Source organism: Streptomyces sp. NBC_01341, from assembly GCF_035946055.1.
GTDB lineage: Bacteria > Actinomycetota > Actinomycetes > Streptomycetales > Streptomycetaceae > Streptomyces.
The window spans coordinates 2,175,424-2,290,766 of record NZ_CP108364.1 but is presented as its reverse complement, the minus strand read 5'-3'; the positions used below and the strand labels follow the sequence as shown (position 1 = coordinate 2,290,766).

Genomic DNA, 115,343 nt, shown 5'->3' with positions numbered 1-115,343 from the left:
GGCTTGGACTCCTTGGCGAGGCGCTCGACCTCGGCCATGTCCACGACACCGGTGTCGTCGACGTGGTACGGGACCACGTTGTAGAGCTTGCCGGAGAAGTTGATCTTCATGCCGTGGGTCAGGTGACCGCCGTGGGCCAGGTTGAGACCCATGATCGTGTCGCCCGGCTTCAGCAGCGCGAACATCGCGGCGGCGTTGGCCTGCGCACCCGAGTGCGGCTGGACGTTCGCGGCCTCGGCGCCGAAGAGCGCCTTGATGCGGTCGATCGCGATCTGCTCGACCACGTCGACGTGCTCGCAGCCACCGTAGTAGCGGCGGCCCGGGTAGCCCTCGGCGTACTTGTTGGTGAGGACCGAGCCCTGCGCCTCCATGACGGCGGCCGGAGCGAAGTTCTCCGAGGCGATCATCTCGAGGGTGGACTGCTGGCGGTGGAGCTCGGCATCGACGGCGGCGGCGACGTCCGGGTCCAGCTCGTGGAGGGAGGAGTTGAGAAGCGACATGTGGGTCCCTTGGGGTCTCAGTTGCCGGAGAACGCGGTGTACTCGTCGGCGGAGAGAAGGTCGTTCGGCTCCTCCGCGACGCGCACCTTGAACAGCCAGCCGCCCTCGAAGGGGGCGGAGTTCACCAGCGACGGGTCGTCCACGACCTCCTGGTTGGCCGCGGTCACCTCGCCGGTCACCGGCGAGTACAGGTCGCTGACCGACTTGGTCGACTCCAGCTCACCGCAGGTCTCGCCCGCGGTCACCGTGTCACCGACCTCCGGGAGCTGGGCGAAGACGACGTCACCGAGCGCGTTGGCCGCGTGCTCGGTGATACCGACCGTGGCGACGCCGTCCTCGACGGCCGACAGCCACTCGTGCTCCTTGCTGTACCGCAGCTGCTGGGGGTTGCTCATGACCTGAATTCTCCTGTACGCGGGGGAGTGCTGATGAACGGTGGTCTTACGGTGTGAGACACGAATGCGTCACGCGGTGCGGCGAGGCCGTGTCACGCGCGGCGCTTGTAGAACGGCAGTGCCACGACCTCGTACGGCTCGTGCGTGCCCCGGATGTCGACGCCGACGCCCTCGGTGCCGGGCTCGGCGTACGCCGCGTCCACGTAGGCCATGGCGATCGGCTTGCCCAGGGTGGGCGAAGGCGCACCGGACGTGACCTCGCCGACGACCTCCCCGCCGGCCACGACGGAGAAGCCCGCGCGGGGCACCCGGCGGCCCTCGGCGATCAGGCCCACGAGCTTGCGGGGCGGGGCTGCCTCCGCGCGGGCGGCAGCGGCGGACAGCGCCTCACGGCCGACGAAGTCGCCCTCCTTCTCGAACTTCACCACACGACCGAGGCCCGCGTCGAAGGGGGTCAGTGCGGTGGTGAGCTCGTGCCCGTACAGCGGCATGCCCGCCTCCAGGCGGAGCGTGTCGCGGCAGGAGAGCCCGCAGGGAATCAGGCCGTACGGAGCGCCGGCCTCGGTGAGGGCCGTCCACAGCTGCTCGGCGTGCTCGGGGGCGACGAAGAGCTCGAAGCCGTCCTCGCCCGTGTAGCCGGTACGGGCGATGAGCGCCGGGACGCCCGCGACCGTGCCCGGCAGGCCCGCGTAGTACTTCAGTCCGTCCAGGTCGGCGTCCGTGACCGACTTCAGTACGGCGGGGGAGTCGGGTCCCTGTACGGCGAGCAGCGCGTACGCCTCGCGGTCGTCCCGCACCTCGGTCTCGAAGCCGGCCGCGCGCTCGGTGAGGGTGTCCAGGACCAGCTGGGCGTTGCCTGCGTTGGCGACGACCATGAACTCGGTGTCGGCCAGGCGGTAGACGATCAGGTCGTCCAGGATCCCGCCGTCCGCCGCGACGATCATGGTGTAGCGGGCCCGGCCCACGCCGACGGTGGCGATGTTGCCGACCAGCGCGTAGGCCAGGAAGGCCGAGGCCTGCGGGCCGGTGACGGTGATCTCGCCCATGTGCGACAGGTCGAACAGGCCCGCCCGGGTGCGCACGGCGTTGTGCTCGTCGCGCTCGCTGGCGTACCGCAGCGGCATGTCCCAGCCCGCGAAGTCGGTCATGGTGGCGCCCAGCGACCGGTGCAGGGCGTCGAGGGCGGTGAGACGGGGGGCGGCGCTCGGGGCAGTGCTCATGGACATGGCTCCAGGGCATGACGACAGAGGGTTGATCCCTCCCCATCTGTCATCGGAACCTGAGAGGTTCGCCGAGACCCCCCGAAGGGGTCCTGAAGGGTCGTCCCCTTCGGGTTCGGCTTGCACCTTGGGTGGGGCCGCGCAGCGGCCCGCTTTTCAGATCTGCCTCATCCACGCGGTACGGGGCCTGAGAGATTCAAGGGAGGAACTTGCTCCTTCGGCGCCCGGCGCACACGGTGACCGGGACTCTCCCGCGCGGATTCAAACGGCCGGTATGCAATTGGCGGGGTCATCATCGCACGCATTGGGAGAGAGTGGGGCGTCCAGGTCCGTGCGGGTGTCCGGAGCCGGACAGCCGCGACACGTACGGTCCGGACCGGTTGTGCCGCATTACCTTTTCTTTACACTTCTTGGGCAGGTCAGTGGGTGAATCGGCAGGGGGACGGCGATGAGGTTGCAGCGCTACGCGACGACCGCGGGGGTCACGCACGAGGTCATGCCCCAGCAGCCGGGCGCGCCGGCCAGGGAACTGACGGGCGGGCCCGCACCGGTGGTCCGGGATCTGCGGGACGGGAAGGGGCGGGGCCCGCGCGCCCTGGACTTCGCCGCGGGGGACGTGGTGGTGGTCTCGGGGCTGCCCGGCAGCGGTAAGTCGACGCTGATCCGGCGTGCGGTCGAGGAACACGCCATCGACTCCCAGGACACCAGGGACAGCTGGGCGGAGGCCCTGCCCGGATTACTCCCGTACGCGCTCTACCGCCCTCTGGTGCGCGCCGCGCACTACGCCGGCCTGTGGCGGACCCTGCGCTCGGGGGCGTCCGTGGTCGTGCACGACTGCGGCACGCAGGCCTGGGTACGCCGCTGGCTCGCGCGTGAGGCCCGGCGCCGGGGCCGCCACCTCCACCTCGTGCTGCTCGACGTCGCCCCCGGGGTGGCGCGGCAGGGGCAGCGGGAGCGCGGGCGCGGGGTCTCCGGATACGCCTTCGCCCGGCACCGGCGCGCCGTGGGACGGCTCCTGCGCGACACCGAGAGCGGTCTGCTGCCGCCCGGGTGCGCCTCGGCGGTGCTGCTCGACCGGGAGTCCGCGGGGGCCGTCGGCCGGATCTCCTTCCCGGAGGCCCGGCCTCCGCAGCAGTAGCCGCCGCGCGGGGACGCCCGGCCGGGGTGTCACCGTTCGCATACGCACAGTCCGCGGCGGACCGGCTGGTCGTCCGGAATGCGGACGACGTGCCGGGTCCGGCCGCCCCTCCCGTCTGCGGCCCTGTATCCGGGGCCCGACCCGGTCTAAGGTTTCTGCCGCACAGCATGGCGAGAAAAGGACACAGACACCGTGGACATTCCGGCCCAGGCCGCGCCCCTTCAGACGAACGGATGGCCGGCCAACGAGCTCGAAGAAGTGCTCGGCGCCTCCATCGGCATACCCGGAGCCGGCGGCCGGCTGGTCGAGGTGCTCGGCCGCAGTCACATCTGGGTGCCCCTGCCGAACGGCGGCGGGCCCGGCAGCGCCGATCTCGACCTGCCGACCGTCGACATCGACGGCGCCGCGTACGTCCCCGTGTTCAGTTCCGAGGCGCAGTTCCTCCAGTGCGTCGGATCGCACCTCTCCTTCACGGTCGCGCCCGCACGCGACTTCGCCCGCGGACTGCCCCCGCAGGTCGGTATCGCGGTGAACCCCGGGGGAGTGGTCGGCATGCCGCTGCCGCCACCCGCCGTCGCGGAGCTCTGCCGGGCCGGCCGCACCCCGCTGGACGGCTCCGCGAGCGGAGGCCGGGTGCGGCTGTACGAGCCGGACTGGAAGGAGGACCCGGTCGACTTCCTGGCCGCGGTGTCCGAGGAGTTCCGGGCGACGGGTGTGGTGAGCACCGCCCGCCGCGCGCTGGCCAGCATCGAGGGCGACAGCCCCGTCCTGTTCGTCGGCGTCGAGGCCGCCGTCCTCGACGACGCGGGGCAGAGCGCCCCGATGGACGCGCTCGGCCGGGCCCTCGGCCGCGTCCAGGTGCCCTGGCCGGTCAGTCTCGTCCTGCTCGACGTGGCGCGGGACCCGGTGGGCGACTGGATGCTGGACAAGGTGCGCCCGTTCTATGTGCGCGAGGCGTACTGAGAGCGAAGTGACGCTCCGCCATGTGGCATCGAGGCGGTGTCGGGGGCGGCGCATAAGCTGGTTTGATGGCGGGGCCGGTGCGCCCGGGAGCGGCGGCACGGCCCCGCGGAGCACACGGGCGGCGGAACAGCGGATCGAAGAGGGGCGGGACCCAGGGTGAGTGCGTCGGGCATGGGGGCGGCCGATGGGGTATCCCCTGCTCAAGCGAAGCCGAGAGTGGGGGAGGAGTCGAGAGCTCGGGGAGAGGTCGAGCACATGCTGCGCCAAGTGACCCCCGGGCGCCTCGACACGTACGAGGAGCTCTTGAGGTCCCTGACCGGCGGGCAGGTCTGGATGCTGCTCTGGCACGGCACCGCGGGCTCCCCCGACGCGCAGTACGGCAACATGGAGGTCGACGGCCTCGGTTACGCCCCCTGCGTGACCTCCGCCCAGGAACTCTCCGCCAGCGGCTGGAGCAGGGCCCACGAGGTCACGACCGGCCGCGACATCGCCCGCTCCCTCTTCCCGGACCGCTGGGGCATCTGGCTCAACCCGCACGCCCCCGGCGGCGGCGTCGGCATCCCCTGGCTCGACCTGCGCCGCATCGCGACCGGACTCGACCGCATGCCGGCGGGCCCGCTGCGGCTCTCCGAACCGGCCATCGAGATCCCGCAGTTCTACGCCCTGCTGTCGCAGAACGCCCACCGCACCCCCGCCGTCCGCGCACTGCGGCGGGCCTGGGTGCAGCCGGCGCTGGGTGTCCCGTACCTGGCGATCGGGCTCGACCTCTACGACACCGGCCGTCCGTCCGTGGACGCCGTGCGCGCGATGATGCAGCAGTCGATCGGCGTGGTCCCCGACGGCCTGCCCGTCTCCACGGTCTCGATGTCCGACGAGTACGACCCGGTCGCGATGTGGCTCCGCGCCAACTCCCGGCCCTTCTACGACCGCGAGGCGCACGCGCCGGCGCCCGGCACGGGTTACGGCTACCCACCCGCCCCCGGCCCGGCCCCGCAGGCGTACTGACGGGGCGTCGGCCCGGCGCGGCCGACGGTCAATTGGTGAGCACATCAACGTGCTTGGGGTGGCATGTCCGCTATAGCGGATTAGTGGCCGAGAGGTCCGCTCACGCAGCACAGCTGTCCGGATAACGGAAGCCTCTGGACAGCATCACGTTTGAGCAAACATTCCCCGTCAGGTCTGGCGGGTGATCGCGAAGGCACCTCAGACTCCACACAGCAGGTGTTCCCTGCCCCGCGCATCCCTCTTTCAAACAGGGTCAGTTCGGGGGTGTGCGATCACGTGTGTCACGTTTTGTACGAGCCGCTACAGCGGCGGTCATGGGCCGGCCACCGTCGGCCGAGAGGGGTCTCCACCGCAATGACGGCACCTATCGAGACCACCAGGGCGGATGTGCAGCCCGAAGCGGTGCTGGAAGGCGCCCCGCGCAAGCAGATCGAGGGCCGTTCGCTCGGCCGGATCGCCTGGACCCGCTTCAAGCGGGACAAGGCCGCTATGGCCGGTGGCATCGTTGTCGTGCTGCTGATCCTCACCGCCCTGCTGTCCAAGCCGCTCCAGGCGCTCCTCGGGCTCGATCCCGACGCCTTCAACCAGAGCCTGGTCGACCCCGTACTGCTGGCGCCCAAGGGGGACTTCGGCGGTATCAGCTGGGACCACCCGTTCGGGGTCGAGCCGCAGACGGGCCGCGACATCCTGGCGCGCATCCTCGAGGGCTCCTGGGTCTCGCTGGTGGTCGCCGTCGGTTCCACGCTGCTCTCGGTCGTGATCGGTGTCGTCATGGGCGTCGTCGCGGGCTTCTACGGCGGCTGGGTGGACAGCTTCATCAGCCGGCTGATGGACACCTTCCTGGCGTTCCCGCTGCTGCTCTTCGCGATCTCCATCTCGGCCTCCCTGCAGGGAGAGGCGTTCGGGCTGCAGGGGCTCACGCTGCGGATCGCGGTTCTGATCTTCGTCATCGGCTTCTTCAGCTGGCCCTACATCGGCCGCATCGTCCGCGCCCAGACCCTGTCGCTCCGCGAGCGGGAGTTCGTCGAGGCCGCGAAGTCGCTCGGCGCCCGCGGTCCCTTCATCCTCTTCCGCGAACTGCTGCCGAACCTGATCGCGCCGATCCTGGTCTACGCGACACTCCTGATCCCCACGAACATCCTCTTCGAGGCATCCCTCAGCTTCCTCGGCGTCGGTATCGCGCCGCCGCAGGCTTCCTGGGGCGGAATGCTGACCCAGGCGGTCGATCTCTACGAGGTCGACCCGATGTTCATGGTCATCCCCGGCATGGCGATCTTCATCACCGTGCTGGCCTTCAATCTGCTGGGGGACGGGCTGCGTGACGCACTCGACCCTCGTGGCAAGTAATCGCGGCCATGCCGCACCGTTCGATCGAGGGGGCTTTCCTCAGCATGAGAAACAGAAAGACAGCTTCGGCCATCGCCGTTGCCGTGGCGGTCGCGCTCGGCGCGTCTGCCTGCAGCGGCAGTGACACGGACACAGACGGAGCGGGGGGCAGCGGCGGGGGCAAGGCCGATGCCGCCCTGACGTCGATCGTCAACAAGACCGACAAGAAGGGGGGGACGGTCACCTTCGAGCACTCGAGCGGTCCCGACTCCCTGGACCCGGGCAACACGTACTACGGCTGGGTGCAGAACTTCTCCCGCCTGTACGGCCGTTCCCTGGTCACCTTCAAGCCGGCCGCCGGCAAGGAGAGCCTGGAGATCGTCCCGGACCTCGCCACCGGTCTCGGCAAGGCCAGCGCGGACGCCAAGTCCTGGACCTACACGATCCGCAAGGGCGTGAAGTTCGAGGACGGCACGGAGATCACCTCGAAGGACGTCAAGTACGCCGTCGAGCGCTCGAACTTCGCGCCGGAGGCCCTGTCCAACGGTCCGACCTACTTCAAGGCGTACCTCGACGGCGGCGACAAGTACAAGGGTCCGTACAAGGACAAGTCGCCCGAGGGCCTCAAGTCCATCGAGACCCCGGACGACTACACGATCGTCTTCAAGCTGAACAAGCCGTTCGCGGACATGGACTACCTCGCCGCCTTCTCGCAGACCGCCCCGGTCCCGCAGAAGGCCGACAAGGGCGCCAGCTACGTCCAGAAGATCGTCTCCTCGGGTCCGTACAAGTTCTCGGCGTACGACGAGAGCAAGGGCGCGACGCTCGTCCGCAACCCGGAGTGGGACCCGAAGACGGACCCGATCCGCAAGGCCCTGCCGGACAAGATCGAGCTCAAGCTCAACGTCAACCCCACCACGGTCGACGACCACCTGCTCAACGACGTCACCACCGCTGACATCGCGGGCACCGGTCTGCAGTCCAAGACGCAGCCCAAGGTCCTCGTGAAGGCCGCCGAGAAGGCGAAGACGGACAACCCGTACGCCGGCGTGCTGCAGTACATGGCGCTGAACGTCAACGTGAAGCCGTTCGACAACGTCGAGTGCCGCAAGGCCGTCCAGTACGCGGTCGACAAGCAGAGCCTGATCGACTCGATCGGCGGCTCGGTCAAGGGCGACCCGGCCACCACGGTCATCCCCCCGACCGTCGCCGGCTACAAGAAGTTCGACCTGTACCCGACCGAGGGCCACAAGGGCGACGCGGCCAAGGCCAAGGAAGCGCTGACCAAGTGCGGTCAGCCCAAGGGCTTCAAGACCACGCTCACGGCGCGCTCCGACCGTCCTGACGAGATCACCGCGGCCACCCAGCTCCAGGGCAGCCTGAAGGCGATCGGCATCACCGCCGAGATCAAGCAGTTCCCCTCGGACAAGTACTTCACCGACTTCGCGGGTGTCCCGGCCTGGGTGCACAAGAACAACGCGGGCATGATGATGATGCAGTGGGGCGCCGACTGGCCGACCGGCTTCGGCTTCCTCGACCAGATCGTGAACGGTACGGCCATCAAGCCGTCCGGTGGCACGAACCTGATGGAGCTCAACGACAAGGCCGTCAACGAGGCCCTCGTCAAGGGCATCGGCACCGTCGACACCACGGCGCGCAACGCCGCCTGGGGCGAGGTCGACCAGAAGGTCATGGAGAACGCCTCGGTCGTTCCGCTCGTCTACCGCAAGAACCTGCTGTACCGCCCGGACTCCGCGGCGAACGTCACGGTCACGGACGCGTACCTCGGCATGTACGACTACGTGCTGATGACCTCGACCAAGAAGTAACACCTGTTCATCGACAGCATCATTTGAAAGGCAGGTGAAGGCGCCGGGCCGGCGGGTGTCAACCCGCTCGCCCGCCCGGCGCCGCACGGCTGTGGCTGCGTACATCATCCGACGCGTATTCGCCGCGGTGTTGCTGCTGCTGGTGGTCAGCGCAGTCACGTTCGCGATCTTCTTCCTGGTCCCCCGCCTCGGTGGGCAGACCCTCGACTCGATGGCCGCCCAGTACGTCGGGAAGAGCCCTGACCCCGACGTCATCGCCGCGGTCAAGAAGAACCTGGGGCTCGACCAGCCCCTGTACCTGCAGTACTGGCACTTCATCAAGGGCATCGTCGTCGGCGCCGAATACCAGTTCGGTCCCGACCCGGTCACCTGCCATGCCCCGTGCTTCGGCTACTCCTTCAAGACCCACACCGAGATCTGGCCTCAGCTCATCGACCGCATCCCGGTCACGCTGTCCATGGCCGTCGGTGCGGCCGTCATCTGGGTCGTCTCCGGTGTCGCCGCCGGTGTGGTCTCCGCCCTGAAGCGGGGATCGTTCTTCGACCGCCTCTCCATGGGCGTCGCACTCGCCGGTGTCTCCCTGCCCATGTTCTTCACCGGCCTCGTGGTCCTGGCGGTGTTCGGCAACGGCGAGTACGTCCCGTTCACCCAGAACCCCGTCGAGTGGGCGGGCGCCCTGGTCCTTCCCTGGTGCACGCTCGCCCTGCTGTACTCCGCGCTGTACGCCCGGCTCACGCGGGCCGGGATGCTGGAGACGATGGGCGAGGACTACATCCGCACCGCGCGGGCCAAGGGTCTCCAGGAGCGCAAGGTGGTCGTCAAGCACGGCCTGCGGGCGGCACTGACCCCGCTCGTCACGATCTTCGGCATGGACTTCGCGCTGCTGCTCGGTGGCGCGGTCATCACCGAGAGAGTCTTCTCATTCCAGGGCCTCGGCGCGTTCGCCATCCAAGGCGTGACCACCGCCGACCTGCCCAAGGTGATGGGCGTGACCCTGGTCGCCGCCTTCTTCATCGTCATCTGCAACCTGCTGGTGGACCTCGTGTACGCCGCGATCGACCCCCGGGTGAGGCTCTCATGAGCGACGTAAGCAAGAAGGAAACCCCCGCGCCCGGGACGGCGCCGGCGACGGTCCCCGCTCCCCGGGACGCTTCGGCGGACGCGAAGGAGTTCCTCTCCGTACGCAACCTCAGCATCCACTTCGACACCGACGACGGCCTGGTCAAGTCCGTCGACGGCGTGAGCTTCGACCTGAAGGCCGGTCAGACCCTCGGCATCGTCGGCGAATCCGGGTCCGGCAAGTCCGTGACCTCGCTGGGGATCATGGGACTGCACACCTCGGAGCGCGCCCGGATCGGCGGTGAGATCTGGCTCGACGGCGAGGAGCTGATCGGTGCCGGTCCCGAGCGGGTACGCGAGCTGCGCGGCCAGAAGATGGCGATGATCTTCCAGGATCCGCTGTCGGCGCTGCACCCGTACTACAGCATCGGCGCGCAGATCGTGGAGGCCCACCGCGTCCACAACAAGGTCGACAAGAAGACGGCCAAGAAGCGCGCGGTGGAGATGCTGGACCGGGTCGGGATCCCCGAGCCGCACCGCCGTTACGAGGACTACCCGCACCAGTTCTCCGGCGGTATGCGCCAGCGCGCCATGATCGCGATGGCCCTGGTCAACAACCCGCAGCTGCTGATCGCCGACGAGCCGACGACGGCCCTGGACGTCACCGTCCAGGCGCAGATCCTCGACCTGATCCGCGACCTGCAGAAGGAGTTCGGCTCCGCGGTCGTCATGATCACCCACGACCTCGGCGTCGTCGCCGAGATCGCGGACAACCTCCTGGTCATGTACGCGGGCCGCTGCATCGAGCGCGGAAGCGCCGAGAACGTCTTCTACGGGCCCCAGCACCCCTACACCTGGGGGCTGCTGGGCTCCATGCCGCGCATCGACCGCGAGCAGACCGAACGGCTCATCCCGGTCAAGGGGTCGCCGCCCAGCCTCATCAACGTCCCGTCCGGCTGTGCCTTCCACCCGCGCTGCCCGTACGCCGACGTTCCGAAGGACAACATCACCCGCACCGAGCGTCCCGAGCTGACGCCGGCCGGCGACGGGCACTACTCCGCGTGCCACATGTCGCGTGAGCAGCGGGAACAGATCTGGACCGAAGAGATTGCGCCGAAGCTGTGACTGATCTGAAGAAGGAGGCCCCCGCGTCCGCCGCGGCAGGGCCGGAAGGAGCCGGGTCGGAGCCGCTCCTCAGGGTCGAGGGTCTGGCCAAGCACTTCCCGATCACCAAGGGTGTGCTGAAGCGCAAGGTCGGCGCGGTCAAGGCCGTCGACGGGCTGACCTTCGACGTCCGCCCCGGGGAGACCCTCGGCGTGGTCGGCGAGTCGGGCTGTGGCAAGTCGACCATGGGCCGCCTGGTGACCCGACTGCTCGAACCGACCGATGGCAAGGTCGAGTTCCAGGGCCGCGACATCACCCACATGTCGGCGGGGCGGCTGCGGCCGATGCGTCGCGACATCCAGATGATCTTCCAGGACCCCTATGGGTCGCTGAACCCGCGCCACACGGTCGGCGGAATCGTCGGCACCCCCTTCAGGCTCCAGGGCGTCAAGCCCGAGGGTGGCGTGAAGAGGGAGGTCCAGCGGCTGCTGGAGCTGGTCGGGCTCAACCCCGAGCACTACAACCGCTATCCGCACGAGTTCTCCGGCGGTCAGCGCCAGCGCATCGGCATCGCCCGCGCGCTCGCGCTCAACCCGAAGCTCGTCGTCGCGGACGAGCCCGTCTCCGCGCTGGACGTGTCGATCCAGGCGCAGGTCGTGAACCTGCTGGACGACCTCCAGGACGAGCTCGGGCTCACCTACATGATCATCGCGCACGACCTCTCGGTCATCCGTCACGTGTCGGACCGGATCGCGGTCATGTACCTCGGCAAGATCGTCGAGCTCGCGGACCGCGATTCGCTGTACGGGGCGCCGATGCACCCGTACACCAAGGCTCTGATGTCCGCGGTGCCGGTGCCCGACCCCCGGCGGCGCGGCGAGAAGAGCGACCGCATCCTGCTCAAGGGCGATGTGCCGTCGCCGATCTCGCCGCCGACCGGCTGCCGCTTCCACACCCGGTGCTGGAAGGCGACGCTGGCCTGCAAGACCACGGAGCCGCCGCTGCTGCAGCTCAAGACCGGGCACCAGGTGGCCTGCCACCACCCGGAGAACGGCGAGGACCAGATCCCCGGGGACGCGCCGCTCGTCGCGGACGTCATCACGGTGAAGCCGGCGAAGGCGGCCGAGCCGGTTGCCGCGGAGAAGGCCGAGCCCGTTGCCGCGAAGGCGGCCGAGCCGGTTGCCGCGGAGAAGGCCGAGCCCGTCACCGCGAAGGCGGCCGAGCCCGTCACAGAGGACAAGCCCGCCGTTGGCGGGAAGCCTGCTGCTGCGGCGGAGAAGGCGGAGAAGGCGGCGGTGACGGCTGAGCCGGTCGCGCCGGCAGAGACCGCTGAGGCCGTCGAGGTCGTCGCAGCGCCGGAGTCGACCGGGACGACCGGGACGACCGAGACGACCGAGTCGGAAGGGACTGCTGAGGCCGCCTCCGAGGACGCCGGAAAGGGCTCCGCCGCACCGACCACGGGTACGGGGGAAAAGCCGAAGGAGTAGGACCGGCACAATTGCCCGGTGCTCAACGAACTCTTCACCCCCTCCGTCCAGCACGCGCTCGACATCGTCGGAATCTTCGTCTTCGCGATCTCGGGTGCTCTGCTCGCCGTCCGCAAGAACTTCGATGTCTTCGGCATCGCGGTGCTCGCCGAGGTGACAGCGCTGGGCGGGGGGATTTTCCGTGACGTGATGATCGGCGCGCTGCCCCCGGCGGCCTTCACGGATCTGGGGTACTTCCTCACGCCGCTGCTTGCCGCCGGTCTCGTGTTCTTCCTGCACCCGCACGTGGAACGCATCCAGGTGGGTGTCAACGTGTTCGACGCGGCAGGGCTGGGTCTGTTCTGCGTGTCCGGCACGATCAAGGCGTACGACTACGGCCTGGGCCTCACCTCGTCGGCCGCTCTCGGACTGGCCACCGCGGTCGGCGGCGGCGTACTGCGGGACGTCCTGGCCAACGAGGTCCCCTCGCTGTTGCGCTGGGACCGCGACCTGTATGCCGTGCCCGCCATCGTCGGGGCCGTGACCGTGGTGCTCTGCATCCGCTTCGACACGCTCAACGCCTTCACCAGCGGGACCGCGGTGATCACGGCCTTCGTGCTGCGGCTGCTGGCCATGCGCTTCCACTGGAGGGCCCCGCGCGCCTGGAACAGGCGCTCGGCCTCGGCGGAGGACAACTCGGCCGTCATCTGACCGCAACAAAAAGCTACCGCTCAGTAATGCGATCGGTGTACGGTGCATGCCATGGCACAGGCAGCAGCGCAGGAGTCGCGCGCGGTACACGCGGTACGGGCGACCATCGGAGACAGCGAGTTCGACCGCGACACCGCGGTCACCTTCCGGGAGGACGGTGTCTTCGACGCGGAACTCTCCGCGGGCTGGACGATCATCCGCGCGGTCAACGGCGGCTATCTGCTCGCGCTGCTCGGCCGCGCACTCGGCGAGGCGCTCCCGCACTCCGACCCCTTCTCGGTCTCCGCGCACTACCTGACCGCTTCCGTCCCCGGTCCGGCCGTGATCCGCACCCAGGTCGTCCGCACCGGGCGCACCCTCTCCACCGGCGGGGCGTCGCTCTTCCAGTTCGCGGAGGACGGCAGCGAGGTCGAGCGCATCCGGGTGCTGGCCACCTATGGCGACCTGGGCGGCCTGACCGACGAGGTCCGTACGTCGGCGGAGCCGCCGGTGATCCCGCCCATGGAGCACTGCCTCGGCCCGGGAGACGGTCCCGCGCCCATTCCCGGGAGCTCGGCCATCACCGAACGGCTCGACATCAAACTCGATCCCGCGACGACCGGCTGGGCCGTCGGAGCCCCCTCGGGCAAGGGGGAGATGCGGGGCTGGTTCGGTCTCGCGGACGGCCGCGACGCCGACCCGCTCTCGCTGCTGCTGACAGTCGACGCACTGCCGCCGACCTCGTTCGAGCTGGGCCTGAAGGGCTGGACGCCCACCATCGAACTCACCACACACATCCGCTGCCGCCCGGCCCCCGGTCCGCTGCGCGTCTCCATCACCACCCGCAACCTCGCCGGCGGCTTCCTGGAGGAGGACGCGGACGTCTGGGACAGCGCCGGCCGCCTCGTGGCCCAGTCCCGCCAGCTCGCCCGCGCGCCGCGCGCCTGACAGCCGTGCCGTGCCGTAAGGCCCGGTTACCGGCGCCGCCCCTGTGGTCGCGCCCGGCCCGGCCGGGATGCGCCGCCTCTGGGGCAGTCCTCAGCGGGGGTCGAGCCAGTGGGCCCTGCCGAGCGTGACCAGGCGCAGCCGGCGACGCGCCACCCGGACGACCTCCTGCCGGCCGTCGGGGCCCGCGTCCAGCAGCGCCGAGGCCGTGAGCACCATGTGGTCGACGTACAGACCACCCAGCATGAGCAGGTCGTCCCGTTCCCACCCGGCGGACTCCGGCTCCTCGGCCAGGACGCCGGCCACCTCTTCCGCGAACAGCCGCAGTTGGGTGGCGATGGCCTCCCGGACCTGGCCCACTCCGCCGTGCTGTTCCCGCGCGATGAACCTGAAGTGAGCGGGCTGATCCGTCACATGGCGCGCTATCAGTTCGACGCTCCGGTCGAGGCGTTCGTCGGTGTCGCCCGTCTCCGCCAGGATCGCGCCGATCATTCCGTGCAGGCTGTCCAGGGTCTCCTCGACCAGTGCGACGCCGAGGGCCGCCGTGCCGTCGAAGTGCCGGTAGAAGGCGGTCGGGGCCACGCCCACGGCGCGTGTCACCTCGCGCAGTCCCAGGCTGCTCAGGCTCTGGTGCTCCAGCAGTTCGAGCGCCGCGTCGAGGAGGGCCTGACGTGTCCTCAGCTTCTGGGCCTGACGGATGCCGACGGTGTGACTCATGCCATTCAGTAAACAACCGTTCTCCGAGACAGGGAAGGGGGCGAAGGGTCTAGACTCAAGAGTCAGTGAACAGTCGTACTCTCAAAGCTCGCAGAAAGGCACCGGCATGTTCGTCCTCGTCGCAGCCCTGCTCCTGCTGGGGGTCGTCCTCGGAGCGGTCGCCCATCTTCCGCTTCCGCTGACCCTGGCCGCCGCGGCCGTGATCGGTCTCTGGCTGGCGGCCTTCGGTGTCCGTGAACGCCTCGCCCGCCGCACCCGCTGACGAAGGAGCTCGGACCATGACGCTCACGACCTCGCACACCGGCCGTTCCACCGGTACCCGGCTCCACGGGAACCGGCCCGACGAAGAGGCCACGTCGCCCGGAACCGCTCACAGCGAGACCTCCTCCGGCGAGGCGGCCTCCGACGGAACCGGCGCAGGCCCCGCCGGCCGTACCCGCAAGCCGTCCCGGGAGGCCGACGGGCTGGCCGTCGCGTCGTTCGTGCTCGGGCTGCTCGGCCTGCTCGTGATGAACATCCTGCTCGGGCCCGTCGCCATCGCCATGGCGCTCATCGCCCTCGCCCGCTCCACCACCCGGCGTGGGCGCGCCCTGCTGGGGCTGGGCCTGGGCGTCGCGGATCTGATCGTCCTCGCGGTGCTCGTGACCGCCAACGGCACCGTCTCCTGGAGCCTGGCGGGCTGATCCGTCGACCCGGACGGGGCGCCCGGTGCTGCTTCGGCTCATCGAGTGGCCGTCCCGGTGGTTCGCGGGGCGTGGCTCTTCCGCGGTGACGCCGGAGTGGCTTGCCGGGCCGGGCCCGGAGCCGGTGGGGACGGCGTCCGGGGTGCCCGCGCCCGCCGGTACGCGATGCGCCCGGCACGCGCCCCAGCACGGGCTCGTAGAATCAGTTCCACCATGGCTTACCTCGACCACGCCGCGACCACACCGATGCTTCCTGAGGCGATCGCGGCGATGACCGCGCAGCTCGCCGTCACCGGCAACGCGTCCTCACTGCACGCCGCCGGGCGCCGGGCCCGCCGTACCGTCGAGGAGTCCAGAGAGACCCTTGCCGATGCCCTCGGCGCCCGCCCGAGCGAGGTGGTCCTCACCTCGGGGGGCACCGAGGCCGACAACCTCGCCGTGAAGGGTCTCTACTGGGCCCGCCGCGACGCCGATCCCCGGCGCACCCGGATCCTCGCCAGCCCCGTGGAGCACCACGCCGTCCTCGACGCCGTGGACTGGCTGGCCGAGCACGAAGGCGCCCTTGTCGACTACCTGCCGGTCGACGCCTACGGCCGGGTGCACCCCGACGTGCTGCGCGAGGCCCTCGCCCGCAATCCGGACGACGTGGCCATGATCACGGTGATGTGGGCGAACAACGAGATCGGCACCGTCATGCCGATACATGAACTCACCGAAGTGGCACAGGAGTTCGGTGTCCCGATGCATGCCGACGCGGTGCAGGCGTTCGGGCAGCTGGAGGTCGACTTCGCCCGATCCGGGCTGGCCGCGATGACCGTCAGCGCGCACAAGATCGGCGGTCCGGTCGGCACAGGCGCGCTGCTGCTGGGCCGCGACCAGACACCGGTGCCGGTACTGCACGGGGGCGGGCAGGAGCGCCATGTGCGTTCCGGAACGCTCGACGTGGCCGCCGTGGCGGCGTTCGCCGTCGCCGGACGGCATGCCGTCGACGGGCGCGACGCGTTCGTCCGTGAGGTCGGGGGGCTCCGTGACGAACTGGTCGCGGCGGTACTGAAGGCCGTGCCCGACGCCCTCCTCGGAGGCGACCCGGCCCCGGGCGGGCGGCTGCCCGCCAACGCCCACTTCACCTTTCCCGGCTGCGAGGGCGATTCGCTGCTGCTGCTGCTCGACGCCCAGGGGATCGAGTGCTCCACCGGTTCCGCGTGCACGGCGGGTATCGCCCAGCCCAGCCATGTGCTGCTGGCCACCGGAACCGACCCCGGCCTGGCGCGCGGCACCCTGCGCTTCTCGCTGGGACACACCTCCACCGCCCGGGACGTCGAGGAACTCGCACGGGCGATCGGCCCCGCGGTCGACCGGGCCAGGACGGCGGGGCTCAGCTAGGAAAACCGGGGCGACGGGGGCAGGGGTGACGCGAGCCGGCCGGGGAGCCGGGGTTCGGCCGGACGCCGGGCCGGTGGTTTCAGCCCGCCGCCGTCGAGGGCCCCGCCGTCGACGGCCCCGCTGTCGACGCGGCACGCACCAGCTTCATGTAGCGGTTCCAGTCCCAGTGCGGGCCGGGGTCGGTGTGGTCCGTACCCGGCACCTCCACGTGGCCGATGATGTGCTCGCGGTCGACGGGGATGTCGTACCGCCTGCATATCGCGGCCGTCAGACGCGCCGACGACTTGTACATCGCCGTCGTGAAGTCCTGCGGCCGGTCCACGAACCCCTCGTGCTCGATGCCGACGCTGCGCTCGTTGAAGGAGCGGTTACCCGCGTGGAACGCCACGTCCAGCTCGCGGATCATCTGCGTGACCCGGCCGTCCTGCCCGACGATGTAGTGCGTCGCCGCCCGGTGGGCCGGGTCCTGGAATACCTTGACCGCACTGGCGAAGCTGCCCTGGGTGACATGGATGATCACCCGGTCCACGCTGTAGTCGTCCGGCCGGTCGGCCCGTCGCCAGTTCGCCTCGGACGCGGCGATCCACTGCGCCGGGGCGTAGTCCAGCTCGCCCGCCTCGCGCGGCTTCGCCACGCCCGGCACCCGCCACCAGACGCGTCTGATCTCGTCCACGGCCAGAGCGGCCGTGCCCGCTGCCGCGACCCCGCCGCCGATGAGCAGCGTCCGCCGACTGATGCCGTGACCAGGGCCTTTCCCTGATGATCCGGCACTCCCGTTGTTCTCCATGTGCTCCTCAACGCATATCCGCGAGCATTCGGTTCCCGGGGCCCCGTACTCTGGACGTGCTATGACTCAGACCTCCCAGCGCCCCCTCCGCGTGCTCGCCGCCATGTCCGGCGGAGTCGACTCCGCCGTCGCCGCAGCCCGTGCCGCCGAGGCGGGCCACGACGTGACCGGGGTGCATCTCGCCCTCTCCGCGAACCCGCAGTCCTTCCGCACGGGCGCGCGAGGCTGTTGCACCATCGAGGACTCCCGTGACGCACGCCGCGCCGCGGACGTCATCGGGATCCCGTTCTACATCTGGGACCTGGCGGAACGCTTCCGCGAGGACGTCGTCGACGACTTCGTGGCCGAGTACGAGGCGGGGCGCACACCCAACCCCTGTCTGCGCTGCAACGAGAAGATCAAGTTCGCCGCACTGCTCGACAAGGCCCTGGCGCTCGGCTTCGACGCCGTGTGCACCGGCCACTACGCCACGGTCGTCCTGAAGGACGACGGCACCCGGGAGATGCACCGGGCCTCCGACATGGCCAAGGACCAGAGTTACGTCCTCGGTGTCCTGGACGAGAAGCAGCTCGCCCACGCGATGTTCCCGCTGGGCGACACTCTCACCACCAAGGACGAGATCCGGGCCGAGGCCGAACGCCGGGGCCTGGCGGTCGCCAAGAAGCCCGACAGCCACGACATCTGCTTCATCGCCGACGGCGACACCCAGGGCTTCCTGGCGAGCCGCCTCGGCGGCCCCGCGGAGGGCGCCATCCTCGACGAGTCGGGCACGAAGGTCGGCACCCACGAAGGTGCGTTCGGATTCACCATCGGCCAGCGCAAGGGCCTGCGCATCGGCCACCCCGCCCCGGACGGCAAGCCCCGCTACGTCCTGGACATCTCCCCGGTGAACAACACGGTGACGGTGGGCCCGGCGGAGGCCCTGGACGTCACGGCCCTCACCGCCATCAAGCCCCGCTGGTGCGGCACGGCCCCGTCAGGGCCGGGCACGTACACGGCTCAGCTCCGCGCCCACGGCGGCGAGACCGAGGTGACGGCCGAGCTGACCGACGGCACGCTGCACGTCACCTTCACCGAGCCGGTGCGGGGCGTGGCACCCGGCCAGGCGGTCGTGCTGTACGACGGGACGCGGGTCGTCGGCTCGGCCACGATCGCCACGACCGTCAGGCGCGAGAAGGCGACCGCCGCCGGCTGACGACGTCCGGGCCGGCCGGGTCGCTCCCCTGCGACGACCCGGCCGTGCCGGAGGCCCCGCGCGGGGATCCCCGCGCGGAAGTGCCGCCCCCCTGTGCCGCCGCGTGTCCTCGCGGGAGGGCCCTGCCCGGGCGCGCGGACGCCTGCTCCCGGTGGCCACGGGCGCCGCACCCGCGTCTCCGCTAGGAGGCCGTGCGCAGGAACGAGTCCCGGGTGAAGAAGTCAGCCAGGACCGGAGCGATCACGTGCGGTGCCAGTTCACGGGTCTGACCCGTCAGGGTGCGATGCCTGGCGCGAGGGACTGCGGCCGCCAGGGCGAGCGTCGTCTCGTGCGTCTGCGGCGGGCTGAAACCGCCCGTCACGACGAGGGTGCGCGCAGTGAGGGAGGCGAACCTCCCGGTGGGCACCGTCCCGTCGCCCAGCAACGCGTCGTCGTAGGCGAGAGTGTGGGCCACCGCTTCGAGGCCGTGCCACAGGGGCGACCGGCGTATCCGCGCGATCGTCGCCTCCGGGACACCCGCGCGCGACAGGTGGAGTGCCACGGCTCCCGCCCGGTCGCCCGCCGCGAGCAGGCGGTGCATCGGCGCCGTGCAGCGGGACGTGTGCGCCGGGCCGGCGGGGCCGGGCGTGTACGGCGGCTCGTAGACCGCGAGCAGGTCCACGGGCAGCCCGGCGGCGTGTGCCTCCAGGGCGAGCGCTCCGCCGGACAGCATGCCGAACAGCGAGACGCGCCCGCCCACCCGTGACGCCACCGCCGCCAGGTCTTCGATCTCACGGCGGACCGAGTACGGCCCGCCGTCGCCACTGGCCCCGCGTCCCCGGCGGTCGTACGTGACGACCGTGAAGCGCGGGGCCAGCAGAGCGGCCAGCGGCGCCTCGTCGGCCGCGGTGCTCAGAGCCCCGCCGACCAGGATCACCGGCGGCCCGTCGCCGCGGCGGCGATACGCGATCGACGTGCCGTCGCGGGAGAGAGTCTTGTCCATGTGAGGGTGGACTCCCGGGCCCGGCGGAACTCATCGCCGCCGCGGGGAAATGTTTCTGACGGTCAGCCGGTCACGATCTCGGTGGCGTAGAAGCAGAAGTGGTCCCTGATCGCGGCGACTTGGTCGTTGGGGTCCGGGTAGGCCCACACGAGGTCCACCGCACCGGGCAGTGACCAGTAGGACGCGTCCCCCTTGAAGGGGCAGTGCGTGCTGGTCGCGGACGGCGTCAGGAGCTCGGTACGGACGTCCTCGGGCGGCAGGTAGTAGCGGACCGGACAGCCCGTCTCGCGCAGCACCAGCGGCCGACGGCTCTCGGCGAGCACCTGGCCGTCGTGCACCGCGCGCACATGCACGTCTGCGGGTTCCACGGTGATGGTGTGTCCTGTGAGGGAAGTCATACGTCCTTCAGCCATCCCGGACGCCGGTTTCTTCCCGCGTCCGGGACCGGCCGTACGGTGGCCCCATGAACATCTGTGTCTTCCTCTCCGCCGCCGACCTCGACGACCGCTACACGGGGCCCGCCCGTGAGTTCGCCGAGTTGCTGGGCCGGGGCGGGCACACCCTGGTCTGGGGCGGGTCGGAGAGCGGGCTGATGAAGGTCGTGGCCGACGGGGTGCAGGAGGCGGGCGGCCGGCTCGTCGGGGTGTCGGTGGACTTCCTCGCGGCGAAGGCACGGACGAACGCCGACGAGATGGTGATCGCCAAGGACCTGGCCGAGCGCAAGGCGCTGCTCCTGGAGAAGGCGGACGCCGTCGTGATCATGGTCGGGGGGACCGGCACGCTCGACGAGGCGACGGAGATCCTCGAGCTGAAGAAGCACGGCAAGCACGCCAAGCCCGTCGTCCTGCTGAACACCGCAGGGTTCTACGACGGTCTGCGCCAGCAGTTCCAGCGCATGGACGACGAGGGCTTCCTGCCGCTTCCCCTCACCGACCTGGTGTTCTTCGCGAAGGACGCCGTCGGCGCCCTCGCCTACCTGGAGGAGTCGGGCGGCCTGCGGTGAGGTCCGGGACACCGTGAACAGGGCGCCCGGCGTGATGCGAGCATGAGGGCATGCCTACTCATCTCATCACCGGCGCCGGCTCCGGTATCGGCGAGGCCGTCGCCCGCCGTCTCCGGGAACGCGGCGACGACCTCGTGCTGCTCGCCCGGAACGCCGGCCGCGCCAAGGAACTGGCGGCGCTCCATCCCGGCGCCCGCACGCTCGTCGGCGACCTCGACAACCCCGACCGGCTCTCCTGGGCGTTCGGCCAGCAGACGATGCCCGACCGCCTCGACTCGCTGCTCCACGTCGCGGGTGTCGTCGAGCTCGGGCGGATCGGCGAACTCACCCCCAAGGCCTGGCACTTCCAGCTCAACGCCAATCTGATCGCCCCCGCCGAACTGACCCGCCTCCTGCTGCCGCAGGTGCGGGTCGCCCAGGGCCACGTCGTCTTCGTGAACTCCGGCGCCGGGCTCGCCGCGCACGCCGAGTGGGCCGCGTACGCGGCCAGCAAGCACGGCCTCAAGGCGCTCGCCGACTCGCTGCGCCACGAGGAGCACGGCTCCGGGGTCCGCGTCACCACCGTCTACCCGGGCCGCACGGCGAGCCCCATGCAGGTCAAGGTCCACCAGCAGGAGGGCAAGGAGTACGACGCCTCGCGCTGGATCGACCCCGAGTCGGTGGCCACCACGATCGTGATGGCACTCGACCTGCCCAGGGACGCCGAGGTCAACGACCTGACGGTCCGCCCCGGCCGCTGAGGGCGGGTCCCCCGGGCCCGTAGGCTCTCCGTGTGAGCGAGAAGAGCGGGTTCAGCGCGAGTGCAGCCACCGGGATCGGGTCCATGCCGGGGGGAGACGCCCGGGAGACGGCCAGGACCGTCACCGGGTCCTTCGCCGACGGCCGGGGCATGCCCCACCTCGCGGAGCTGCCCGCAAGGGGCCCCGGGGCCGACATGACCGGCCGGACCATCGGCATGCTCGTCGAGATGTACGGCCACGTCGAGCCGAGCGGCTGGCGCGTCAGCGACCGGCCCGGCCGCGACACCCGGCGCGCCCGGTCCTGGCTGGGGGAGGACCTCGACGCCCTGGAGGAGTTCACCCAGGGGTACGAAGGGCTGCTCAAGGTCCAGGCCGTGGGCCCCTGGACCCTGGCGGCGGGGCTCGAACTGCGGGGCGGAGAGGCCATGCTCGGCGACCCTGGGGCCTGCCGTGACCTGGCCGGCTCCCTCGCCGAGGGACTGCGCTCCCACCTTGCCGAGGTGCGGCGCAGGATTCCCGGCGCCGAGGTCGTGCTCCAGCTCGACGAGCCCTCCCTGACCGCCGTACTGCAGGGGCGGGTGAGGTCCGCGAGTGGCTACCGCACCTACCGTGCGGTGGACCGGCAGGTCGTCGAGGGAGCGCTGCGTGACCTGCTCGCCGTCAACGGCGCGTCGCCCACAGTGGTGCACTCGTGCGCCCCCGAGGTGCCGTTCGCGCTGCTGCGCAGGGCCGGAGCGGGGGCTGTCTCCTTCGACTTCGCGCTGCTCACCGAGCGTGAGGAGGAAGTGATCGGGGAAGCCGTCGAGGGCGGTACCCAGCTCTTCCTCGGCGTGGTTCCCGGTCTCGACGGCGCCTCGACCGCATTGTCGGACCCTGGCGGTAGCGTCAAGGAGGTCAGGACGTTGTGGAGCAGGCTGGGGCTGAATCCGGGGACTCTCAGCGAGTCCGTCGTGATCACTCCGTCCTGCGGGCTCGCGGGGGCGTCGCCCGCGTACGCGCGCGCCGCGCTCGCCCACTGCGCCCGGGCCGCGAAGTCGCTCGCAGACAACCCTGAGTAACGGGGCAACGGGTCAACGGGAGGAACGGACGATGGCCGGCGAAGAGCAGGCACAGCAGCTGACCGGTGTGCCGGCGGGGGTGCGGGAGCAGCACGCACTCCTCGCCGAGCAGATCGATGACCACCGCTTCCGGTATTACGTGAAGGACCAGCCGGTCGTCAGCGACGCCGAGTTCGACCGGCTGATGCGCTCGCTGGAGGCCATCGAGGGCGAGCACCCGGAGCTGCGCACCCCGGACTCGCCGACCCAGAAGGTCGCGGGCCCCTACACCACGGAATTCACCTCCGTCGAGCACCGGGAGCGCCTGCTCTCCCTGGACAACGCCTTCGACGACGCGGAGCTCGCGGCCTGGGCCGAGCGCGTGGCCAAGGACGTCGGCAGGGGCGGCTACCACTTCCTGTGCGAGCTCAAGGTGGACGGCCTCGCCGTCAACCTCACCTACGAGCACGGCAGGCTGACCCGCGCGGCGACCCGCGGCGACGGCCGCACCGGCGAGGACATCACCCCCAACGTCCGTACGATCGCCGAGATCCCGCACCGCCTCGAAGGCGACCGGATCCCCGCACTCGTCGAGATCCGCGGCGAGGTCTTCTTCCCCATGGAGGCCTTCGAAGGGCTCAACGCCCGGCTCGTCGAGGCCGGCGACAAGCCCTTCGCCAACCCGCGGAACGCGGCGGCCGGCTCGCTCAGGCAGAAGGACCCCAAGGTCACCGCCACCCGCCCGCTGCACATGGTGGTGCACGGCATCGGCGCCCGTGAGGGCTTCGACATCGACCGGCTCTCCCAGGCGTACGACCTGCTGAGGGAGTGGGGCCTGCCCACCGCCCGGCACAACAAGGTCGTCGAAACCCTGGACGAGGCGAGGGAGTTCATCACCTACTTCGGGGAGAACCGCCAGTCCGTCGAGCACGAGATCGACGGCGTCGTCATCAAGCTCGACGAGATCCCGCTCCAGGGCAGGCTCGGCTCCACCTCCCGCGCGCCGCGCTGGGCCATCGCCTGGAAGTACGCCCCGCAGGAGGTCAACACCAAGCTGGTCAACATCCGCGTCGGCGTGGGGCGCACCGGCAGGGTCACGCCCTACGCCCAGGTGGAGCCCGTTGAGGTGGCGGGGTCCGAGGTGGAGTTCGCCACCCTCCACAACCAGAACGTCGTGAAGGCCAAGGGCGTCCTCATCGGAGACACGGTGGTGCTCCGCAAGGCAGGCGACGTCATCCCCGAGATCCTGGGCCCGGTCGTCGACCTCCGTGACGGCAGCGAGCGGGAGTTCGTCATGCCGTCCGAGTGCCCCGAGTGCGGCACGGCACTGCGCCCGATGAAGGAGGGCGACATCGACCTCCGCTGCCCCAACGCCCGCTCATGTCCCGCTCAGTTGAGGGAGCGGCTGGCCTATCTGGCGGGCCGCAAGTGCCTGGACATCGACCACTTCGGTTACGTCGCCGCGGCGGCCCTGACCAGGCCGCTCGAGCCCGCCGATCCGCCGCTGCTGGACGAGGGCGACCTCTTCGGCCTGACGGTGGAACAGCTGCTGCCGATCCGGGCCTACGTCCTGGACGCGGACAGCGGCCTGCCCAAGCGCGACCCGAAGACGGGCGAGGAGAAGATCGCCACCGTCTTCGCCAACCAGCAGGGCGAGCCGAAGAAGAACGCCCTCGGCATGCTGGAGGGCATCGCCGCCGCCAAGGAGGCACCGCTCGCGCGGATCCTGACCGGGCTCTCGATCCGCCACGTGGGCCCGGTGGCCGCCGTGGAACTGGCCCGCCAGTTCCGCTCCGTCGACCGGATCGACGAGGCGTCCGAGGAGGAGCTGGCCGCGGCCGACGGGGTCGGGCCCATCATCGCCGCATCGGTCAAGCAGTGGTTCGCCGAGGACTGGCACCGCGAGATCCTGCGCAAGTGGCGTGAGGCCGGGGTCCGGATGGAGGACGAGGGAGCGGGCGCCGACGAGGGCCCCCGGCCCCTGGAGGGTCTCACCGTCGTCGTCACCGGCACGCTCGCGACGCACACCCGGGACGGGGCGAAGGACGCGCTCCAGAGCCTGGGCGCCAAGGTCACCGGCTCCGTGTCGAAGAAGACCTCCTTCGTCGTGGTGGGCGACAACCCCGGGTCGAAGTACGACAGGGCGATGCAGCTCAAGGTGCCCGTCCTCGACGAGGACGGCTTCGCCGTGCTCCTCGGCCAGGGGCCGGATGCGGCCAGGGAGGCCGCTGTTCCGGCCGAAGCGTGATCGAGGCGCGATCGATACACGTGTGAGGCGTGGCCCGTGCCGGGCGGGGAATCAAGGGAACGGGCCGGAAGGACCGGCCCGTCCGCCCGACCGGTTCGGGGACCGGCCCGTCCGATCCACCCGTTCGGCGGACAGCGGGCGGTGCGGGCTCCCCGGTCCGCATTCGGGCCAGAGCTGCAGAGCGCTGCCCGCGCGGGCCTCCGGCGGCCTACTGTTGAACGAGCACCTGCTGTGCCCGGCCGCGTGGCGGGAATCGGGTCGTGTGGCATGGGAGCGGGGGCCACCGTGGGACATCGGCACCGCCGGCTGTGAGAGGGACGGAATGGAACGGACCGAGAGCGCCGCAGCGGTGTCGCGGCTGCAAGGTTTCGTGGGCCTCACGTCACGAGCGGGCACGGTGGTCGTCGCGGTCGCGGCGCTCCAGCTCGCCACCGGGTTCTACCGGACGGTCCAGGACGGGCGCGCCCTGTTTCCCGACGGCACGGCGGGCTGGTCGCTCGCCCTGCTCACCGGGATCATCGTGGGACATCTGGTCGCCCTCGGGCGCGACCGGTGGTGGGGCGGTACCGGTTCCGGTGCCGCCCTCACGCTTGCGGTCCTCCTGCTCTACGGATGGGTGCCCGCCGGGCTGGTCAGCCTTGTCGTCGTGGTCCTCGTCGGCACGGCCAGGCGCCATCGCTGGTGGCAGGGGCTGCTGCACGGCGCGGTGGACATACTCGGTGTCGGGGCCGCGGCGCTCGTCCTGTCGGCGTTCGGCGAGGCCCCCACGGTGGAGACGCCCTGGCGGCCACTCGACTGGGGCATCGCCGCCTTACCGGAGGTGCTGCTCGCCGCGGGCACGTACCTGCTCGTCACCCGCGCCCTCCTGTGGTACGCCCGGGCCTCCCGCACCGGCGGGCTGCCGACGGTCGCCCGCACCGCACTGCTGCGCCAGGGGCTCGTCGCGGTGGCCCTGATCGGCATCGCCCCCCTGATCTGCGTGGTGGCCTCGGCCACGCCGGTGCTGCTCCCGCTCTTCGCCGTACCGCTGATCGCCCTGGACTCCACGCTGTGGATCGCCCGGGCGCGGGCGGAGGAGCAGCTCCGTGACCCGCTGACGGGTCTGCCCAACCGGCAGTGGCTGCTGGAGCGGACGTGGACGGCGCTGGAGGAGGCCCGGAGCACCTGCACCAGGTCCGCGCTCGTCCTGATCGACCTCGACCGCTTCCGGGCGGTCAACGACACCCTCGGGCACCTCGCGGGGGACCGGCTCCTGCTCCAGATCGCGGAGCGGCTGCGGCTCGCCCTGCCGCGGGGTGCGGAAGCCGCGCGGCTCGGCGGCGACGAGTTCGCCGTACTGCTGCCGACGGCGGACTCGACCACCAGCGCCCAGCGCATCGCACGCCACCTCGTGGCCGCGCTCTCCTCGCCGCTGGACCTCGACGGACTGACCCTGGTGCTCGAGGCGAGCGCCGGGGTCGCCGTCCACCCCGACCACGCACTCGACGCCGAGGGCCTGCTGAGACGGGCGGACGTCGCCATGTACCAGGCCAAGCGGGACCGTACGGGCGTCGAGGTCTACGAGTCGAAGCGGGACAGCAACACCCCGGACCGGCTGGGCCTGCTGGGCGACCTGCGCCGCGCCCTGGACGCCCGGGAGGTGGAACTCCACTACCAGCCGAAGGTCCGCTTCGACGGCCAGGTGGCCGGCCTCGAGGCGCTCGTACGCTGGGTGCACCCGGAGCGCGGCCGGGTTCCCCCGGACGAGTTCATCGCGATCGCGGAGTCCTCCGGGCTCATGCCGCACCTCACGGAATACGTCCTGGAGACGGCGCTGGCCCAGGTGGCCCGGTGGCGCGCTCAGGGCCTCTTCGTGCCCGTGGCGGTCAACGTCTCGCCCCGTGACGTCCACACCCCCGGCTTCGCTGGCAGCGTGGCCGCCCGGCTCGCCCGGCACGGCGTGCCGGCGGGGTCCCTGCAGCTGGAGATCACGGAACACGTCCTGCTGGAGGACCCGCAGCGGGCCGCCGACACCCTGGCCGCACTGACCGGGCACGGAGTGAAGATGTCGCTGGACGACTTCGGCACCGGCTACTCGTCCCTCGTCCACCTGCGGAAGCTGCCGGTCAGCGAGCTCAAGATCGACCGGTCGTTCGTGGCGCGGCTGGCCGTGGACCACGAGGACGCCGAGATCGTCCGCTGCACCATCGACCTCGCCCATTCGCTCGGGCTGATCGTCGTCGCCGAGGGCGTGGAGGACGACGAGACCTGGGAGCGGCTGAGGGACCTGCACTGCGACGCCGTGCAGGGGTGGCTCGTCGCTGCGGCGATGCCGCCGCAGGAGACGACGGCCTGGCTGAGGGCGCGGGGCGAGCACGGATGGCGGCGGCCGTCGGAGCTGGAGGCCGCGGCGACGGTGGTGCCCGAGCTGGAACCCAGGTCCGCGGGGCGCGCGCTCAACCCCGGCCCGGCGACCGCCTGAGGAGAGGGCTCGCCGCAGGGTGGCCGTTTTGTCCTCAATCGGCGCCCGGGCTCGATCGGCTCGGCCACGGGCGTGCCCGGCGACCCCATAGGATTGGGCCAAAACCACACACCAAACCCTGAGGATCGCTGCATGCCTGGCATCACGCGCGAGGAGGTCGCCCACCTCGCCCGGCTGGCGCGTCTGGAGCTGAAGGGCGAAGAGCTCGAGCACTTCGCCGGTCAGCTCGACGACATCATCGGCGCGGTCGCCCGCGTCTCCGAGGTCGCCGACCAAGACGTACCGCCGACCTCCCACCCGCTGCCGCTGACCAACGTCATGCGCGCGGACGAGGTCCGTCCCTCGCTCACCCCCGAGCAGGCGCTCTCCGGCGCCCCGGCCCAGGAGCAGCAGCGTTTCAAGGTGCCGCAGATCCTGGGGGAGGACTAACAGCCATGACGGACATCAGCACCATCATCAAGCTCACCGCGGCCGAGATCGCCGCGAGGATCGCCTCCGGCGAGCTGACGGCCGTCGAGGTCACCGAGGCCCACCTGGCCCGGATCGACGCCATCGACGAGAAGGTCCACGCCTTCCTGCACGTCGACCGTGAGGGCGCGCTCGCGCAGGCCCGCGCCGTCGACGCCAAGCGTGAGGCGGGCGAGAAGCTCGGCCCGCTGGCCGGCGTCCCGCTCGCGCTCAAGGACATCTTCACCACGAAGGACATGCCGACCACCGTCGGTTCGAAGATCCTCGAGGGCTGGGTCCCGCCGTACGACGCGACCCTCACCAGGAAGCTGAAGGCGGCCGACGTCGTCATCCTCGGCAAGACCAACATGGACGAGTTCGCCATGGGGTCCTCCACCGAGAACAGCGCCTACGGCCCGACCGGGAACCCGTGGGACCTCACCCGCATCCCGGGCGGTTCCGGCGGCGGTTCCTCCGCCGCGCTGGCCTCCTTCGAGGCGCCGCTCGCCATCGGCACGGACACCGGCGGTTCCATCCGCCAGCCCGCCGCAGTCACCGGCACCGTCGGCGTCAAGCCCACCTACGGGGGCGTCTCCCGCTACGGCATGGTCGCCTTCTCGTCCTCCCTCGACCAGGGCGGGCCCTGCGCCCGTACGGTCCTGGACGCGGCGCTCCTGCACGAGGTCATCGGCGGACACGACCCGCTCGACTCGACCTCCATCGACGCGCCGGTCCCGCCGGTCGTCGAGGCCGCGCGCAACGGCTCCGTACAGGGCATGCGCGTCGGCGTCGTCAAGCAGTTCTCGGGCGAGGGCTACCAGGCCGGTGTCGTCCAGCGGTTCAACGAGTCGGTCGAGCTGCTGAAGTCCCTCGGTGCCACGGTCGTCGAGCTCGACTGCCCGTCGTTCGACCTGGCGCTCTCGGCGTACTACCTGATCGCGCCGTCCGAGTGCTCCTCGAACCTCGCCCGCTTCGACGCCATGCGCTACGGCCTGCGGGTCGGCGACGACGGCACGCGCTCCGCCGAGGAGGTCACCGCGCTCACCCGCGAGGCCGGCTTCGGCGACGAGGTCAAGCGCCGCATCATCCTCGGTACGTACGCGCTCAGCTCCGGCTACTACGACGCGTACTACGGCTCGGCCCAGAAGGTCCGCACCCTCATCACCCAGGACTTCGAGAAGGCGTTCGAGCAGGTCGACGTCATCGTCTCCCCGACGACGCCCACCACCGCCTTCCCGATCGGCGAGCGCGCCGACGACCCGATGGCGATGTACCTCGCGGACCTGTGCACCATTCCGACCAACCTCGCCGGCAATTCCGCCATGTCGCTTCCCTGCGGCCTGGCCCCGGAGGACGGGCTGCCGGTCGGGCTGCAGATCATCGCCCCCGCCATGAAGGACGACCGGCTGTACAAGGTCGGAGCCGCCGTCGAGGCCGCCTTCGTGGAAAAGTGGGGTCACCCGCTGCTTGAGGAGGCTCCGTCACTGTGAGTGCAATGACCAAGAAGGCCAAGAACTTCAAGAAGTCCAAGTCCGGCGTGTACCTGTCGCTCGGCACCACCGCCTTCGGCGCGCTGAGCGTCGCGAAGCAGGCCAAGCTCGCCCGACAGGAGAGCGACACCCTCCGGCTGATCGACGCCGCCGTCTCGGCCGCCGCGATCGTCACCGGCCTGGCGATCCTCTACCGCGAACTCAAGCGTCTCGGCGACGACGACGTCCTGCTGGGCTGAGAGGGAAAGTTTCACCGTGACTGTCATTGACCTGGAGTCGTACGAGGACGCCCTCGCGACGTACGACCCCGTCATGGGCCTCGAGGTCCATGTCGAGCTGGGCACCAAGACCAAGATGTTCTGCGGCTGCTCCACCGAGCTCAAGCAGGACGCCAACTCGCAGACCTGCCCCGTCTGCCTCGGGCTGCCGGGCGCGCTCCCGGTCGTCAACGAGATCGGCGTCGAGTCCGCCATCAAGATCGGGCTCGCGCTGAACTGCGAGATCGCCGAGTGGTGCCGCTTCGCCCGGAAGAACTACTTCTATCCGGACATGCCGAAGAACTTCCAGACCTCCCAGTACGACGAGCCGATCGCCTTCAACGGCTATCTGGACGTCCAGCTGGAGGACGGCGAGATCTTCCGCGTGCAGATCGAGCGCGCCCACATGGAGGAGGACACCGGCAAGTCGACGCACGTCGGCGGTGCCACCGGCCGCATCCACGGCGCCTCCCACTCGCTGCTCGACTACAACCGTGCGGGCATCCCCCTCATCGAGATCGTCACCAAGCCGATCGAGGGAGCGGGCGCACGCGCCCCCGAGGTCGCCAAGGCGTACGTCGCCGAGCTCCGCGAGCTCATCAAGGCGCTCGGCGTCTCGGAGGCCCGGATGGAGATGGGCCAGATGCGCTGCGACGTCAACCTGTCGCTGCGCCCGCACGGCCGAGAGGCGTTCGGTACCCGCTCCGAGACGAAGAACGTCAACTCGCTGCGTTCCGTCGAGCGCGCCGCCCGCTTCGAGATCCAGCGCCACGCCGCGGTGCTGAACTCCGGCGGGACGATCGTGCAGGAGACCCGGCACTTCCACGAGGAGGACGGCTCCACCACGGCCGGCCGCATCAAGGACAACGCCGAGGACTACCGCTACTTCCCCGAGCCGGACCTGGTGCCGGTCGCCCCGTCCCGTGACTGGGTCGAGGAGCTCCGCAAGGGGCTCCCCGAGCTGCCGCGGCTCCGCCGCAAGCGGCTGAAGGACGAGTGGGGCGTCAACGAGCACGACATGCAGTCCATCCTCAACGCGGGCGCGGTCGATCTGATCGTCGCCACGACCGAGGCGGGCGCACCGTCCGACCAGGCCCGCAAGTGGTGGATGGGCGAGCTCGCCCGTAACGCCAACGAGACCGGCCGCAGCCTGGACGAGCTGCCGGTCACCCCGGCGCAGGTCGCCCGGGTGGCCGAGCTCGTCGCATCCGGTGACCTCAACGACAAGCTGGCGCGCCAGGTCCTCGAGGGTGTCCTCGCGGGCGAGGGCGACCCGGACACCGTCGTCGAGAAGCGCGGCCTGAAGGTCGTCTCGGACGAGGGGGCGCTGGGCACGGCGGTCGACGAGGCCATCGCGGGCAACGCGGCGATCGCCGACAAGATCCGCGGCGGCAAGGTCGCCGCCGCCGGCGCCCTGGTCGGCGCGGTCATGAAGGCCACCCGTGGCCAGGCCGACGCCGCGCGTGTGCGTGAGCTGATCCTGGAGAAGCTCGGCGTCGAGGGCTGACCCGGGCACACGGACGCAGGGGCGGAGCATCCACCGGATGCTCCGCCCCTGCGGCGTGTCCGGCCGTTCCGGCGCGACTCCGGCACGGGGATCCGACCGCCGGGACGGAAACTCCGGCACGGGGACCCGGCGGCCGGGACCGAGCGCGGGCCGCCCGCGCGCACGGATCGCCCGAAGGGTGGCGGGACGGCGCAGCGAGGCGCCTGCCGGACATTCACCACCGGGCCGTACGCACGCCTTCCGGCCGCCACCTCGCTTGTCTACCTTCCTGGCGTACCACTGGTTCTCGGGAGGCTCACATGGCTACGGACTTTTCACGGCGACGGCTCTTCACACTGGGCGGCGGCGCTCTCGGGGCCGCGGCCGCCGGCTCGCTGCTGCCTCCGTCGCTCCAGGCCGCCATGGCCGCGCAGCCGCAGCAGGCATCGGGATCCGGTGGGCTCGGGGACATCAGGCACGTGGTGATCCTGATGCAGGAGAACCGTTCGTTCGACCACTACTTCGGCATGCTCCGCGGGGTGCGCGGTTTCGGCGACCGCAACACGATCGAGCTTCCCTCGGGCAGGCCCGTCTTCGAACAGCCGGGACCGGCCGGGACCGCGGTGCTGCCCTTCCCGGTGCGCGAGGCGGCTGCCGCGCAGAAGCAGGACCTCCAGTACATCGGTGCCCTCGACCATTCCTGGAGCGGTGGCGGCAAGGCATGGGCCGACGGGTGGATGAACGGCTGGGTGACCGCGAAGACCGCCGCGACCATGGCGTACTACGACCGCCGGGACATCCCGCTGCACTACGAACTGGCCGACACCTTCACGGTCTGCGACGCCTACCACTCCTCCGTCCACACCTCGACGAGCCCCAACCGCAACCACCTCTGGAGCGGGAAGACGGGCTTCGAGGCGGACGGCGCCCGGGCGGTCGGCAACGACGCGTACGACGAGGGCACGCACCCCGGCTACGGCTGGGGCACGTACGCGGAGCGGCTGGAGAAGGCCGGGCGCAGCTGGCGTACGTACACCGAGTGGGAGAACTTCACCGACAACCAGATCGAGTTCTTCAGCACCTTCAAGGCGCTGGCCCGCAAGGCCCTGGTCCGGACCGGCGGGCACACCTACATGGAGTCCTTCTACGCGGCGGTCCGGGATGCCGGAGCGGGGCCGGAGCGGGACCGGCTGCTCGGACTGCTGGAGGACGGCGTCGCCATGCTGACCCGCCCGGAGCGCAGCCTCTTCGAACGCGGTCTGCGCCGGGTGGAGACGGGGACGCTGGCCGACGCCTTCGCCGCCGACGTCGCCGCCGGCACACTGCCCGCGGTGTCCTACCTCGTGCCGTCCGCGGTGGACTCCGAGCATCCGAGCGTGTCGTCCCCGGTCCACAGCGCGACGATCGTCTACAAGATCCTCGACGCGCTCGGCAGGCATCCGGACGTGTGGCGGCACACCGCCGTCATCATCAACTACGACGAGAACGACGGCTTCTTCGACCACGTGCCGCCGCCGGTCCCTCCCGTGGAGGTCTCCGAGGAACACTGGGAGGGCAAGCCCACCGGGCTCGGTGTGCGGGTCCCACTCCTGGTGGTCTCGCCGTGGACGGTCGGCGGTTACGTCTGCTCCGAGGTCTTCGACCACACGTCGGTGGTCCGCCTCCTGGAGCGCTGGACGGGCGTGGAGGAGCCGAACATCGGCGACTGGCGCCGTTCGGTCACCGGCGACCTCACCTCGGTCTTCGACTTCCGCCGGACGCAGCGCCGGCCGGAGATCGCACACCCGGGCGCGGTCCCGCCCTTCGGCGGGCGGTGGCAGCCGAGGCCTCCCGCCGACCAGCGCATGCCCGTCCAGGAGCCCGGTGTCCGCCCCGCCAGGCCGCTGCCCTACCAGCCCGACGCGCAGGCGGTGCTGATGGACGGCCACCGGCTGCGGCTGTCCCTGAGCAACACCGGAAGGTCGTCCGCGCACTTCGCGCTGTACCCGTACGCGGGGGAGTTCCCCGTCCCGCAACACCGCGACGTCAGGAGGAGGGCGGAACTGACCGTGCCCCTCGACGGCGAGCGGTACCGGTTCACGGTCACCGGACCGAACGGCTTCCGGCGGGAGTTCGAGGGCGCCGCGGACAGCCCCGCCGAACTCGCCACGCGGATCGACGCCGAGGAGCGTGACCTGCACCTCACCCTGCGCAACACCGGCCGCCGGACACTGACCTTCATCGTCAGGCCGCTGGCGTACGTCGAGGAGGACGACCTGCTGGACTGGACCCGGAGGGTCGAGGTCAAGCCGGGCCGTAGCCGCACGGTCGTGCACTCGGCGGCCGATTCCCACGGCTGGTACGACCTCGATGTGACGGCCGACGCGGAGGGGGCCTTCCGGCGGCGCCTGATGGGCCACATCGAGAACGGCCGGCCGAGCGTGTCCGGCTGAGGACTCAGGACTCAGGACTGAGGGCTGAGGGCTGAGGGCTGAGGGCTGACGGCCGCGTTAAGGAGGCTCTCAGACGGGACCCCTAGCGTGCGGCGCATGAACACCACCCCCTCCACCACGACCACCGACGACACCGAGAAGAAGGCGGCGGGCGACACCGCCGCCGCACCGGACCTGGCGAAGAAGGCCGGTCCCGCGGAGGACGCCGTGCCGGAGGGCGTCGCGCCCGGCGTGACCGCGTCGGACGTGACCGCGATGGACGTGGCCGCCACGGACGCCGCGGCGGAGGACGGCCTGGAGAACGAGCTGGAGCCCGACCCGTACGCCGAGGCGGAGGCCACCGCGTCCGCCGGGACGGGTTCCGGCGCCGCCGCCGTCGTGGCCGCCGGGCTGGGAATCGTCTCCCTCTCCGGAGCGTGGACCGGCCGGGTCGCCGCCGAGCGCGAGACCCTGATCGGTCAGATCAAGACCACCGGCGGTGGCAGCGCCGCACAGCAGATCAACGAGATCTACGGCGATGCCTGGCACAGCACGGCACTCGTCAACGGCGTGTTCGCGATCCTCGCCCTGCTCGTCGGCGTGTTCGTCCTGGTCCGCCCCGCCTTCGGGGCACCGTCTCTCCTTCCCCGGCCGGGCTGGATCCGTTCCGTGGCGTGGGCGGGCGTGGCACTCGGCGTACTGGGCGTGCTGATCTCCGTGGGCATGTACGTCGACCTCTTCGTGGCCCTGCCGTCCGCGGCCGGCGGCTGAGCCCTCGGAACCAGTGGCCCGTCCGGCGGGTCCCGGAGTCCAGGGACCAGCCCCGCAGCCAACGGCCTTATCGGCAAGAACAGTTGACGGAGAAGGTGTGCGGGACCGCGCTTCCTCCTCAGGACGACTCAGACTTGGCTCAACCGGCGGTCCCGCAGTCAGGACGTCCGACAGGACACCTAAGGCCCCCCGCCCGCAGAGATACGGAACTCGCCCGATGTGGTGAGGCCCCCTGCAGGACGAGGGTGGTGCCACGGCAAAAGGCCGTGGCACCACCCTCGTTCCGCGTCAGGGAGACGACCATGTACCACTACGAACTTCACCAGCTCGCCGTCGGTGAACTGCTCCACCGGGCCGAGGAGCAGCGCACCGTCCGCCAGGCCGTCCTCGCCCGCCGCGCAGCCCGACGCTCGGCCCGCCGTGCCGGACGGGACGAAGCCGAAGGGCGGGTGGGAGGCGAGCGGGGCCGGTTCGGCCGCGCTGCGTAGCGGTGGAGGCCCGGCCGAAAACCCCTCTCGCGAAGTCGCACGCGTATGCGATGCTCGGCGACGTGGAGACCAACACCGTCAGCCCCGTCTTCGTCGGCCGAACCGGTGAACTCGCCGCGCTCACCGACGCGCTGACCCGAGCCGGTGCCGGCGAGCCGCAGGCGCTCCTCGTCGGCGGCGAGGCCGGGGTGGGCAAGACACGGCTGGTCGAGGAGTTCCTCGCGGCGGCCCGCCGCCGCCAGTCCGTCGTGGCAGTCGGCGGATGTGTGGAGATCGGGGCCGACGGTCTGCCGTACGCACCGGTCTCCACAGCCCTCCGCGCCCTGCGCCGAGCGCTGCCCGACGAGCTGACCGCGGCCCTGGCGGGACAGGAGGGCGAACTCGCCCGGCTGCTGCCCGAACTGGGCGAGGCCGACCGGGCGCCGGACGACGAGCACGGCACCGCGCGGCTCTTCGAGCTCGCGGCCCGGCTGCTGGAGCGCCTCTCCGCAGCGTGCACGGTCGTGCTCGTCCTGGAGGACCTGCACTGGGCCGACGCCTCCACCCGCCATCTCCTCGCCTACCTCTTCCGCACCCTGCGCAGCGGCAGGCTGGTCGTGATCGGGACCTACCGCGCCGACGACGTCCACCGGCGCCATCCCCTGCGGCCGCTGCTCGCCGAACTCGACAGGCTCCGCACGGTCCGGCGCATCGAACTCGACCGGTTCAGCCGTGCCGAGGTGGGACGGCAGCTCACCGGGATCCTCGCGACCGTCCCGGACGCCGAACTCGTCGACGACATCTTCGAGCGCTCCGACGGCAACGCCTTCTTCGTCGAGGAGCTCGCCCGCAGCATCGAATGCTGCGGAGACAGTTCCGGGCTCTCCGACTCGCTCCGGGACCTCCTTCTCGTACGCGTGGAGGCACTGCCCGAGAACGCCCAGCGGATCGCCCGGATCGTCGCCGAAGGCGGCTCCACGGTGGAACACCCCCTCCTCGCCGCCGTCGCGCAGCTCACCGAGGACGACCTCGACGCGGCCCTGCGGTCCGCCGTCGGCGCCAATCTCCTGCTGCCCGCGCCCGACAGCGACGGCTACCGCTTCCGGCACTCCCTGGTCCGCGAGGCCGTCAGCGACGACCTGCTGCCCGGCGAACGCACCCGCCTCAACCGCCGCTACGCCGAAGCGCTGGAGGCCGACCCGTCGCTCGTGCGCGCCGACGAGCGCGCCGCCCGCCTCGCGAGCTACTGGTACGCCGCACACGACGCGGTGAAGGCCCTGCCCGCCGTGCTGCAGGCGGCCGTCGCCGCCAGACGGCGCTTCGCCTACTCCGGACAACTGCGCCTGCTGGAACGGGCCATGGAACTGTGGGACGACGTCCCGGAGTCGGTGCGCGCGACCCTGCGGCCCCTGGACTACGCCGAGGTCTACCCCGGCTGCGGCTGCGAACCGGGCACGAACCCGCTGCGCTACCTCGACCTGATGGCGGAGGCCACCGTCGCCGCCCGCATCGGCGGCGACCGCGAGCGCTCCCTGGCCATCGCGAAGAAGGCGCTGCGCATCCTGGACGGCGACACCGACCCCCTGCGGGCCGCGTGGTTCTGGGTGCAGCGCTCCCTGCTGATGCAGACGCTCTCCAGGGGCGACGGATGGCAGGAACTCGCCACGGCCCAGGACCTGGTGCGAGGACTGCAGCCGTCCGCCGTGCACGCGGACGTCCTGGCCGCCGTCGCCAGCTGGGGCGCCCTGCACCGGCCCGGAGCCGAGACGCTGGTGGCCGCGGACCGGGCCGTGGAGTACGCCCGGCTGGTGGGCGAGGAGTACATCGAACTCCACGCCCGGCTCACCCGCGGCTGGCTCACCATCGACGCGGGCGCCGTCGAGGAGGGCATCGCCGAGATGTACGCCGTCCGGCAACGGGCCGAGGAACTGCGCCTGGTGGGCGTGATGAGCCGCACCAGCATCAACCTGCCCTCCTCGCTGGAGTCCACCGGCCGTTCCCTCGAATCGGTGGAGGCGGCGGACCACGGCATAGACATCTGTCACCGGCACGGGCTCCCCGAGTCCGAGGCCTGGGTGAGGGCGAACCAGGCACAGTCGTACTTCTCGCTGGGACGCTGGGAGGAGTGCCGCAGGGCCCTCGACGCGGCGGCCCCGCTGGCCCGGTCCCGCAAGTCCAACGGTCTCGTCGCCTCGCACCGGACCGATCTGGCCCTGGCCCGCGGTGACTTCGAGGAGGCCGCTGAGCACCTGGCGGCCAACCGGCGGCACATCGGGCTGCACGACCCCCAGCCGCAGCACCTGATCAGCCCGGTCCGGCAGGCCATGATCCTCGCGGCACAGCAGGGCCGGCTTCCCGACGCGCGCGCCGCCTTCGAGGCGCAGTCCGAGGCCGGTCTCCCGCCCGGCACCCAGCGGTACTCCCTCCCGCTGCTGTACGCCGCCGCCACCGTGGAGGCGGACGCACGGGGGTTGCCGGCCACCGACGCGGGACGGCCGGGCGTCCTGGAGCGGATCCGCGGCCACCTGAAGCGGCTCCCCATGCTCGTCCCCGTGTGGGCGGGCTACGGCGTGCTGATCGAAGCGGAACTGGCCAGGGCTGAAGGGGCGGACGCCCCGGACCACTGGTGCCGGGCCGCTACGGCCTTCGCGCCGCTCCAGCGCCCTTACGAGTCCGCCCAGATCCGTCACCGCTGGGCGGAGGCGATACTCACCGCCTCCGGCGACAGGGCACGTGCGGCCCTCCTCCTGCGCGAGGCCCACGCGGTGGCCGTGGCCCTCGACGCGCGCCCCCTCGTGGAGAACATCGAGCTGCTGGCCGGCCGGGCCCGGATCGCGCTCGCCGCGGCGCCCGGGGCCGACGAAGCCCGGGCGGAGAACGTACGCGTGGAGGAAGCGGCTCCGGTGGTCGACGCGATCGAGTCGTTCGGGCTCACCTCGCGGGAACAGGAGGTGCACCGGCTGGTCGCCGCCGGGTACACCAACCGCAGGATCGCGGAGGAGCTGTACATCTCGCCGAAGACGGCGAGCGTGCACGTCTCCAACATCCTGGCCAAGCTCAGCGTCTCCAGCCGTGGGGAAGCGGCCGCGCTGGCCCACCGCTTCCGGCTGTACACGGTCGGCTGACCACCGGCAGCCTCCCTCCCGCGCCGCCAGGCCCGGCGGCTACCGGACCTTGAGGAGCAGGATCCGGTCGTCACCCGGCTTCGGGGTCCCGCGGCCGTCCGTGTTGCTCGTGACCAGCCACAGGGTGTCGCCGCCCGCGGCGAGGACCGTGCGCAGCCGGCCGTACCTCCCGTCGAGAAGCGCCTGGGGTGCCGCCAGCGGCTCCTCGTCGGGCTTGCCGGACAGGGGGATCCGCCAGAGCCGCTCGCCGCGCAGCCCCGCCATCCAGATCGACCCCTCGGCATAGGCGATGCCGCTCGGGGAAGCCTCGGACGTCTTCCACTGGGCCACCGGGTCCACGAACCCCGCCTCTCCCTTCCTGCCCTCCACCTCCGGCCAGCCGTAGTTCCTGCCCGGCTCGATCCGATTCAGCTCGTCCCAGGTGTTCTGGCCGAATTCCGCAGCCCAGAGCTGCTTCCTGCTGTCCCAGGCGAGCCCCTGCACATTGCGGTGGCCGTACGAATACACCACCGAATCGCCCTCGGGGTTGCCGTGCACCGGCTCGCCGTCCGGGGTCATCCGCAGGATCTTCCCGGCGAGCGAGGCCTTGTCCTGGGCGAGACCCGTGTCGCCCGTCTCGCCCGTGCCCGCGTACAGCATGCGGTCCGGGCCGAACGCGATCCGTCCGCCGTTGTGGATGGAGCCCTTCGGGATGCCCCGCAGGATGGTGTCCGGCGCTCCCAGCTGCCGGCCCGGAGGTTTCCTCTCGTCGTACTGCATGCGGGCGATGCGGTTGTCCGACTCGGTGGTGAAGTAGGCGTAGATCAGGTGGTCCGCGCCGAAGGTGGGGGCGACGGCGAGGCCGAGGAGTCCTCCCTCACCCGACGGGGCGACCCCCGGCACCGAACCCAGCAGGGTCTTTCTGCCGCTGTCCCCGTCGATCCGCGTGATCGTGGCGTCGTCGCGCGAAGCCACCAGAAGGTCTCCGCCCGGCAGCGTGGCCAGGCCCCAGGGGGACGCGAGGCCGGTGGTGAACGTCTTCACCACCTCGACCGAGCCCTTGGCGGGCGGCAGGGCGGGTGAGGGGCTCTTCGTGGCCGGGGGAGCGGTCGCGGTGCCCGTCGCGGACGAGGAGGGGGCGCCCGCACCGGCCGCCGGGCCGTCGGCGGACGAGCAGGCGGACAGCAGGATGGACGCCGGGGCGAGCACGGCCACCACCCCCTTGCGCAGCACGGGACTCAGCACAGCACCGATCCTTTCGACGGTCGCACGACCACTGTTCTTACACCGCTCCGCACGGGGAGGTTCCCGGTCTCCGCCGATTGTCCCGCCCCGGACCGGTCCCACGACTCAGTCCCACGACCCGCGTGCCCGCGGCAGCCCGGCGATCTCCTGGAGGTCCCCGTCCGTGAGCGTCAGTTCGGCCGCCGCCGCGTTCTCCACCACCCACTCCTCACGCTTCGCTCCCGGCACGGGCACCACGTGGCGACCCTGCCGCAGGACCCAGGCCAGCGCCACCTGCGCGGGGGTGGCGCCGTGCCTTTCCGCGATCCGGCGCAGCCCCACCACGACGGGCTGGTTTGCCGCCATCATCTCCGAGGTGAACCGGGGGTGCCTGGCTCGCGGGTCGTCCGGCTCGAAGCCGTGGCCCGGCTTGAGCGTTCCCGTCAGATAACCGCTGCCCAGCGGCATCGCGGCCAGCACGCCCACGCCCCGCGCCGCACACCACGGCAGCAGGTCGTCCAGCGCCTGCGGCGACCAGACCGAGACCTCGGCCTGGACGGCGCTGACGGGAAAGACCTGCTGTACGCGCTCCAGCTGCCGGATCGTTCCGTCGTGCATCCGCGCACCGGGCCTCCGGCCGGCCCTGGCCCCCACGGCGCACAGTCCGAGCGACCGCACCTTGCCCGCGGTGACCAGATCCGCCATCGCACCCCAGGTCTCCTCCACCGGCACCTCGGGATCCGCCCTGTGCAGCTGGTAGAGATCGATCACGTCGGTCTGCAGCCGCCGGAGCGAGGCGTCGCAGGCCCGGCGCACGTACCCCGGACGGCCGTTGGCCACGACGTGCTGGTCCCCCACGAGCAGCCCGCACTTGGTGGAGAGGAACGCCTCGGACCTGCGGCCCTTGAGCGCCCTCCCGAGCAGCAGTTCGTTGGTGAAGGGGCCGTACATGTCGGCGGTGTCGAACAGTTGGACGCCCGCGTCCAGTGCCGCGAGCACCGTCCGCACCGAACGGTCACCACGCTGCTGCGACGTGCTGTAGGCCCAGCTCATCGGCATACAGCCCAGCCCGACCGCGCCCACGGACAAGGCTGCCGCACCGATAGTCCTGCGCTCCAACTCCCCGAACCCTCCCTAGGGCTTCTCGTTCGGATCATGCTGGGCTCGCGTGCCCCGGCTCCTGATCCAGCCTGATCCAATCGAAAGGCCCCGGGCTGCGCGATCATGGAACCACCAGCACCCCAAAGTAACCTCTGCCGTGACGACGCCTTCGCATAGCCTCCTGATCATGACTTCCGCAACCGCCAACGACGTATGGCTGCCCTTCGCCGCCCCTGAGATCGACGGACTCCCCGAGGGCCTCGACTACCGCTTCTGGGACGGCGGTCCGGACTATCCGGCGGACCCCTCCGACTGCGCCTTCTACGTCGTCCCCTACATGAAGGGCCCGGAGGTCGCGGTCCGCCCGCTCGGGTCGATGGGCCGGGTCAGGGTCGTCCAGACCCTCTCGGCGGGCATCGACCACGTCGAGCCCGGGCTCGGGCTGCTGCCCTCCGGGGTGCGGCTGTGCAACGCCAAGGGCGTGCACGAGGCGTCGACCGCCGAGCTGGCCCTTGCCCTGGTCCTCGCCTCGCTCCGCGGACTCCCCGGCTTCGTGCGCGGCCAGGACGGGGAGGAGTGGAGGTCGGGCTTCTACCCGGCGCTCGCCGACAAGTCCGTACTCGTGGTGGGTTACGGATCGATCGGCGCGGCCATCGAGGACCGGCTCGAACCCTTCGAGTGTGCGCGGGTGGTGCGCGTCGCACGCTCCGCACGGACCACCGGGCGCGGCCCCGTACACGCGATCGAGGACCTTCCCGCGCTGCTGCCCGAGGCCGATGTCGTGATTCTGTCCACCCCGCTGAACCCTTCCACACAAGGGCTGGTGGGACGCGAGTTCCTCGCCTCGATGCGTGACGGCGCGCTGCTCGTGAACGTCGCCAGGGGCGGAGTCGTCGACACCGCCGCCCTGCTGTCCGAACTCGAGTCCGGGCGCCTGCGTGCCGCACTCGACGTCACCGACCCCGAACCCCTGCCCGCCGGCCACCCCCTCTGGCATGCTCCCCACACGTTGCTCACTCCTCATGTGGGCGGCAGCACCTCCGCGTTCCTGCCCCGCGCGAAGCGACTGCTGGCCGGACAGCTCACCCGGTACGCGGCCGGGGAGCCGGTCGCCAACGTCGTGCGAACGACCGGCTGACCGGGCGACGGACGGGGCCCGACCGCACCGGGTTCCCACAACACCCCAGGTGGTCACGGAGAGTAGAGAAGCTATGTCCCTGAGTGACGACTCTGGTGTATCGTCCACAACAGGGCTGCGCCGTGGAAGGGACGGCGCCGGGGGTGAGCCGAACGCGAGGGGGCGACGGGCGATGTGCGGCCAGTGGAGAGACGATCCGACGCTGCGGGGCCGACGAGAACGGCCGGCACCGAGGGTGCCCGGGCCCGCGCGCGGAGTTCCCCGGTGAGCGCCCTCGGTGCCCTGCTCTCCCGGCAGCCCGCCGCCGACCGCACCACAGGGCTGCGCGCCCAGCTCGCCCTCGCCGCCCTCTGCGCCGGGTACGGAGTGGGAGCCGCCGTAGGCTGGGGATCGCCCCGACTCGCCCTCGTCATGGGCGACTTCGGGCTCAGTGTCGCGGCGCTTGTCGCAGCCGTCTCGTGTTTCCTCTACGCCCGCGCCGGTGACATCCGATTCCGGCCGGCCTGGCTCCTCTTCTCCCTCTCCTCCGCGATGGCCGCCGGCGGGAACGCGGTCTGGGGGTGGTACGAGGTGGTGCTGGGGCGCCCGGTGCCGTCCCCCTCGCTCGCCGATCTCTTCTTCCTCTGCTTCGCGCCGCCCGCCATCGTCGGCCTTCTCGTCCTCGCCAAGCGGCCGGTCACCAGGGCGGGCTGGGTCTGTCTGGTGCTGGACGCCTGGCTGATCGGGGGGTCCCTCCTGACGCTCTCCTGGAGCCTCGCGCTCGCCCACACCGCCCACGCCGTCAACGCGGCGGGTGAGAGCGTCGCGAGGGCGGCACTCTCGCTCGCCTATCCCCTGCTCGACATCGTGCTGGTGTCCATGGTCCTCGCGCTGCACTTCCGGCGGGTCAACGTGAACCGCTCCGCGGTGAACACGGCCATCGCGGGCCTCGCACTGACCGTGGTGTGCGACGCACTGTTCACGGCCCCGCTGCTGCGCTCGGCGTACCACTCCGGACAGCTCCTGGACGCCGGGTGGTTCGCCGGATCCCTGCTCCTCGCCTACGCGCCCTGGGGGGCCCGTCGCCACGACGAGGACAACGCTGTCGACCCCGTCCCGGAGCCGCGGGCCGTGAGCCGTCCCATCGCCGGTTCGCTGGCCGCGCTCACGCCGTACCTCGCCGCGGCGGTGTGCACCCTCGGCATCCTGTACAACGTGGTCGAGGGGCGCCGGGTCGACCGTGTCGTGGTCCTCACCGGCTGCACCGTGGTGCTCGCCCTGGTGCTGCGACAGGCCATCATGCTCCTCGACAACATCGCCCTCACCCATGAACTGGCCCAGAAGGAGAACTACTTCCGTTCCCTGGTGCAGGGCTCCAGCGACGTCATCATGATCGCCGAGCCGAGCGGTGTGCTGCGCTACGTCAGCCCCGCCGCGGCCGGGGTGTACCGGCGCGACGCCGAGGACCTCGTCGGCGCGGAACTGGCGTCGATCATCCACCCCGACGACCTCGGGGGAGTGGTCCACGAGCTGCGGCGCTTCCTCGCCGCCCCGTCGCGCGACGCGCGCACCACCCGTATCGAGTGCCGCTTCCGGTCGGGCACGGGGGACTGGCTGCACGTCGAGTCGACCGTCAACCGGCATGAGGGCGGCCTGCTGCTCAACAGCCGGGACGTCACCGAGCGGGTCAGGCTGCAGGCGCAGTTGCAGCACAACGCCGAGCACGACCCTCTCACCGATCTGCCCAACCGGTCCCTCTTCACCGCCCGGGTCGGCCGGGCGCTCGGGGGCCGGAGAGCCGGCGATCCCGGCACGGCGGTGCTCTTCATCGACCTCGACGGCTTCAAGGCCGTCAACGACTCCATCGGCCACCAGGCGGGCGACGAACTGCTGGTCCAGGCGGCCCGCCGGCTCCAGGAGTCCGTACGCACCTCCGACACGGCGGCGCGTCTGGGCGGCGACGAGTTCGCCGCCCTCATCGTCGGTGACGGCACCCGCGACCAGGCCGCCAGGGAGTGCCAGGTCCACGAGATCGCCGAGCGTCTGCGCCTGCGGCTCTCCCAGCCGTACCGGATCGGTACCGGGGACGTCAGGGTCGCCGCCTCCATCGGAGTCGCCTTCGCCGAGCCCTCCATCACGCCCAAGGACCTCATGCGCAACGCCGACCTCGCCATGTACCGGGCGAAGGCGGGCGGCAAGGACCGGGTCGAGCTGTACGCCCCGCAGATGCAGGCCGACGTCGTGCGCCGGTCGGAGCTGGCCGCGCGCACGCGCACCGCCCTGCGCGACGGCGAGTTCGCCCTGCTGCACCAGCCGGTCGTCCACCTGGCCACGGGGACGGTCGCGGCGGTCGCCGCCCAGGCGCGGTGGCGGTCCTCCCAGGGCATCCTCTTCACCCCCGCGGAGTTCCTCAGGGTGCCCGAGGACGGCGAGCGCGCCGCCGAGCTCAGCACCTGGCTCCTGGAGGAGGCCGTCGAGCAGGCCGCCGACCGGGCCGGTGCCGGGCACGCCGTCTCCGTCTGCGTGCGGGTCCCGGCCGCCAGGCTGCTGGACCGGACCTTGCCTCCGGGGTCGGTCGAGGCGCTCCTGACACGGCACGGGCTCCCCTCCGGCGCCCTGATGATCGAGGTGGCCGACAGCGACCCCCGGATCTCCTTCGACGAGCTGGAGCAGCGACTGGTGTCCCTGCGCCGCCTCGGCGTACGGATCGCGCTCGACGGCTTCGGCAGCGGGTACGCCGCCGTCAACGCCCTGCGGCGCCTTCCGGTCGACGTACTGAAGCTGGACCGCTGCCTGGTGGAGGGGGTGGCCGAGTCGGCGAGGCTCCACAAGATCACCAGTGGGCTCCTGCGCATCGCCTGCGACCTCGGCATGCAGTCCGTGGCCGACGGGGTGGACGTGCCCGAGCAGGTGCGGGCGCTGCGCGCCATGGGGTGCACGCACGGCCAGGGCATGGCCTTCGCCGGACCACTGGACGAATACCGCCTGCGGCGGACGCTGATCCGCGGGAAGTACCCCGTCCCCGGCCCCGGGCCGGCCGCTCGGCCGGTGCTCGCGGGCGGCTCGATTCCGCTCCAGACCCGCTCACATAATGAGACGCCCGTCCCACCCACTTGACACCGAATGCGTGCCGGAGAGAGGGTCAATGCCATGCGCACCCGAATTCTCGTACTTGGAAAGCGCGTCGGCTGAAGCCGGGTCACTCATGGAAACCCTGCGGACCGCACCGGCGCGCTCCCCTCGCTTGCCTCACGGCACGGGGGGTTTTTTGTTGCACCGGGACCTCTCAAAACCCCACAAAAACACCGCATAAACCCTCAGCTTCGAGAAGAGATGCCGATGACCGAGCAGGCCACCGGGGCCCAGCACCCGCAGCCGCGGGCCCGTAACGGCGGACCGTCCTCCGCCTCCGTTGAGCACCTCACGGGCGCGCAGTCCCTCATCCGTTCTCTCGAGGAGGTCGGGGCCGACACCGTGTTCGGGCTCCCCGGCGGCTGCATCCTCCCGGCGTACGACCCGCTGATGGACTCCACCCGCGTCCGGCACATCCTGGTCCGCCACGAGCAGGGCGCGGGCCACGCGGCCACCGGATACGCGCAGGCCACCGGCAAGGTCGGGGTCTGCATGGTCACCTCGGGCCCCGGCGCCACGAACCTGGTCACCCCGATCGCCGACGCCGCGATGGACTCCGTGCCGATGGTCGCGATCACCGGCCAGGTGGCCTCCGCCGCCATCGGCACGGACGCGTTCCAGGAAGCCGACATCTGCGGCATCACCATGCCGATCACGAAGCACAACTTCCTGGTCACCCGCGCCGAGGACATCGCGCACACCATCGCCGAGGCCTTCCACATCGCGTCGACCGGCCGCCCGGGCCCGGTCCTCGTCGACATCGCGAAGGACGCCCTCCAGGCGAAGACGACCTTCAGCTGGCCGCCGACGATGGACCTGCCCGGCTACCGCCCGGTCACCAAGCCGCACGCCAAGCAGATCCGCGAGGCCGCCAGGCTGATCACGCAGGCCCAGCGCCCGGTGCTGTACGTCGGCGGCGGCGTCATGAAGGCCGGCGCCACCGCGGAGCTGAAGGTTCTGGCGGAGCTCACCGGAGCGCCCGTCACCACCACTCTGATGGCGCTCGGCTCCTTCCCCGACAGCCACCCGCTGCACGTGGGAATGCCCGGCATGCACGGTTCGGTCACCGCCGTCACCGCGCTGCAGAAGGCCGACCTGATCGTCGCGCTCGGGGCCAGGTTCGACGACCGCGTCACCGGCAAGCTGGACAGCTTCGCCCCCTACGCCAAGATCGTCCACGCGGACATCGACCCGGCCGAGATCGGCAAGAACCGCGCCGCCGACGTCCCGATCGTCGGCGACGCCCGGGAGGTCATCGCCGACCTCGTCCAGGCGGTCCAGGCGGAGCACACCACCGGTACGCCAGGCGTCTCCGCCCAGGAGCGGTACGCGGCGTGGTGGAAGGACCTCAACCGCTGGCGCGACACCTATCCCGTCGGTTACGACCTGCCCGACGACGGCAGCCTCTCGCCGCAGCAGGTCATCCAGCGCATCGGCGAACTCGCCCCCGACGGGACGATCTTCGCCGCGGGCGTCGGCCAGCACCAGATGTGGGCCTCGCACTTCATCCAGTACGAGCAGCCCGCCACCTGGCTCAACTCGGGCGGCGCCGGGACCATGGGCTACGCCGTCCCGGCGGCGATGGGCGCCAAGGCCGGCATGCCGGAGCGCGCCGTCTGGGCGATCGACGGCGACGGCTGCTTCCAGATGACCAACCAGGAACTCACCACCTGCGCGCTCAACAACATCCCGATCAAGGTCGCCATCATCAACAACGGCGCGCTCGGGATGGTCCGCCAGTGGCAGACCCTGTTCTACAACCAGCGCTACTCCAACACCGTGCTGCACACCGGCGCGGACACGGACGGCGTCCCCGCCAAGGGCACCCGAGTGCCGGACTTCGTCAAGCTGTCCGAGGCCATGGGCTGCTACGCGATCCGCTGCGAGGACCCGGCAGACCTGGACAAGGTCATCGCCGAGGCCAACGCGGTCAACGACCGCCCGGTCGTCATCGACTTCATCGTCCACGAGGACGCGATGGTGTGGCCGATGGTCGCCGCCGGAACCTCCAACGACGAGGTCATGGCGGCGCGTGGTGTCCGTCCCGACTTCGGCGACAACGAAGACGACTGAGAGACAGAGAGGGACCGACTCCATGTCCACCAAGCACACGCTCTCCGTCCTGGTCGAGAACAAGCCCGGTGTCCTCGCCCGGATCACGGCCCTGTTCTCCCGGCGCGGCTTCAACATCGACTCGCTCGCGGTCGGTACCACCGAACACCCCGACATCTCACGCATCACCATCGTCGTGAACGTCGAGGGCCTGCCCCTGGAACAGGTGACCAAGCAGCTCAACAAGCTGGTCAACGTGCTGAAGATCGTCGAACTCGAGCCCGCCGCGGCGATCCAGCGCGAGCTCGTCCTGGTGAAGGTCCGCGCCGACAACGAGACCCGCTCCCAGATCGTCGAGATCGTCCAGCTGTTCCGAGCCAAGACCGTCGACGTCTCGCCCGAGGCCGTCACGATCGAGGCGACAGGGGGCTCCGACAAGCTGGAGGCCATGCTCAAGATGCTGGAGCAGTTCGGCATCAAGGAGCTCGTCCAGTCCGGCACCATCGCCATAGGGCGCGGCGCGCGCTCGATCACCGACCGTTCTCTGCGCGCACTCGACCGCACGGCGTAACCCTTCACGGGTCACCTCGCCGCTCGCATGGCGAGACCCGGCAACGTATCCCACGCACCCGCCGTACGGTGGGACGCAACACCTGCACACCAAGGAGAAGACCCAGTGGCCGAGCTGTTCTACGACGACGATGCCGACCTGTCCATCATCCAGGGCCGCAAGGTCGCGGTCCTCGGATACGGCAGCCAGGGCCACGCCCACGCGCTGTCGCTGCGTGACTCGGGTGTCGACGTCCGAGTCGGTCTGCACGAGGGTTCGAAGTCCAAGGCCAAGGCCGAGGAGCAGGGCCTGCGCGTGGTCACGCCGGCCGAGGCCGCGGCCGAGGCCGACGTCATCATGATCCTCGTCCCGGACCCGATCCAGGCCCAGGTCTACGAGGAGTCCGTCAAGGACAACCTCAACGACGGCGACGCACTGTTCTTCGGCCACGGCCTGAACATCCGCTTCGACTTCATCAAGCCGCCGGCCAACGTCGACGTCTGCATGGTCGCCCCGAAGGGCCCCGGCCACCTGGTCCGCCGTCAGTACGAGGAAGGCCGCGGCGTCCCGTGCATCGTGGCCGTCGAGCAGGACGCCTCGGGCAAGGGCCTGGAGCTCGCCCTCAGCTACGCGAAGGGGATCGGCGGCACCCGCGCCGGCGTCATCAAGACGACCTTCACCGAGGAGACCGAGACCGACCTGTTCGGTGAGCAGGCCGTCCTCTGCGGTGGCACCGCCGCTCTGGTCAAGGCCGGTTTCGAGACCCTGACCGAGGCCGGCTACCAGCCGGAGATCGCGTACTTCGAGTGCCTCCACGAGCTGAAGCTCATCGTGGACCTCATGTACGAGGGCGGCCTGGAGAAGATGCGCTGGTCCATCTCGGAGACCGCCGAGTGGGGCGACTACATCACCGGCCCGCGCATCATCACGGACGCCACCAAGGCCGAGATGAAGAAGGTCCTCGGCGAGATCCAGGACGGCACCTTCGCCAAGAACTGGATGGCCGAATACCACAACGGCCTGCCCAAGTACAACGAGTACAAGAAGGCCGACAGCGACCACCTGCTGGAGACCACCGGCAAGGAGCTGCGCAAGCTCATGAGCTGGGTCGACAACGAGGAAGCCTGAGTTCCCGGCCGGGGGCGGGCCCGCGAGGGTCCGCCCCCGGCCGCGCACGGCCCACCTCACCCCGTGTCACTGCGGGGAGGGGCGGTTGGCCGGAACGGCACCGCACGTCTGTACAGACCGTCCAACCCCGTGCGGGTGATCCTTCCATCAGGGCGCTGCCGACGCCCGGTCGCATGACTACACTTCCCCTCAACCCATACACGCGTCAGGGCCCACAGTGTCGTGCGTCTTCCACGCGGCTAGCCCCTCCACCGCCTGCGGCCGTCGGGACGGCCGTCCGCACTGGACTTGTGAGGACACACGTGAGCTCGAAACCTGTCGTACTCATCGCCGAAGAGCTGTCGCCCGCCACGGTCGACGCACTGGGTCCGGATTTCGAGATCCGGCACTGCAACGGTGCGGACCGCGCCGAACTCCTCCCCGCTATCGCCGACGTCGACGCGATCCTGGTGCGCTCCGCCACCAAGGTCGACGCCGAGGCCATCGCCGCCGCGAAGCAGCTCAGGGTCGTCGCCCGCGCGGGTGTGGGTCTGGACAACGTCGACGTCTCCTCGGCCACCAAGGCCGGAGTGATGGTCGTCAACGCCCCGACCTCCAACATCGTCACCGCCGCCGAGCTGGCCTGCGGCCTGCTCGTCGCGACCGCGCGCAACATCCCGCAGGCCAACACCGCGCTGAAGAACGGCGAGTGGAAGCGCTCCAAGTACACGGGTGTGGAACTCAGCGAGAAGACGCTCGGTGTCGTCGGCCTCGGCCGCATCGGCGTGCTCGTCGCGCAGCGCATGTCCGCCTTCGGCATGAAGATCGTCGCCTACGACCCCTACGTGCAGCCCGCGCGCGCCGCGCAGATGGGCGTCAAGCTCCTCACGCTGGACGAGCTGCTCGAGGTCTCCGACTTCATCACGGTGCACCTGCCCAAGACCCCCGAGACGCTCGGCCTCATCGGCGACGAGGCGCTGCACAAGGTGAAGCCCTCGGTGCGCATCGTCAACGCCGCCCGCGGCGGCATCGTCGACGAGGAGGCGCTCGCCTCCGCCCTCAAGGAGGGCCGCGTCGCCGGCGCCGGTCTGGACGTGTACACCAAGGAGCCCTGCACGGACTCCCCGCTGTTCCAGTTCGACCAGGTCGTCTGCACGCCGCACCTCGGTGCCTCCACCGACGAGGCGCAGGAGAAGGCAGGCATCGCCGTCGCGAAGTCCGTCCGTCTGGCGCTCGCCGGTGAACTCGTCCCCGACGCGGTCAACGTCCAGGGCGGCGTCATCGCCGAGGACGTGCGTCCCGGACTGCCGCTCGCCGAGAAGCTCGGCCGGATCTTCACCGCCCTCGCGGGTGAGGTCGCCGCCCGTCTCGACGTCGAGGTCTACGGCGAGATCACCCAGCACGACGTGAAGGTGCTCGAACTCTCCGCGCTCAAGGGCGTCTTCGAGGACGTCGTCGACGAGACCGTCAGCTACGTCAACGCCCCGCTGTTCGCGCAGGAGCGCGGTGTCGAGGTCCGCCTCACCACCAGCTCCGAGTCGCCCGACCACCGCAACGTGGTCACGGTCCGCGGCACGCTGTCGAGCGGCGAGGAGGTCGCGGTCTCCGGCACGCTGGCCGGCCCCAAGCACCTCCAGAAGATCGTCGCGATCGGCGAGCACGACGTCGACCTGGCGCTCGCCGACCACATGGTCGTCCTGCGCTACGAGGACCGTCCCGGCGTCGTCGGCGCGGTCGGCAAGATCCTCGGTGAGGCCGGGCTCAACATCGCCGGCATGCAGGTCTCGCGCCAGGACGCGGGCGGCGAGGCGCTGGTCGTCCTCACCGTCGACGACACCATCCCGCAGGGGGTCCTGACCGAGATCGCCGAGGAGATCGGCGCGACCTCGGCCCGCTCGGTGAACCTCACCGACTGACCGGACACCGCACGACGACCGCGCCCGGTGGACAGAGCGAGATCTGTCCACCGGGCGCGGTCGTACCGTGGCTCAGCCGTCCACGCGCCCGGCGAAGAGCGCGATCAGGTACTCGGAGGACTGCGCCCGCGTGCTCACAGCCGGGCCTGTTTCAGCGCCATGTGCAGCAGCAGCCGGTCCTCGCCGTCGTTGAGGTCCAGGCCGGTGAGCTGCTGGACCCGGGCGAGGCGGTAGTAGAGCGTCTGGCGGTGGATGCCCAGTGCGGTGGCGGTCCGGCTCGCCTGGCCCGCGAGGTCGAGGAACACCTCGGCGGTGCGGGCCAGTTCGGCGTGGGGTGGGGTCAGCAGGGTGCGGACGGTGTGGTCCGCCCCGGTGTCCTCGGTGCGGGGGAGAGAGGCCAGGAGGCGGTACGGGCCGATGGCGGACCAGTCGGCGACCGGACCGTAGCGGGACTCGGCCGCTGCCGCCCGGGCCGCGGAGAGTGCCTCGCGCCAGGAGTCGGCCAGCTCCGCAAGACCACGGCGCGCGGCCGCCAGGCCGCCGGTCGCAGTCGGCCCCGCGGCGGCGCGCAGCCGGTCCGCGGCCTTCGCCGCCGGGTCGAGTGCGTCGGCGGAACGCAGCCGCACCAGCGCCGCGAGTGCCTGGGCGCCGGCTCCGGGCACCGTGGCGAGGGCCGCGGCCGACGGCACCGTACGGACGGAGGGCGTGTCGCCGGGCCACGGTGTCACGCACACGACCGTGTGCAGACCGGCCGCGTCGGTCCCCAGCGCGTCGCGCAGCGCCGCCACCGCCATGTCGCGCTGCCAGCCGTGCCCGGCGACGAGCACCGCGCCGAACTCCCGTGACAGGTCCGAGCCCGCCCGCTCCTCGTCGGCGAGCAGGGCGCCGATCCGGGCCGCGACGTCCATCGCCGCCGCGAGCTGCCCGTCGGCCGGCCCCGGATCGGCGTCGAGCAGCCAGACATAGCCCAGGACGACACCCCGATGGCGTACCGGCAGGCAGATCCGGTCCCGGAAGACCCCGGCCTCGGGGGCGGCCGGAATGCGGACCGGGCCCGTCGCCCGGGTGATGCCGAAGCCCTCGAACCAGGCGCGGACCGCGGGGGTGGACCGACGCGTCAGGATCGAGCGCGTCCGGACGGGGTCCATCGCCGTGTCGTCGTCGCTGTCGTGGGCGCCGAAGGCGACCAGGCCGAAGTCACGGTTCTCCAGGGTCGCCGGTGCGCCGAGCAGCGCGGAGATCTCGTCGACCAGCTCCTGGTAATCGCCCTTCACCCGGCCATTCTCGCACCTCTTCAGACATATGTCTGAGATCCAGTACACGGATGCGTGACAGGTGTCGATGGCAGGGGCCCGCGGCGGTCCCTAGATTTCACCTTGGTTCTCCGTGCCGTCCCGGTCCGTACACATCGTCGCCGGTTCGGCCTCTTTCGTACTCCGTGGAGGTGCCCCGTGCTGGGTCCCGTGATTCTCGCCGCGTCCCGCAGCGACGCCATGCGCCGTTTCATCTCGGCCGCGCCCGGCACCAAGCAGGTCGTCGACCGGTTCATCGCGGGCGAGACCGTCGACCAGGTCGTCACGGTCGTCCAGGACGCCGCGGGCAAGGGCCTCGAGGTCACCCTCGACGTCGTGGGTGAGGACATCACCACCCCGGAGCAGGCCGCAGCGGCGCGTGACGCCTACCTGGAGCTGATCGGCCGCCTGGAGACGCTCGGGCTCGGCGTCCGGGCCGAGATGTCCGTCAAGCTGTCGATGTTCGGCCAGTCGCTGGACGGCGGCCACGAGCTGGCCCTCGCCAACGTCCGCCCCGTCGTCGAGGCCGCCGCGGCGATCGGCACCACGGTCACGCTGGACGCCGAGGACCACACCACTCTCGACTCGATGTTCGCCATCCACACGGAGCTGCGGAAGGACTTCCCGCAGACCGGCTGTGTGATCCAGTCGTACCTGTTCCGCACGGAGGCCGACGCGCGCCGCCTGGCGGCCGAGGGCAGCCGGGTCCGCCTGGTGAAGGGCGCCTACAAGGAGCCCGGCTCCGTCGCCTACCAGAACAAGCCTGAGATCGACAAGGCGTACGTCCGCATCCTGAAGACACTGATGCTGGGCGAGGGCTACCCGATGATCGGCTCGCACGATCCCCGTCTCATCGCCATCGGCCAGGAGCTCGCACGCCAGGCCGGGCGCAAACTGGACGAGTACGAGTTCCAGATGCTGTACGGCATCCGCAGCGACGAGCATGTCCGGCTCGCGGCCGAGGGCCACCGGATGCGCGTCTACACGGCGTACGGCACCGACTGGTACGGATACTTCATGCGCCGCCTCGCGGAGAAGCCGGCCAACCTGCTCTTCTTCGGCCGCTCCGTCCTCACCAAGGGCTGAGCCGGCGACCGGAGCCAGAGGGCCGGACCAACCGAACCAGGGCTGACCGCCCGGCCGACCACCCACCTCAACCAAGGAGACAAGGCACTCATGGACGCTGTCACCCAGGTCCCCGCGCCGGTCAACGAGCCGGTCCACTCCTACGCCCCCGGCACCGCGGAGCGCGCCCGTCTGGAGGCGAAGCTCAAGGAGCTCAGCGAGAACCCCATCGACCTGCCGATGACCATCGGCGGTGAGAAGCGCATGGGCGGCGGCGAGCGCGTCGACGTCGTGCAGCCGCACAATCACAAGGCCGTCATCGGCACCTTCGCCGGTGCCACAGAGCAGGACGCCCAGGACGCCGTCGACGCGGCCCTCGCCGCCGCTCCGGCCTGGCGCGCCATGTCCTTCGACGACCGCGCGGCGATCATCCTGCGCGCCGCCGAGCTGCTCTCCGGCCCCTGGCGCGAGACGCTGGCCGCCTCCACGATGCTCGGCCAGGGCAAGACCGCCCAGCAGGCCGAGATCGACTGCCCCTGCGAGCTCGTCGACTTCTGGCGCTTCAACGTGCACTACGCGCGCCAGATCCTCGCCGAGCAGCCCCCGGCGAACTCCCCCGGCGTGTGGAACCGCATGGACCACCGCCCGCTGGAGGGCTTCGTCTACGCGATCACGCCGTTCAACTTCTCGGCCATCGCCGGCAACCTGCCCACCGCCCCCGCCCTCATGGGCAACGTGGTGGTCTGGAAGCCGTCCCCGACGCAGACCCACGCCGCCGTGCTGCTGATGCAGCTCCTGGAGGAGGCCGGCCTGCCCAAGGGCGTCATCAACCTCGTCACCGGTGACGGCCTCGCCGTCTCCGAGGTCGCGCTGAACCACCGTGACCTGGCGGGTGTCCACTTCACCGGCTCGACCCCCACCTTCCAGCACCTGTGGAAGACGGTCGGCAACAACATCGCCAACTACCGCACCTACCCGCGACTGGTCGGCGAGACCGGCGGCAAGGACTTCGTCGTCGCGCACCCGAGCGCCGACCGCGCCGTCCTGAAGACCGCGCTGACCCGCGGCTCGTTCGAGTACCAGGGCCAGAAGTGCTCCGCCTCGTCCCGTGCGTACGTCCCGGCCTCCATCTGGAACTCCGGTTTCAAGGAGGAGTTCGCGGCCGAGGTCGACGGCATCACCATGGGTGACGTCACCGACCTGTCGAACTTCATGGGCGCCGTCATCGACGCGCGTTCCTTCGCGAAGAACAAGGCCGCGATCGACCGCGCGGCCGCCGACCCGACCTGCACGATCGTCGCGGGTGGCACCTACGACGACAGCGTCGGCTACTTCGTGCGCCCGACCGTCATCGTGTGCGACGACCCGGCCAACGAGGTCTTCACCACGGAGTACTTCGGCCCGATCCTCGCCGTCCACGTGTACGAGGACGAGAAGTACGACGCCATGCTGGAGCAGATGGAGTCGGTCTCCGACTACGCGCTGACCGGCGCGGTCATCTCCAACGACCGCGCGGCGGCCGCGTACACGATGGACAAGCTCCGCTACGCGGCGGGCAACTTCTACATCAACGACAAGTCGACGGGCGCGGTCGTCGGCCAGCAGCCCTTCGGCGGCGGCCGCGGTTCGGGCACCAACGACAAGGCGGGCGCACCGCAGAACCTGCAGCGCTGGACGCTGACCCGCGCCATCAAGGAGACGCTGGTCCCGCCGACCGACTACACCTACCCCCACCAGGGCTGACGGTCCGGGGCGCCCGCGCGGGCGCCCCGCACAGAACTCCGCCCCCCGACCGGTTCCCCCGCCGGCCGGGGGGCGGTTTCCATGTCAGGCCCGCCCCCGACAGGCTTTCAGCCCTTGACGGTGAAGCCCGCCCGCAGGAGGGCGTCGTCGCGGGAGGACGGGCCGACCAGCAGCTCGAAGGCGCCCGGTTCGACGACGCGCCGGCCGGCGGCGTCCACGAGGGTGCACTCGGCGACCGGCAGCTCCACCTGCACCTCGCGCGCCTCGCCGGGGGCGAGCGTCACCTGCCGGTAGGTCTTGAGCTCCTTCTCGGCCCAGGTCACCGAGGTCACGGTGTCGCTGATGTAGACCTGCACGGTCTCCAGGGCGGGCCGCGCGCCCGTGTTGTGGACGGTGACACGCGCCCGCAGGGTGTCGCTCTCGCCCACGCTCGCCGTCAGCACCTCCAGAGCGGAGTACTCGACGTCCGTGTAGCTCAGGCCCTCGCCGAACACGAAGGCCGGTCGCTGGGTGAGGTCGGCGTAGCGGCTGCCGTGCTGGCCGCGGATCTGGTTGTAGTACGTCGGCTGCTGGCCGGCGTGCCGGGCGAAGGAGACCGGGAGCCGTCCGGAGGGCTCGACGAGCCCCAGCAGGACCTCCGCCACCGCACGGCCGCCCTGCATGCCCGGGTTGAAGGCGTGCACGATCGCGGCGGCACCGAGCGCGGACGGCGGCAGCACCAGCGGCTTCGAGCTGATGACCACCACGACCAGAGGCTTCCCGGTGGCGGCCAGCGCGTCGAGCAACGCGACCTGGTCGCCGATGAGTTCGAGTGTCGCGGTCGAACGCCCCTCGCCGATCAGCTCGATGCGGTCGCCCACCACGGCGACGACGTAGTCGGCGGCCTCTGCCGCCGCGACGGCCTCACCGATCAGAGCCTCGGAGGGCTGCGCGGGGATCACCACGTCCGGGCGGGGCTGCCCGTCGGGGAAGAACTGCCCCTCCGGGTCCGCACCCACTTCGAGGATCCTGGCGCCCCGCGCGTACGAGACCGTCCAGTCGGCGGGAGCGTGCTCGCGGAAACCGTCGAGAACGGTACGGATCATGGCGCGCGGCTGGCCGTCCGGGAGCCAGTCCACCTGGCCCGACGAGCCCGCCCAGTCGCCCAGTTGGGTCTGGGCGTCGTCCGCGTTCGGCCCGACGACCGCGACCGTACGGGGGCCGGGGGCCCCGGAGGCCCGCCCGTCGTCGCCCGCCGTCGAACCGCCGGCCAGCGGCAGCGTGCCGTCGTTCGTCAGCAGCACCAGCGAGCGCCGGGCCGCTTCCAGGTTCAGTGCGGCGTGCCCGGTGCTGCCGATGATCTCCTGCTGGCGGGCGGTGTCGGGGCGGCGCGGGTTCTCGAACAGGCCGAGCTCGAACTTGAGCGTCAGGACGCGACGCACGGCTGCGTCGATGTCGGCCTCGCTCAGCGTGCCGTTCCCGACCGCTTCCAGGGCGCCCTCGAAGAACCCCTCGGTCGCCATCACCATGTCGTTGCCCGCGCGGACCGCCGCCGCGGCGGCCTGCGCGTAGTCGGCGTACACCTTCTGCTCCCACACCATGCGGCCGACGTTGTCCCAGTCGGTCACGAGCGTCCCGGTGTAGCCCCACTCCTCGCGCAGCACGTCGTTGAGCAGCCAGTCGTTCACCGTGATCGGCACACCGTCCATGGACTGATAGCCGAGCATGAACGTCCGGCAGCCCTCCTTGGCGACCCGCTCGAACGGCGGGAGGAACCAGGACCGCAGCTTGCGCCGCGAGATGTCCGCCTCGCTGGCGTCCCGGCCGCCCTGGGTCTCGGAATACCCCGCGAAGTGCTTGGCCGAGGCCAGGATCGCGGTCGGGTCGGCCAGGCCGTCACCCTGGTACCCGCGCACCATCGCCGACGCCAGCTCCCCGATCAGGTGGGGGTCCTCGCCGAACGTCTCGCTGACCCTGCCCCAGCGCAGATCCCGGGTGATGCAGAGGACCGGTGAGAACGTCCAGTGCACGCCGGTCGCCGCGACCTCCACCGCCGTGGCCCGCGCGATCCGCTCCACCAGATCGGCGTCCCAGGTGGCGGCCATGCCGAGCTGGGTGGGATAGATCGTGGCGCCCTCCCAGAAGGAGTGTCCGTGGATGCAGTCCTCCGCGACCAGCAGGGGGATGCGCAGCCGGGACCGGTCGGTCAGCTCCGCGGCCTCCAGGACCCGCTCGGGCGAGGTGTGCAGGATCGACCCCACATGCAGGTCCTCGACGAAGTGCCGCACCCCTTCCTTGGCGTTCAGCTGGAGCATCTGGCCGACCTTCTCGGGCAGCGTCATGCGCCCCAGGAGATCGGCGACCCGCTCCGCCACGGGGAGCGCGGGGTCGAGATAGGGCAGGGAGGGGGACACGGGGGGTCCTTTCGCGACACGGTTCGTGTTCACCATAGAGTCAATCCCGACCACCTGGTAAGTATCTCAGGGGGCCGGACGGAAATCCGATGCAACGCAGTGCCGGCCCGAACCGACGCCGGCGGACCGGGAGAGTGGCAAGTGACCGCCGAGGCGCCGCGGGGCTACGCGAAGGGCCGCGCGAAGCGGCGGGAGATCCTCGACCAGGCCATGTCCCTGTTCGGTGAGGCCGGCTACCGGGGTGCCTCGCTGCGGGTGATCGCCACGCGGTGCGGCATCTCGCACACCGGACTGCTGCACCACTTCCCGACCAAGGAGGCGCTGCTGCTCGCGGTGCTCGAACGCCGGGACGACGTGGACGACGAGTGGCTCTCGGTCGGCGGCACCACGGGAGTGGACCGGCTGCGCCGGTTCGCCGAGCTGGCCGCGCTGAACGCCGAGCGGCGCGGGATCGTCGAGCTGTTCACGGTGGTCTCGGCCGAGGCGACGGCCGCCGACCACCCCGCGCACACCTACTTCGTGCGCCGCTACGAGAACTCCGTCGCCGGTGCCCGGCTCGCCTACGAACAAGTGGGCCGGGACGGGGCGCTGCGAGAGGGGATCGTCCCCGCCGACGCGGGCCGGCAGCTGATCGCGCTGATGGACGGCCTCCAGGTCCAGTGGCTGCTCAGCGACGTGGGCACGGACATGGCCGGTGTCCTGCGCGCACACATCCAGGCTCAGCTCACCGTGGATCTCTGAGGGTCGGGGGCGGCTCGCGTAGCACGCCCGGCTCGTGTCGCCGTCTCAGATAGTAGGAAGTCCGAGTATCTGTAGAGACAGACGGCCCGGGGTGTCCTAGCGTTGTAGGAGCCGAACGAATCGCTGATCCAGCGAGGGCGGTCGTGAGCGTGCCCCGAAGCAGGCAATCCCTGCGGCATCCGCTCCCCGCCCCTTCCGGCGCCTCGAAATCCCGATCTCGATATCCGTCGTGAAGTCCTGATCTCGAAATCCACGCGATCTCAAGGAGTCGATCCCCCATGGCCGAGACCACTGTCCGCCGCGTCCGTCACACCTCCCGTCCCGCCGACTCGGACCGCAAGAACGCCGCCGCGGCCCTGCAGCGGGCCCTCGACCGCCGTGACAACGGCGGGTCGACCGGTCACTGAGCACGACGCGCTCCCGCCCCCGTGATGTCCGCCGCGAGCGACGCTCGCCGTCCGTATCGTGGACAACAGATGTCATGGGGTGGGACGGACCGCTAAGGTGCCTCCATGTCACGCAGCATCGATCTCGCAGTGATCCCCGGCGACGGTATCGGCCAGGAGGTCGTCACCCAGGGCCTCAAGGTCCTCAACGCTGTTCTCCCGCAGGACGTGAAGCTGGAGACCAAGGAGTACGACCTCGGCGCCCAGCGCTGGCACCGCACCGGTGAGACCCTCCCGGACGCGGAGCTGGAGTCCCTCAAGGGCCACGACGCCATCCTGCTCGGCGCCATCGGGGACCCGTCCGTACCCTCGGGCGTGCTGGAGCGCGGGCTGCTGCTGAAGCTGCGCTTCGCCTTCGACCACTTCATCAACCTGAGGCCGTCGAAGCTCTTCCCGAACACCGCCACGCCGCTGGCCGGCCGGCCGGAGATCGACTTCGTCGTCGTCCGCGAGGGCACCGAGGGCCCGTACACGGGCAACGGCGGCTCGCTGCGTACCGGCACGGAGCACGAGATCGCCACCGAGGTCAGCGTCAACACGGCCCACGGCGTCGAGCGTGTCGTGCGCGACGCCTTCGCCCGCGCCGCCGGCCGCCCGCGCAAGAAGCTGACGCTGGTTCACAAGAACAACGTCCTCGTGTACGCCGGCCACCTGTGGAAGAACACCTTCGACAAGGTCGCGGCCGAGTACCCCGAGGTCACCACCGACTACCTGCACGTCGACGCCGCGACGATCTTCTTCGTCACCCAGCCGGAGCGCTTCGACGTCATCGTCACCGACAACCTCTTCGGTGACATCCTCACCGACCTGGCCGCGGCCGTGACCGGCGGCATCGGCCTGGCCGCCTCCGGCAACATCAACCCGACGGGTGCCTTCCCGTCCATGTTCGAGCCGGTCCACGGCACCGCGCCCGACATCGCGGGCCAGGGCAAGGCCGACCCGACCGCCACGGTCCTCTCCGTCGCCCTCCTGCTGCGCCACCTCGGTTACGAGGCAGAGGCCGTGCGCATCGAGGAGGCCGTCTCCGCCGACCTCGCGGAGCGTGACGGACAGAACGCCCGCACCACCGACGAGATCGGCGACGCGCTCGCGGTACGAGTAGCGAGCTGACCCGACGACTCCACTTCGAAGCCGCCGGGTCGCAAGCGCACCCGGCGGCTTCACCTCGCGGTCTCCGGGTGCCACCATCGACCCCTGGACCGCGTTTCTCGCGTCGCCGCACACGTCGTACCGAGCCTGTACCGAACGCGTCATTTCGTGCAGAGCCGCCCCCGGGAGATAATCGAACGCGGGACCGCGGCTCGCGGTGGAGCTCGGACGTCCTACGAACCGCCCGGCAGTGGCCGGGAGGGCGGGCGTGGGCGCGGTCCATCACACACAAGACCGGTGAAGGACACGCACTCATGACGACGCCCACGATCGAGCTCAAGCCCTCCTCGAACCCGCTGTCCGACGCGGAGCGCGAGGCGATCCTGGTCAGCCCCGGATTCGGCCGCTACTTCACCGATCACATGGTGACGATCAGCTGGACCGAGGGCCGCGGCTGGCACGACGCCCAGCTCGTGCCGTACGGCCCGCTCTCGATGGACCCGGCCAACATGACCCTGCACTACGCGCAGGAGATCTTCGAGGGACTCAAGGCCTACCGGCAGCCCGACGGCTCGGTCGCCACCTTCCGTCCGGAGTCCAACGCCGCGCGTTTCCAGCGCTCCGCCGCCCGGCTCGCCATGCCCGAGCTGCCGGTCGAGACGTTCATCGAGGCCTGTGACGCCCTGGTCAAGCAGGACCAGGCGTGGGTGCCCGGGCACGGCGGCGAGGAATCCCTCTACCTGCGCCCGTTCATGATCGCTTCCGAGGTCGGCCTGGGCGTGCGGCCCGCCAACGAGTACCTCTTCCTCGTCATCGCCTCTCCCGCCGGCGCCTACTTCCCCGGCGGGGTGAAGCCGGTCTCCATCTGGCTCTCCCAGGACCGGGTGCGCGCCGTCCCCGGCGGCATGGGCGACGCCAAGACCGGCGGCAACTACGCCGCGTCACTCCTCGCGCAGGCCGAGGCCGCGGCGAAGGGCTGCGACCAGGTCGCCTACCTCGACGCCGTCGAGCACAAGTGGGTGGAGGAGCTGGGCGGCATGAACCTCTACTTCGTCTACGAGCAGGCGGACGGCGGCAAGCGGATCGTCACCCCCTCCCTGACCGGCTCGCTGCTCGCGGGCGTCACCCGTGACTCCCTCCTCACCGTCGCCGAGGACCTCGGCTACACCTCCGAGGAGGGGCGCGTCTCCATCGACCAGTGGCGCGACGACACCGCGAACGGCACCCTCACCGAGGTCTTCGCCTGCGGCACCGCCGCCGTCATCACCCCCGTCGGGACCGTGAAGTCCGCCGACGGCGAGTGGACGCAGGGTGACGGTACGCCCGGCGAGGTCACGGTGAAGCTGCGTGAGCGCCTGCTGGACATCCAGCGCGGCATCGCCGAGGACACCCACGGCTGGATGCACCGCCTCGGCTGATCCCCGAGTCCCGCCGTACGAAGGCCGCGCCCCGACGGGGGCGCGGCCTTCGGCGTATCCGGACCGGTTCGGGTTCCGGCCTTCCTCGTATCCGGACCGGCGCGAGTTTTGAGTGCTGCTCAAAACCTGGTTAGAGTGACGCTCCAACCAGGAGGTGCGGTGACGTGCGACTGACCCCGACCGAACGCGACCGGCTGCTGCTCTTCGGTGCCGCCGAGCTGGCCAGGGCCCGGCGAGCCCGTGGCCTCAGGCTCAACGTCCCCGAGGCGACCGCCCTGATCGCCGACACCGTCTGCGAGGCGGCCCGGGACGGGCGCAGGCTGGCCGAGGCCGTGGAGGCGGGCCGGACCGTGCTGGAGCCCGGCGATGTGCTGCCCGGCGTGGCCGAGATCGTCACCGAGGTCCAGGTGGAGGCCGTATTCGACGACGGTTCCCGGCTCGCCGTCGTCACCCGGCCCCTCGGCGACGGCACGCTCGGCGACGCAGCCCCCGGAGCGCTCGTCCCCGGCCCCGCGGCCCCCGGTCCCGAGCCCGTCGTGCGGCTGGCCGTCCGCAACACAGCGACCGTGCCGGTCAGCGTGACGTCGCACTTCCACTTCTTCGAGGCCAACCCCCGGCTCCGCTTCGACCGGGCTACGGCGTACGGGATGCGGCTGGGCGTGCCGGCGGGTTCCTCCGTCCGGTTCGGTCCGGGGGAGTCCGTGCGCGTGGGCCTCGTGCCCATCGGCGGGGACCGGGTCGCCGTCGGGTTCGCCGGCCTCGTGGACGGACCGCTGGACGCGCCCGGCGCGAAGGAGGAGGCGCTGCGCAGGGCGGCGGCCTGCGGGTACCTCGGAGCGGAGGGGGAGAAGTGATGGATCCGCACGAGTACGCCTCCGTGCACGGACCGCGCGCCGGGGACAGGGTCGCGCTCGGCGACTCGGGGCTGACCGTGCGCGTCGCGTCGGACTCCCAGAAGCCGGGGGACGAGTTCCTCGCCGGGTTCGGGAAGACCGCCCGTGACGGCCTGCACCTCAAGGCCGCGGCCGTACGGGAGACCTGTGACGTCGTCATCAGCAACGTCCTCGTCATCGACGCGGTCCTGGGCGTCAGGAAGGTGTCCGTCGGCATCCGGGAAGGCCGCATCTCCGCGGTCGGACGGGCCGGCAACCCGGACACCCTCGACGGTGTCGACGTGGTCGTCGGCACGGGGACCACCATCGTCTCCGGCGAGGGCCTCATCGCGACGGCGGGCGCCGTGGACCCGCACGTCCACCTGCTCTCCCCGCGCATCATGGAGGCCTCGCTCGCCTCCGGGGTCACCACGATCATCGGCCAGGAGTTCGGCCCGGTCTGGGGCGTCGGCGTCAACTCCCCCTGGGCGCTGCGCCACGCCTTCAACGCGTTCGACGCCTGGCCGGTCAACATAGGCTTCCTCGGCCGCGGTTCCTCGTCCCACGAGGCGCCGCTGGTCGAGGCGCTGGCCGAGGGCGGTGCCTGCGGGTTCAAGGTCCACGAGGACATGGGCGCCCACACCCGCGCCCTGGACACCGCGCTGCGGGTCGCCGAGGAACACGACGTACAGGTCGCGCTGCACAGCGACGGGCTGAACGAATGCCTGTCCGTGGAGGACACCCTCGCCGTCCTGGAGGGCCGCACGATCCACGCCTTCCACATCGAGGGCTGCGGCGGCGGCCACGTGCCCAACGTCCTGAAGATGGCGGGCGTCCCCCACGTCATCGGATCGTCGACCAACCCGACGCTCCCCTTCGGCCGCGACGCGGTCGCCGAGCACTACGGGATGATCGTCTCCGTCCACGACCTCAAGACCGACCTCCCCGGCGACGCGGCGATGGCCCGCGACCGCATCAGGGCCGGGACGATGGGTGCCGAGGACGTGCTGCACGACCTGGGGGCCATCGGGATCACCTCCTCCGACGCGCAGGGCATGGGACGGGCCGGAGAGACGGTGCGCCGCACCTTCGCCATGGCCGCGAAGATGAAGGCCGAGTTCGGCCCGATGGAGGGCGACGGGCCCGGCGACGACAACGCGCGGGTGCTGCGCTACATCGCCAAGCTCACGGTCAACCCGGCCATCGCCCACGGCATCGCGCACGAGGTCGGCTCCATCGAGCCGGGCAAGCTCGCCGACATCGTCCTGTGGCGCCCCGAGTTCTTCGGCGCGAAGCCCCAGCTGGTCCTGAAGTCCGGCTTCCCCGCGTACGGGGTCACGGGCGACCCCAACGCGGCCACCGACACCTGCGAACCCCTGATCCTGGGACCGCAGTTCGGGGCATACGGGGCGACGGCAGCCGATCTCTCCGTCGCCTTCGTCGCCCAGGCCGCCGCCCAGCTCGGCGCCGACCTGATGCCCACCCGGCGCCGCAGGGTCGGTGTCCGAGGCACCCGCGGCATCGGGCCCGCGGACCTGCTCCTCAACTCCCGTACCGGCAAGGTCGACGTGGACGGTGACAGCGGACTCGTCACCCTCGACGGGGACCCGCTGCGCTCGCCCGCCGCCGAGTCGGTCTCCCTCAACCGCCTCTACTTCCTCTGAGGACCCGCCATGACCTACCGCATGCCGCCCGAGTGGGCGCCGCACGAGCGCACCTGGATGGCCTGGCCCGGCCCCAACCCGACCTTCGCCACCGGTGCCGGGCTCGACGGGGCGCGCGCCGCCTGGGCCGCAGTCGCCCGTGCCGTACGCCGCTTCGAGCCCGTCACCGTCGTCGTCGGACCCGGGCAGGAGGAGGGTGCGCGCGAGCTCCTGGGCCCGGACATCGAGACCACCGTCCGTCCCCTCGACGACGCCTGGATGCGGGACATCGGGCCGACCTTCGTCACCGACGGCAGCCGGCTGGCGGCGGTGGACTGGACGTTCAACGGCTGGGGCGCCCAGGGCTGGGCCAGGTGGGAGCACGACCGGCACATCGCGCGCGGCGTCGCGGAACTGGCCGGCGTGCCCGTGCACGGTTCGCCGCTCGTCAACGAGGGCGGCGCGATCCACGTCGACGGCGAGGGCACGGTGCTGCTCACCGAGACCGTCCAGCTGGGGAAGGAGCGCAACCCCGGCTGGTCCCGGCAGGCGGTCGAGGACGAGATCCACGCGCGGCTGGGCACCGAGAAGGCGATCTGGCTGCCGCGCGGCCTGACCGGCGACTACGGCACCTACGGCACGCTCGGCCACGTCGACATCGTCGCCGCCTTCGCCCGCCCCGGGGTCGTCGTCGCCCACGTCCAGCCCGATCCCTCCCACCCGGACCACGAGATCACCCGCGAGACGACCGCGATCCTGCGCGCCGCCACCGACGCGCGCGGCCGGGCCCTCGACGTGGTCGAGATAGCCGCGCCCACGGCGTTGCGCGACGAGGACGGCGCCTGGGCCGACTACTCCTACATCAACCACTACCTCTGCAACGGAGCGGTGATCCTCTGCTCCTTCGACGACCCGAGGGACGAGGAGGCCGCCGCAGCGTTCCGCGACCTGTTCCCGGAACGTGAGGTGACCCCCGTCGACGCCCGTACGATCTTCGCGAGCGGTGGGGGCATCCACTGCGTCACCCAGCAACAGCCCAGGATCTGAACCGTGACCCCTGCTTCCCGCCGTCGCAACATCGCCCCGCCCAGGGAGGACGTGCTCGCCGCCGTCATGGCCACCGTCGCCGAGCGGGGACTCGACGGGCTCACGATGGCCGGGCTCGGCCGCGAGGTCGGGATGAGCAGCGGCCACCTCCTCTACTACTTCCGCACCAAGGACGAGCTGCTGCTCCGGACCCTGGAGTGGAGCGAGGCCCGGCTCGGCGCCGAGCGCCGGGCCCTGCTCACCGGCCCGGGCACCGCCCGCGCGCGGCTCGACGCCTACATCGCGCTGTACGTCCCCGAGGGACACCGCGACCCGCACTGGGCGCTCTGGCTGGAGGTCTGGAACCGCTCGCAGGACGCCGACGACGACGCCCGCGCCCGGCAGGCGGCCATCGAGGACGCCTGGCACGGCGACCTGGTGGAGCTGCTGTCCGAGGGCATCGCACGAGGCGAGTTCCGGGCCGTGGACCCCGGCAGTGCCGCGACGCGCCTGCGCGCGCTGATGGACGGATTCAGCGTGCACGTCACGGTCGGCATCCCCGGCACCGGGCGGGAGCAGGTCCTGCACCAGATGCGCGGCTACGTGGACGGGACTCTTGCGCCTCCCGACGGTGCCCCGCCCGCGGCGGACGTCACGCCCGCATCCTGAGACGGGCCGGGACGGCAGGGCTCCGCTGTGCCAGACTGCGTGCGTGTCCTCGTTCGCCATGATTATCGGCAGCAGGCGCGCCGGTCCGCAGTGACCGTCCCGTACCACCACGTACGGAACGGACATCGTGCCCCAGACCCGCGCGCAGACCTCTCGCACCCGCGAGGGGTTTTTTCGTTTTCCGGCCCACACCACGGCCGGGGCGAGGCACGCGAGATGATGGGGGCAAGTGGAGCCGATTCGTCCGGATCCGCCCACCCGACAGGAGTCAGATCAGCATGACCACCAAGGCAACGGCCCCCGATGACACGTTCCACGTCTTCGACACCACGCTGCGCGACGGTGCGCAGCGTGAAGGCATCAACCTGACGGTCGCCGACAAGCTGACCATCGCACGACACCTGGACGACTTCGGTGTGGGCTTCATCGAGGGCGGCTGGCCCGGCGCCAACCCGCGGGACACGGAGTTCTTCGCCCGCGCCCAGCAGGAGATCGACTTCCGGCACGCCCGGCTCGTCGCGTTCGGGGCCACCCGCAGGGCGGGCGGCAGGGCGGCCGAGGACCCACAGGTCCGGGCCCTCCTGGACTCGGGCGCCCCGGTCATCACGCTCGTGGCGAAGTCGCACGACCGGCATGTGGAACTGGCCCTGCGCACCACACTCGACGAGAACCTGGAGATGGTCCGCGACACCGTCGCCCACCTCCGCGAGCAGGGCCGCCGCGTCTTCGTCGACTGCGAGCACTTCTTCGACGGCTACCGCGCGAACCCCGAGTACGCCAAGGCGGTCGTGCGCACCGCCTCGGAGGCGGGCGCCGACGTGGTCATCCTCTGCGACACCAACGGCGGCATGCTCCCCGCCCAGGTCCAGGCCGTCGTCTCCACCGTCCTCGCCGACACCGGCGCCCGGATCGGCATCCACGCCCAGGACGACACCGGCTGCGCCGTCGCCAACACCCTGGCGGCCGTGGACGCGGGCGCCACCCACGTGCAGTGCACCGCGAACGGATACGGCGAACGGGTCGGCAACGCGAACCTCTTCCCCGTCGTCGCCGCGCTGGAGCTCAAGTACGGCAAGACCGTCCTGCCCGAGGGTGCGCTCGCCGACATGACCCGCGTCTCCCACGCCATCGCCGAGGTCGTGAACCTGACGCCCTCCACCCACCAGCCGTACGTAGGAGTGTCCGCCTTCGCCCACAAGGCCGGGCTCCACGCCTCCGCGATCAAGGTCGACCCGGACCTCTACCAGCACATCGACCCCGAGCGGGTCGGCAACACCATGCGCATGCTGGTGTCCGACATGGCGGGCCGCGCCTCCATCGAGCTGAAGGGCAAGGAGCTCGGCATCGACCTGGGGGACGACCGCGAGCTCGTCGGCCGCGTCGTCGCGCGGGTCAAGGAACGTGAACTCAGGGGCTACACCTACGAGGCGGCCGACGCCTCCTTCGAACTCCTGCTGCGTGCCGAGGTGGACGGCAGGTCCCGCCGCTACTTCCGCACCGAGTCCTGGCGGGCGATCGTCGAGGACCGCCCCGACGGCACCCACGCCAACGAGGCCACCGTGAAGATCTGGGCCAAGGGCGAGCGCATCGTCGCCACGGCCGAGGGCAACGGCCCGGTCAACGCCCTGGACCGGGCGCTGCGCGTCGGCCTGGAGCGGATCTACCCGCAGCTGGCCAAGCTGGAGCTCATCGACTACAAGGTCCGCATCCTGGAGGGCCGCACAGGCACCGAGTCCACCACCCGGGTGCTGATCACCACGGGTGACGGAACCGGTGACTGGGCGACGGTCGGCGTGGCCGAGAACGTCATCGCCGCTTCGTGGCAGGCCCTGGAGGACGCGTACACCTACGGCCTGCTGCGTGCCGGCGTCGAGCCCACCGACTGACGGGCCCTCCTACTGGAGCCGCCACTTCTGGTTGGCGGCTCCGGTGCACGTCCAGATCTGGACGCGCGCGCCGTTCGCCGACGACCGGTCCACCACGTCCAGGCACTTGCCCGAGGCCGTGTTGACCACGTCCCCGGTCGAGGCGTCGTACGTCCAGCGCTGGGCGCCCGAGCCGTTGCACGTGTACAGCTGGACCCTCGTTCCGTCGGCCGTCGCGCCCGAGGTGACGTCCAGGCAGGCGCCCAGCACCTTCACGGAGCCGTCGCCGGAGACCGTCCACCGCTGGTTGGCCGCGCCGGTGCAGTCCCAGATCTGGACCGGGGTGCCGTCCGCACCGGTGTTGCCCGTGGCGTCGAGGCACTTGCCGCCGAGGCCCGTGAGCGAACCCCCGCTGCCCGGCGAGCCCGACTGGGTGCCCGACCAGGTGAAGGTCGCCGACGTGCGGCCGGGCAGTGAGTAGGTGAACTTCTGCCCGCCCCAGTTGACGGTGACCTGCTGCGCGGACGCCGAACCGTTGTACGCGATCAGGGCCTTGGAGCCGTCCGGGTTGCGCCACGCCACGTTGGGCACCACCGAACTGCCCGTCGACGCTATCCGGGCGGCGCCCGGCCGGACGTACTTCGTCAGGTGGCCCATCGTGTAGTACTCGATCGTGTAGTCCACCTGGCCGTGCCTGCCGTCCCCGTTGTGCACGGTGACCAGCCCGTCGCAGGTGCCGCAGCCGCCGTTGTGCGGGCCGCGGTTCTGGTCGACGGCCAGCGACCACTTGGTGACCGACTTCGCCCAGTTGCGGGTGTAGTCGATGATGTTGAGCATGTCCTCGCGCTGCTGGTCGGCGATCCACGTGCCGCCCGAGTGCTCGGTCTGGAAGGCGTCCAGCTGTGGGTACTGGTTGTGGACGGCCGTCTGCTTCGCGATGTCGCCGCCGTAGCCGTGCCAGGCGACCCCGCCGAAGTTCGGGTGGTTGCGCACGGCCGCGTCGTCGACGGTGGGGGCGGCGTACGCGTCGTAGCTGTCCCAGTTCCAGTCGTGCGCCAGCACCTTGGTGGCCAGGCCCGCCGACTGGAGCTTCGGGAGCAGTTCGTTCTTGGTGAAGTAGGCGAGGCCCGAGCCGTTCCAGCTCATCGACGGGTAGCCGGAGCAGCAGGTCGGCTCGTTCTGCGCGGTGACGTAGTCGACCGGGACGCCCTGGTCCTTCCACGCCTGGAGGTACTTCACGAAGTAGTCCGCGTAGGCACCGTAGTTCTCGGCCTTCAGCCAGCCGCCGTTGAGCTGCCCGTTGTCCTTCATCCAGGCGGGTGCGGTCCAGGGTGAGGCGACCGTCGTCAGAGCCGGGTTGAGCTGCTCGGCCTGCTTGGTGAGCGGCAGGACGTCCTGCAGATCGTGTGCGATCGAGAAGTTGGCGAGATTCGGATCCGTCTGCCCGGCCGGCATGTCGTCGTAGGTGTATCCGAAACGCGCGAGGTCCGATCCGCCCATCGGGTTGCGTACGAAGGACAGCCCGATGCCCTCGGTCGGCGAGAAGAGTTTCTTCATCGTCGCGTCGCGGGTCGCCTGGCTCAGCGCTCCGCTGCCCTTCATCAGCCAGGCCGCGGTGTCCGTGAACGAGGCGCCGCCGCCGGTGAATGTCTGATAGCGGGTGTTCTCGTCGACGGTGATGTTGGTGCCCTGGCCGCCGTTGCCGGCGCCGAACGTCACCGGGGTCTGGGTCTGGAGGCCGCGGGTGACATGACGGCCGCCGGAGTCGTCGGTCGTGGTCAGCACGATGTTCACGGTCTCACCGGCGGCCTGGGCGGTACCGGAGGAGAGTCCGGCGAGGCCCGCGGTCGCGAGCGTCGTCGCGACGAGGACTCTCGCCGCTCTGCTTGTCCGAATCATGGCTGCTGCCTTTCTCGGCAGGGGCGTGGGGGAAGTGCCGTCGAACGAGCCGTGAGTGAACTGCTCTTACGTGTCCGCGTCAAGAGGCTCGTCCGTTCAACAAGTGAACAAGTGCTCTGGCGGACCTGCTTCGACCAGCGGTACGGACCAATCTCGGCGTGACGTATTGACGCCCCTGTTCCGGCGGGGTTAACTCCAGCCGCAACGCCGGTACCGGTTCCGGTACCGGTTGCGGAACCGGTACCGAACCCCGCCCGCCCCCTGTCCTGCCTTGTCCCTGGAGGCTCCGTTGCGCGTCACCATCGCCGATGTCGCCCGCGAGGCCGGTGTCAGCAAGACGACCGTGTCGCGTGTCATCAACCTCAAGGGCGAAGTGGACGGTTCGACGGCCGCCCGCGTTCGTGAAGTGATCGCGCACCTCGGTTACGTGCCCAGCTCCGGTGCCGTGGGGCTGGCCCGCGGGAGCAGCCGTACGGTCGGCATGCTCGTGCCGTCGCTCACCTGGCCGTGGATGGGCGAAGTGCTCCAGGGAGTCGTCGACACCGTCGAGGCGGCCGACTACGGGCTGCTCCTCTTCACCTGCAACCGGGGTGCCGAGTCCGTCGAGCGCTTCACCACCCAGGTGTCGGCGCGGGCCTTCGACGGACTCGTAGTCGTCGAGCCGGAGAACACCCTCGGCCGGCTCACCGTCCTGCACCGCTCCGGCCTGCCGATCGTGCTGATCGACGACCGGGGCCACCACCCGGAATTCCCCTCCGTCGTGACCACCAATCACGAGGGGGGCGCGTCCGCCGCCCGCCATCTGCGGGCCGCCGGCCGCACCAGACCCCTGGTGGTCACAGGCCCCAGGCACTTCGGCTGCGTGAACGACCGGCTCGCCGGCTTCCGTTCGGTCCTGCCCACCGAACTGGTCGTCGACGGCGACTTCACCGAGCGGCGCGGCCGTCTCGCCGTGGAGGAACTCCTCGCGGACGGTGTGGACTTCGACTCCGTCTTCGCCCTGAACGACATCAGCGCGGTGGGTGTCCTGCGGGCTCTGCGTGCCGCCGGCCGCCGCGTGCCCGAGGACATCGCGGTGGTCGGCTTCGACGACATCCCGATGGCCGAACACACCGAACCGCCGCTGACCACCGTGCATCAGCCCACGCGGCAGATGGGCGAGGCGGCGGCCCGCCTGCTGCTCTCCCGCCTCGGCGGCACCGGCGTACCGGACGGACCGGTCGTGCTGCCCACCGAACTGGTCGTGCGCCACTCGGCGCCGTAGAGGTCCCCGGCCCCGCCGGTCACCTGCCCGCATCCCCGACCCCGCCGGCCCCCGCCCGGCACCCGCACCACCCGCATCCGGCGCGTCGCGCGCTGACCACCCCGCAGGGCCCCGGTCCCGCAGTCCCTCTGGAGTCGCCATGTCCGTACGCCGTCGTCACACTCTGAGAGCGCTCTCAGTCGCCACCGCCGTGGTCGCGCTCGCCGCGGGCTGCTCGTCCGCCAACTCGGGCGCCGACAAGGGGGGCGGTGCGGGTGCCTCCGGAGTGCTGACCCTGGGCAAGCCGGACGGACCGCAGACCAACAACAGCAACCCGTTCCTGGCCACCTCGGCGAGCGCCACCCTCGGCTACCGCTACATGATCTACGAGCCGCTGGCGATGACGAACCAGATCCGCCCCACCGACAAGGCCGACCCGTGGCTGGCGACCGCCTGGGACTGGGAGTCGAACTTCACCAAGCTCACCTTCACGCTCGACGGACGGGCCACGTGGGCCGACGGCAAGCCGCTGACCGCCGCCGACGTCGCGTTCACCTTCGACCTGCTGAAGAAGCACCCGGCGCTCAACGGCAACGGCATCCCGTACGACGGCATCGCGGTCGAGGGGGAGAAGGTCGTCCTGACCTTCAAGGAATCGCAGTTCGTCAACCAGAACAAGATCATCACCACCTACGTCGTGCCCAAGCACATCTGGGAGAAGGTCGAGAACCCGGAGACCTGGCCCAACCGCACCCCGGTCGGCTCCGGCCCGTACAAGCTGAAGACGTTCACCCCGCAGACCACCACCCTGACCGCGACGCCCGCCTACTGGAAGGGCAAGACCAAGGTCAAGGAGCTGCGCTACACCGCGTACAACGACAACAGCGCGGCCACCACGGCACTGGCCAACGGCAAGGTCGAGTGGTCGTTCGTCTTCATGCCGAACTACAAGCAGCTGTACGTCGCCAAGGACCCCGCGAACCACAAGCTCTGGTTCCCGTCCGGGCTCGGCATCCACGGCCTCTGGTTCAACACCGCCCGCAAGCCGTTCGACAACCCCGCGCTGCGCAGGGCGATGGCCATGGTCGTGGACCGCAAGGCGATCCACATCCAGGCCCAGGCGACCCTCTACCCCGAGATCAGCAACCCGACGGGCATCCCGCTGCCCGCCGGTGAGCCCTTCCTCGCGCCCGAGTACAAGAGCGCCACCACGGCGCCCGACGTCGCCGGGGCCAAGAAGGTCCTCGACGAGGCCGGCTTCGAGCTGAGCGGCGGCGTACTGAAGGACCCGAGCGGCAAGCCGGTGAAGCTGACCTTCACCGACCCCGCCGGATGGAACGACTACATCACCGGGCTCTCCATCATCAAGGACAACATCAAGCAGCTGGGCATCGAGGCCAAGGTCAAGACGCAGACCGCCGAGGCCTGGGGTACCGACGTCGCCACCGGCAACTTCGACGCCACCCTGCACTGGACCAACAGCGGCGCCACGCCGTACGACATGTACCAGAACATCATGGACGGGGCGATCCTCCAGCCCGTCGGCAAGACCTCGCAGCTCGGCAACTTCGGCCGCTTCAAGAGCCCCGAGGCCACCGCCGCGCTCAAGGAGTACGCCAACGCCACCGACGACGCCGCCCGCACCACGTCCATGAACACCCTCCAGAAGATCATGGTCGAGCAGGCGCCCGTCATCCCGACGGCCGCGGCCCCCATCGGCGCCGAGTACTCGACCAGGAACTGGACCGGCTGGCCGACCGAGCAGGACCCCTACGCCGCCCCGCAGCACACCCAGCCCGACGCGCTGGAAGTCGTGCTGAACCTGAAGCCCGCCAAGTAAGCACGGGGAAGAACCGACCATGACCACCGAACAGTCCGCAGACGTGCGCAAGGCGACCGACGTGGTGCTCGAAGCACGCGGAGTCACCAAGCACTTCCCCGTACGCCGCACGGCGGGCGACCTGCTCGCCCGCAGACGCCGCACCGTCCACGCCGTCGACGACGTCTCGCTGAAGCTCCGGCGCGGCTCCGTCACGGCCCTGGTGGGGGAGTCGGGCTCCGGGAAGTCCACCGTCGCACGGCTGCTCGCCCAGCTGTACCCGCTCACCGCGGGCGAGATACACCTGGGCGGCACGGCGGTGAAGGCCGGACGTGGCCGGTCCTTCGTCCGTTACGTGAAACAGGTCCAGCTGATCTTCCAGGACCCGTTCGCCTCGCTCAACCCGGTGCACACCGTGCGCTACCACCTCACCCGGGCGCTGAGGATCCACGGCCGGGCGGGGAACGGGGACGCGGACCTGGAGAAGAACCTGACGGCCCTGCTCGAACGCGTCCAGCTGACTCCTCCTCATCGGTTCCTGGACACGTTCCCGCACGAGCTGTCGGGAGGGCAGCGCCAGCGCGTCGCGATCGCGCGCGCGCTCGGCGCCGACCCGAAGGTCCTCCTGGCGGACGAGCCGGTGTCGATGCTCGACGTGTCGATCCGGCTCGGCGTCCTCAACCTGCTGCGCGACCTCAAGGAACGCCTGCACCTGGCGATCCTCTACATCACCCACGACATCGCCTCCGCCCGCTACTTCGCGGACACCACCCTGGTGATGTACGCCGGCCGGATCGTCGAGGGCGGCGACAGCGAGACCGTCACCCAGCACCCCGCGCACCCCTACACCCAGCTCCTGATCGCCTCCGCGCCCGACCCGGACCGGACCGCCGACGCCGAGGACCAGGAGGAGGCCGGAAGCGGCGAGCCGCCCTCACTGATCGCCCCGCCGGACGGCTGCCGCTTCCACCCCCGCTGCCCGAAGGCCATGGAGCGCTGCCGCACCGAGCTGCCGCCGCGCTTCGACCTGGCGGACGGACAGTGGGCCGCCTGCTGGCTGTACGACGGCACCACCGCCCAGGAGGCGGCGAAGTGAAGTACATACTCCAGCGCCTCGCCTTCTACGCCGTCACCGCGTGGGCCGCCATCACCATCAACTTCCTGATCCCGCGCCTCATGCCCGGCGACCCGGTCGAGGCGCTGATGAGCCGCTACCAGGGCCAGCTCGACACCTCGGCGATCGCCTCGCTGAAGGCCCTGTTCGGGCTCGACGAGAACCAGTCGCTGTGGTCGCAGTACACCGACTACTGGTCGAGCCTGCTGGACGGCGACCTCGGCCTGTCCTTCACCTACTTCCCGACCCCGGTCGGCGAGGTGCTCTCCGACGCGCTGCCCTGGACCCTCGCCCTCGTCGGCATCACGACGCTGATCAGCTTCCTGCTCGGCACGGGCATCGGCGTCTACAGCGGCTGGCGGCGGGGCTCCTGGCTGGACGGGCTGCTCCCCGTCACCACCTTCATCTCGTCCGTGCCCTATTTCTGGCTGGGGCTCATCGCCATCTCGCTGTTCGCGGTGAAGTGGCCGCTGTTCCCCTTCGAGGGCGGCTACGACAACTCCCTGGTCCCGGCCTTCGACTGGCCGTTCGTCTCCAGCGCCCTGTACCACGGTGTGCTGCCCGGGATCACGATCGTGCTCAGCGCCGTCGCCGGCTGGATCCTCGGCATGCGCAACATGATGGTGACCGTCTCCTCCGAGGACTACGTCATGGTGGCGCAGGCCAAGGGACTCTCCGAGCGGCGGGTGATGTTCTCCTACGCCGCCCGCAACGCGGTCCTGCCCAACATCTCGGGCTTCGCCCTCTCGCTGGGCTTCATCGTCAGCGGCACGCTGCTGGTCGAAATGGTCTTCAACTACCCGGGCATCGGGTTCCGGCTGCTCCAGGCCGTCGGAGCGAAGGACTACCCCCTGATGCAAGGCGTCTTCCTGGTCATCACGCTCTCGGTGCTCGCCGCGAACCTGCTGGCCGACATGGCCTACGCCCTCCTCGACCCCCGCACCCGCAAGGAGGCCTGACGCCGATGTCCGTCGCAGCCACCGACGTCGCCGTACTCGACGACCCGCCCGCGCCCGCCGCCGGCCGGGCGAGATTGCGCTTCCTGCGCGGCGGGAAGGCCCGCACCGGGCTGCTGATCCTCGTGTTCTTCCTGGTCCTCGCGGTCATCGGCCCCTGGATCGCCCCGTACGACCCGGACGCCATGAGCGACCAGCTGCTGCGGCCGCCGTCCGGCGCGCACTGGTTCGGCACCACCCACACCGGGCAGGACGTCCTCTCCCAGATCCTCGTCGGCACCCGCGGGGTGCTGCTCGTCGGATTCCTCGCCGGATTCCTCGCCACCGTGCTCTCGGTGCTGATCGGCGTCAGCGCCGGCTTCCTCGGGGGCGCCGCCGACGAGCTCCTCTCGATGCTCTCCAACGTCTTCCTGGTCATTCCCGGGCTGCCGCTGATCATCATCATCGCGAGCTTCGTCGAGGACACCGGCGACCTGCTGATCGCCGCCGTCATCGCCCTGACCTCGTGGGCCTGGGGCGCACGCGTCCTGCGCGCCCAGACGCTGTCGCTCAGGCGCCGCGACTACGTCGAGGCGTCCCGCGCCACCGGCGAGTCGACCTGGCGGATCATCCTCTTCGAGGTCCTGCCGAACCTCACCGCGGTGATCGCGTCCGGCTTCGTCGGCACCGTCATCTTCGCGATCCTCTCGGAGATCACCCTCGCCTTCATCGGGGTCGCCGACATCTCCCACTGGAACTGGGGCACCGTGCTGTTCTGGGCCCAGTCCAACCAGGCCCTGGCCCAGGGCGCGTGGTGGTGGTTCGTCCCCGCCGGCCTCTGCATCGCCCTGCTGGGCACCGCGCTCGCACTGATCAACTTCGGCATCGACGAGTTCGTCAACCCGCGCCTGCGCACGGCGACGGGTGCCTCCCGCACGGTGCGGATGCGGGTCGGCTTCACCCCCGTGGCCCGTACCACCGCGCCCACGCAGGCCGGTACGGCCGGCGTACCCGGCCCGCCCAGCAAGGAGCAGTCCGAATGAGCGCCGAGCCGATCCTCACCGTCAGCGGCCTGAACGTCGACTACGGCACGGGCGCCGGCAGCGTCCACGCGCTGCGGGACATCGACCTCACCCTGCACCGCGGTGAAGTCCTGGGCCTGGCCGGCGAGTCGGGATCAGGCAAGTCCACACTGGCCTACGCCGTCACCCGGCTGCTCTCCCCGCCCGGGGTCATCACCGGCGGCGACGTCCGCTACCACCGCCCGGGTGCCGATCCCGTCGACATCCTCGGCCTCTCACCGGACGCGCTGCGCGCGTTCCGCTGGCAGGAGCTGTCCGTCGTGTTCCAGGGCGCGATGAACTCGCTCAACCCGGTGCACACCGTCCACAGCCAGCTCACCGACGTGCTCAAGGCTCATCGCCCCGGCATGCGCCGCGCCGCACGGACCACACGGGCCGAGGAACTGCTGAGGCTCGTCGGGATCTCGGCCGACCGGCTCGCCGCCTACCCGCACCAGCTCTCGGGCGGCATGCGTCAGCGCGTGATGATCGCGATGGCGCTCGCCCTCGAACCCGAGATCGTCATCATGGACGAACCGACCACCGCGCTGGATGTGGTGATGCAGCGTCAGATTCTGCGCCGGCTCGTGCGGCTGAGAGAGGAACTCTCCTTCTCCGTCGTGTTCATCACCCACGACATCTCGCTGCTGATCGAATTCTCCGACCGCATCGCGATCATGTACGGCGGCCGGATCGTGGAGCAGGCGGACGCGGCCGATATCTACCGAGACCCCCGCCACCCCTACAGCGACGGCCTGCTGCACTCCTTCCCCGCACTGCACGGCCCCCGCCGCGAACTCACGGGCATCCCGGGCTCGCCCCCGCACCTGTCCGCGATGCCCACCGGCTGCGCCTTCCACCCCCGCTGCGGCAGGGCCTTCGAGCCGTGTTCCGAGCGGGTGCCGGTCCTGGCCGCGCCGGACGCCGCCCAGGACCGCGAGGTCGCCTGCTGGCTGCACCACTGACCCGACCGCCCCTTCGCCCACCGCCCCCTCGGCACACCGGAGTTACGGAGACACATGAACCTCGCCACGCCCCGCAGCAGCCTGCAGCCCGTCGTCGTCCAGGGACTCCCCACCGGCTTCCGATGGGGCGTCGCCACCTCCTCGTACCAGATCGAGGGCGCCGCCGCCGAGGACGGCCGCACCGCGTCCATCTGGGACACCTTCTGCCGTGTCCCCGGCGCGGTGCACAACGCGGAGCACGGCGACGTGGCGTGCGACCACTACCACCGGATGCCCGAGGACGTGGAGCTGATCGCCGGCCTCGGCGTCGACACCTACCGCTTCTCGCTCGCGTGGCCGCGCATCCAGCCGGGCGGCCGGGGCCCCGCCAACGCCAAGGGCCTCGACTTCTACAAGCGGCTGGCCGACGAGCTCCGGGGCCGCGGCATCACCCCCTGGGTCACGCTCTACCACTGGGACCTGCCGCAGGAACTGGAGGACGCGGGCGGCTGGCCGGCCCGCGACACCGCCCTCCGGTTCGCCGAGTACGCGATGCTCGCGTACGAGGCACTGGGGGACCGCGTCGAGCACTGGACGACCCTCAACGAGCCGTGGTGCTCGGCGATGCTCGGCTACGCCTACGGGGCACACGCTCCCGGCCGCAGCGACATGGGTGACGCCATGTCGGCCGTGCACCACCTGTTGCTGGGCCACGGCCTCGCCGCCCGTCAGATGCGTGAGGCGGCGGGGAGCCGCCCGCTGGAGCTCGGCATCACCCTCAACCTCGGCACCGCGACCCCGGAGACCGGCAGCCAGGCCGACCGGGAGGCCTGCCGCCGGGCCGACGGCATGGGCACCCGCCTCTACCTCGACCCGGTCGTCCACGGCCGCTACCCCGGGGACATCGTGGACGACCTCGCGGCCCAGGGCATCGAACTGCCCGTCCGGGAAGGCGACCTGGAAGCCATCGCGACGCCACTCGACGTCCTCGGCGTCAACTTCTACCGCGGCGCCCTGTTCTCCGGAGTGACCGAGGACGGATCGCCGACGGACGCCGACGGCCTCCCCGTCGTGCGCGGCGTCGAACGCGACCTGCCCCGCACCGCCATGGACTGGGAGATCACCCCCACCGAGCTCACCGACCTGCTGCTGCGGCTCCAGCGCGACTACGCGCTGCCGACCGTCATCACCGAGAACGGCGCCGCCTTCGACGACACGGTCGCCGCCGACGGCTCCGTACCCGACACCGACCGCACCGCCTATCTCGCCGACCACATCGCGGCGGTGTCCGAAGCCCGTGCGCAGGGCGCCGACGTCCGGGGCTACTTCGCCTGGTCGCTGATGGACAACTTCGAGTGGGCCTACGGCTACGACAAGCGGTTCGGCATCGTCCGCGTCGACTACGACACGCAGCTGCGGACGCTCAAGGACAGCGCCAAGTGGTACCGCGACACGATCCGGCTCACCCGGAACGCCCGCACCGACTGACGGCCCCGTGCCGACCCGCCACCTGAGCAGAGAAGAGCCGCCCATGCCCAGCACGCCGCACCACCGCTCACGTCACCGCGCGAGACCGGCCACGGCCGCGCTCGCCGCCGCCACCGTCCTCGCCTCGCTGCTCGCCGGGGCGGTCCCCAGCGCGGCGGCCGACGCCGACGAGCCCGCACCGGTCCTCGTCGACCGCTTCGAGGGGGAGGTCCCCCTCGGTAACCCGCCCGCCGACTCCCTGTTCACCTGGGGCGGCGACGCGGACGACCACCCCGCCCTGACGTTCGAGGAGCGCGCCGACGCCCCCGAGGGCGACAAAGTGCTCCAGGGCACCTACGACATCAGCGCGTGGGGAGGACTCAGCCACGAGTTCGCCGTCGACCAGCCCCCGAAGGACTGGACCGCGCACAAGGGCATCCGCTTCTGGTGGTACGGGCAGAACACCGCGCCCCTGCCGCCCGGTTCGGGCAAGCGGATCAACTTCGAGATCAAGGACGGCGGGGCGAACGGCGGCGCCTCCGAGCTGTGGACGACGTCCTTCACCGACGACTGGGAGGGCTGGCACCAGGTCGAGATCCCCTTCGCGGACTTCGTCTACCGGACCGACTACCAGCCCGTCGGCGGCATCGACCAGGTCCTCGGCCTGAACGAGATGTGGGGCTACGCCGTCACCCTCCCGACCGGCGCCCCCGGTTCCTTCGCCATGGACGCGGTCGAGCTGTACGGCAAGGCCGACCCGGCCCTGAAGTCGGGCGTCGTGGTCGACAACGCCGTCCACCCGGTCACCGAGGGCGGCAGGGCCGACATCAGGATCTCCGTCGCGACCACCGGTTCCCTGCCCACCGAGGAGCCCGTCACCGTCGCCTGGACCACCAAGGGCGGCAGCGCGGAACCCGGCAAGGACTACACACCGGTCACCGGCACGCACACCTTCCCCGCGGGCACCGCCTCCGGCACCGCACACACGGTCTCCGTGGCCACCACCGAGGACCGGGGGGCCGAGCCGGCGGAGACGATCCCGCTGGAGCTCACCGTCACCGGCGCCAAGGCGCCGAAGGAGAACCCCCAGGTCGTCATCGACGCCCACGGGCTGCCCTACCAGGACGCGAAGCTTCCCGTGAAGAAGCGCGTGGCGGACCTGCTGTCACGCATGTCCCCGGCCGAGAAGGCCGGGCAGATGACCCAGGCCGAGCGCAACGCGCTCCGTTCGCAGGGCGACATCGCCACGTACGGCCTCGGCTCGCTGCTGTCCGGCGGGGGCTCCGTGCCGACCCCGAACACGGCGGCGGCCTGGGCGAAGATGGTCGACGCCTACCAGCTGCGCGCGCAGGCGACCCGCTTCCAGATCCCGCTGATCTACGGCGTGGACGCGGTGCACGGCCACAACAACGTGATCGGCTCGACGATCATGCCGCACAACATCGGCATCGGTGCGGGCCGCGACCCGGAGCTCGCGGGCAGGACGGGCGCCGTCACCGCCAACGAGGTGCGGGCCACCGGCATCCCGTGGGACTTCGCCCCCTGCGTCTGCGTCACCCGCGACGAGCGCTGGGGCCGTTCCTACGAGGCGTACGGTGAGGACCCCGCCCTGGTCGGGGCCATGGAGACGGTCATCACCGGCATGCAGGGCAGCCCGTCGGGCAAGGACCTCGCCCGCAACGACAAGGTCCTGGCCAGCGCCAAGCACTTCGTCGGCGACGGCGGTACGGAGTTCGGCTCGTCCACCACCGGCTCGTACACCATCGACCAGGGGGTCACCAAGGTCACCCGCCAGGAACTCGAGGCCGTGCATCTCGCACCCTTCGCCGAGTCGGTGAAGCGGGGCGTCGGCACCGTCATGCCGTCCTACTCCTCGCTGGACGTCATCGGCGACGACGCCGGACCCGTGAAGATGCACGCCAACGCCGAGATGATCAACGGTGTGCTCAAGGACCGGATGGGCTTCGAGGGCTTCGTCATCAGCGACTGGCAGGCCATCGACCAGATACCCGGTGACTACGCCAGTGACGTCCGCACCTCCGTGAACGCCGGTCTCGACATGATCATGGTCCCGACCGCGTACCAGGACTTCACGAAGACGCTCCAGGACGAGGTCACCGCCGGCCGGATCGGCCGGGCCCGGATCGACGACGCGGTCTCCCGGATCCTGACGCAGAAGTTCCGCCTCGGCCTCTTCGAGAAGCCGTACGCCGACACGTCGAACCTGGATGACGTCGGCTCCGCCGCGCACCGCGCGGTCGCCCGGGAGGCGGCGGCCAAGTCCCAGGTGCTCCTGAAGAACGACGGAGCCGTGCTCCCGCTCAAGGCCTCGCAGAAGGTGTACGTGGCCGGCTCCAACGCCGACGACCTCGGCAACCAGGCCGGCGGCTGGACCATCAGCTGGCAGGGCGCCTCCGGCGCGACCACCACGGGCACGACGATCCTGAAGGGCATCGAGAAGAACACCCCTTCGGCCACCTTCTCCAAGGACGCCTCGGCCCCGACCGAGGGGTACGACGCCGGAATCGTCGTCGTCGGCGAGAAGCCCTACGCCGAGGGCATCGGTGACGTGGGCAACGGTCACGACCTGGAGCTCACCGACGCCGACAAGAGGGCCGTCGACACGGTCTGCGCCGCGATGAAGTGCGCCGTCCTCGTCGTCTCCGGCCGCCCCCAGCTCATCGGGGACCGGCTCGGCGACATCGACGCACTGGTGGCGTCCTGGCTGCCCGGCACCGAGGGCGACGGCGTCGCCGACGTCCTCTACGGCAAGCGGGCCTTCACCGGGCAGCTGCCGGTGACCTGGCCGAAGTCGGAGTCGCAGCTGCCGGTCAACGTCGGCGACGCGACGTACGACCCGCAGTTCCCCTACGGCTGGGGGCTGACCACCCTGAAGAAGGTCCCGTCCGGCGGCGAGGCGACGCTCACCGCACTCGCCCTCGCCGCGCAGCTCGCCGAGCACGCCGGCCTCGGGAGGACCCCGGCGGGCAAGGAGATCGTGGACCGGGCGAGGCTGCTGGTCCAGCAGAAGGCCGGCGGGAAGCTGACAGCGGCGGTCTCCAAGCCGTTCGCCGAGGCCGACCACCTGCTGCTCACCGGTGACCTGACCGGTGCGGTGGCGAAGCTCCGCGCGGCGTACCGCGCCGTGTAACGGCACGAAGCCGCGTAACAGCACGAAGGGGACCCGGGCGGGCGACGCATTCATCGCCCGTTCGGGTTACTTTCGGAGTATGCGGAAGAGGCTGTTCGCCCCCTTGTGGGCCTGCCTGCTGCTGATTCTCTCGGCGGCCGTGCTGGCCCTGTCCCCGGCCGCCCAGGCCGCCACCTCCACCATCGACGACGCGGCCCGCGCGCTGCGCCAGGGCCCGGTCTACGTGGACCCGGCGGCTGCCGGCCAGCTCACGGCCTCGCAGGAGGCCGCCCTGGAGAAGAAGATCAAGGACGCCGACAAGCCGGTCTTCGTGGCCGTGCTGCCCGCGACGTCCCAGTTCCCGCCCGACAACCTCCTGCGGAACCTGCGCAGCGACACCGGGATCACGGGCGTCTACGCGGTGCGCCTCGGCGACGGGTTCAGCGCGGGCGCGGACCCCCAGGTGATGCCGACCCGGGCCGTGCAGAACCTCACCACGGCCGTGAAGGCCCCCGGAACGGACACCGACGCCGCGACCCAGCTCAACGCCTTCGTCGACAGTGCGCTCGACCAGGCCAGGGGCAGCGCCCCGGCCTCCTGGTCCGGCGGCAGCGCCGGGGACGGCTCCGCGAGCGGCGCACCCGCGGCAGGCCTGATCGTCCTGGGCGGCGTCGTCGTGGCCGGTGGAGCCATCGCGTTCACGGTCGTCCGCCGGAACAGGAGGCGCAAGGAGGAGGAGGAGCGGGTCGCTCTCGAACGGCTGCGCGTCGTCGTGGACGAGGACATCACGGCGTACGGCGAGACGCTGGACCGGCTGGACTTCAAACCGGGGGAGGCGGGTGCCACCGACGCGATGCGCGCCGACTACGAACGCGCGCTGGACTCCTACGAGGACGCCAAGGCCCGCATGGGCAACGCCCACCACCCCTCCGACGTGCGCGGAGTCACCAAGGCCCTGGAGGACGGGCGGTTCTCCCTCGCCGTCCTGGACGCACGGCGCAAGCACCATGAACTGCCGGCTCGCCGGCCGCCCTGCTTCTTCGACCCGCGTCACGGGCCCTCGGTCGCCGACGTCATGTGGACCCCGGTCGGCGGAGCGGCGCGTGAGGTCCCGGTCTGCGGCGCCGACCGGACGCGGCTGCGGGAGGGCGACGACCCGATGAGCCGCACGGTCGACGTCGGCGACGGCCGCCGCCGCCCGTACTGGGAGGCCGGCCCGGCCTACGGCCCCTGGGCCGGAGGCTACTTCGGCGGTGGTCTGCTGCCCGGCCTCCTGATCGGCACCGTGCTGGGCTCCGCGCTCTCCACCCCGGCCTACGCGGCCGAGTACGGCGGAGGCGACTTCGGCGGAGGCGACTGGAGCGGCGGAGACGTGTCCGGGTCCGACTTCGACTCCTCCGGCTTCGGCGGGTTCGGAGACGGCGGCGGCTTCGGTGACGGCGGTGGTTTCGGCGGAGGCGGCGGATTCGACGGGGGCGGCGGGTTCTGAGGGCCCGGAGCCGCGAGCGGCCCGTCCCGCCTCCGGAGCCTGCTCGGCCCCGGGGGGGTCAGCTCACCGGGCGGCGGCTCCGCGCGCGGGCCGCTCCTCCCACGTCTCCGGTGACCACACACCCGAACGCTTGAGCGATGCCGGGCAGTGCGGGTATATCTCGTCGATGTCCACGACCAGGGCGAGGTCGGGGCGCCTGCCCTTGACCTTCATCTCGTCGAAGACCGGAGCGTCCGTGAGGATCCGGGCCCGGCCGTTGATCCGCAGCACCGTCATGGCGCCCGGTATCAGGTACAGCAGGCCCACGTGCGGGTTGACCAGGATGTTGTGGAAGCTGTCCCCGCGCCGGTTGCCCGGCAGGTCGGGCATCACGAGCGTCCGCGCGTCCAGGACCCGGGTGAATCCGGCCTCGCCGCCCCGCGGGGACGTGTCACAGTTCCCGTCGGCGTCCGAGGTGGACACGGCGCAGAACGGCGAGCGGGCCAGCAGGTCGACATCGGCCTCGGTCAGCTCGTCGTGGACCTTCTCGATCACGATGGGCCACGGTTCGCCCAGGATCTCGCGCAACTGCTCGGCCGACTCCAGGGGCACGGCTCCGGCCAGTGGGCCCCCGTTGCCGACGGGGGCGGCCTCGGTCACGGCGTTCGACAAGGGGTTCTCCGTACCTCATGGGGGCGCGGCAGCGGGGCGCTGACCTGGCACTGTTAGGTTCACCTTACTTTCGTGTGCGGGTGCGTCCGCTCCCGGGGGGCGGTGCGCCCGCACCCCGTCGCGGCGCACGCCCCACGCGCCACCTGGTGGCGCGGGGGGCGAACGGGTGACAGGCTTGGCCGGATGGACCGTGACCGGTTGGAGAAGCAGCTTCTGGACGGCCTGACCGTCGACACGAGCAGGCCGGAACAGCCCGTCCTGCTCGACGACGCGGGCGAGCCGATAAAGACCTGGCGCGAGAACTACCCGTACGACCGCAGGATCCGGCGCAGGGAGTACGAGCGGACCAAGCGCATCCTGCAGATCGAGCTGCTGAAACTCCAGCGGTGGACCAAGGACACCGGCGCCCGCGTCGTGGTCGTGTGCGAGGGACGCGACGCGGCCGGCAAGGGCGGCACCATCCAGCGGTTCACCGAGCGCCTCAACCCGCGTGGCGCGCGCATCGTCGCCCTGGACAAGCCCACGGACCGCGAGCGGGGGCAGTGGTACTTCCAGCGCTACGTGGCCCACCTGCCCGGGCCCGGCGAACTCGTGTTCTTCGACCGCTCCTGGTACAACCGGGCGGGCGTCGAACGCGTCATGGGTTTCTGCACCCCGCCGGAGTACGAACTCTTCCTGAAGCAGTGCCCGGCCTTCGAGGAGATGCTCGTCGACGACGGCGTCATCGTGGTCAAGTTCTGGTTCTCCGTCTCCCGCGCCGAGCAGCGCACCCGCTTCGCCATCCGGCAGGTCGACCCGGTGCGCCAGTGGAAGCTGTCGCCCACGGACATCGACTCACTCGACCGCTGGGACGACTACACCACGGCGAAGATCGACATGTTCCGCGCGACCGACACCGCGCACGCGCCCTGGACCGTGGTCAAGAGCAACGACAAGCGCCGGGCCCGTCTCGAGGCCATGCGCAGCCTCCTCGCCCGCGTCGACTACACGGCGAAGGACCCCGACGCGGTCGGCAAGCCGGACCCCCTCATCGTGGGCGCCGCCGCCACCCTTCTGGAACCGGGCGAGGAGGACACCGCTCTCTCGCCGACGCGCCTCGTACCCCATTCCGACGGCCCGGGGCAGCACCCGTAGACCCAGGTCCGCCTGGAACGGTACTCGGGGCTGCGGGTGGCGGTGACGTCGCCGCTGACGGTCGCGTCAGCGGCGACTGCGCCCCCGAGGCGCGTCGAACGAGTCGGCACCGTACAGGGGGCCCTCGTCCCATTCGGGTTCGGCGTAGCTGGTGGGGCGGAACGTGCTACGGCCGCTGTCCGTGATGAACGGCGTCCGGGAGGACGAGGGCCGACGGCTGCGGCCGCGTTCCCGCCGCGGTTCGAGGCCGATCGGTCCGGCTCCGTAGGAGACGTCGTCGTCGAGGATGAGGGGACGGCCGCTGGTCATGCCGGATGGTGCCCGGCTCGCCTCGCGCCGACGGCTGTGGCTGCGGCCGCGTTCGCGCCGGGGCTCGGCGTCGATCGGTCCGGCTCCGTAGGAGACGTCGTCGTCGAGGATGAGGGGACGGCCGCTGGTCATGCCGGAAGGTGCCCGGCTGGGCGCGCGCCGTCGGCTGCGGCTGCGGCTGCGGTCCCGCTCGGGTTCGGGCTCGAACGATCCCGCGCCGGCGGGGCGACGGCTCCTCCTGCGAGACCTCGTCCCCTCGTCCGCGGAGTCGTTGATGTAGCTGGGGGCGACACTGCCGCGGCGGCGCCGGTGACCGCTGCTCGCGGGTTGCTGACTGCCGAAGTACTCGTCCTCGTCGTCCACCGCGGCGTAGTTGACGGGGGCGGCGGTGTGCGGGCGGCGGCCCGTAGTGCTCAGGGGCGGCCGGCTCGACCTGCGCCGACGGGCGGGGGCAGGAGCCCGGCTCGCACGGCTCCTGCTCCGGCTGCGGTAGGAAGGATCGGGGTCCTCCTCGGGACTGTTGCTGCGCCGGTCCGACTCCATCACGTACGTCTTCCGGCGGTCTGCCACGGCGGCACCCACGTCCCTGGTGGACTGCCGGTGACCGTAGCCGTACCTCTCGAGGTCCGCGTCGTCGTCGGAGTGCTCGGCCGCGAGCCTCATGCCCTCCGGCACGCCCTTGCGGTTCTCCATGCCGTAGAAGCCGTTGTGCGTGCCCGACTTCGCGTACTTGGACGGATGTGGCGTGGTGACACTCACCGTCACGTCGTCGCGGCCGGCGCGTCCGGGAAGTCTGCCGGTGTCCCTGATGAGTTCCTGGGTGGAGTAGCCGCGAGTCCCCCGTGGCACACGCGGCATCTGGAAGTGGATGTTGGCGTTCGGCCCGACATCGCGGAAACGGTCGGCGGCCTCGGGCCGGCTCAGGTCGACGTTGTTGAGGACGGGGACCCCCAGCCGCCGCAGATCCTCGCGGTTGTTCTCGTACTCCTGGTAGTCGGGCTGTTCCTCGAACGTGGTGGCGGCCATCCTGCGTGCCTGGCTGGGATCCCGGCGCACCCGCGCCCGCGCCCCGGACAGGTCGGCCTCCGAGAGGAGGATCCGGTCCCGGTCGTGCAGATTCTCCTCGGGCGGGCGGGTCCGCCCCTCCGGGTGAAGGCCGCCCACCGTGGCCCGGGGGCCCCTGATCTGTTCGGGGTACACGTGGATGCGCCCCTGTGAGGTGTCGAAGATCTCCGTGCCGCCCGACGAGGACCTGACGTACCTGCCGACGACCGGGCCGCGCCCGCCGTCCACCTCGAACATCTGGCCGCGGTCCGCCTCGTACATCCTCCGGCCGCCGCCGGACATCATGCGGGCCACGGCGATACCGCCGCCGCTACGAGCCGGCGTGGCCGTTCCGGCGGAGGCGCCCGATCCGGGGCCGGACAGGTCGGGCATGGCTCCCCGTGCCATCCTCCTGCCGTTCGCCGAGGCATGGCGCTCGAACGGATCGTCCTGGTGGGAGACCGCCACTCCCGACCCGTTGTCCGTCCCCGCGACAGGCCCCAGGGACTGCTGGCGGACGTGGTCGAGCTCGTGGAACATCGTCTCGTCGTCCGCTCCCTGGGGGCCGACGACGATGTCATGGCCCGTGGTGTAGGCACGGGCGCCGAATTCCGTCGCGGAGCGCTGCGCGACCGGGTCGCTGTGCACCCGCACATGGCGGAAGGACATGCCGTAGCCCTGCTCCGCCCGTTCCAGGAGACGCGAGTCCAGCGGACGGCCCGGGGAGCGAACGGCGTTGACCACCGACGACAGCTGCACGGACGAGGCGTCGGCGGGCTGCTGCCCGGCGGTCTCATGACCGCAGGCGCTGCCGTGCTCGTGCCGTTCCTCCTCGACGGCGCGGGCCACGACCGCGTTTCCCACCGCACGCTGGAGAGCGAGAACGCGTTGCGCGAAGGTGCTCGGCCCCTCGGCACGGGGGCTGCTCTCCCGGCCACCGGCCTGCCCCGCCTGTGCTCTGTATGCGCGCACGGTACTCCTCGCCATTCAACGCCCGATCAGGAATCGTCCACCCCCGCACGTGGTGGGCGGGAGGGCCGCGAGGGCAGGATCCCGGGTATGAGCGGGTGAGGAGGAGGGCCGCAGGGGCAACGGGCGCAGCCCGGCCCCTGCGGACAGGTGGGCCCCCGGCCCCGGGCTCTGTCCCGTGTGCAGGGCGCTGCCCGTCAAGTGGGCTTGTCCCCACCGCTTTTCAGGTCGCGCGGAAGGTCCACTCGCCGCCGTATGCCCAGTTTGCGGTAGGTGCTGGTCAGATGGGTCTCCACGGTACGCCGTGCCAGGTGCAGCAGTGCGGCGATCTCCGCGTTCGTCCGTCCGGCGGCGGCCAGTTCGGCGATGCGGCGTTCACTTACGGTCAGCGAGTCGAGGCCCGTGAGGGAGGTGGTCCTGGGGCGGGCGCCGCCGGCGCGCAGGGCCAGTTCCGCGCGGGCCGACAGCCGGACGGCGCCCAGTCGTTCGGCCGCCATGGCGGCCTCCCTGAGCAGCGGGCGGGCGCTGCGGGCCCGGCCGGCGGCTGTGAGCTGCTGTCCGTGCGTGATGAGCGCCGGGATCAGCTCGGCATCGAGAGATGTGCCGCGCAGGATGCCAACGGCCTCGGCGGTGAGTTCGAGGCCACGTCGGCCGCCGGTGGCCGCGCCGAGGACGCGCAGGGCACGGCCCCTGACCCGGGGCGTGTCCCATATGGCGGCGTACCGGCTCTCCTCCTCGGCGAGCGCGAGGGCCTCGGGCGTTTCTCCCAGGAGGAGAAGGCATTCGGCGGCGGCCGAGCGCCACGGTGTGACGACGGGGTTCTCCACGTCGCGACCGGACTGGCGCCTTCCGCACTCCCGGAAGTCGTCCAGGGCGCCCGCCGGATCGCCGACGGACGCGCGCAGGACGCCTCGCGCGTAGAGGAAACGAATCTGCTCCCATCCGTCCTGCGCAGTTCCGACTTCCACCCCGGCGACGAGCTGTTCGGCCTCGGAAGGGCGCCCGCACTCGACGAGTGCGATGACGCGGTGGGCCAAGAAGTTGCTCGCACCGGTATGCGAGGAGTCGCCCGGACCCTGGGAACCGTGGGCGGTCTCCTCCAGTACCCACCCATGACGGCCGCGTGCGGCCGCGGTGTCCACCCGCGCGTTGAGCAGTGACCGGTGGACGGGGTGCAGCGGCGACAGCCAGTGCTCGGTCAGCCCGGACCTGATGATGCGTTCGGCGTCGTCCGGCGCGTCGGCCCACTGCGCCACGGCGGCTGCCGCACCCAGGAGATAGGGCACCAGCAGCGGATCCTCCGGGGCCGCCAGCAGCCGCCGGGTCTGTCGCATGGCCGACTCGGCGGACAGCAGTCCGGCCGTCGACTCGTACCTGATCAGCAGGGCACGCAGGGCCGGGCTGATCCATTCCGGGGAGCGCTCGGCACGTTCGCGCAGCCGGGTGTGGACGGCGCGCCGGATCTCCGGGTCGTGGTCCGAGAAGAAGGCCGACGCCGTGTGGATCGTACGGGCGAGGACGGGTTCCCCGTCCAGCGCGCCCAGATCGCGCATGACGTCGAGTGCGGCGTGCGGCTTGCCCCGGCTGGCCAGGGCGTTGCCCAGGTGGACCGCCGCCAGCACCCGGTCCCTGGGCTCCTCCTGGAGGCGCAGAGCCTCGGCCAGGCTGCGTATCCCGCCGTTCCGTAAGGTGGCGAACTCCAGTTCGCCGAGTTCCGTGAGTACCGCGGCCCGGCGCTCACGCGGCATCGGTTCGTCCAGCGCGCGGCGCAGATAGTGCCCGGCGGCGTCGGTCCTGCCCGCCCTGGACGCGCCGGCCGCCGCGTCGAGGAGTGCCTTGGCGACGCGTTCCGTGCCGCCGGGGGTGGTCCGCAGGAGATGGCCGGCCACCGCTTCGACCCCGTGGCCCCGGCGCTGGCGCAGCTCGGCCGCACGGAGGTGCAGGGCCTGCCGGTCCGAGCGTGGCAGGCCGTCGAGGACCGCTCCTCGCAGCAGGGGGTGCGCGAAGCGCGGGACGCCGGTGCCGGGGGTACGGCACAGGAGTCCGAGCCGGATCATCGCGGTGATCCAGCCGTCGACGCGGTCGGGGTCGGCACGAGTGAGCTCGGAGAGGAAGTCACCGAATTCTTCGCCGGCACCGTGGCCCGGTCCGGGGTCTACGTGCGCGGCGGGTCCCGGGCGGGTTCCGGGCAGCCCGGAACCCGCCCGGGGCCCGTAGTCCTTCTCGTCGTGCCGTGCCGAGTCCTCCAGTTCGGCGAGCGCGCGGGCCACCGTGGTGCTTCCTGGGCCCGCGCTCCTCAGCCACCACGAGACCGCCGTCACGAAGGCCCCCGGGTACAGCTCGGCGCAGTTCTCGGGCAGCACGGGCTCCGGGGCGCCGCCCTTCGCGGCTCCGTGCGGGAAGACCGCCCGCAGGTCGTCGAGGAGCGCCCGCAGCAGCAGCGGGTTGCCGGCGCTCGCCCGTACGCAGCCGTCCACCCAGGCGTCGCCCGTGTCCGGGCCCAGGGCGCCGCGTACGAGCTCCTCTGCGGCGGGACGGCTCAGGGGCGCGACCGCGTGCATCCGGACCACGCCCGGGGGCAGGGAGTACGCGAGGCCCGGTTGCGGCGGGGCGATGTCGTACTGACTGCGCTCGGTCACGACCATCACGACCGGCATCCCGGTCAGCCGCCGGGCGCCCTCGGCCAGCCAGCGGCGGGAGGCCTGGTCGGCGAGGTGCGCGTCGTCGACGGCGACGAGCAGGGATGACGCGGCCGCGTACTCGCAGAGCAACTGCCACAGGTGGTGCGGGGTCTTAGGGGTGTCGTCCTGGAGACCGCCGTGATCGTGCGGTGAACCGAGGAGCTGGGTGACGAGGCCGAGGGGGATTCCGGAGCTCTCGGCGGAGGCATGGGCCCTCAGCACCCGCATGCCGCGCTTCGCGCCCAGGCCGGCGGCGGCCTCCAGCAGTGTGCTGCGGCCCGTACCGGTGGGCGCCCGGAACAGGACGAGCCGTCCGGATCCTTCGATGGCCCGGTCGGCCTCCGCCGCCAGCAGGTCGAGTGCGGACTCGCGTTCGAGCAGTCCGGCAATGGCGGGGCTCGGGGCCGACGGCGGGACCGGTGGACACCGCCGTGGCTGACTCGACAACGCCGTCATGGGGACGTGCCGCCGATCTCGTGGTCGGTCTCGTGGTGGACCACGTTGTGGTCGTCCTTTCGGCGAAGGAAGTATGGAAGGAGCAGGAACGATGTGTTCCGTCGAGCAGGACGCGAGGACGTGCAGGCATGGTTCATCGGGCCCCGGTCAGAATCCCCGTCGAGGTCCACGCGTCGGACCCGCTGTCCCTGGACGGCGCGGTCAGCCAGCTCCGCCGGCACGCCGAGGTGGAGCTGATCGACGAGGGCGCGGCCCGGCCGGGCACGGTGGCGGTCCTGCTGGCCGAGGCACTGGATGAACCCACGCTTTCCCGGCTGAGGCGGCTGACGCGGGCGGACGGCACCAGGACCGTCCTCGTCACGAGCCTGATCCGCGAGGCGGAACTGCTCCAGGTGATCGAGTACGGAGTGGGCGCGATCGTCTGGCGGCGCGAGGCCACCGGCCACCGCCTCCTCCGAGCGGTCCTGGCCGCCTCCCGAGGCGACGGTGACCTGCCCTCGGACCTGTTGGGCCGGCTGATGGTCCAGGTCGGCACGTTGCAGCGCGGCGCGACCAGCGTGTCGGGCGCCACGGCATCCGGCCTGGCGCCACGCGAGGTCGATGTGCTCCGACTGGTCGCCGAGGGAATGGACACCGGGGAGATTGCCAGCAAACTGTCGTACTCCGAACGCACGGTCAAGAACGTCATGCACGGTCTGACGACCCGGCTACAGCTCCGTAACCGTGCCCACGCCGTGGCATATGCCTTGCGTGAAGGCTACATCTGATGGTCCGTCCGCCGACGCAAGGGCCCTGAGGGCATGAGCCGGGCGACGTGGGGGCGGCGGCAGTGCCCCTTGATCGTCCCCCGGGTGCCTCGCGGGTCCGGTGTCCTGACGGCGACGATGGACCGGGGCGCTCCGCGCCGAGGCCTGCCCGTGTCCGGACGGAACACGGACGGCTCGGCCGAGTGAGGTGACAGGTCAGGAACGAGAAGTCGCCGACCACGAGAGTCCGTTCGGCGACGAGCGGCCGTGACGTGCGGCGGCGGTGAAGGGCAGGGCGACCGTGATCCACGAGGTGGATGACATCCTGAGAGGGCTGCTCATCCGTGGCGCCTTCGCCGGGTCCGACGTCGAGGTCACCTTTGACGCCCCGACGCGCGACTGGGCGTCCCGGCGGAACGCCCCGACCATCGACGCGTATCTCTACGACATCCGTGAGGACACCAAGCGGCGCCAGCGCGGCAAGGTGTCGCTCCGCGACGAGCAGGGGGTCGTCCTCAGGCAGCACCAGCCGCCGCGCTGGTTCCGGCTGTCGTATCTCGTCACGGCCTGGACCAAGCGGCCGCAGGACGAGCACCGGATGCTTTCGGCCGTCCTGCACACGCTGCTGCCCAAGGAGATCCTCCCGCCGGAGGACCTGACCGGCACGCTCGCCGGGCTCGGCCTGTCCGTCCCGCTGACCGTCGCGGGGCTGCACACGGAGGCGCGCTCGCTCGCGGACATCTGGTCCGCGCTCGGTGGCGAACTCAAACCCTCGCTCGACGTGGTGATCACCGCGCCCTTCCTGGCGTACCCCGAATACAGGGTCGGTCCGCCCGTCACGGAAGGGCTCGGTGTCGAGGTGCGGGGGACGGACGGGCGGCCCGACGACAGCCCCGTGCGCCACCACAGTGCGGACCAGGTCGAAGCCGCCAAGGACGATTTCGCGAAGAAGCACGGCACGTCCGCGACGCTCCAGGGGCAGCCGAAGTGAACGACTCCTCCCCGCTGCTCGAACGGCTCGCGGGACTGCGCGAGCGCGTGGCCTCCCTCGTCGAGCGTCGCAGTGCCACCGACCCGACGGCCGGCGACCCGATGCGCGGGATGTATCTGACGGACGACGCGGTACGGCACCTGCTGTTCGGGAGCACGGGACCCGAGCATCCCTCAGGTCCCGACGAGCCGGAGGAGCCGGAGGAGCCGGAGGAGCCGGACCGGTCGGGGGATCCGCGGGAGCCGGACAGGTCCGAGCCGTCCGACGACGACCGCCTCCACTGGCTCGCCCACTGGCTGCGTCTCAGCCCCCTCGACACCCAGATTCTGCTGATCGCGCTGGCACCCGACCTGGACCGCACGTTCGAGCCGCTGTACGGCTACCTCAACGACGACGTCACACGACGCCGGGCGACCGTCGGGCTCGCCCTCGACCTGTGCGGGGTGCCCGCGCACTCCGCCGCGGGGCGGTCCCGGTTCCATCCGGCGGCTCGGCTGCTCGCACGTGGGCTGATCGAGGTGGACGATCCCGAACGCCCCTTCCTCAGTCGCTCCTTGCGCGTCCCCGACCGGGTTGTGGCCCACCTCCTCGGCGACGACACCCCGGATCCCGCGCTGGACGGGACCGTGCTCCCGCTTCCCTGCCCGCCCGTCGAAGTGGACGCGGAGAGCCCGGAGGGTGCGACGAGCACCGGCCCGGCTCACGACGTCGACCCGCTCCTGCGGAGGCTGGCCGAGCAGCTCGCCGCGCGCCCGCTCACCGTCTACCTGCGCGAGCACCGCGGCGGTGACGGGCTCGCATTCGCCACCGTCGCCCTCGGCGCGGCCGGTATCCCGGGCCTGCATCTCGTCCCGGGGGAACGCTCCGGGGACCACCGCCCCGAGGAACACGGACCGGCGGAACGCACGACAGCGCCGCGCCTCCCGTACCGGGAACTGCTCCGCGAAGCGCGGCTGACGGGCCACGCGATCGTGGTGACCTCGCTGCCCGAGAACCCCGAGGAGCTGATCCGGGCGCTCGCGGTGCCCGACGTCCCCGTGCTGTTCGCGGACCCGCGTCCGTACGACCCGCAGTGGTGCGACAGGGGGCGCGACCCGATCGTGCTGGACACGCCCCGGCAGCGTTCCGGCGACCTCGACGCCTGGCGCAACGCGCTCGGACCCGAGGAGCCGGACTTCGACCTGGCGCCGGTGGTCGCCGCGTACCGGCTCGGCCCCGGCGGGATCGACCGCGCGTCGCGCGCGGCGCTGGACCGCGCCGCGTTCGACGGCACGGAGCTGTCCGCGGGGCATCTGCGGCTCGCGGCCCGCCAGCAGTCCGCGTCAGGTCTCGAGCGGCACGCCCGGCGCATCCGCCCCGACGTCGGCTGGAACGACCTCGTCCTGCCCGAGGGACCGCTGACGCAGCTCAGGGAACTGGTCCTCCGCGCCCAGCACCGCGACCGGGTGCTGGGCGACTGGCGGCTGAGCGCGGGCGGCGGGCGCGGGCGGGGAGTGGTGGGGCTGTTCGCGGGCGATTCCGGTACCGGCAAGACGCTGTCCGCCGAGGTGGTCGCCGGTGAACTCGGTCTCGATCTCTACGTGGTGCAGCTGCCGTCGGTCGTGGACAAGTACGTCGGTGAGACGGAGAAGAACCTGGAGCGGATCTTCACCGAGGCGGACCGTACGGACGCGGTGCTGCTCTTCGACGAGGCGGACGCCGTCTTCGGCAAGCGCTCCGAGGTCAGCAGCTCCAACGACCGCCACGCGAACATGGAGAGCGCCTACCTCCTCCAGCGCCTGGAGTCGTTCGACGGGATCGCCCTGCTGACCACCAACCTGCGCTCGAACATCGACGACGCCTTCACCCGCCGGCTGGACCTGGTGGTCGACTTCCCCTTCCCGGACGAGGAACAGCGCCTGGCGCTCTGGCGGCACAGCCTCGCCCATGTCCCGTGCGCGGACGGCGTCGATCCGGCGTCCTGCGCGGCGGACTTCGAGCTGGCCGGCGGCTCGATCCGCAGCGCGGTCGTCACGGCCGCGTACGCGGCGGCGGGCCGTGGCGACGGCGTGTCGACGGCGGATCTGCTGGCAGGCGCCCGGCGCGAGTACCGCAAGGCGGGCCGGCTGGTCCTCGACGACGCGTCCTGGTAGGCCCCGGTCCCGCGGAGGGCCCGTGGCCTGCCAGGACGGCAGGCCCCGGGCCCCGGACCAGCGGGCGGGGGCTCCCTACGGCATCGGGGCCGGAAGCCAGCCCTTGGCCACCACGGTGCCCGGCGCGTCCTGCGCATGGACCCAGCCCGCCTTCACCTGGTTGAGCGTCAGCTCGTCGAGCACACCGGTCTTCTCGTCGGGGAACTGCCCCTGGTACTCCTTGATCCTGTCGAACAGCGCCTGGCTCGGCTTCTCCTTGAGCTGGACGTGATCGCGCAGGTACTCGATGTTGGCCTTCGTGCACGCGACGGTGACGGCGAGGTCACCGTCGTCGAACTCGCCCTGCGTGCCCCACAGCAGCATGTTCCGGACCCACGGCACCTCGGGGCTCTCCTCGTCCGCGTTCAGCGGCACCGTCTTCGCGGCGACGAAGTGGGAGGCGAGGAGCGCCGTCATCGTGGAGCGGCCCAGGTTGCCGAGCCCGTCGGTCTTGCCCAGTGCACTGAAGGCGCCGTACATGGAGTCGTTGGACTCCTGGAAGCACTTCAGAGCCTGCTGGGTCGCGGCATCGAGCTTGCCCTCCGTGTGCGCGGCGGTCAGCTTGCAGCCGCTCGCCCCCTCGACCAGCCGCACCTGGGCGAACTGTACGAACAGGTTCGGCTTGTCCTCCGACGTGATGGGCAGCGGATTTCGCTCGATCCTCTTCGCCTCCTTCTCGGGCTTCTCCTTCTCGCCGCCACCCGCCCCACCGGGCTCTGCGGAGGGCGCGGGGTCCTGCTTGGGCTTCTGGGCCGGCAGCTTCGGCTGTTCCTCCGGCAGCGCGGTTGCCGCCGCCTGATCGAGTTTCGGCTGCGCGAGGGTGCGCACCGGTGCCTTGTAGGTGAACCAGAGCACGAGGCCGGTGATGGTGAGAGCGAGCAGCAGACTCAGCGTGGTCATCATCCAGAGCGGCAGCAGACTGCGCTGTACGTAGGTCCCGTTCACCGCCAGGGGCTCGAATCCCGAACGCCGCACGGACAGTTCGTAGGGACGCTCCTGCTTCTGTCCCACCCAGGTGACCTGCCGGGGCTTGAGAGTCGCGTCGACGAAGGCCGCGCGGCCGGGCTGGATCTGGACGTTGGCCGGGACGATCTCGTACGAGAGGTCGTCGCTGCTCTTGTCGCCACCCCCGATCGACGCGGTGAGAGTGGTGTTGCCGAGGTTGTCGACGGCCAGCTTGGGCCGGCCCCTGAAGCGCCCCTTGACGGTGTGCGGTACCAGCTCGGCCCGCACCTCCATGAACGTGGTGAAGGTGACGTTCCCCTCGGCGACCGTGGTGGCCTCGGGGTGCTCGGTCGGCAGGATGCGGACACCGTACGGATGTGGTCCCGCGGTCGCGTCCGGGGTGCGGGGCGGAGCGAACGTCAGCTCCACGACTCCGGTGGTCCCTGGAAAGAGCCTGATGGAAGGCGGCTCCACCGTGACGTACGGTGCGACGTCGCCGACCGCCTCGAAGCGGTACTCGTCGACGACGTCGCCTGTGTTGCGCAGACGGAGTCGTACGGTGGTGCTGCTGCCCGGGTCGACCGTGGTCGAGGCGGGCTCCAGAGATGTCCAGGTGGTCACCCGACGGACGCTACTGCGCACGGAGGAGGCGACGTCAGAGGCCGCGGGGTAGTGCCGCTGCCCGAAAGGTATCGCCCGCTGCCCTCGAAACCCCTCGTGTGCGACTCCGGCAAGGGTGCGGGAACCGCACCCCCGGCCGTACTTCACGGGGCGGCGCCCGAGGCCACCTCCGTCACGCCGTGCCAGGAGCCGTGGTGGCGGGAGAGGACCTCGAAGGCTTCCCCGGGTGCCCCTGAGGGCATGTTCGGTGCCCTCGACGAGGCACTGGAGGACGTTTACCCGCTTGCGCCCGAACCGCGAGGGTGAATCCGGTCTTGTATCGGTACCCCGAGGAGAGCAGAGCATGCCGTCTTACCTGTCGCCCGGCGTGTACGTGGAAGAGGTGGCCAGCGGCTCTCGTCCGATCGAGGGGGTCGGTACATCGGTGGCCGCATTCGTCGGCCTGGCGCCCGACGGTCCTCTGAACGAGCCGACGCTGGTGACCAACTGGACCCAGTACGTCGCTTCGTTCGGCGAGTTCACCGACGGCTACTTCCTGGCGCACTCGGTGTACGGCTTCTTCAACAACGGCGGGTCCGCCGCCTACGTGGTCAGGGTGGGCGGGGCGCCCGGAGGAGTGACGGGGGAGGGCACCGGCCCGGTCGGAGCGCAGCGCGGCCGGCCGGCCGTCGCCGGCGGTGCCGCGGCTCCCGCCGCGCTGCCGGCAGGGGAGCCTGCGGCTCTGGGGACGTTCAAGGTGTCGGCCGTCGCGCCCGGGGAGAGCGGCACGATCAGCGTCGAGGTCACGGACGCCGAGGGCGAAGGCCCCGCCGAGCGCTTCCGGCTGGTCGTCAAGGACGGTGCGAAGCCGGTCGAGACCTTCGACGTCTCGGCGAAGAAGAGCGCCCGCAACTACGTGGTCACGCAGGTGAGGGAACGCTCCACGCTGATCTCCGTGCAGGAAGGGGCCGCGGCGTCGCAACTCGCCCGCCCCGACAACCAGACGGTCGCGCTGCAGGCGCCTGCCGCCGCGCAGAACCCCGCCGTCCCGGGCGCGGAGGAGGGCGAGTCGGTCGGTATCGCCGAGTACCTGGGTGACTCCGCGGACCGCACCGGTTTCGGCGGGCTCGAAGCGGTGGACGAGATCTCGATGGTCGCCGTCCCCGACCTGATGGCCGCCTACCAGCGCGGCGCGATCGACCTGGAGGCCGTGAAGGCCGTGCAGCTCGGCCTGATCGCCCACTGCGAACTGATGGGTGACCGGCTGGCGATCATCGACCCGCCGCCCGGCCTCAACGCCAGGCAGATCCGGGTGTGGCGTCAGGAGACGTCCAACTACGACTCGAAGTACGCGGCGCTCTACTACCCGTGGATCAAGGTCTTCGACCCGGCCGGCGGCCAGACCCGGCTCATCCCGCCGAGCGGCCACATCGCCGGTATCTGGGCCCGCAACGATTCCGAGCGCGGCGTGCACAAGGCCCCCGCCAACGAGGTCGTGCGCGGCGCGGTCGACCTGGAGATGCAGATCACCCGGGGGGAGCAGGACCTGCTCAACCCGATCGGCGTCAACTGCATCCGCACCTTCCCCGGCCGCGGCATCCGCGTCTGGGGCGCGCGCACCCTCTCCTCCGACCCGGCCTGGCGTTACCTCAACGTCCGCAGGTACTTCAACTACCTGGAGGAGTCGATCCTCAACGGCACGCAGTGGGTGGTGTTCGAGCCCAACGACCAGGCACTGTGGGCCCGGATCAGGCGGAACATCTCCGCGTTCCTGGTGACGGAGTGGCGCAGCGGTGCGCTGTTCGGTGCCACGCCGGAGGACGCCTACTACGTGAAGTGCGATGCCGAGACCAACCCGCCGGAATCGGTGGACCTGGGACGGGTCATCTGCCAGATCGGCGTCTCGCCGGTCAAGCCCGCCGAGTTCGTGATCTTCCGGCTGGCGCAGTTCTCCGGCGGCAGTGGTGAGCTGGAGGAGTAGACGTCACAGCCCTCGGCCCCGCTCGATCCCCCGTACAACCACAGGTCCCAGCCTCAGTAGAAGGAACGGCTTTTCATGAGTCTCTCCCAGGGTGACGCCCTCACCACCCACAACTTCGGCCTCCAGATCGACGGAGTCATGGTCGAGTACCTCCACGCCGTGGGCGAGGTGGGGATGGAACAGGACGTCATCGAGTACCAGCAGGTCTCGGCGAACGGCCAGCCGATCACCAAGAAGATGCCCGGTGTGAAGAAGGCCGGCGAGACCACCGTCACACGCGGCATGGAGCAGTCCACCGCCTTCACCGAGTGGATCAACGCCTCGCTGCGCGGCGACATGGGCTCGGCCCGTAAGAACGCGAGCATCATCTACATGGACTACCAGTACAACCCGGTCAGGCGTCAGCACCTGCGTAACGCCTGGTGCACCAAGGTGATGGGCGCGGCGGCGACGGCGGGCGAGGCCTCCGTGATGACCGAGACCGTCACGATCGTCTACGAAGAGCTGGTCACCGAGTAATGCGCCGCGGACCTGCCAGGCCCGCCGCCGACGCCGCTGCCGCCACATCCGCTTTCGCGGACGTGGCGGCCCCGGCCGTCGCACCGGCGGAAGCACCCCCTGCACGGCAGCAGTTGCGGACCGAGTTCGCGTTCGAGTTGCCGCGCGGCTACGTGGACGACATGGGAACCGTGCACCGCGAGGGTGTCATGCGACTGGCGACCGCCAGGGACGAGCTGATCCCGCTGCGGGACATGCGGGTGCAGGAGAACCCCGCGTATCTCTCGGTGGTGCTGCTCGGCCGGGTCATCACCCAGTTGGGCACCGTGGCACACATGCACGACGGCGTGGTGGAGAACATGTTCGCCTCCGACCTCGCCTTCCTCCAGGACTTCTACCGTCAGGTCAACGCCGAGGGCCACACCAGGGCCGGCGTGTCCTGCCCGCACTGCGAGCAGCCGTTCGAGGTCGAGCTCGGCGGGAGCCGCCTGGGGGAATCGTGACGTACGCGACCGACCGGATTCATGAGGAGATCGCGTACATCGCCTTCCACTTCCACTGGAACCTGGACGACATTCTGGACCTGGAACACCGTGAGCGGCGGCGGTTCGCCGAGCAGATCGCCACGTTGGTGACGCGTGCTGCGACGGAGCGGTGATGGGCATATTCGACCGGCTCAAGGGCCGGGGCCGGGGTGGCGGTCCGAGCCAGGGCAACGGCCGGGAGCGCGGTGCGGGCGGGGACGGCACGGTGCCGGCCCCCCTTCCCGCGACGTCCGTCGGCGACGGCGCCCCCGCGGGCACCGGTGCCGGTGTTTCCGGTCGGGGCCAGGGCTGGGCGGGTCTGCCGCCGATCCGGCGCGCGATGCCGGCGCCGGGGTGGCAGACGGTCGCGTCCGCGGAATTCGGCGCCTCGCTGACCACCTGGCAGAACCACTCCTTCACGGGGACCCTCTCGCACGCCGTCCTGGACGATGCGCCGACCGGTCTCATCAAGGACACGCAGACGTTCGCCGTGGGGTCCGGTCCGGCAGCCCTCCGTGAGGCCAGGCTCTCCCCGCCGGCCGCCGTCCCCCACGATGACGGAGGAGCCCGCGATCCGGGTGGCCTCGGCGAGCGGCAGGGTCCTTCGGTCCAGCGCGCACGGGGCCCGCGTGTCGCCCCCGTCCGTCCCCGGCCCGCGCCCGCACCTTCGGCGCTGACCCGTGCTTCCATCCCGGCCACAGTCCAGCGCAGGGCCCTGCCCGCGGTGGTGCCGAGCAGGGCGACGTCCGCCCCGGCGGCTGCTGGACCAGGCGCGCGGGAACCGGTGCCGACGTCCGCTCCGGTGCCCGCGCCTACGCCTCCCGCTGCCTCGTCTCCGGCTCGCGCTTCCCGCGCACCCCTCTCTCCGGGCTCCGGGTCTCCGGCTGCCGCTGTTCGTGGCCGGCGCTCGGAGGGAGACCAGGACGGGCCCCGTGGGGGCTCCGCGCGGACCGATGCGCCGGGCCCCCGGCAGCCTGGTCCGACGAGGGCTCCCGAGGCGGCGGCCCCGTCCGACAGGACTCCTCCGGCTCGCACCTCCTCACTCCCCGTCCAGCGACGTGAGGCGAAGGCTCCCGGTCGGGCGCCCGGTCCGGCGGGTTCCGTGCCGCCCCGGCGCTCGTCGCTCGGGCCACCTCTGTCAGGACCTGTGGTCCCGCCGGGACCACGGACAGCGCAGGCCACCCCGGCGCAGGAGCGTCGTGGCGTCACCGCACCCGTCGTGCGACCGTCCTCGCCAGGACCGGAGTCGCCGGCTGGCCCACCGCCTGCGTCCGGCACCGGTGGGAAGGACGGAACACCCCCTGCCCGGACGACACCGGTGGCCCCTCCGGGGGCTGTTGCGCGCCAGGCAGGCGCGCCGGGGGCCGGGCCGTCGGGAGCCGGTACGCCCGGGCCGCGTCCGGCCGTCCGGCCGGGGCTGGGCGCTCCGTCGAGCCGGCCTGTCGCCGGTGAGGCGGCTGCCCCTGCGGTGCGCCGGCAGACCGGCGCCCCTGCTCCCGGCCGCACATCCCCCGTACAACGTTCGTCGGCGGCCGACGGCCGGCCGAGCCCGAGCGTCCCGGCGTCGCCGCCCGCGCGGCCGGCGCCCACGCCCGCTGCCACGCCCGCAACGGCGCCGCCCGTACGGCGCGGCAGCGTCGCAGGCGGCACGTCCTCGGGCGCGCCCCGGCCTGCGAGCACCGTGGCCGGTCCGGATTCCGGGCCGGGCCCCTCCGGATCCGCCGACGCGTCCAGCTCCTCCGGCTCGGGCAGACGTGCGAGCGGCGCGGTGCCGACGCCCGGCACCAGCGCCGGGCCCCCGGTCGTTCCGACGCGCGCGAACTCCGTGGCGCCCGCCGGTCCGGCGGCGGGGAGGACCGGCGGTTCGCCACCGGTGCAGCGGCTCGCTGCCTCAGGGGCGGCCGACCCGGCTGCTCTGCCGACGCCGGGCGGTCCGAGGGATGGGTCCCGCCCGGCCGGCGAACCACCGGTGCGGCGGTCTCCCGCACCCGCACGAGGCCCCGTACAAGCTCCCCACGTCCGTCCCGGTGCTCTCCCGGCGGCCGCCCACGCGGCAGAGGCTCGCCGTTCCCACCCGCCGGCCGCCCCTGGTGCGCCGGTGTCCGGCGCTCCCGTCCGGCCACTGAGCCGCCCCGCCGGGAGCGGCGGCGACACGACCACCCCGTCGCCGGGTCCGGCGCTTCCCGTCGCGGCGAGCGGATCCGGAGCCGTCCGGTCGCCCGCTGCGGCGCCCGTGCAGCGGGCAGCACCGGTGACCGTGCCGGTGCGGCGGCCGGTGACCCCTCCTGTGAGCCGGCCACGGCCGCTGCCGGCAGCGACCGCCGGTCCCGCGATCGGGTCCGACGCCGGGTCCGCGGCACGGGAGCCGGCGCGACCAGTCGCGGCTGACGCATCCGTATCAGGCCGTTCGGGCCACGCGCCGCCCGTGCAGCGGTCGTCCGCGTCCCGGACCTCACCGCCACCCCGGACCCCGCCACGAATCCCCGCGGCCGTCCCCGTCCCGGCCTCCGTCCCTTCTCCGGGCTCCCACAACCGTGCGGCCCGGGCGAGTGCCCTGCCGCCCGTCGTGCGAACGCCCGCCGCGTCCGCCGTGTCCGTGGCATCGGCCGACGCGCCTTCGGCGTCGCGGACACGGCCCGCGCCGGTCGCCCCGCTGGTGGGTTCCGCACGTCCGGTGACAGCCGCCGGGTTCACGCCGTCGCCGGTGGGGACAGGGCCGGAGTCCCGGGGCGCGGGGGCGGGCAGCGCTCCGGCGCCCGCATCGCCGCGACGCGGCGAGGCCCCGACAGCCGGCGCCTCCTCCGCCGCCGTACGGGCCGCCGCTCCCGGGACATCCACGACCCCGGGCGTCCGTCCGGCAGTACCGCGCTCCCCGCAGGCGCCTGCCCCCGCGCCGAGGAGTGCCCCGACGGCCGTGCGTCTGCGGCGTGTCCGGACCGAGGCCACAGCACGTCCGGCCCCGGGGCCCACCGGTAGCGCCGACGCACGCCGGCCCGCGGTACAACGTGCCGCGGCGCCGTCGCCGTCGCCTGTGCCGTCCGCCGCCGTCCGCAGGCAGCCCCTGACAACCGCCGGCCCCGCCGGTTCCGTCGCCGCCGCCACCACGGCGCCCGCCCCTGCGCGGCCCGGCGGCAGCCAAGGACACCGTCTCGACGGCGCCGCCACGGCCTTCCCGGTCGTTCAGCGCGCCGCGTCCCTGCCCGCGTCAGGGCCGCCCCTCCCCGGAACCCCCCAGGGCCCGGCCGCCCACGCACCCGGAACCTCGAATGCCCGTGCCGCCTCTGCGGACCGGCCGGTCCGGAGCCCCGTCGTGCCGCTGTCGCCGGGCCGGACCGCTCCGCCCGCCGCGCTCCCCGTGCAGCGCGCGCCGGCGGTCGCGTCCGCGCGGCCCTCGCCGCTCCCGTCTCCCGTACGGACCCCGGCACCTGCCCCCGCGCGCGTGACCGCACCTCCCCGGGCCACGTCCGTCGCGGTGCAACGGACCGGGGGCGGTGGCGCGGCCTCCGCGGACCGGCCCGCGCCCTCGGTGACGAGCCGGTTCGCACCGCGCGAGCTGAAGGAGGACCAGGTGGCGGAACTGGTCCACCGGCTGATCGGGCCGATGACCCGGCTGCTGCGCACCGAGCTACGACTCGACCGAGAACGGATCGGCAGACTGCGCGACCCACGCCACTGACGGGCCCCGAGCCCGCGCCCGTACGTCCCGCCCCCGGGAACCCCGCCCCGACCGCACGTGGAACCGCAGGAAGGCCCCACCCGATGCCCCAGGAACTCGACGCAGGCTCCACCATCTTCTTCAACCTCACCATCGACGGTGAGAGCCTGGGCAACTTCAACGGCTGCGAAGGGCTCTCCTCCCAGGTCGAGATCGAGCAGCGGCAGGAGGGCGGCAACAACGGATTCGTCTGGCAACTGCCCTCCCGTATCACCTTCTCCAACATCACGCTGACCCGGCCACTCACCGAGGAGACCGCGAAGGTGGCGGAGTGGATCTCCTCCGTGACCACCGGCGTCACCCGGCCCACCGGGCAGATCGCCGCACTGCGCGCGGACGGCTCGACCGTCGCCCAGTGGGGACTGATCGACGTACTCCCCGTGAGCTGGCGCGGTCCTTCCTTCGACCCGGCGAACCCCGCCGTGGCCACCGAGGTCCTGGAGATCGCCCATCACGGATTCACGGACGCGGGGGCGGCGTAGCCGATGAACCTCGCCAACTTCGGTATCGGCGACAGCCTGGTGCGGGCGACGCTCGCCATCCACCAGCCGCCGATCGGCAGCAGCACCAAGCCCGGCGCGCTCATGAAGACGTTCAATTTCGACTTCAATCCGTCCCAGCTGTCGCTCACCCGCAGGGCTCAGTGGAAGACCACGCCCACCGCCGCGGTGCGGGACGGCGCCGTCCCGGAGTTCATGGGGCCCGAGCCCCGGGAGATGACGGTGGAGATCTTCCTCGACCGCTCCGACGACCCGGACAGCAACGACGTGCGCAAGAAGGTGGAAGCCCTCTTCTCCTGCTGCGAGACGACCACCGCGAGCATCGCGGCGAATCAGCCGTCGACCCCGTGGGTGGTCTTCGAGTGGGGTGCCTTCTCCACCGCACGCTTCAACGCGTACGTCAGTTCCGTGGAGGCCCAGTACACCCTGTTCAACACCAACGGTATGCCGATCCGGGCCGTCTGCCAGGTGAACCTGCACGAGATCCCGAGCAGCACCCCGGGCCAGAACCCCACTTCCGGCGCGCTCACCACCCGCCGGGTGCACCGGGTCGTGGCCGGTGACTCGCTCCCGCTCCTCGCATGGCGCGAGTACGGCGACGCCACCGTGTGGCGCACGATCGCCGAGGCCAACGGCATCGACGACCCGAAGGCACTGACGCCCGGCGTCGAGCTGATGCTTCCCGCCGCCGAAGAGGTCGGCGCCTGATGTCCGACATCGGCTTCTCCAACATCCTCACGGTGCAGATCGCCGGCACGAAGCTCAAGTCCCCGGAGAACACGAAACTGGTGGCGGGCCGGGTCGACTTCGGTGCCGGGGTACCCGGCGCGTTCCATCTCACCTTCCGTGACGACAAGAAGGACATCCTCGCCAGGCTGAACGTCGAGATAGGCGTGCCCGTGGTCATCGCGCCCCTCTCCGACGGCAAGGGCACGCCTCTGATCACCGGAGAGGTCACCGCTCTGGAGACCGACTACGACCGCACCGGGACCTTCACGGTCATCCGCGGTTACGACAAGGGCCACCGCATGCTCCGGCAGCGCAGGGTCGCGGCGTACAAGAACAAGACCGCCACCGAGATCGCCGTCGAACTCGCCCGCAAGAGCGGCATTCCGGTGGGGAAGACCCAGCGGACCAAGGGGCAGTACGAGTTCATCAGCCAGGCCAACGTCACCGACTGGGACTTCGTCCAGCGGCTCGCGGACGAGAACGAGATGGTGATGTCCATCAGCTCGAAGGGCAGGTTCCAGTTCGTCAAGCGGCAGCAGGCGGCGTCGGCGCCCCCGGAGAGCACGCCCGGCGCACAGAGCGCCCTCCTCCTGAAGGGCGGCGAGGAGATCCTTCGCTGCCGCGCGGCGGTCACCTCGGCCGACCAGGTGACCGCTGTCGAGGCGCGCGGCTGGAACGTCACCACCAAGCAGCCCCTGGTCTCCAAGGCACCCGCTCTGGACAACCCGGGCTTCGCCATCGGTACGACGCCGTCCGAGGTCTCCAAGACGTTCGGCAAGGCCGAACTCGTCGTGACGGACACGCCCTACGACAAGCTCGACGAGGTCAAGCACGCCGCCGACGCCGTGGCGGACGACGTGACCTCCTCCTTCGCCGAAGTGGAGATCACGGCGCGCGGCAACACCGAACTGCGACCCGGCGTCGCCGTCACACTCAAGGACGTCGGCAAGCCGTTCCAGGGCAAGTACACGGTCACCGCCGCCCGCCACACCTTCGGCGACCAGGAGCACTACGAGACGTTCCTGAACGTCAGCGGGCGTCAGTGGCGGTCGCTGTACGGGCTCACCTCCGGGGGTGGCGGGGCCGGGCCCTCCGGGCTGCCGAGCGTCGCGAACGCACTGGTCACCGACATCAAGGACCCGCTGAGGCAGGGAAGGGTCAAGCTGAGGTTCCCGTGGCTCGACGACATGTACGTCAGCGACTGGACCCGCACCGTCCAGCTCGGCGGGACCAAGGGCGGCAGCATGATCTCCCCGGACGTGGACGACGAGGTGCTGGTGGCGTTCGACCGCGGCGCCCTCGACCACCCGTACGTCATCGGCGGCCTCTACAACGGCGTCGACAAGCCGGACCCCGTCGACGTGCCGGTGTACGACCCCACGCGCGGCAAGGTCACCCGGCGCACCCTGTCCGACCGCAGCAACAACCGTATCGACCTGCTCGACCAGAGCGTCGGCCTCAAGCGCGGGGTGCGGCTCTCCACCGGCGACAACCGGCTCACGATCAATCTGGACCGGACGAAGACCGAGATCGTCGTGGACAGCAAGGGCAAGGTCTCCATCCGGGGGTCCGGCGCCGTGGCCGTCAACGCGGGCGGCAGTCTCTCGCTGAACGCGGTGGGCTCCCTGACGATCCGCAGCGGCGGACCGATGAGCATCAACGCGGCGAGCGCCCTCTCCGTCAAGACGGGCGGTGTCACGTCCGTGACCTCCGGCGGGGCGCTCAACATGACGGCCGCCGCCGCCATGTCGCTCACCGCGGGGATGTCACTCCAGCTCACCGCGGCCATCAACATCGGCCTGCAGGCAGCCACGATCAAGTCCACCGGCATCCTCACCTCCAACATGAAGCCGGTGCTGACGGTAGGAGGAGTCTGATGGCGGAACAGTTCGTCGGCTCCGGATGGGCCTTCCCGCTGCGCATCAGCCCCACCGGCGGCATCGCCCTGGTCAGCGGGGAACGCGAGGTCGAGGAGGCCATCCGGCTCGTCCTCTCGACGGCGCCCGGCGAACGGCCGATGCGCCCCGAATTCGGCTGCGCCATCCACGACATGGTGTTCGCCCCCGTCAACGAGGCCACCGCGGGCCGGATCCAGCACGAGGTGCACAGCTGCCTGGACCGCTGGGAACCGCGCATCGAGGTGGATGACGTCACGGTGACCGCCGGCGAGGAGCAGGGCGTGCTCTTCATCGACGTCCGCTACTCGATCACGGGCACCAACAACCCGCGCAGCCTGGTCTTCCCCTTCTACGTGATCCCCTCCCACGACGGGCCCGAGGGGTCCGGCACGTCCGACGAGCACCTTGGAAGCGACCGCTGATGGCACTGCCCTCCCCGAACCTCGACGACCGGCGCTTCCAGCAGTTCGTCGACGACGCCAAGCGCTACATCCAGCAGCGCGCCCCCGAGTGGACCGACCACAATGTCTCCGACCCGGGCGTGACCCTCGTCGAGACGGTCGCCCACATGGCCGACCAGATCGTCTACCGGCTCAACCGGGTGCCCGAGAAGAACCACCTCGCGTTCCTGGACCTCATCGGGATCACGCTCTTCCCTCCGTCCGCGGCGCGCGCCGATGTCACGTTCTGGCTGTCGGCGCCGCAGCAGCAGCCCGTCGTGCTGGCGACGGGCACCGAGGTCGCCACGGTCCGGACCCAGACCGAGGACGCGGTGGTCTTCGCCACCGAGCGCGAACTCACCGTGATCCCGTGCGAGTTGGCCTACCTCGTGGTCCAGCGGTCCGGTCAGGAAGCGGTCGACCGCACGTCGGACCTCGCCGAGTCCAAGGACGTGCAGTGCTTCACGGAGGCTCCGGGCCCCGGTGACCGCATGCTGTTCGGGCTCAGCGCCGCCGTACCGGAGTGTGTGGTCGTCCTGGAGCTGGACAGCCAGGTGGACGGTGTCGGCGTCGACCCCAGGCAGCCACCGCTCGCCTGGGAGGCGTGGACGGCGGACGGCTGGGTCGCCTGCGACGTCGACCGGGACACCACCGGTGGGCTCAACCGCCCCGGCGAGGTCGTGCTGCACGTCCCGGGCGGCCACGCGCTCTCCCGCACCGGGCGGCGTGAGGCCGGCTGGCTGCGGTGCCGGGTCACCGAGCCGGAACAGGGCCAGCCCTTCTACACCACCTCGCCCACCATCCGCTCGGCCGAGGCGTTCAGCATCGGCGGCACCACCGGCGTCGTGCACGCCGAGACGGTGCGGGACGAAGCGCTGGGAGAGTCCACCGGACTGCCCGGACACCGGCTGAGGCTGGCCAACAGCCCCGTCGTCGGCGACGCGCAGCCGCTGCTCCTCCAGGTCGCCGAGCGGGACGGCTGGGTCGACTGGGAGACGGTCGGTCACTTCGCGGCCTCGGGCCCGGCGGACCGGCACATCACCCTGGACGCGACCACCGGCGAGATCGCCTTCGGCCCGTCCGTCCGCGAACAGGACGGCACTCTGCGTCAGTACGGGGCCGTGCCGCCCAAGGGCGCGCCCATCCGGGCCCGCCGCTACCGTACGGGCGGCGGAAAGGCGGGCAACGTCGCCAGGGGAGCCATCCAGGTGCTCCGCGACTCCGTTCCGTACGTCTCCGACGTCGTCAACCGGGAGGCCGCGCGCGGTGGGGTCGACGGCGAGACCGTCGACGAGGCGAAGCGCCGGGCGCCCATCGCGCTGAGCGCGCAGGACCGCGCGGTGACCCTGCGGGACTACGAGGAACTCGCGCGGCGCGCGGCACCCGAGACCGCGCGTATCACCTGCCTCGCGGCCGAGCCGGACGAGCACGGTGCGCACGCCGTACGGGTGCTGGTCGTCCCGCAGGCCGTGACCGACCCGGGCGGCCGGCTGCGCTTCGAGCAACTCGTTCCCGGAGACGCACTTCTGGGGCGCATCACCCGGTACCTGGACGAGCGGCGTCTGATCGGCACCCGGCTGGCGGTCGGGCCGCCCTTCTACCAGGGAGTGACGGTCGTCGCGACGGTGCACGCCTTCCGCGGCACGGACACCGACCGGGTCAGGCGGCAGGCGCACGACGCCCTGTACCGCCATCTCGACCCGCTGACCGGGGGCGCCCACGGCACGGGCTGGCCCTTCGGCCGTCCGGTGCAGGCGGGTGAGGTGTTCGCGGTGCTGCAACGGGTGCCCGGCGTCGAGCTTGTGGACGAGGTGCTGCTGCACCCGGCCGACCCGCTCAGCGGCAAACGCGGGGACCCCACGGAGCGGATCGATCTCGAAGCCCCCGCGCTCGTCTTCTCGTTCGACCATCGCGTCCGGGTGATCGGGGACGCCTCGTGACCGCGAGCGGGAGCACGCGCGGCTCCGTCGACGGACTCGGATCATCGGCTCCGCTGGGCGTGATGCTGCCGGCGGTGTTCGCGGACGACGACCTCGCCCAGCGGTTCGTCGCCGGTATCGACGAGGTCATCGCGCCGCTGCACAACGTGCTCGACTGTCTGGACGCCTACTTCACGCCGTCGCTCGCGCCCGCGGACTTCACCCGCTGGCTCGGCAGCTGGGTGGGTGCGGAGACCGAAGGGCCGGACACGGCCGGGCGCGCCGACGGACCCGAGGGCCGGAAGCTCGCGGATGCCCCGCTCACCGCACCGTCCACCGGCCGTCCGCGGGACACGGAGGCGACGGTCGCCCTGCGCGCCGCGGTGACCGCCGCCGTACGGCTCCACCGTATCCGCGGCACCCGGCGCGGCCTCTCCGAGGCGATACGGCTCGCCTTCGGCGTGGAGCCGGAGATCACCGAGAGCGGAGCGGCCGCCTGGGACGCCAGGCCCCTGGGCCCGGTCCCGGGCGAGAGCCGCCCGCACCTGCACGTCACCGTACGGCTGCCGGAGCCCGGCCCCGCCGCCGAACACCGGCTGGAGCGCCTCGTAGCGGCAGCTCGCCCCGCCCATATGCCTTACACGGTCCGTGTGACCGCCGCCGAAAGGACTTCCGACAGGTGACCAGTCAGCAGGCTTCCCCCACCACACCACCTTCCTCCGGGGACACCGGCGACACGGGTAACGCGCCGCGCCACTGCGCTGAGTGCGGCACGCGGCCGACCCCGGGGCAGTCCTTCTGTGACGACTGCGGTGCGGTGCTGAGCTGGACCCCGGACACTTCGGGGCCGGATACGCCGGCCGGTGCCGGGAGCTCGGACCCGGTGCGCGAACCCGCACGTGCCGATGCGCCGACGGCGGCGCCCGAAGAGGACGACACCCTGCCCGCGATGCCGCCGCTCTCCGCCACGCAGGCGGCCGCGACCCCGGACCCGGACGCGAGTGCGCGGGCCAGGGCGCTGCTCGTACCGGTCGCCGACCAGCGTGCCGCACCGGCCCCGGAGGTCGTCCCGGTGCTCCCCGGCGTGCCCGCCGCGGCACGCCCCCGGGTCAACGCTCCGAGCGGTGAGCCGGCCGACGACACGGGCGCCCCGTGCCCGTGGTGCGAAGTCGGCAACCGCCCCGACCGGCACTTCTGCCGACGCTGCGGCATGTCCCTCGCCGAGCGCCCCGGTGTCCCGGAGGCCCGGCGCCCCTGGTGGCGCCGGATGCGGGACTTCGGCAACGGCCCCGCGCCGTGGGCGGGTGACCGGCCCAGGCTGCGCCGGGGCATCGGCCGCATCTTCACCTGGGTCGCGTACGGCCTCGCGCTCGGGCTGGTGATCTACGCGGTGTTCAACGTGAGTACGCCGTGGAACGCCGCACGCGACCACTTCGCGAAGCGGGCCCAGATCAGCCCGGATTCCGTCGTGGCCTCTCGCTCCTTCGGCGGCCATCCCCCGAAGGCGGTCCTCGACAAGATCAACAACAGCTGGTGGGGCCCCGGCGTCTCACAGTCCGCCGAGGGCGAGTGGGTCGAGGCGCGCTTCCAGGAGCCCACCCGACTTCTGGACATCCTCATCACCTCCGGCATCTCCACCAGGCCTTCCGACCTCTCCGAGGCCGCGCTGCCGCACCGCATGGACGCGGTCGTCACCACGGCCGACGGGAAGAAGACCACGCGCCACATCACACTCGACCAGATCAGCGGTCCCCAGAGGAGGAAGTTCCGGGCGCAGAACGTCGTCAGCGTGCGCTTCGTCATTCGTTCGGCGTTCAACGTGGGTGCGGACAAGCAGGTTTCGATAGCCGAGATCGAGTTCTTCACCCGCGCCACCACCAGCGGCACGTAGGGCCCGGGCCACGCCGTTCCCGCACCGCCTCCTCGGCCGCTCCTCGGAGCGTCACGTCGAGGAGGCGGTCGCGTTCAGCCGGCGGCGTTCGGCCGGGTCGGGCCGGAGCCCCCTTGGCCCGTGCACCACCGGGCCGGTGGACGGCGGCGTCTCTCCCGGGCACGTCCTCAGAGGATCAGGCCCTTGGCGCGCAGATACGGGACGGGGGAGATGTCGGACCCGAACGCGGGCCCCCTGCGGATCTCGAAGTGCAGATGCGGCCCCGTGGCGTTGCCCGTCTCGCCGGACCAGCCGACGAGTGTGCCGCCCTGGACGCTCTGGCCGACGACCGCCTTCACCTCGGAGAGGTGGGCGTACTGGCTGAACGTTCCGTCCTCGTGGCGGATGACGACCTGGTTGCCGTAGTCACCGCCGGCCCCGGCCGTGACGACCTCGCCGGGGCCGATGGCCTCGACCGGCGTTCCGGTGGGGACCACGAAGTCGACGCCGGTGTGCAGGCCGGTGGACCAGGCGGAACCCTGCTGGTGGTACGGGGTGCCGGCGGGTCCCTCGACGGGCAGGGTCCAGCCGCCGGACACGTCGCCGCCGACCGGGACGACCATCTTCGGGTAGGACTTCATGACGGCCTTGACGTAGTCGTACGTCTCACCGTCCGCTCCGCTCGCGCGCGGCACACCGCCGTACTTCTCGACGGTGCTCCAGCTCACGCGGTATCCGGCCAGGGCCAGTTCCAGGGGCGTGCCCCGGTAGCCGGGATGGTTCTTCGCGGTCCGCAGGAGTTCGCACATCTTCCTGCCCTGGGCCGGTACGGCGTCCGCCGGGTCCCACACGTCCTTGACACCGTCGTTGTTGCCGTCGATCCCGTCGGCCGCCCAGTCGGCGTCGGAGAACTGCGCGATGCCCCTGGTGACGGGCCGTTCCGCCTGTGCCACACCGGGCAGATCCTCACTCGAGGAGGCTTCGCCCGGGCCGGGTCCGGTGGCATGTTCCTCGCGGGAGGGGGCTGCTTCCACCGGCTTCCCGCCGGTTTCCGCGTCCTTTGCCCGCTGTTCGTCACTGCGCGGATCCGTCAGCGAGCCCTCGTCGTCCGCCGGTCCGTCGGCCGCGACCGACCTGGCCCGCGGGTCGAAGTTGCTCTCCCGCTTCAACTGCGCCGCCAGCAGGGGCGCGGTGAGCAGCTTCTCGTCGCAGTCCGCCGCGGCGTCGCGCAGGAGCTTCGCGTACAGGGCGGGAACGCCGACATCGCCCGCCTTCAACGCGGTGCCCATCGGGGCGGGGACGTCTCCGCCGGCCGCCTCGCTGTCGTCGAACGACCCGAGCAGTACCGCCCCCAACCCGATCGACAACGGAGTCACCACGACCCCGACCATGACCGGCACCATCCAGCGAGCGATCCTCACAGGCCCGACACTCCAGCGGCGCTCAGGAACGCGGCCCAGGCGGCCGGGGGCACGGTGACCACGGGGCCGTCGGTGACCTTGGAGTCGCGGATGTGCACGGCGGCGGGGTGGGCGGAGACCTCGACGAAGTTGCCGCCCTGGTCACTGCTGTGGCTGGACTTGAACCACGAGAGATTCGTGCCGTGTGCCGCGCGAGTCATGACGCTCCAAGCAGGTCGTCCAGTAGGCGCGCGCTGTTCTCGACGGAAAGCGCCTGCGAACGCAGCATCCCATATTTCTGGTGGAGGACACTGACGGTATCCGGATCGTCGTGGAGCACGCTGGTCAACTGCGCTTCCACATAGGCCAGGTGGTCGTGATCCGGCGTCTCCAGCAGGACCATCGGGCCGGCCAGGCCGCCGTGTTCGGGAAGCTTCATGGGCATGATCTGCAGTCCGAGGAAGGGAGTTCCATACTCTCCCGCAGGCGCCGGATCTGGTCCCGCCGCGTGCCGGGGTGCCCGATCTCGCTGCGAAGAATGCTCTCTTCCAGGATGAAGTTCGTGTCCTCGCCGAGATTCCGCATGCAGCTGACCTGGAAGGACGCGCTCCGCGCCGAGGTCCACGACAGCGCGGGCGGTGAGGTCCGCGAGGCGTCCGGCCCCGCCCCGTACGCGGAGTACGGACGCGGCCTGCTCCGTCGGAGTGCTCGCCGACGCCTGGGGGATGGGAGAGCGGAGTCCGGGCAAGACGGTCTGGTGCGAGTTTGCCGGATCGGCAAGCAAGTTTGTCGAACCGGAACGCCGGGCGCACCATCTCCCGTAACAGGAGGTGATTCGCATGAGCGAGACGAACCAGCGGTACGACGTCGTGGTCATCGGTGGCGGGGCCGCCGGGCTGAGCGGAGCCCTGGCCCTTTCCCGGGCACGGCGCTCCGTGCTCGTGATCGACTCGGGCAGCCCGCGCAACGCACCCGCGTCCCACGTGCACAACTACCTGGGCCGGGAGGGCGCCCCGCCCGCGGAGCTGCTGGCCATCGGCCGGGCGGAGGCGGCTGACTACGGCGCCAGGATCGAGCGGGGCGAGGTGGTCGCGGCGGAGAAGCTCGCCGACGGCTTCCGGGTCGTACGGGAGGACGGGAGCGCCGTCGGGGCCCGCCGCCTCCTCGTGACGACCGGACTCGTCGACGAGCTGCCCGCTGTCGAGGGGCTGGCCGAGCGCTGGGGCAACGAGGTGCTGCACTGCCCGTACTGCCACGGCTGGGAGGTGCGGGACCGGCCGGTCGGCGTTCTGGCGGTCAGCCCCATGGCCGTCCATCAGGCCCTCCTCTGGCGGCAGTGGACCGACGACGTGGTGCTGTTCCGCCACGAGCAGCCCGACTTCACCGACGAGGACTACGAGCAGCTGGCCGCCCGGGGTGTCCCGGTGGCGGAGGGCGTGGTGGCCGGGCTGGAGGTGGCCGACGACCGGCTCACCGGTGTGCGGCTGGCCGGGGGCACGGTGATCCCCCGGGAGGCGGTCGTCGTCCAGCCTCGTTTCACCGCGCGGTCGGCGGTCCTGGAGACCCTCGGGCTGGTGCCCACCGACATGGTGATGGGCGACCACGTCGTCGGCAGTTACATCGCGGCAGACCCCACAGGCGCCACCGATGTGCCCGGGGTGTGGGTGGCCGGTAACGTCGCCAACCTCATGGAGCAGGTCGTCGGCGCGGCCGCCGCGGGGCTCAAGGCGGCATCGATGATCAACATGGACCTCGTCACCGAGGACACCACCCGCGCGGTCGCAAAACGCCGCGCCCCCTTCTCGGCCGAGGCCGAGCGCCGGGTCACCGAGCGCGTGCTCGGCGACCGCCGTCACGGACTGCAGGAGACACGATGACCACGGACAGCACCAGGACCGACGCCGAGATGTGGGACGACCGGTACCGGGAGAGCGACCGGATCTGGAGCGGGAAGCCCAACACGGTCCTGGTGCGTGAGGTGGAGGGCCTGAAGCCGGGGCGTGCCCTCGACCTCGGCTGCGGTGAGGGGGCCGACGCGGTCTGGCTCGCACGGGGTGGCTGGCAGGTCACCGCGACCGACATCTCGCGCGTCGCCCTGGAGCGGGCGGCGGTGCACGCGGCCGACGCCGGTGTCGCGGACCGGGTCGACTGGCAGTGGCACGACCTGGGGGCCACGTTCCCGGCGGGGGAGTACGACCTGGTCTCCGCGCAGTTCCTGCACTCCATGGGGGACCTGCCGCGCGAACGAATCCTGCGGCGGGCCGCGGCGGCCGTCGCACCCGGTGGTGTGCTCCTGATCGTCGGGCACGCGGGCTTCCCGTCCTGGGACCACGGCCACGCGGACATGGAGCTGCCGACGACGGACGAGGTGCTCGCCTCCCTCGAACTCCCGGACGGGGAGTGGGAGGTGCTGCTCAGCGGGGAGCACGAGCGGGTCCAGGACGACCCCGACGGGAACCCCACCACGCGGACGGACAACGCGCTGAAGGTCCGCCGCGCGCGGTGATTCCCTGCCCGCCCGCGGGGGTGCTCGATCCGGCCGTCCTCCGTGCACGCCGAGCGCCCGCCGTCCTCCCCCGGAAGGGAGGGCCGGCGGGCGCGCTCGGTTCGGACGGGTCAGGCCTGCGGGGCGGCCTTGATGGCGGAGATGTCGAAGTTCAGCTTGACCTTGTCGCTGACCATGACGCCGCCGGTCTCCAGCGCGGCGTTCCAGGTCAGGCCCCAGTCGGACCGCAGGATGTCGGCACTGCCCTCGAAGCCGACGCGCTCGTTGCCGTAGGGGTCGGTGGCGGAGCCGTTGAACTCCAGGTCGATGGCGAGCGGACGGGTGACGTCCTTGATCGTCAGGTCGCCGGTGACGCGGTAGGAGTCGCCGCCGAGCTGTTCCGCGTGCGTGGAGCGGAAGGTCATGAGGGGGAACTTCTCGGCGTCGAAGAAGTCGCCGCTGACCAGGTGGCCGTCGCGGTCGGCGATGCCGGTGTCGACGCTGGAGATCTGGACGTCGATGGAAGCGGTGGAAGCGGCCGGGTCGGCACCGTCCAGCGTGAGCGTGCCCTCGTGCTCACCGAAGGAGCCGCGCACGTTCGTGACCATGGCGTGGCGCACGGTGAAACCGATGCTGCTGTGGCTCGGGTCGATCGTGTAGGTGCCGGTCAGCGCGGCCAGCGCCGGGTCCACGGCGAGGGTGGCGGTGGTGGACGGGGCGGTGTTCTTGCGGTTGAACAGGGCCATGGCTTCTCCTGGGGGCGGATTCCGACGTGTTCTGTACGACAGACCGTCGAAGTGATGGTTGAACCTTCAACGAGGTGTGACTGTAGCGGCTTCTTGTTCAATGTTCAACATCAAGGGTCCAGGCCCGTCCGAAAATCGCGGTCCGTGTCGCGAAGTCGCCGCTGCCCCCTGGCAGACGCGCGTAGAACTCGGGCACTATCTCCCTGCCCGAAAATTGTCATGAGCAGGAGGATTCCCCCATGCTGACCCGTCCCAGACTCCGCTCGGCCCTGACCGCTCTGGCCCTCGTCCTCGGCGCGCTCTTCGCGCCCGGCGTCGGCGTCCTCGGCGGCGGTGCGACCGAGGCGCACGCGGCCACCAAGCTCACCCACTCCCAGGCGACCGCCCGCTTCAGCTCCTCCGGCATCACATGGTCGTCCTCGGGCGGGTGTTCCAACCGGAACGTCTCCACCTGCACCTCCTTCGACCAGCTCAACCTCGCCACGGCCCAGGGCGCCCAGACGCTGAAGAGCGCCACGGGCTGCGCACTCAACATCACCGGGGGCACCGAGACCGGCCACGCCAGTGGCACGTACTCGCACTGGAACGGCTACAAGCTCGACTTCGGCAAGACCACGTGCCTGACGAACTACGTGAAGGGCGTGTTCAGCTACATCGGCCTGCGCGGCGACGGTGCGCCCCAGTACAAGTCCGGATCGGGCAACATCTACGCGGACGAGGGCAACCACTGGGACGTGACGTACTACAACTGCGGCGGCTGCTGACGCACCGGGAACCCCGCACGACGGTGCCCCCGTTCCGGTCGGAGCTGGGGCACCCCGCGCCGCACCCCGCGCCGTGCGTTCGGGTCAGTGCAGGAGCGCGGGAAGGACGCCCGTGCCGAGGACACCGGCCCGGTCGATGGCGATCCGCCCCTCCTTCACCACCGCCAGGATGTGGGAGGGCTCGCCGAGTGCCGCGATGTCGGTCAGGGGATCGACGTCCGTGACCACGAGGTCGGCGGCCTTGCCGGCCTCCAGCGTGCCGGTCAGCTCGCCGACACCGCACAGCCGGGCGGCCTCGCCGGTCGCCGAGACGATCGCGGCCATCGGGGTCAGCCCCCCGAGGTCCACCAGCAGCCCGAGCTCCCGGAGGTTCTGGCCGTGCCCCACCGCCAGACCGCTGTCCGTACCCATCGCGATACGGACGCCCGCCGCGGCCGACCGGGCCACTGACTCCTGGGCGATCCGGTGCCAGCGCACCCCCTTCTCGTACGCGGAGGGCGAGGTCCGCGCCGGGTCGAGGTCCTGCGTCGTCTCCAGCAGGGTCGGTACGAGGTACTGGCCCCGGTCCACCATTTCCGCCCTCAGGTCGTCGTCCAGGGCGTAACCGTGCTCGACGCTGGTGACCCCCGACCGCACGGCCGCCTCGATGCCGGGACGCCCGATGGCGTGCGCGGCGACCGGGAGGCCGCCGTAGGCCCCGGCCTCCTCGACCGCCGCCCTGATCATCTCCGGCCGCAGGCCCAGCCAGTCCGGCTGGTCGTGGGGAGAGGTGACGCCACCGCTGGTGGCCAGCTTGACGCAGTCGGTGCCCGCCGCGACGAGGTCACGGACTCTGGCCCGCATGTCGTCGACGGACCCGACCAGGCTGGGCGGGGTCTCCGGGAAGGTGACGGCGACCGCGAGTCCGTCGATCCCCGAGGCAAGAGTGAAGTCGGCATGACCGGCCCGCTGGCTGAGCATGGTGACGGAGACCAGCAGCCGGGGCCCGGCGATCCTCCGCTCCGCGACGGCCTGCCGGAATCCGGCGTCCAGGCCCATCAGGTCCCGCGCTGTCGTCACCCCGTTCTCCAGCGTGACGCGCAGCCGGTCCAGCACCTTCAGCGTCCGGTAGGTCGGCAGCTCGTACAGGCCCTGGAGGGGATTGCCCGCGGGGCCCGGCAGGGCGAAGTGCACATGGGCGTCGATGAAACCGGGACACACGGTCCGTCCGCCCAGGCCCAGCCGTCCGGCCGGTGGGAGGTCCGCCGGCAGCAGTGCGGCAGGGCCGGCCCACCGGATCGTCGTTCCCTCGATCAGCAGCGCGGCATCCGGTACGGGCGCGGCCCCCGTTCCGTCGATCAGGCGCAGGTCCCGGAGGAGTACCAGGTCACCGGTGTCTCCGGCGGGCGATTCGTCGGGTGAGGGCATCTCACCACGGTCCGCCCCGTGGCCCGGCCCCGCAGGCCGGACTGGGCCGCACGGGTGCCGGACGCGCCCCGGGCCGGACGCCGCGGATCCACGGCGTCCGGCCCGGCGTCGTGCGGCCGGGTCAGGAGCCGACGCTCACCGTGAAGCGGCGCGGGTTCCCGTCATGCGCGGCACCCGAGACGTCCGGTTCACCGTCGGGGCGCACGTCGTCGTAGGGGAACGCGTATCCGATGGGGGAGTTCGCGTGGACGACGCGTGACCAGTGGTTCGTCACACCGCCCCTGTAGTAGTCCGCGACCGTGGTCCCGTTGGGCTGCTGGGGGTGGCTGAGCATGATCGACCGGTTGAAGCCCGCTGCGATCCTGGCGAGCAGGGCCTTCTTGTCGTCGGAGTCACCCGGGTTGTTCGTGAAGGGCCCGTGGTTGCAGGTGAAGATGTCCTTCGACGTCGGCTTCGCGAAGGTGTGCCCGCCCTCGAAGGTCAGCGTGTCGCCGCTGACCCGGCCCGCGAGGGTGCCCCGGCCGCCCTGCAGGTCTATCCGCAGATCGGTGGAGCGGTACTTCTCCCAGACCTGGTCGATCTGCGCGGTGAACAGGTCGCGGAACGGCATCTGGTCGGGCCGGTCGAAGAACGGCGCCATCAGGTTCTGCGGGGAGACGACCCGCAGTACCTTGCCGTCCTGGCCCCGGGTGACCAGCTTGTCCCAGGGCTGTCCGTCGGCTGCCGCCTGGGCCGTCAGGTCGTCCGCGATGCGCTGGACCGCGCCGTCCGGAAGAGGCGCCACGGTGTGCGTCGCGTCGCCCTCCAGGGTCAGGCCGATCGGCAGCGCCGTCACCAGGTCGACGTAGCTGATGTTGGCGTACAGCTGCTGGGGGTTGAAGGTGAACTCGCAGAACGAC

At 71.3% G+C, this 115,343-nt stretch carries 94 protein-coding genes and 1 riboswitch (2 of these 95 only partly in view); of the genes, 72 read left to right on the top strand and 22 right to left on the bottom strand.

Annotated features, from left to right (window positions below):
* From glyA to gcvT, 3 genes are all read right to left on the bottom strand, one after another.
* A protein-coding gene (gene glyA, locus OG206_RS09725) for a serine hydroxymethyltransferase (RefSeq protein WP_327114329.1) crosses the window boundary here: on the bottom strand, nucleotides 1–500 show its 5' portion. 760 nt of this gene lie to the left of the window's left edge; only the first 500 of its 1,260 coding nucleotides appear in the window; it begins with the start codon at nucleotides 498–500; its stop codon lies off the left edge, out of view.
* Between the two features lie 17 nt (nucleotides 501–517).
* Nucleotides 518–895 carry a glycine cleavage system protein GcvH gene (gcvH, locus tag OG206_RS09720; RefSeq protein ID WP_327114327.1) on the bottom strand — a complete coding sequence of 126 codons (378 nt, stop codon included), beginning with the start codon at nucleotides 893–895 and terminating at the stop codon, nucleotides 518–520.
* Between the two features lie 92 nt (nucleotides 896–987).
* Nucleotides 988–2,115: a glycine cleavage system aminomethyltransferase GcvT gene (gene gcvT / locus OG206_RS09715; RefSeq protein WP_327114325.1), complete on the bottom strand. Its 1,128-nt coding sequence runs from the start codon at nucleotides 2,113–2,115 to the stop codon at nucleotides 988–990.
* A 166-nt stretch (nucleotides 2,116–2,281) separates the two neighbouring features.
* A riboswitch (glycine riboswitch) is annotated at nucleotides 2,282–2,379 on the bottom strand.
* 184 nt (nucleotides 2,380–2,563) lie between these two features.
* Between gcvT and OG206_RS09710 the strand changes: the two genes are divergently transcribed.
* The 10 genes from OG206_RS09710 (at nucleotide 2,564) to OG206_RS09665 (ending at nucleotide 13,643) form a co-directional block, all read left to right on the top strand.
* Nucleotides 2,564–3,253, top strand: coding sequence for an AAA family ATPase (locus OG206_RS09710; protein WP_327114323.1), 690 nt, complete (start codon nucleotides 2,564–2,566; stop codon nucleotides 3,251–3,253).
* Between the two features lie 192 nt (nucleotides 3,254–3,445).
* Nucleotides 3,446–4,216, top strand: coding sequence for an enhanced serine sensitivity protein SseB (locus OG206_RS09705; RefSeq protein ID WP_327114321.1), 771 nt, complete (start codon nucleotides 3,446–3,448; stop codon nucleotides 4,214–4,216).
* Nucleotides 4,217–4,471: 255 nt separating this feature from the next.
* Nucleotides 4,472–5,221, top strand: a complete 750-nt coding sequence (locus OG206_RS09700) for an enhanced serine sensitivity protein SseB C-terminal domain-containing protein (protein ID WP_327114319.1) — start codon at nucleotides 4,472–4,474, stop codon at nucleotides 5,219–5,221.
* Nucleotides 5,222–5,575: 354 nt separating this feature from the next.
* Nucleotides 5,576–6,568 carry an ABC transporter permease gene (locus OG206_RS09695; RefSeq protein ID WP_327114317.1) on the top strand — a complete coding sequence of 331 codons (993 nt, stop codon included), beginning with the start codon at nucleotides 5,576–5,578 and terminating at the stop codon, nucleotides 6,566–6,568.
* A gap of 44 nt (nucleotides 6,569–6,612) precedes the next feature.
* The gene (locus OG206_RS09690; RefSeq protein WP_327114315.1) at nucleotides 6,613–8,376 is read left to right on the top strand and encodes an ABC transporter substrate-binding protein; all 1,764 of its coding nucleotides are present in this window, start codon (nucleotides 6,613–6,615) and stop codon (nucleotides 8,374–8,376) included.
* Between the two features lie 91 nt (nucleotides 8,377–8,467).
* Nucleotides 8,468–9,457 (top strand): ABC transporter permease, encoded by a 990-nt coding sequence (locus OG206_RS09685; protein WP_327114313.1) that lies wholly within the window; start codon nucleotides 8,468–8,470, stop codon nucleotides 9,455–9,457.
* Nucleotides 9,454–10,560, top strand: a complete 1,107-nt coding sequence (locus OG206_RS09680; protein ID WP_327114311.1) for an ABC transporter ATP-binding protein — start codon at nucleotides 9,454–9,456, stop codon at nucleotides 10,558–10,560. The genes OG206_RS09685 and OG206_RS09680 overlap by 4 nt, the downstream gene beginning before the upstream one ends.
* Complete coding sequence (locus OG206_RS09675; protein WP_327114309.1) at nucleotides 10,557–12,026, top strand: ABC transporter ATP-binding protein; 1,470 nt, start codon at nucleotides 10,557–10,559, stop codon at nucleotides 12,024–12,026. Before OG206_RS09680 ends, OG206_RS09675 begins: the two co-directional genes overlap by 4 nt.
* An 18-nt stretch (nucleotides 12,027–12,044) precedes the next feature.
* Nucleotides 12,045–12,716, top strand: coding sequence for a trimeric intracellular cation channel family protein (locus tag OG206_RS09670; RefSeq protein ID WP_327114307.1), 672 nt, complete (start codon nucleotides 12,045–12,047; stop codon nucleotides 12,714–12,716).
* 51 nt (nucleotides 12,717–12,767) lie between these two features.
* Nucleotides 12,768–13,643: a thioesterase family protein gene (locus tag OG206_RS09665; RefSeq protein ID WP_327114305.1), complete on the top strand. Its 876-nt coding sequence runs from the start codon at nucleotides 12,768–12,770 to the stop codon at nucleotides 13,641–13,643.
* A gap of 90 nt (nucleotides 13,644–13,733) precedes the next feature.
* Here OG206_RS09665 and OG206_RS09660 read toward each other — a convergent pair whose 3' ends face one another.
* Nucleotides 13,734–14,357, bottom strand: a complete 624-nt coding sequence (locus OG206_RS09660; RefSeq protein WP_327114303.1) for a TetR family transcriptional regulator — start codon at nucleotides 14,355–14,357, stop codon at nucleotides 13,734–13,736.
* Between the two features lie 106 nt (nucleotides 14,358–14,463).
* Between OG206_RS09660 and OG206_RS09655 the strand changes: the two genes are divergently transcribed.
* The 3 genes from OG206_RS09655 (at nucleotide 14,464) to OG206_RS09645 (ending at nucleotide 16,423) form a co-directional block, all read left to right on the top strand.
* The gene (locus OG206_RS09655) at nucleotides 14,464–14,619 is read left to right on the top strand and encodes a hypothetical protein (RefSeq protein WP_327114301.1); all 156 of its coding nucleotides are present in this window, start codon (nucleotides 14,464–14,466) and stop codon (nucleotides 14,617–14,619) included.
* Between the two features lie 16 nt (nucleotides 14,620–14,635).
* Nucleotides 14,636–15,040, top strand: a complete 405-nt coding sequence (locus tag OG206_RS09650; RefSeq protein WP_327114299.1) for a DUF4190 domain-containing protein — start codon at nucleotides 14,636–14,638, stop codon at nucleotides 15,038–15,040.
* Between the two features lie 213 nt (nucleotides 15,041–15,253).
* Entirely contained in the window at nucleotides 15,254–16,423 is a 1,170-nt protein-coding gene (locus OG206_RS09645; protein WP_327114297.1) for a cysteine desulfurase family protein, read from the top strand.
* A 79-nt stretch (nucleotides 16,424–16,502) separates the two neighbouring features.
* On the opposite strand, the gene OG206_RS09640 is transcribed toward OG206_RS09645, so the two are convergent.
* Nucleotides 16,503–17,210 (bottom strand): N-acetylmuramoyl-L-alanine amidase, encoded by a 708-nt coding sequence (locus OG206_RS09640; protein WP_327114295.1) that lies wholly within the window; start codon nucleotides 17,208–17,210, stop codon nucleotides 16,503–16,505.
* 61 nt (nucleotides 17,211–17,271) lie between these two features.
* Here OG206_RS09640 and mnmA point away from each other — a divergent pair, with 61 nt between their 5' ends.
* Entirely contained in the window at nucleotides 17,272–18,405 is a 1,134-nt protein-coding gene (mnmA, locus tag OG206_RS09635; RefSeq protein ID WP_327114292.1) for a tRNA 2-thiouridine(34) synthase MnmA, read from the top strand.
* Between the two features lie 181 nt (nucleotides 18,406–18,586).
* Here mnmA and OG206_RS09630 read toward each other — a convergent pair whose 3' ends face one another.
* Nucleotides 18,587–19,387, bottom strand: coding sequence for an alpha/beta fold hydrolase (locus OG206_RS09630; protein ID WP_327114290.1), 801 nt, complete (start codon nucleotides 19,385–19,387; stop codon nucleotides 18,587–18,589).
* Nucleotides 19,388–19,449: 62 nt separating this feature from the next.
* The gene (locus OG206_RS09625; RefSeq protein WP_327114288.1) at nucleotides 19,450–19,785 is read right to left on the bottom strand and encodes a DUF427 domain-containing protein; all 336 of its coding nucleotides are present in this window, start codon (nucleotides 19,783–19,785) and stop codon (nucleotides 19,450–19,452) included.
* Between the two features lie 65 nt (nucleotides 19,786–19,850).
* Here OG206_RS09625 and OG206_RS09620 point away from each other — a divergent pair, with 65 nt between their 5' ends.
* From OG206_RS09620 to OG206_RS09560, 13 genes are all read left to right on the top strand, one after another.
* Nucleotides 19,851–20,390 carry a TIGR00730 family Rossman fold protein gene (locus tag OG206_RS09620; RefSeq protein WP_327114286.1) on the top strand — a complete coding sequence of 180 codons (540 nt, stop codon included), beginning with the start codon at nucleotides 19,851–19,853 and terminating at the stop codon, nucleotides 20,388–20,390.
* Nucleotides 20,391–20,440: 50 nt separating this feature from the next.
* Nucleotides 20,441–21,130, top strand: coding sequence for an SDR family oxidoreductase (locus OG206_RS09615; protein WP_327114284.1), 690 nt, complete (start codon nucleotides 20,441–20,443; stop codon nucleotides 21,128–21,130).
* A gap of 32 nt (nucleotides 21,131–21,162) precedes the next feature.
* Nucleotides 21,163–22,188, top strand: coding sequence for a methionine synthase (locus OG206_RS09610; protein ID WP_327114282.1), 1,026 nt, complete (start codon nucleotides 21,163–21,165; stop codon nucleotides 22,186–22,188).
* Nucleotides 22,189–22,219: 31 nt separating this feature from the next.
* Complete coding sequence (gene ligA, locus OG206_RS09605; protein ID WP_327114280.1) at nucleotides 22,220–24,415, top strand: NAD-dependent DNA ligase LigA; 2,196 nt, start codon at nucleotides 22,220–22,222, stop codon at nucleotides 24,413–24,415.
* A 322-nt stretch (nucleotides 24,416–24,737) separates the two neighbouring features.
* Complete coding sequence (locus OG206_RS09600) at nucleotides 24,738–26,876, top strand: putative bifunctional diguanylate cyclase/phosphodiesterase (protein WP_327114278.1); 2,139 nt, start codon at nucleotides 24,738–24,740, stop codon at nucleotides 26,874–26,876.
* Between the two features lie 132 nt (nucleotides 26,877–27,008).
* On the top strand, nucleotides 27,009–27,305 hold the full coding sequence (gatC, locus tag OG206_RS09595; RefSeq protein WP_014153935.1) for an Asp-tRNA(Asn)/Glu-tRNA(Gln) amidotransferase subunit GatC: 297 nt from the start codon (nucleotides 27,009–27,011) through the stop codon (nucleotides 27,303–27,305).
* 5 nt (nucleotides 27,306–27,310) lie between these two features.
* Complete coding sequence (gene gatA / locus OG206_RS09590; RefSeq protein ID WP_327114276.1) at nucleotides 27,311–28,813, top strand: Asp-tRNA(Asn)/Glu-tRNA(Gln) amidotransferase subunit GatA; 1,503 nt, start codon at nucleotides 27,311–27,313, stop codon at nucleotides 28,811–28,813.
* Nucleotides 28,814–28,818: 5 nt separating this feature from the next.
* Nucleotides 28,819–29,052, top strand: coding sequence for a hypothetical protein (locus tag OG206_RS09585; RefSeq protein ID WP_327122222.1), 234 nt, complete (start codon nucleotides 28,819–28,821; stop codon nucleotides 29,050–29,052).
* Between the two features lie 16 nt (nucleotides 29,053–29,068).
* Complete coding sequence (gatB, locus tag OG206_RS09580; protein WP_327114274.1) at nucleotides 29,069–30,577, top strand: Asp-tRNA(Asn)/Glu-tRNA(Gln) amidotransferase subunit GatB; 1,509 nt, start codon at nucleotides 29,069–29,071, stop codon at nucleotides 30,575–30,577.
* Between the two features lie 299 nt (nucleotides 30,578–30,876).
* Nucleotides 30,877–32,988 carry a phosphocholine-specific phospholipase C gene (locus OG206_RS09575; protein ID WP_327114272.1) on the top strand — a complete coding sequence of 704 codons (2,112 nt, stop codon included), beginning with the start codon at nucleotides 30,877–30,879 and terminating at the stop codon, nucleotides 32,986–32,988.
* Nucleotides 32,989–33,084: 96 nt separating this feature from the next.
* Nucleotides 33,085–33,738: a hypothetical protein gene (locus OG206_RS09570; protein WP_442805829.1), complete on the top strand. Its 654-nt coding sequence runs from the start codon at nucleotides 33,085–33,087 to the stop codon at nucleotides 33,736–33,738.
* 302 nt (nucleotides 33,739–34,040) lie between these two features.
* The gene (locus OG206_RS09565) at nucleotides 34,041–34,226 is read left to right on the top strand and encodes a hypothetical protein (protein ID WP_327114268.1); all 186 of its coding nucleotides are present in this window, start codon (nucleotides 34,041–34,043) and stop codon (nucleotides 34,224–34,226) included.
* Between the two features lie 50 nt (nucleotides 34,227–34,276).
* Nucleotides 34,277–37,330 (top strand): helix-turn-helix transcriptional regulator, encoded by a 3,054-nt coding sequence (locus OG206_RS09560; RefSeq protein WP_327114266.1) that lies wholly within the window; start codon nucleotides 34,277–34,279, stop codon nucleotides 37,328–37,330.
* A gap of 39 nt (nucleotides 37,331–37,369) precedes the next feature.
* Here the strand turns inward: OG206_RS09560 and OG206_RS09555 are convergent, their stop codons facing one another.
* Nucleotides 37,370–38,554, bottom strand: a complete 1,185-nt coding sequence (locus OG206_RS09555; protein ID WP_327114264.1) for a PQQ-dependent sugar dehydrogenase — start codon at nucleotides 38,552–38,554, stop codon at nucleotides 37,370–37,372.
* A 105-nt stretch (nucleotides 38,555–38,659) separates the two neighbouring features.
* Entirely contained in the window at nucleotides 38,660–39,652 is a 993-nt protein-coding gene (locus OG206_RS09550; protein WP_327114262.1) for an aldo/keto reductase, read from the bottom strand.
* 169 nt (nucleotides 39,653–39,821) lie between these two features.
* Here OG206_RS09550 and OG206_RS09545 point away from each other — a divergent pair, with 169 nt between their 5' ends.
* From OG206_RS09545 to serA, 6 genes are all read left to right on the top strand, one after another.
* Nucleotides 39,822–40,772: a 2-hydroxyacid dehydrogenase gene (locus OG206_RS09545; RefSeq protein ID WP_327114260.1), complete on the top strand. Its 951-nt coding sequence runs from the start codon at nucleotides 39,822–39,824 to the stop codon at nucleotides 40,770–40,772.
* A gap of 264 nt (nucleotides 40,773–41,036) precedes the next feature.
* Nucleotides 41,037–43,868 carry a putative bifunctional diguanylate cyclase/phosphodiesterase gene (locus tag OG206_RS09540; RefSeq protein WP_327114258.1) on the top strand — a complete coding sequence of 944 codons (2,832 nt, stop codon included), beginning with the start codon at nucleotides 41,037–41,039 and terminating at the stop codon, nucleotides 43,866–43,868.
* Nucleotides 43,869–44,084: 216 nt separating this feature from the next.
* Complete coding sequence (locus OG206_RS09535) at nucleotides 44,085–45,956, top strand: acetolactate synthase large subunit (RefSeq protein ID WP_327114256.1); 1,872 nt, start codon at nucleotides 44,085–44,087, stop codon at nucleotides 45,954–45,956.
* A gap of 22 nt (nucleotides 45,957–45,978) precedes the next feature.
* Nucleotides 45,979–46,506, top strand: coding sequence for an acetolactate synthase small subunit (gene ilvN, locus OG206_RS09530; protein WP_327114254.1), 528 nt, complete (start codon nucleotides 45,979–45,981; stop codon nucleotides 46,504–46,506).
* Between the two features lie 105 nt (nucleotides 46,507–46,611).
* Complete coding sequence (gene ilvC / locus OG206_RS09525) at nucleotides 46,612–47,613, top strand: ketol-acid reductoisomerase (protein ID WP_327114252.1); 1,002 nt, start codon at nucleotides 46,612–46,614, stop codon at nucleotides 47,611–47,613.
* A gap of 302 nt (nucleotides 47,614–47,915) precedes the next feature.
* Nucleotides 47,916–49,508 (top strand): phosphoglycerate dehydrogenase, encoded by a 1,593-nt coding sequence (serA, locus tag OG206_RS09520; RefSeq protein ID WP_327114250.1) that lies wholly within the window; start codon nucleotides 47,916–47,918, stop codon nucleotides 49,506–49,508.
* A 134-nt stretch (nucleotides 49,509–49,642) separates the two neighbouring features.
* Here serA and OG206_RS09515 read toward each other — a convergent pair whose 3' ends face one another.
* Nucleotides 49,643–50,782, bottom strand: a complete 1,140-nt coding sequence (locus tag OG206_RS09515; RefSeq protein ID WP_327114248.1) for a PucR family transcriptional regulator — start codon at nucleotides 50,780–50,782, stop codon at nucleotides 49,643–49,645.
* Between the two features lie 177 nt (nucleotides 50,783–50,959).
* Between OG206_RS09515 and OG206_RS09510 the strand changes: the two genes are divergently transcribed.
* Both OG206_RS09510 and pruA read left to right on the top strand, forming a co-directional pair.
* Nucleotides 50,960–51,886: a proline dehydrogenase family protein gene (locus OG206_RS09510; protein ID WP_327114246.1), complete on the top strand. Its 927-nt coding sequence runs from the start codon at nucleotides 50,960–50,962 to the stop codon at nucleotides 51,884–51,886.
* 90 nt (nucleotides 51,887–51,976) lie between these two features.
* Nucleotides 51,977–53,608, top strand: a complete 1,632-nt coding sequence (gene pruA / locus OG206_RS09505) for an L-glutamate gamma-semialdehyde dehydrogenase (RefSeq protein WP_327114244.1) — start codon at nucleotides 51,977–51,979, stop codon at nucleotides 53,606–53,608.
* 107 nt (nucleotides 53,609–53,715) lie between these two features.
* On the opposite strand, the gene OG206_RS09500 is transcribed toward pruA, so the two are convergent.
* Nucleotides 53,716–56,037 (bottom strand): glycoside hydrolase family 3 N-terminal domain-containing protein, encoded by a 2,322-nt coding sequence (locus OG206_RS09500; protein WP_327114242.1) that lies wholly within the window; start codon nucleotides 56,035–56,037, stop codon nucleotides 53,716–53,718.
* A gap of 105 nt (nucleotides 56,038–56,142) precedes the next feature.
* On the opposite strand from OG206_RS09500, the gene OG206_RS09495 reads away from it, so the two are divergent.
* From OG206_RS09495 to cimA, 9 genes are all read left to right on the top strand, one after another.
* Complete coding sequence (locus OG206_RS09495) at nucleotides 56,143–56,742, top strand: TetR/AcrR family transcriptional regulator (protein WP_327114240.1); 600 nt, start codon at nucleotides 56,143–56,145, stop codon at nucleotides 56,740–56,742.
* A 278-nt stretch (nucleotides 56,743–57,020) separates the two neighbouring features.
* Entirely contained in the window at nucleotides 57,021–57,149 is a 129-nt protein-coding gene (locus tag OG206_RS09490) for a hypothetical protein (RefSeq protein ID WP_327114238.1), read from the top strand.
* Nucleotides 57,150–57,254: 105 nt separating this feature from the next.
* Entirely contained in the window at nucleotides 57,255–58,298 is a 1,044-nt protein-coding gene (locus OG206_RS09485) for a 3-isopropylmalate dehydrogenase (RefSeq protein WP_327114236.1), read from the top strand.
* Nucleotides 58,299–58,591: 293 nt separating this feature from the next.
* Nucleotides 58,592–59,695 carry a branched-chain amino acid aminotransferase gene (locus OG206_RS09480; RefSeq protein ID WP_327114234.1) on the top strand — a complete coding sequence of 368 codons (1,104 nt, stop codon included), beginning with the start codon at nucleotides 58,592–58,594 and terminating at the stop codon, nucleotides 59,693–59,695.
* 164 nt (nucleotides 59,696–59,859) lie between these two features.
* Entirely contained in the window at nucleotides 59,860–60,549 is a 690-nt protein-coding gene (gene ureA / locus OG206_RS09475; RefSeq protein WP_327114232.1) for an urease subunit gamma, read from the top strand.
* On the top strand, nucleotides 60,549–62,231 hold the full coding sequence (locus OG206_RS09470; protein ID WP_327114230.1) for an urease subunit alpha: 1,683 nt from the start codon (nucleotides 60,549–60,551) through the stop codon (nucleotides 62,229–62,231). The genes ureA and OG206_RS09470 overlap by 1 nt, the downstream gene beginning before the upstream one ends.
* Before the next feature lie 9 nt (nucleotides 62,232–62,240).
* Entirely contained in the window at nucleotides 62,241–63,257 is a 1,017-nt protein-coding gene (locus tag OG206_RS09465; RefSeq protein WP_327114228.1) for an agmatine deiminase family protein, read from the top strand.
* Nucleotides 63,258–63,260: 3 nt separating this feature from the next.
* A complete protein-coding gene (locus tag OG206_RS09460; RefSeq protein ID WP_327114226.1) occupies nucleotides 63,261–63,905 on the top strand; it encodes a TetR/AcrR family transcriptional regulator in 645 nt (214 codons plus the stop codon).
* Nucleotides 63,906–64,183: 278 nt separating this feature from the next.
* On the top strand, nucleotides 64,184–65,791 hold the full coding sequence (gene cimA, locus OG206_RS09455) for a citramalate synthase (protein ID WP_327114224.1): 1,608 nt from the start codon (nucleotides 64,184–64,186) through the stop codon (nucleotides 65,789–65,791).
* A 9-nt stretch (nucleotides 65,792–65,800) separates the two neighbouring features.
* Here the strand turns inward: cimA and OG206_RS09450 are convergent, their stop codons facing one another.
* Nucleotides 65,801–67,669 (bottom strand): lectin, encoded by a 1,869-nt coding sequence (locus tag OG206_RS09450; RefSeq protein ID WP_327114222.1) that lies wholly within the window; start codon nucleotides 67,667–67,669, stop codon nucleotides 65,801–65,803.
* A 289-nt stretch (nucleotides 67,670–67,958) separates the two neighbouring features.
* Here OG206_RS09450 and OG206_RS09445 point away from each other — a divergent pair, with 289 nt between their 5' ends.
* From OG206_RS09445 to OG206_RS09405, 9 genes are all read left to right on the top strand, one after another.
* Entirely contained in the window at nucleotides 67,959–68,933 is a 975-nt protein-coding gene (locus OG206_RS09445) for a LacI family DNA-binding transcriptional regulator (RefSeq protein WP_327114220.1), read from the top strand.
* A 139-nt stretch (nucleotides 68,934–69,072) separates the two neighbouring features.
* On the top strand, nucleotides 69,073–70,752 hold the full coding sequence (locus tag OG206_RS09440) for an ABC transporter substrate-binding protein (protein ID WP_327114218.1): 1,680 nt from the start codon (nucleotides 69,073–69,075) through the stop codon (nucleotides 70,750–70,752).
* Nucleotides 70,753–70,771: 19 nt separating this feature from the next.
* Complete coding sequence (locus OG206_RS09435; protein ID WP_327114216.1) at nucleotides 70,772–71,827, top strand: ABC transporter ATP-binding protein; 1,056 nt, start codon at nucleotides 70,772–70,774, stop codon at nucleotides 71,825–71,827.
* Nucleotides 71,824–72,804, top strand: a complete 981-nt coding sequence (locus OG206_RS09430) for an ABC transporter permease (protein ID WP_327114214.1) — start codon at nucleotides 71,824–71,826, stop codon at nucleotides 72,802–72,804. Before OG206_RS09435 ends, OG206_RS09430 begins: the two co-directional genes overlap by 4 nt.
* Before the next feature lie 5 nt (nucleotides 72,805–72,809).
* On the top strand, nucleotides 72,810–73,823 hold the full coding sequence (locus tag OG206_RS09425) for an ABC transporter permease (protein WP_327114212.1): 1,014 nt from the start codon (nucleotides 72,810–72,812) through the stop codon (nucleotides 73,821–73,823).
* Nucleotides 73,820–74,806 (top strand): ABC transporter ATP-binding protein, encoded by a 987-nt coding sequence (locus tag OG206_RS09420; RefSeq protein WP_327114210.1) that lies wholly within the window; start codon nucleotides 73,820–73,822, stop codon nucleotides 74,804–74,806. Before OG206_RS09425 ends, OG206_RS09420 begins: the two co-directional genes overlap by 4 nt.
* 54 nt (nucleotides 74,807–74,860) lie before the next feature.
* Nucleotides 74,861–76,273 carry a GH1 family beta-glucosidase gene (locus tag OG206_RS09415; RefSeq protein ID WP_327114208.1) on the top strand — a complete coding sequence of 471 codons (1,413 nt, stop codon included), beginning with the start codon at nucleotides 74,861–74,863 and terminating at the stop codon, nucleotides 76,271–76,273.
* Between the two features lie 43 nt (nucleotides 76,274–76,316).
* Nucleotides 76,317–79,403: a glycoside hydrolase family 3 N-terminal domain-containing protein gene (locus OG206_RS09410; protein WP_327114206.1), complete on the top strand. Its 3,087-nt coding sequence runs from the start codon at nucleotides 76,317–76,319 to the stop codon at nucleotides 79,401–79,403.
* Between the two features lie 79 nt (nucleotides 79,404–79,482).
* Nucleotides 79,483–80,871 carry a hypothetical protein gene (locus tag OG206_RS09405; protein ID WP_327114204.1) on the top strand — a complete coding sequence of 463 codons (1,389 nt, stop codon included), beginning with the start codon at nucleotides 79,483–79,485 and terminating at the stop codon, nucleotides 80,869–80,871.
* A gap of 63 nt (nucleotides 80,872–80,934) precedes the next feature.
* Here the strand turns inward: OG206_RS09405 and OG206_RS09400 are convergent, their stop codons facing one another.
* The gene (locus tag OG206_RS09400; protein WP_327114202.1) at nucleotides 80,935–81,522 is read right to left on the bottom strand and encodes an MSMEG_1061 family FMN-dependent PPOX-type flavoprotein; all 588 of its coding nucleotides are present in this window, start codon (nucleotides 81,520–81,522) and stop codon (nucleotides 80,935–80,937) included.
* Between the two features lie 183 nt (nucleotides 81,523–81,705).
* On the opposite strand from OG206_RS09400, the gene ppk2 reads away from it, so the two are divergent.
* Nucleotides 81,706–82,656, top strand: a complete 951-nt coding sequence (gene ppk2, locus OG206_RS09395) for a polyphosphate kinase 2 (RefSeq protein ID WP_327114200.1) — start codon at nucleotides 81,706–81,708, stop codon at nucleotides 82,654–82,656.
* 66 nt (nucleotides 82,657–82,722) lie between these two features.
* Here the strand turns inward: ppk2 and OG206_RS09390 are convergent, their stop codons facing one another.
* Both OG206_RS09390 and OG206_RS09385 read right to left on the bottom strand, forming a co-directional pair.
* A complete protein-coding gene (locus OG206_RS09390) occupies nucleotides 82,723–84,981 on the bottom strand; it encodes an eCIS core domain-containing protein (RefSeq protein ID WP_327114198.1) in 2,259 nt (752 codons plus the stop codon).
* A gap of 194 nt (nucleotides 84,982–85,175) precedes the next feature.
* On the bottom strand, nucleotides 85,176–88,115 hold the full coding sequence (locus OG206_RS09385) for a helix-turn-helix transcriptional regulator (RefSeq protein ID WP_327114197.1): 2,940 nt from the start codon (nucleotides 88,113–88,115) through the stop codon (nucleotides 85,176–85,178).
* A gap of 128 nt (nucleotides 88,116–88,243) precedes the next feature.
* Between OG206_RS09385 and OG206_RS09380 the strand changes: the two genes are divergently transcribed.
* The 3 genes from OG206_RS09380 (at nucleotide 88,244) to OG206_RS09370 (ending at nucleotide 91,984) form a co-directional block, all read left to right on the top strand.
* On the top strand, nucleotides 88,244–88,882 hold the full coding sequence (locus OG206_RS09380) for a helix-turn-helix transcriptional regulator (RefSeq protein ID WP_327114195.1): 639 nt from the start codon (nucleotides 88,244–88,246) through the stop codon (nucleotides 88,880–88,882).
* A 280-nt stretch (nucleotides 88,883–89,162) separates the two neighbouring features.
* Entirely contained in the window at nucleotides 89,163–89,852 is a 690-nt protein-coding gene (locus OG206_RS09375; protein WP_327114193.1) for a DUF4255 domain-containing protein, read from the top strand.
* The gene (locus OG206_RS09370; RefSeq protein ID WP_327114191.1) at nucleotides 89,849–91,984 is read left to right on the top strand and encodes an ATP-binding protein; all 2,136 of its coding nucleotides are present in this window, start codon (nucleotides 89,849–89,851) and stop codon (nucleotides 91,982–91,984) included. The genes OG206_RS09375 and OG206_RS09370 overlap by 4 nt, the downstream gene beginning before the upstream one ends.
* Before the next feature lie 75 nt (nucleotides 91,985–92,059).
* On the opposite strand, the gene OG206_RS09365 is transcribed toward OG206_RS09370, so the two are convergent.
* Complete coding sequence (locus tag OG206_RS09365) at nucleotides 92,060–93,589, bottom strand: COG1470 family protein (RefSeq protein WP_327114189.1); 1,530 nt, start codon at nucleotides 93,587–93,589, stop codon at nucleotides 92,060–92,062.
* A gap of 343 nt (nucleotides 93,590–93,932) precedes the next feature.
* Here OG206_RS09365 and OG206_RS09360 point away from each other — a divergent pair, with 343 nt between their 5' ends.
* From OG206_RS09360 to OG206_RS09305, 12 genes are all read left to right on the top strand, one after another.
* Nucleotides 93,933–95,549, top strand: a complete 1,617-nt coding sequence (locus tag OG206_RS09360; protein WP_327114187.1) for a phage tail sheath family protein — start codon at nucleotides 93,933–93,935, stop codon at nucleotides 95,547–95,549.
* Nucleotides 95,550–95,624: 75 nt separating this feature from the next.
* The gene (locus tag OG206_RS09355; RefSeq protein ID WP_033298593.1) at nucleotides 95,625–96,068 is read left to right on the top strand and encodes a phage tail protein; all 444 of its coding nucleotides are present in this window, start codon (nucleotides 95,625–95,627) and stop codon (nucleotides 96,066–96,068) included.
* On the top strand, nucleotides 96,068–96,550 hold the full coding sequence (locus OG206_RS09350; protein WP_327114182.1) for a hypothetical protein: 483 nt from the start codon (nucleotides 96,068–96,070) through the stop codon (nucleotides 96,548–96,550). The genes OG206_RS09355 and OG206_RS09350 overlap by 1 nt, the downstream gene beginning before the upstream one ends.
* Nucleotides 96,547–96,705 carry a DUF6760 family protein gene (locus OG206_RS09345; RefSeq protein WP_327114180.1) on the top strand — a complete coding sequence of 53 codons (159 nt, stop codon included), beginning with the start codon at nucleotides 96,547–96,549 and terminating at the stop codon, nucleotides 96,703–96,705. Before OG206_RS09350 ends, OG206_RS09345 begins: the two co-directional genes overlap by 4 nt.
* Nucleotides 96,706–100,010: 3,305 nt before the next feature.
* Nucleotides 100,011–100,247, top strand: a complete 237-nt coding sequence (locus OG206_RS09340) for a hypothetical protein (RefSeq protein WP_327114178.1) — start codon at nucleotides 100,011–100,013, stop codon at nucleotides 100,245–100,247.
* An 83-nt stretch (nucleotides 100,248–100,330) separates the two neighbouring features.
* Nucleotides 100,331–100,768 (top strand): phage tail protein, encoded by a 438-nt coding sequence (locus OG206_RS09335; RefSeq protein ID WP_327114176.1) that lies wholly within the window; start codon nucleotides 100,331–100,333, stop codon nucleotides 100,766–100,768.
* 3 nt (nucleotides 100,769–100,771) lie between these two features.
* Nucleotides 100,772–101,494: a CIS tube protein gene (locus OG206_RS09330; protein WP_327114174.1), complete on the top strand. Its 723-nt coding sequence runs from the start codon at nucleotides 100,772–100,774 to the stop codon at nucleotides 101,492–101,494.
* Nucleotides 101,494–103,392 (top strand): VgrG-related protein, encoded by a 1,899-nt coding sequence (locus tag OG206_RS09325; protein ID WP_327114172.1) that lies wholly within the window; start codon nucleotides 101,494–101,496, stop codon nucleotides 103,390–103,392. The genes OG206_RS09330 and OG206_RS09325 overlap by 1 nt, the downstream gene beginning before the upstream one ends.
* Nucleotides 103,392–103,835: a GPW/gp25 family protein gene (locus OG206_RS09320; protein WP_327114170.1), complete on the top strand. Its 444-nt coding sequence runs from the start codon at nucleotides 103,392–103,394 to the stop codon at nucleotides 103,833–103,835. Before OG206_RS09325 ends, OG206_RS09320 begins: the two co-directional genes overlap by 1 nt.
* Nucleotides 103,835–105,793, top strand: a complete 1,959-nt coding sequence (locus tag OG206_RS09315; protein ID WP_327114168.1) for a putative baseplate assembly protein — start codon at nucleotides 103,835–103,837, stop codon at nucleotides 105,791–105,793. Before OG206_RS09320 ends, OG206_RS09315 begins: the two co-directional genes overlap by 1 nt.
* A 62-nt stretch (nucleotides 105,794–105,855) precedes the next feature.
* The gene (locus tag OG206_RS09310) at nucleotides 105,856–106,455 is read left to right on the top strand and encodes a phage tail protein (protein ID WP_327122221.1); all 600 of its coding nucleotides are present in this window, start codon (nucleotides 105,856–105,858) and stop codon (nucleotides 106,453–106,455) included.
* Entirely contained in the window at nucleotides 106,452–107,663 is a 1,212-nt protein-coding gene (locus OG206_RS09305) for an NADase-type glycan-binding domain-containing protein (RefSeq protein WP_327114165.1), read from the top strand. The genes OG206_RS09310 and OG206_RS09305 overlap by 4 nt, the downstream gene beginning before the upstream one ends.
* A gap of 167 nt (nucleotides 107,664–107,830) precedes the next feature.
* Here the strand turns inward: OG206_RS09305 and OG206_RS09300 are convergent, their stop codons facing one another.
* From OG206_RS09300 to OG206_RS09290, 3 genes are read right to left on the bottom strand one after another with little or no spacing between them, the layout of a single operon-like run.
* Nucleotides 107,831–109,033 carry a M23 family metallopeptidase gene (locus OG206_RS09300; RefSeq protein ID WP_442805941.1) on the bottom strand — a complete coding sequence of 401 codons (1,203 nt, stop codon included), beginning with the start codon at nucleotides 109,031–109,033 and terminating at the stop codon, nucleotides 107,831–107,833.
* A gap of 26 nt (nucleotides 109,034–109,059) precedes the next feature.
* The gene (locus OG206_RS09295; protein WP_327114161.1) at nucleotides 109,060–109,263 is read right to left on the bottom strand and encodes a DUF397 domain-containing protein; all 204 of its coding nucleotides are present in this window, start codon (nucleotides 109,261–109,263) and stop codon (nucleotides 109,060–109,062) included.
* A complete protein-coding gene (locus tag OG206_RS09290; RefSeq protein WP_327114159.1) occupies nucleotides 109,260–109,481 on the bottom strand; it encodes a Scr1 family TA system antitoxin-like transcriptional regulator in 222 nt (73 codons plus the stop codon). The genes OG206_RS09295 and OG206_RS09290 overlap by 4 nt, the downstream gene beginning before the upstream one ends.
* Before the next feature lie 400 nt (nucleotides 109,482–109,881).
* Between OG206_RS09290 and OG206_RS09280 the strand changes: the two genes are divergently transcribed.
* Both OG206_RS09280 and OG206_RS09275 read left to right on the top strand, forming a co-directional pair.
* Nucleotides 109,882–110,919, top strand: coding sequence for an NAD(P)/FAD-dependent oxidoreductase (locus OG206_RS09280; RefSeq protein WP_327114157.1), 1,038 nt, complete (start codon nucleotides 109,882–109,884; stop codon nucleotides 110,917–110,919).
* The gene (locus OG206_RS09275) at nucleotides 110,916–111,548 is read left to right on the top strand and encodes an SAM-dependent methyltransferase (protein ID WP_327114155.1); all 633 of its coding nucleotides are present in this window, start codon (nucleotides 110,916–110,918) and stop codon (nucleotides 111,546–111,548) included. Before OG206_RS09280 ends, OG206_RS09275 begins: the two co-directional genes overlap by 4 nt.
* Before the next feature lie 110 nt (nucleotides 111,549–111,658).
* Here the strand turns inward: OG206_RS09275 and OG206_RS09270 are convergent, their stop codons facing one another.
* Nucleotides 111,659–112,273 carry a YceI family protein gene (locus OG206_RS09270; protein WP_327114154.1) on the bottom strand — a complete coding sequence of 205 codons (615 nt, stop codon included), beginning with the start codon at nucleotides 112,271–112,273 and terminating at the stop codon, nucleotides 111,659–111,661.
* 239 nt (nucleotides 112,274–112,512) lie between these two features.
* On the opposite strand from OG206_RS09270, the gene OG206_RS09265 reads away from it, so the two are divergent.
* Entirely contained in the window at nucleotides 112,513–113,037 is a 525-nt protein-coding gene (locus OG206_RS09265) for a hypothetical protein (protein WP_327114152.1), read from the top strand.
* 84 nt (nucleotides 113,038–113,121) lie between these two features.
* Here the strand turns inward: OG206_RS09265 and OG206_RS09260 are convergent, their stop codons facing one another.
* Nucleotides 113,122–114,444 (bottom strand): metal-dependent hydrolase family protein, encoded by a 1,323-nt coding sequence (locus OG206_RS09260; protein WP_327114150.1) that lies wholly within the window; start codon nucleotides 114,442–114,444, stop codon nucleotides 113,122–113,124.
* A gap of 121 nt (nucleotides 114,445–114,565) precedes the next feature.
* Nucleotides 114,566–115,343: the 3' portion of a glycoside hydrolase family 64 protein gene (locus OG206_RS09255; protein ID WP_327122220.1), read on the bottom strand. 434 nt of this gene lie beyond the right edge of the window; the window shows 778 of its 1,212 coding nt (coding positions 435–1,212); its start codon lies off the right edge, out of view — the gene reads right to left on this strand; it ends in the stop codon at nucleotides 114,566–114,568.

What these genes read in the sequence shown, in the direction of transcription:
- gcvH (WP_327114327.1), bottom strand. Translation starts at nt 895, where the DNA reads ATGAGCAACCCCCAGCAGCTGCGGTACAGCAAGGAGCACGAGTGGCTG.
- gcvT (WP_327114325.1), bottom strand. Translation starts at nt 2,115, where the DNA reads ATGAGCACTGCCCCGAGCGCCGCCCCCCGTCTCACCGCCCTCGACGCC.
- OG206_RS09710 (WP_327114323.1), top strand. Translation starts at nt 2,564, where the DNA reads ATGAGGTTGCAGCGCTACGCGACGACCGCGGGGGTCACGCACGAGGTC.
- OG206_RS09700 (WP_327114319.1), top strand. Translation starts at nt 4,472, where the DNA reads ATGCTGCGCCAAGTGACCCCCGGGCGCCTCGACACGTACGAGGAGCTC.
- OG206_RS09695 (WP_327114317.1), top strand. Translation starts at nt 5,576, where the DNA reads ATGACGGCACCTATCGAGACCACCAGGGCGGATGTGCAGCCCGAAGCG.
- OG206_RS09690 (WP_327114315.1), top strand. Translation starts at nt 6,613, where the DNA reads ATGAGAAACAGAAAGACAGCTTCGGCCATCGCCGTTGCCGTGGCGGTC.
- OG206_RS09680 (WP_327114311.1), top strand. Translation starts at nt 9,454, where the DNA reads ATGAGCGACGTAAGCAAGAAGGAAACCCCCGCGCCCGGGACGGCGCCG.
- OG206_RS09665 (WP_327114305.1), top strand. Translation starts at nt 12,768, where the DNA reads ATGGCACAGGCAGCAGCGCAGGAGTCGCGCGCGGTACACGCGGTACGG.
- OG206_RS09660 (WP_327114303.1), bottom strand. Translation starts at nt 14,357, where the DNA reads ATGAGTCACACCGTCGGCATCCGTCAGGCCCAGAAGCTGAGGACACGT.
- OG206_RS09655 (WP_327114301.1), top strand. Translation starts at nt 14,464, where the DNA reads ATGTTCGTCCTCGTCGCAGCCCTGCTCCTGCTGGGGGTCGTCCTCGGA.
- OG206_RS09650 (WP_327114299.1), top strand. Translation starts at nt 14,636, where the DNA reads ATGACGCTCACGACCTCGCACACCGGCCGTTCCACCGGTACCCGGCTC.
- OG206_RS09645 (WP_327114297.1), top strand. Translation starts at nt 15,254, where the DNA reads ATGGCTTACCTCGACCACGCCGCGACCACACCGATGCTTCCTGAGGCG.
- OG206_RS09640 (WP_327114295.1), bottom strand. Translation starts at nt 17,210, where the DNA reads ATGGAGAACAACGGGAGTGCCGGATCATCAGGGAAAGGCCCTGGTCAC.
- mnmA (WP_327114292.1), top strand. Translation starts at nt 17,272, where the DNA reads ATGACTCAGACCTCCCAGCGCCCCCTCCGCGTGCTCGCCGCCATGTCC.
- OG206_RS09630 (WP_327114290.1), bottom strand. Translation starts at nt 19,387, where the DNA reads ATGGACAAGACTCTCTCCCGCGACGGCACGTCGATCGCGTATCGCCGC.
- OG206_RS09625 (WP_327114288.1), bottom strand. Translation starts at nt 19,785, where the DNA reads ATGACTTCCCTCACAGGACACACCATCACCGTGGAACCCGCAGACGTG.
- OG206_RS09620 (WP_327114286.1), top strand. Translation starts at nt 19,851, where the DNA reads ATGAACATCTGTGTCTTCCTCTCCGCCGCCGACCTCGACGACCGCTAC.
- OG206_RS09615 (WP_327114284.1), top strand. Translation starts at nt 20,441, where the DNA reads ATGCCTACTCATCTCATCACCGGCGCCGGCTCCGGTATCGGCGAGGCC.
- ligA (WP_327114280.1), top strand. Translation starts at nt 22,220, where the DNA reads ATGGCCGGCGAAGAGCAGGCACAGCAGCTGACCGGTGTGCCGGCGGGG.
- OG206_RS09600 (WP_327114278.1), top strand. Translation starts at nt 24,738, where the DNA reads ATGGAACGGACCGAGAGCGCCGCAGCGGTGTCGCGGCTGCAAGGTTTC.
- gatC (WP_014153935.1), top strand. Translation starts at nt 27,009, where the DNA reads ATGCCTGGCATCACGCGCGAGGAGGTCGCCCACCTCGCCCGGCTGGCG.
- gatA (WP_327114276.1), top strand. Translation starts at nt 27,311, where the DNA reads ATGACGGACATCAGCACCATCATCAAGCTCACCGCGGCCGAGATCGCC.
- OG206_RS09585 (WP_327122222.1), top strand. Translation starts at nt 28,819, where the DNA reads ATGACCAAGAAGGCCAAGAACTTCAAGAAGTCCAAGTCCGGCGTGTAC.
- OG206_RS09575 (WP_327114272.1), top strand. Translation starts at nt 30,877, where the DNA reads ATGGCTACGGACTTTTCACGGCGACGGCTCTTCACACTGGGCGGCGGC.
- OG206_RS09570 (WP_442805829.1), top strand. Translation starts at nt 33,085, where the DNA reads ATGAACACCACCCCCTCCACCACGACCACCGACGACACCGAGAAGAAG.
- OG206_RS09565 (WP_327114268.1), top strand. Translation starts at nt 34,041, where the DNA reads ATGTACCACTACGAACTTCACCAGCTCGCCGTCGGTGAACTGCTCCAC.
- OG206_RS09560 (WP_327114266.1), top strand. Translation starts at nt 34,277, where the DNA reads ATGCTCGGCGACGTGGAGACCAACACCGTCAGCCCCGTCTTCGTCGGC.
- OG206_RS09545 (WP_327114260.1), top strand. Translation starts at nt 39,822, where the DNA reads ATGACTTCCGCAACCGCCAACGACGTATGGCTGCCCTTCGCCGCCCCT.
- OG206_RS09535 (WP_327114256.1), top strand. Translation starts at nt 44,085, where the DNA reads ATGCCGATGACCGAGCAGGCCACCGGGGCCCAGCACCCGCAGCCGCGG.
- ilvN (WP_327114254.1), top strand. Translation starts at nt 45,979, where the DNA reads ATGTCCACCAAGCACACGCTCTCCGTCCTGGTCGAGAACAAGCCCGGT.
- pruA (WP_327114244.1), top strand. Translation starts at nt 51,977, where the DNA reads ATGGACGCTGTCACCCAGGTCCCCGCGCCGGTCAACGAGCCGGTCCAC.
- OG206_RS09500 (WP_327114242.1), bottom strand. Translation starts at nt 56,037, where the DNA reads ATGGTGAACACGAACCGTGTCGCGAAAGGACCCCCCGTGTCCCCCTCC.
- OG206_RS09490 (WP_327114238.1), top strand. Translation starts at nt 57,021, where the DNA reads ATGGCCGAGACCACTGTCCGCCGCGTCCGTCACACCTCCCGTCCCGCC.
- OG206_RS09485 (WP_327114236.1), top strand. Translation starts at nt 57,255, where the DNA reads ATGTCACGCAGCATCGATCTCGCAGTGATCCCCGGCGACGGTATCGGC.
- OG206_RS09480 (WP_327114234.1), top strand. Translation starts at nt 58,592, where the DNA reads ATGACGACGCCCACGATCGAGCTCAAGCCCTCCTCGAACCCGCTGTCC.
- OG206_RS09470 (WP_327114230.1), top strand. Translation starts at nt 60,549, where the DNA reads ATGGATCCGCACGAGTACGCCTCCGTGCACGGACCGCGCGCCGGGGAC.
- OG206_RS09465 (WP_327114228.1), top strand. Translation starts at nt 62,241, where the DNA reads ATGACCTACCGCATGCCGCCCGAGTGGGCGCCGCACGAGCGCACCTGG.
- cimA (WP_327114224.1), top strand. Translation starts at nt 64,184, where the DNA reads ATGACCACCAAGGCAACGGCCCCCGATGACACGTTCCACGTCTTCGAC.
- OG206_RS09450 (WP_327114222.1), bottom strand. Translation starts at nt 67,669, where the DNA reads ATGATTCGGACAAGCAGAGCGGCGAGAGTCCTCGTCGCGACGACGCTC.
- OG206_RS09440 (WP_327114218.1), top strand. Translation starts at nt 69,073, where the DNA reads ATGTCCGTACGCCGTCGTCACACTCTGAGAGCGCTCTCAGTCGCCACC.
- OG206_RS09435 (WP_327114216.1), top strand. Translation starts at nt 70,772, where the DNA reads ATGACCACCGAACAGTCCGCAGACGTGCGCAAGGCGACCGACGTGGTG.
- OG206_RS09425 (WP_327114212.1), top strand. Translation starts at nt 72,810, where the DNA reads ATGTCCGTCGCAGCCACCGACGTCGCCGTACTCGACGACCCGCCCGCG.
- OG206_RS09420 (WP_327114210.1), top strand. Translation starts at nt 73,820, where the DNA reads ATGAGCGCCGAGCCGATCCTCACCGTCAGCGGCCTGAACGTCGACTAC.
- OG206_RS09415 (WP_327114208.1), top strand. Translation starts at nt 74,861, where the DNA reads ATGAACCTCGCCACGCCCCGCAGCAGCCTGCAGCCCGTCGTCGTCCAG.
- OG206_RS09410 (WP_327114206.1), top strand. Translation starts at nt 76,317, where the DNA reads ATGCCCAGCACGCCGCACCACCGCTCACGTCACCGCGCGAGACCGGCC.
- OG206_RS09405 (WP_327114204.1), top strand. Translation starts at nt 79,483, where the DNA reads ATGCGGAAGAGGCTGTTCGCCCCCTTGTGGGCCTGCCTGCTGCTGATT.
- ppk2 (WP_327114200.1), top strand. Translation starts at nt 81,706, where the DNA reads ATGGACCGTGACCGGTTGGAGAAGCAGCTTCTGGACGGCCTGACCGTC.
- OG206_RS09385 (WP_327114197.1), bottom strand. Translation starts at nt 88,115, where the DNA reads ATGACGGCGTTGTCGAGTCAGCCACGGCGGTGTCCACCGGTCCCGCCG.
- OG206_RS09380 (WP_327114195.1), top strand. Translation starts at nt 88,244, where the DNA reads ATGGTTCATCGGGCCCCGGTCAGAATCCCCGTCGAGGTCCACGCGTCG.
- OG206_RS09360 (WP_327114187.1), top strand. Translation starts at nt 93,933, where the DNA reads ATGCCGTCTTACCTGTCGCCCGGCGTGTACGTGGAAGAGGTGGCCAGC.
- OG206_RS09355 (WP_033298593.1), top strand. Translation starts at nt 95,625, where the DNA reads ATGAGTCTCTCCCAGGGTGACGCCCTCACCACCCACAACTTCGGCCTC.
- OG206_RS09350 (WP_327114182.1), top strand. Translation starts at nt 96,068, where the DNA reads ATGCGCCGCGGACCTGCCAGGCCCGCCGCCGACGCCGCTGCCGCCACA.
- OG206_RS09335 (WP_327114176.1), top strand. Translation starts at nt 100,331, where the DNA reads ATGCCCCAGGAACTCGACGCAGGCTCCACCATCTTCTTCAACCTCACC.
- OG206_RS09330 (WP_327114174.1), top strand. Translation starts at nt 100,772, where the DNA reads ATGAACCTCGCCAACTTCGGTATCGGCGACAGCCTGGTGCGGGCGACG.
- OG206_RS09325 (WP_327114172.1), top strand. Translation starts at nt 101,494, where the DNA reads ATGTCCGACATCGGCTTCTCCAACATCCTCACGGTGCAGATCGCCGGC.
- OG206_RS09320 (WP_327114170.1), top strand. Translation starts at nt 103,392, where the DNA reads ATGGCGGAACAGTTCGTCGGCTCCGGATGGGCCTTCCCGCTGCGCATC.
- OG206_RS09315 (WP_327114168.1), top strand. Translation starts at nt 103,835, where the DNA reads ATGGCACTGCCCTCCCCGAACCTCGACGACCGGCGCTTCCAGCAGTTC.
- OG206_RS09310 (WP_327122221.1), top strand. Translation starts at nt 105,856, where the DNA reads ATGCTGCCGGCGGTGTTCGCGGACGACGACCTCGCCCAGCGGTTCGTC.
- OG206_RS09300 (WP_442805941.1), bottom strand. Translation starts at nt 109,033, where the DNA reads ATGGTCGGGGTCGTGGTGACTCCGTTGTCGATCGGGTTGGGGGCGGTA.
- OG206_RS09295 (WP_327114161.1), bottom strand. Translation starts at nt 109,263, where the DNA reads ATGACTCGCGCGGCACACGGCACGAATCTCTCGTGGTTCAAGTCCAGC.
- OG206_RS09290 (WP_327114159.1), bottom strand. Translation starts at nt 109,481, where the DNA reads ATGAAGCTTCCCGAACACGGCGGCCTGGCCGGCCCGATGGTCCTGCTG.
- OG206_RS09280 (WP_327114157.1), top strand. Translation starts at nt 109,882, where the DNA reads ATGAGCGAGACGAACCAGCGGTACGACGTCGTGGTCATCGGTGGCGGG.
- OG206_RS09275 (WP_327114155.1), top strand. Translation starts at nt 110,916, where the DNA reads ATGACCACGGACAGCACCAGGACCGACGCCGAGATGTGGGACGACCGG.
- OG206_RS09270 (WP_327114154.1), bottom strand. Translation starts at nt 112,273, where the DNA reads ATGGCCCTGTTCAACCGCAAGAACACCGCCCCGTCCACCACCGCCACC.
- OG206_RS09265 (WP_327114152.1), top strand. Translation starts at nt 112,513, where the DNA reads ATGCTGACCCGTCCCAGACTCCGCTCGGCCCTGACCGCTCTGGCCCTC.
- OG206_RS09260 (WP_327114150.1), bottom strand. Translation starts at nt 114,444, where the DNA reads ATGCCCTCACCCGACGAATCGCCCGCCGGAGACACCGGTGACCTGGTA.